Origin of the sequence: Aeromonas sp. FDAARGOS 1406 (genome assembly GCF_019048565.1) — a bacterium.
Taxonomy (GTDB): domain Bacteria; phylum Pseudomonadota; class Gammaproteobacteria; order Enterobacterales; family Aeromonadaceae; genus Aeromonas; species Aeromonas caviae.
In genome coordinates this window covers 2,992,501-3,107,843 of record NZ_CP077378.1, presented here as the reverse complement: position 1 = coordinate 3,107,843, position 115,343 = coordinate 2,992,501, and the positions used below count along the sequence as shown (strand labels likewise).

General features: G+C 60.0%; 94 protein-coding genes, 1 tRNA gene, 2 rRNA genes and 6 pseudogenes (2 of these 103 only partly in view). 37 read left to right on the top strand and 66 right to left on the bottom strand.

Going from position 1 to position 115,343, the window contains the following annotated elements; genetic code table 11:
- Window positions 1-2,408, bottom strand: partial view of a methionine synthase gene (gene metH / locus I6L36_RS14660; protein ID WP_109112531.1) — the 5' portion only. It extends 1,288 nt beyond the left edge of the window; only the first 2,408 of its 3,696 coding nucleotides appear in the window; its start codon is at window positions 2,406-2,408; its stop codon lies beyond the left edge, outside the window.
- Between the two features lie 204 nt (window positions 2,409-2,612).
- Here metH and I6L36_RS14655 point away from each other — a divergent pair, with 204 nt between their 5' ends.
- Both I6L36_RS14655 and I6L36_RS14650 read left to right on the top strand, forming a co-directional pair.
- On the top strand, window positions 2,613-3,890 hold the full coding sequence (locus I6L36_RS14655) for a sodium:proton antiporter (protein WP_109112530.1): 1,278 nt from the start codon (window positions 2,613-2,615) through the stop codon (window positions 3,888-3,890).
- 471 nt (window positions 3,891-4,361) lie between these two features.
- Window positions 4,362-4,538, top strand: coding sequence for a hypothetical protein (locus I6L36_RS14650; RefSeq protein WP_010672653.1), 177 nt, complete (start codon window positions 4,362-4,364; stop codon window positions 4,536-4,538).
- A 103-nt stretch (window positions 4,539-4,641) separates the two neighbouring features.
- Here I6L36_RS14650 and I6L36_RS14645 read toward each other — a convergent pair whose 3' ends face one another.
- The gene (locus I6L36_RS14645) at window positions 4,642-5,163 is read right to left on the bottom strand and encodes a GNAT family N-acetyltransferase (RefSeq protein WP_109112529.1); all 522 of its coding nucleotides are present in this window, start codon (window positions 5,161-5,163) and stop codon (window positions 4,642-4,644) included.
- 140 nt (window positions 5,164-5,303) lie between these two features.
- On the opposite strand from I6L36_RS14645, the gene I6L36_RS14640 reads away from it, so the two are divergent.
- Window positions 5,304-5,567, top strand: a complete 264-nt coding sequence (locus I6L36_RS14640) for a hypothetical protein (protein WP_109111809.1) — start codon at window positions 5,304-5,306, stop codon at window positions 5,565-5,567.
- A 74-nt stretch (window positions 5,568-5,641) separates the two neighbouring features.
- On the top strand, window positions 5,642-6,496 hold the full coding sequence (locus I6L36_RS14635) for a neutral zinc metallopeptidase (protein ID WP_109111810.1): 855 nt from the start codon (window positions 5,642-5,644) through the stop codon (window positions 6,494-6,496).
- 73 nt (window positions 6,497-6,569) lie between these two features.
- On the opposite strand, the gene I6L36_RS14630 is transcribed toward I6L36_RS14635, so the two are convergent.
- Window positions 6,570-7,247 (bottom strand): ATP-binding protein, encoded by a 678-nt coding sequence (locus I6L36_RS14630; protein WP_109111811.1) that lies wholly within the window; start codon window positions 7,245-7,247, stop codon window positions 6,570-6,572.
- 154 nt (window positions 7,248-7,401) lie between these two features.
- On the opposite strand from I6L36_RS14630, the gene I6L36_RS14625 reads away from it, so the two are divergent.
- The 3 genes and pseudogenes from I6L36_RS14625 (at window position 7,402) to I6L36_RS14615 (ending at window position 9,924) form a co-directional block, all read left to right on the top strand.
- Window positions 7,402-8,718, top strand: a complete 1,317-nt coding sequence (locus I6L36_RS14625; RefSeq protein ID WP_109111812.1) for an MFS transporter — start codon at window positions 7,402-7,404, stop codon at window positions 8,716-8,718.
- Between the two features lie 120 nt (window positions 8,719-8,838).
- A pseudogene (locus I6L36_RS14620) lies at window positions 8,839-9,561 on the top strand (MarC family NAAT transporter).
- Between the two features lie 159 nt (window positions 9,562-9,720).
- Window positions 9,721-9,924, top strand: a complete 204-nt coding sequence (locus I6L36_RS14615) for a hypothetical protein (protein ID WP_041212219.1) — start codon at window positions 9,721-9,723, stop codon at window positions 9,922-9,924.
- A gap of 103 nt (window positions 9,925-10,027) precedes the next feature.
- Here the strand turns inward: I6L36_RS14615 and tldD are convergent, their stop codons facing one another.
- The 27 genes and pseudogenes from tldD to I6L36_RS14480 form a co-directional block, all read right to left on the bottom strand.
- Window positions 10,028-11,476, bottom strand: a complete 1,449-nt coding sequence (gene tldD / locus I6L36_RS14610; protein WP_161469776.1) for a metalloprotease TldD — start codon at window positions 11,474-11,476, stop codon at window positions 10,028-10,030.
- Window positions 11,477-11,533: 57 nt separating this feature from the next.
- The gene (locus I6L36_RS14605) at window positions 11,534-12,340 is read right to left on the bottom strand and encodes a carbon-nitrogen hydrolase family protein (RefSeq protein ID WP_109111814.1); all 807 of its coding nucleotides are present in this window, start codon (window positions 12,338-12,340) and stop codon (window positions 11,534-11,536) included.
- 245 nt (window positions 12,341-12,585) lie between these two features.
- Complete coding sequence (locus I6L36_RS14600) at window positions 12,586-16,485, bottom strand: YhdP family protein (RefSeq protein ID WP_162540497.1); 3,900 nt, start codon at window positions 16,483-16,485, stop codon at window positions 12,586-12,588.
- Entirely contained in the window at window positions 16,486-17,955 is a 1,470-nt protein-coding gene (gene rng / locus I6L36_RS14595) for a ribonuclease G (protein ID WP_039040432.1), read from the bottom strand.
- 79 nt (window positions 17,956-18,034) lie between these two features.
- Window positions 18,035-18,622, bottom strand: coding sequence for a nucleoside triphosphate pyrophosphatase (locus tag I6L36_RS14590; protein ID WP_109111815.1), 588 nt, complete (start codon window positions 18,620-18,622; stop codon window positions 18,035-18,037).
- Window positions 18,623-18,674: 52 nt separating this feature from the next.
- Window positions 18,675-19,160: a rod shape-determining protein MreD gene (mreD, locus tag I6L36_RS14585; protein WP_010672635.1), complete on the bottom strand. Its 486-nt coding sequence runs from the start codon at window positions 19,158-19,160 to the stop codon at window positions 18,675-18,677.
- Entirely contained in the window at window positions 19,160-20,068 is a 909-nt protein-coding gene (gene mreC, locus I6L36_RS14580) for a rod shape-determining protein MreC (RefSeq protein WP_109111816.1), read from the bottom strand. The genes mreD and mreC overlap by 1 nt, the downstream gene beginning before the upstream one ends.
- A gap of 41 nt (window positions 20,069-20,109) precedes the next feature.
- Window positions 20,110-21,150 carry a rod shape-determining protein gene (locus I6L36_RS14575; RefSeq protein WP_005308111.1) on the bottom strand — a complete coding sequence of 347 codons (1,041 nt, stop codon included), beginning with the start codon at window positions 21,148-21,150 and terminating at the stop codon, window positions 20,110-20,112.
- Window positions 21,151-21,366: 216 nt separating this feature from the next.
- On the bottom strand, window positions 21,367-25,188 hold the full coding sequence (locus tag I6L36_RS14570) for a DUF6701 domain-containing protein (protein ID WP_254052346.1): 3,822 nt from the start codon (window positions 25,186-25,188) through the stop codon (window positions 21,367-21,369).
- Window positions 25,185-25,628, bottom strand: coding sequence for an MSHA biogenesis protein MshP (locus I6L36_RS14565; RefSeq protein ID WP_254052347.1), 444 nt, complete (start codon window positions 25,626-25,628; stop codon window positions 25,185-25,187). The genes I6L36_RS14570 and I6L36_RS14565 overlap by 4 nt, the downstream gene beginning before the upstream one ends.
- Window positions 25,629-25,638: 10 nt before the next feature.
- Window positions 25,639-26,409 carry a PilW family protein gene (locus I6L36_RS14560; RefSeq protein ID WP_109111817.1) on the bottom strand — a complete coding sequence of 257 codons (771 nt, stop codon included), beginning with the start codon at window positions 26,407-26,409 and terminating at the stop codon, window positions 25,639-25,641.
- On the bottom strand, window positions 26,409-26,981 hold the full coding sequence (locus tag I6L36_RS14555) for a type II secretion system protein (RefSeq protein WP_109111818.1): 573 nt from the start codon (window positions 26,979-26,981) through the stop codon (window positions 26,409-26,411). The genes I6L36_RS14560 and I6L36_RS14555 overlap by 1 nt, the downstream gene beginning before the upstream one ends.
- Window positions 26,968-27,447, bottom strand: a complete 480-nt coding sequence (locus tag I6L36_RS14550; protein WP_109111819.1) for a Tfp pilus assembly protein FimT/FimU — start codon at window positions 27,445-27,447, stop codon at window positions 26,968-26,970. The genes I6L36_RS14555 and I6L36_RS14550 overlap by 14 nt, the downstream gene beginning before the upstream one ends.
- Window positions 27,448-27,508: 61 nt before the next feature.
- Window positions 27,509-27,988 carry a prepilin-type N-terminal cleavage/methylation domain-containing protein gene (locus I6L36_RS14545; RefSeq protein WP_109111820.1) on the bottom strand — a complete coding sequence of 160 codons (480 nt, stop codon included), beginning with the start codon at window positions 27,986-27,988 and terminating at the stop codon, window positions 27,509-27,511.
- Between the two features lie 19 nt (window positions 27,989-28,007).
- Window positions 28,008-28,667: a prepilin-type N-terminal cleavage/methylation domain-containing protein gene (locus I6L36_RS14540; protein ID WP_069652316.1), complete on the bottom strand. Its 660-nt coding sequence runs from the start codon at window positions 28,665-28,667 to the stop codon at window positions 28,008-28,010.
- Between the two features lie 76 nt (window positions 28,668-28,743).
- Window positions 28,744-29,202, bottom strand: coding sequence for a hypothetical protein (locus I6L36_RS14535; protein WP_069652317.1), 459 nt, complete (start codon window positions 29,200-29,202; stop codon window positions 28,744-28,746).
- 254 nt (window positions 29,203-29,456) lie between these two features.
- Complete coding sequence (locus I6L36_RS14530) at window positions 29,457-30,677, bottom strand: type II secretion system F family protein (protein WP_043154386.1); 1,221 nt, start codon at window positions 30,675-30,677, stop codon at window positions 29,457-29,459.
- A gap of 47 nt (window positions 30,678-30,724) precedes the next feature.
- A complete protein-coding gene (gene mshE / locus I6L36_RS14525) occupies window positions 30,725-32,437 on the bottom strand; it encodes an MSHA fimbrial ATPase MshE (protein WP_069652318.1) in 1,713 nt (570 codons plus the stop codon).
- A gap of 73 nt (window positions 32,438-32,510) precedes the next feature.
- Window positions 32,511-33,647 carry a tetratricopeptide repeat protein gene (locus I6L36_RS14520; protein WP_069652319.1) on the bottom strand — a complete coding sequence of 379 codons (1,137 nt, stop codon included), beginning with the start codon at window positions 33,645-33,647 and terminating at the stop codon, window positions 32,511-32,513.
- Window positions 33,644-34,534, bottom strand: a complete 891-nt coding sequence (locus tag I6L36_RS14515) for an ExeA family protein (RefSeq protein ID WP_069652320.1) — start codon at window positions 34,532-34,534, stop codon at window positions 33,644-33,646. Before I6L36_RS14515 ends, I6L36_RS14520 begins: the two co-directional genes overlap by 4 nt.
- A 151-nt stretch (window positions 34,535-34,685) precedes the next feature.
- Window positions 34,686-35,369 (bottom strand): annotated as a pseudogene (locus I6L36_RS14510) (type II secretion system protein GspD); the annotation flags it as partial.
- A 162-nt stretch (window positions 35,370-35,531) separates the two neighbouring features.
- A complete protein-coding gene (locus I6L36_RS14505; protein WP_001809438.1) occupies window positions 35,532-36,563 on the bottom strand; it encodes an IS630-like element ISAhy2 family transposase in 1,032 nt (343 codons plus the stop codon).
- Between the two features lie 107 nt (window positions 36,564-36,670).
- Window positions 36,671-37,591 (bottom strand): annotated as a pseudogene (locus I6L36_RS14500) (secretin N-terminal domain-containing protein); the annotation flags it as partial.
- A gap of 70 nt (window positions 37,592-37,661) precedes the next feature.
- Window positions 37,662-37,964 carry an MSHA biogenesis protein MshK gene (locus tag I6L36_RS14495; RefSeq protein ID WP_029313533.1) on the bottom strand — a complete coding sequence of 101 codons (303 nt, stop codon included), beginning with the start codon at window positions 37,962-37,964 and terminating at the stop codon, window positions 37,662-37,664.
- 55 nt (window positions 37,965-38,019) lie between these two features.
- A complete protein-coding gene (locus I6L36_RS14490; protein WP_069652321.1) occupies window positions 38,020-38,667 on the bottom strand; it encodes an MSHA biogenesis protein MshJ in 648 nt (215 codons plus the stop codon).
- Complete coding sequence (locus I6L36_RS14485) at window positions 38,667-39,260, bottom strand: PilN domain-containing protein (RefSeq protein ID WP_010672617.1); 594 nt, start codon at window positions 39,258-39,260, stop codon at window positions 38,667-38,669. The genes I6L36_RS14490 and I6L36_RS14485 overlap by 1 nt, the downstream gene beginning before the upstream one ends.
- Complete coding sequence (locus tag I6L36_RS14480) at window positions 39,260-40,123, bottom strand: hypothetical protein (protein WP_041214302.1); 864 nt, start codon at window positions 40,121-40,123, stop codon at window positions 39,260-39,262. The genes I6L36_RS14485 and I6L36_RS14480 overlap by 1 nt, the downstream gene beginning before the upstream one ends.
- A 69-nt stretch (window positions 40,124-40,192) precedes the next feature.
- Here I6L36_RS14480 and I6L36_RS14475 point away from each other — a divergent pair, with 69 nt between their 5' ends.
- A complete protein-coding gene (locus I6L36_RS14475) occupies window positions 40,193-41,158 on the top strand; it encodes a 1-aminocyclopropane-1-carboxylate deaminase/D-cysteine desulfhydrase (protein WP_109111821.1) in 966 nt (321 codons plus the stop codon).
- On the opposite strand, the gene I6L36_RS14470 is transcribed toward I6L36_RS14475, so the two are convergent.
- Window positions 41,155-43,074 (bottom strand): EAL domain-containing protein, encoded by a 1,920-nt coding sequence (locus I6L36_RS14470; RefSeq protein WP_069652323.1) that lies wholly within the window; start codon window positions 43,072-43,074, stop codon window positions 41,155-41,157. The genes I6L36_RS14475 and I6L36_RS14470 overlap by 4 nt on opposite strands.
- A gap of 513 nt (window positions 43,075-43,587) precedes the next feature.
- Here I6L36_RS14470 and I6L36_RS14465 point away from each other — a divergent pair.
- On the top strand, window positions 43,588-45,108 hold the full coding sequence (locus I6L36_RS14465; protein ID WP_109111822.1) for an EAL domain-containing protein: 1,521 nt from the start codon (window positions 43,588-43,590) through the stop codon (window positions 45,106-45,108).
- A gap of 173 nt (window positions 45,109-45,281) precedes the next feature.
- The gene (locus I6L36_RS14460) at window positions 45,282-46,379 is read left to right on the top strand and encodes a calcium:proton antiporter (protein WP_109111823.1); all 1,098 of its coding nucleotides are present in this window, start codon (window positions 45,282-45,284) and stop codon (window positions 46,377-46,379) included.
- A 183-nt stretch (window positions 46,380-46,562) separates the two neighbouring features.
- On the opposite strand, the gene hutH is transcribed toward I6L36_RS14460, so the two are convergent.
- The 10 genes from hutH to ftsY form a co-directional block, all read right to left on the bottom strand.
- Entirely contained in the window at window positions 46,563-48,095 is a 1,533-nt protein-coding gene (gene hutH, locus I6L36_RS14455; protein ID WP_109111824.1) for a histidine ammonia-lyase, read from the bottom strand.
- 1 nt (window position 48,096) lies between these two features.
- Complete coding sequence (hutU, locus tag I6L36_RS14450; protein ID WP_109111825.1) at window positions 48,097-49,800, bottom strand: urocanate hydratase; 1,704 nt, start codon at window positions 49,798-49,800, stop codon at window positions 48,097-48,099.
- Window positions 49,801-49,845: 45 nt separating this feature from the next.
- Window positions 49,846-50,784, bottom strand: coding sequence for a formimidoylglutamase (gene hutG / locus I6L36_RS14445; protein ID WP_039040414.1), 939 nt, complete (start codon window positions 50,782-50,784; stop codon window positions 49,846-49,848).
- Entirely contained in the window at window positions 50,777-52,012 is a 1,236-nt protein-coding gene (gene hutI, locus I6L36_RS14440) for an imidazolonepropionase (RefSeq protein ID WP_010672608.1), read from the bottom strand. The genes hutG and hutI overlap by 8 nt, the downstream gene beginning before the upstream one ends.
- A gap of 156 nt (window positions 52,013-52,168) precedes the next feature.
- On the bottom strand, window positions 52,169-52,873 hold the full coding sequence (hutC, locus tag I6L36_RS14435) for a histidine utilization repressor (protein WP_010672607.1): 705 nt from the start codon (window positions 52,871-52,873) through the stop codon (window positions 52,169-52,171).
- A 10-nt stretch (window positions 52,874-52,883) separates the two neighbouring features.
- Window positions 52,884-53,543: a carbonate dehydratase gene (gene can, locus I6L36_RS14430; protein WP_109111826.1), complete on the bottom strand. Its 660-nt coding sequence runs from the start codon at window positions 53,541-53,543 to the stop codon at window positions 52,884-52,886.
- A 127-nt stretch (window positions 53,544-53,670) separates the two neighbouring features.
- Window positions 53,671-54,525 (bottom strand): RNA polymerase sigma factor RpoH, encoded by an 855-nt coding sequence (gene rpoH / locus I6L36_RS14425; protein ID WP_029313526.1) that lies wholly within the window; start codon window positions 54,523-54,525, stop codon window positions 53,671-53,673.
- Between the two features lie 452 nt (window positions 54,526-54,977).
- On the bottom strand, window positions 54,978-55,931 hold the full coding sequence (gene ftsX / locus I6L36_RS14420; protein WP_029313524.1) for a permease-like cell division protein FtsX: 954 nt from the start codon (window positions 55,929-55,931) through the stop codon (window positions 54,978-54,980).
- Window positions 55,931-56,599 (bottom strand): cell division ATP-binding protein FtsE, encoded by a 669-nt coding sequence (gene ftsE, locus I6L36_RS14415; protein ID WP_109111827.1) that lies wholly within the window; start codon window positions 56,597-56,599, stop codon window positions 55,931-55,933. Before ftsE ends, ftsX begins: the two co-directional genes overlap by 1 nt.
- Window positions 56,600-56,821: 222 nt before the next feature.
- Window positions 56,822-58,597, bottom strand: a complete 1,776-nt coding sequence (gene ftsY, locus I6L36_RS14410) for a signal recognition particle-docking protein FtsY (RefSeq protein WP_109111828.1) — start codon at window positions 58,595-58,597, stop codon at window positions 56,822-56,824.
- 110 nt (window positions 58,598-58,707) lie between these two features.
- On the opposite strand from ftsY, the gene rsmD reads away from it, so the two are divergent.
- Window positions 58,708-59,337: a 16S rRNA (guanine(966)-N(2))-methyltransferase RsmD gene (gene rsmD, locus I6L36_RS14405; protein ID WP_029313522.1), complete on the top strand. Its 630-nt coding sequence runs from the start codon at window positions 58,708-58,710 to the stop codon at window positions 59,335-59,337.
- Between the two features lie 108 nt (window positions 59,338-59,445).
- Complete coding sequence (locus tag I6L36_RS14400; protein WP_109111829.1) at window positions 59,446-59,760, top strand: DUF1145 domain-containing protein; 315 nt, start codon at window positions 59,446-59,448, stop codon at window positions 59,758-59,760.
- A gap of 33 nt (window positions 59,761-59,793) precedes the next feature.
- On the opposite strand, the gene I6L36_RS14395 is transcribed toward I6L36_RS14400, so the two are convergent.
- Window positions 59,794-60,159 carry a YijD family membrane protein gene (locus tag I6L36_RS14395; RefSeq protein WP_162540499.1) on the bottom strand — a complete coding sequence of 122 codons (366 nt, stop codon included), beginning with the start codon at window positions 60,157-60,159 and terminating at the stop codon, window positions 59,794-59,796.
- Between the two features lie 19 nt (window positions 60,160-60,178).
- A complete protein-coding gene (gene fabR / locus I6L36_RS14390; protein WP_010672598.1) occupies window positions 60,179-60,799 on the bottom strand; it encodes an HTH-type transcriptional repressor FabR in 621 nt (206 codons plus the stop codon).
- 149 nt (window positions 60,800-60,948) lie between these two features.
- Here fabR and I6L36_RS14385 point away from each other — a divergent pair, with 149 nt between their 5' ends.
- Window positions 60,949-62,067, top strand: a complete 1,119-nt coding sequence (locus I6L36_RS14385) for a fatty acid desaturase (protein WP_109112607.1) — start codon at window positions 60,949-60,951, stop codon at window positions 62,065-62,067.
- 468 nt (window positions 62,068-62,535) lie between these two features.
- Here I6L36_RS14385 and I6L36_RS22290 read toward each other — a convergent pair.
- A pseudogene (locus I6L36_RS22290) lies at window positions 62,536-63,788 on the bottom strand (phosphatidylserine/phosphatidylglycerophosphate/cardiolipin synthase family protein).
- Between the two features lie 75 nt (window positions 63,789-63,863).
- Here I6L36_RS22290 and I6L36_RS14375 point away from each other — a divergent pair.
- Window positions 63,864-64,025 (top strand): hypothetical protein, encoded by a 162-nt coding sequence (locus tag I6L36_RS14375; RefSeq protein WP_010672595.1) that lies wholly within the window; start codon window positions 63,864-63,866, stop codon window positions 64,023-64,025.
- A gap of 5 nt (window positions 64,026-64,030) precedes the next feature.
- On the opposite strand, the gene I6L36_RS14370 is transcribed toward I6L36_RS14375, so the two are convergent.
- From I6L36_RS14370 to tatA, 3 genes are all read right to left on the bottom strand, one after another.
- Complete coding sequence (locus I6L36_RS14370; RefSeq protein ID WP_103259354.1) at window positions 64,031-65,452, bottom strand: lytic transglycosylase F; 1,422 nt, start codon at window positions 65,450-65,452, stop codon at window positions 64,031-64,033.
- Between the two features lie 216 nt (window positions 65,453-65,668).
- Window positions 65,669-65,971, bottom strand: a complete 303-nt coding sequence (locus I6L36_RS14365) for a YfcZ/YiiS family protein (protein ID WP_053288055.1) — start codon at window positions 65,969-65,971, stop codon at window positions 65,669-65,671.
- Window positions 65,972-65,981: 10 nt separating this feature from the next.
- Window positions 65,982-66,146: a twin-arginine translocase TatA/TatE family subunit gene (gene tatA, locus I6L36_RS14360; RefSeq protein ID WP_010672592.1), complete on the bottom strand. Its 165-nt coding sequence runs from the start codon at window positions 66,144-66,146 to the stop codon at window positions 65,982-65,984.
- A gap of 292 nt (window positions 66,147-66,438) precedes the next feature.
- On the opposite strand from tatA, the gene I6L36_RS14355 reads away from it, so the two are divergent.
- Complete coding sequence (locus tag I6L36_RS14355) at window positions 66,439-67,416, top strand: LysR substrate-binding domain-containing protein (protein ID WP_010672591.1); 978 nt, start codon at window positions 66,439-66,441, stop codon at window positions 67,414-67,416.
- A 60-nt stretch (window positions 67,417-67,476) separates the two neighbouring features.
- Here the strand turns inward: I6L36_RS14355 and I6L36_RS14350 are convergent, their stop codons facing one another.
- Together I6L36_RS14350 and I6L36_RS14345 are read right to left on the bottom strand one after the other, a co-directional pair.
- Window positions 67,477-68,076: a YhgN family NAAT transporter gene (locus I6L36_RS14350; protein WP_109112606.1), complete on the bottom strand. Its 600-nt coding sequence runs from the start codon at window positions 68,074-68,076 to the stop codon at window positions 67,477-67,479.
- Between the two features lie 101 nt (window positions 68,077-68,177).
- The gene (locus I6L36_RS14345) at window positions 68,178-68,423 is read right to left on the bottom strand and encodes a YecH family metal-binding protein (RefSeq protein WP_039040405.1); all 246 of its coding nucleotides are present in this window, start codon (window positions 68,421-68,423) and stop codon (window positions 68,178-68,180) included.
- A 208-nt stretch (window positions 68,424-68,631) separates the two neighbouring features.
- Here I6L36_RS14345 and I6L36_RS14340 point away from each other — a divergent pair, with 208 nt between their 5' ends.
- Window positions 68,632-69,915, top strand: coding sequence for a dicarboxylate/amino acid:cation symporter (locus I6L36_RS14340; protein ID WP_162540587.1), 1,284 nt, complete (start codon window positions 68,632-68,634; stop codon window positions 69,913-69,915).
- Window positions 69,916-69,930: 15 nt separating this feature from the next.
- Here the strand turns inward: I6L36_RS14340 and I6L36_RS14335 are convergent, their stop codons facing one another.
- Window positions 69,931-70,245 carry a DUF2007 domain-containing protein gene (locus tag I6L36_RS14335; RefSeq protein WP_010672587.1) on the bottom strand — a complete coding sequence of 105 codons (315 nt, stop codon included), beginning with the start codon at window positions 70,243-70,245 and terminating at the stop codon, window positions 69,931-69,933.
- 240 nt (window positions 70,246-70,485) lie between these two features.
- Window positions 70,486-71,388: a LysR family transcriptional regulator gene (locus I6L36_RS14330; RefSeq protein WP_010672586.1), complete on the bottom strand. Its 903-nt coding sequence runs from the start codon at window positions 71,386-71,388 to the stop codon at window positions 70,486-70,488.
- Window positions 71,389-71,485: 97 nt separating this feature from the next.
- On the opposite strand from I6L36_RS14330, the gene I6L36_RS14325 reads away from it, so the two are divergent.
- Both I6L36_RS14325 and I6L36_RS14320 read left to right on the top strand, forming a co-directional pair.
- Window positions 71,486-72,538 (top strand): HlyD family secretion protein, encoded by a 1,053-nt coding sequence (locus I6L36_RS14325; RefSeq protein ID WP_109112604.1) that lies wholly within the window; start codon window positions 71,486-71,488, stop codon window positions 72,536-72,538.
- A complete protein-coding gene (locus I6L36_RS14320; protein WP_216986723.1) occupies window positions 72,538-74,091 on the top strand; it encodes a DHA2 family efflux MFS transporter permease subunit in 1,554 nt (517 codons plus the stop codon). Before I6L36_RS14325 ends, I6L36_RS14320 begins: the two co-directional genes overlap by 1 nt.
- A 60-nt stretch (window positions 74,092-74,151) precedes the next feature.
- Here I6L36_RS14320 and I6L36_RS14315 read toward each other — a convergent pair whose 3' ends face one another.
- Window positions 74,152-74,778, bottom strand: a complete 627-nt coding sequence (locus I6L36_RS14315) for a lysoplasmalogenase (RefSeq protein ID WP_053288050.1) — start codon at window positions 74,776-74,778, stop codon at window positions 74,152-74,154.
- Window positions 74,779-74,950: 172 nt separating this feature from the next.
- Between I6L36_RS14315 and I6L36_RS14310 the strand changes: the two genes are divergently transcribed.
- Window positions 74,951-75,109, top strand: coding sequence for a hypothetical protein (locus tag I6L36_RS14310; protein ID WP_005332188.1), 159 nt, complete (start codon window positions 74,951-74,953; stop codon window positions 75,107-75,109).
- Window positions 75,110-75,197: 88 nt separating this feature from the next.
- On the opposite strand, the gene I6L36_RS14305 is transcribed toward I6L36_RS14310, so the two are convergent.
- From I6L36_RS14305 to I6L36_RS14280, 6 genes are all read right to left on the bottom strand, one after another.
- Window positions 75,198-77,762, bottom strand: coding sequence for a TRAP transporter permease (locus I6L36_RS14305; protein WP_201957135.1), 2,565 nt, complete (start codon window positions 77,760-77,762; stop codon window positions 75,198-75,200).
- Between the two features lie 87 nt (window positions 77,763-77,849).
- A complete protein-coding gene (locus I6L36_RS14300) occupies window positions 77,850-78,821 on the bottom strand; it encodes a TAXI family TRAP transporter solute-binding subunit (RefSeq protein WP_042865391.1) in 972 nt (323 codons plus the stop codon).
- Between the two features lie 547 nt (window positions 78,822-79,368).
- Window positions 79,369-81,534, bottom strand: a complete 2,166-nt coding sequence (locus I6L36_RS14295; protein ID WP_109112676.1) for a S9 family peptidase — start codon at window positions 81,532-81,534, stop codon at window positions 79,369-79,371.
- Between the two features lie 288 nt (window positions 81,535-81,822).
- The gene (locus tag I6L36_RS14290; RefSeq protein WP_010672577.1) at window positions 81,823-82,254 is read right to left on the bottom strand and encodes a DUF411 domain-containing protein; all 432 of its coding nucleotides are present in this window, start codon (window positions 82,252-82,254) and stop codon (window positions 81,823-81,825) included.
- A 45-nt stretch (window positions 82,255-82,299) separates the two neighbouring features.
- Complete coding sequence (locus I6L36_RS14285) at window positions 82,300-82,623, bottom strand: hypothetical protein (protein WP_069652338.1); 324 nt, start codon at window positions 82,621-82,623, stop codon at window positions 82,300-82,302.
- Between the two features lie 76 nt (window positions 82,624-82,699).
- Window positions 82,700-83,422: an SDR family oxidoreductase gene (locus I6L36_RS14280; RefSeq protein ID WP_052814931.1), complete on the bottom strand. Its 723-nt coding sequence runs from the start codon at window positions 83,420-83,422 to the stop codon at window positions 82,700-82,702.
- A 140-nt stretch (window positions 83,423-83,562) separates the two neighbouring features.
- Here I6L36_RS14280 and I6L36_RS14275 point away from each other — a divergent pair, with 140 nt between their 5' ends.
- The 6 genes from I6L36_RS14275 to I6L36_RS14250 all read left to right on the top strand — a co-directional run bounded on the left by I6L36_RS14275 (window position 83,563) and on the right by I6L36_RS14250 (window position 90,845).
- Window positions 83,563-84,405: a LysR family transcriptional regulator gene (locus I6L36_RS14275; protein WP_109112677.1), complete on the top strand. Its 843-nt coding sequence runs from the start codon at window positions 83,563-83,565 to the stop codon at window positions 84,403-84,405.
- 59 nt (window positions 84,406-84,464) lie between these two features.
- The gene (locus I6L36_RS14270) at window positions 84,465-85,064 is read left to right on the top strand and encodes an NAD(P)H-dependent oxidoreductase (RefSeq protein WP_041212184.1); all 600 of its coding nucleotides are present in this window, start codon (window positions 84,465-84,467) and stop codon (window positions 85,062-85,064) included.
- A gap of 70 nt (window positions 85,065-85,134) precedes the next feature.
- A complete protein-coding gene (locus tag I6L36_RS14265) occupies window positions 85,135-86,991 on the top strand; it encodes a monovalent cation:proton antiporter-2 (CPA2) family protein (RefSeq protein WP_109112678.1) in 1,857 nt (618 codons plus the stop codon).
- Window positions 86,988-87,374, top strand: coding sequence for a SirB2 family protein (locus I6L36_RS14260; RefSeq protein ID WP_049637325.1), 387 nt, complete (start codon window positions 86,988-86,990; stop codon window positions 87,372-87,374). Before I6L36_RS14265 ends, I6L36_RS14260 begins: the two co-directional genes overlap by 4 nt.
- A 286-nt stretch (window positions 87,375-87,660) precedes the next feature.
- Window positions 87,661-88,647: a YafY family protein gene (locus tag I6L36_RS14255; RefSeq protein ID WP_029313511.1), complete on the top strand. Its 987-nt coding sequence runs from the start codon at window positions 87,661-87,663 to the stop codon at window positions 88,645-88,647.
- Between the two features lie 1,580 nt (window positions 88,648-90,227).
- Window positions 90,228-90,845, top strand: coding sequence for a hypothetical protein (locus I6L36_RS14250; RefSeq protein WP_041997608.1), 618 nt, complete (start codon window positions 90,228-90,230; stop codon window positions 90,843-90,845).
- Window positions 90,846-91,071: 226 nt separating this feature from the next.
- Here I6L36_RS14250 and I6L36_RS14245 read toward each other — a convergent pair whose 3' ends face one another.
- Window positions 91,072-92,022, bottom strand: coding sequence for an IS1595-like element ISKpn3 family transposase (locus I6L36_RS14245; protein ID WP_216986719.1), 951 nt, complete (start codon window positions 92,020-92,022; stop codon window positions 91,072-91,074).
- 229 nt (window positions 92,023-92,251) lie between these two features.
- Here I6L36_RS14245 and I6L36_RS14240 point away from each other — a divergent pair, with 229 nt between their 5' ends.
- Both I6L36_RS14240 and I6L36_RS14235 read left to right on the top strand, forming a co-directional pair.
- The gene (locus tag I6L36_RS14240) at window positions 92,252-94,111 is read left to right on the top strand and encodes a hypothetical protein (protein WP_109112926.1); all 1,860 of its coding nucleotides are present in this window, start codon (window positions 92,252-92,254) and stop codon (window positions 94,109-94,111) included.
- Window positions 94,096-97,458 (top strand): tyrosine-type recombinase/integrase, encoded by a 3,363-nt coding sequence (locus tag I6L36_RS14235; RefSeq protein WP_109112925.1) that lies wholly within the window; start codon window positions 94,096-94,098, stop codon window positions 97,456-97,458. The genes I6L36_RS14240 and I6L36_RS14235 overlap by 16 nt, the downstream gene beginning before the upstream one ends.
- Window positions 97,459-97,562: 104 nt before the next feature.
- On the opposite strand, the gene I6L36_RS14230 is transcribed toward I6L36_RS14235, so the two are convergent.
- The 4 genes from I6L36_RS14230 to I6L36_RS14215 all read right to left on the bottom strand — a co-directional run bounded on the left by I6L36_RS14230 (window position 97,563) and on the right by I6L36_RS14215 (window position 100,153).
- Entirely contained in the window at window positions 97,563-97,718 is a 156-nt protein-coding gene (locus I6L36_RS14230) for a hypothetical protein (RefSeq protein WP_157438655.1), read from the bottom strand.
- Between the two features lie 171 nt (window positions 97,719-97,889).
- On the bottom strand, window positions 97,890-98,756 hold the full coding sequence (locus tag I6L36_RS14225) for an HD domain-containing protein (RefSeq protein WP_052448053.1): 867 nt from the start codon (window positions 98,754-98,756) through the stop codon (window positions 97,890-97,892).
- Window positions 98,753-99,931 (bottom strand): DUF3596 domain-containing protein, encoded by a 1,179-nt coding sequence (locus I6L36_RS14220; protein ID WP_041997612.1) that lies wholly within the window; start codon window positions 99,929-99,931, stop codon window positions 98,753-98,755. Before I6L36_RS14220 ends, I6L36_RS14225 begins: the two co-directional genes overlap by 4 nt.
- A 9-nt stretch (window positions 99,932-99,940) precedes the next feature.
- Window positions 99,941-100,153 (bottom strand): hypothetical protein, encoded by a 213-nt coding sequence (locus I6L36_RS14215; protein ID WP_041997613.1) that lies wholly within the window; start codon window positions 100,151-100,153, stop codon window positions 99,941-99,943.
- A 145-nt stretch (window positions 100,154-100,298) separates the two neighbouring features.
- Between I6L36_RS14215 and I6L36_RS14210 the strand changes: the two genes are divergently transcribed.
- From I6L36_RS14210 to I6L36_RS14165, 10 genes and pseudogenes are all read left to right on the top strand, one after another.
- Window positions 100,299-100,541, top strand: coding sequence for a helix-turn-helix transcriptional regulator (locus tag I6L36_RS14210; protein ID WP_041997615.1), 243 nt, complete (start codon window positions 100,299-100,301; stop codon window positions 100,539-100,541).
- A gap of 218 nt (window positions 100,542-100,759) precedes the next feature.
- Window positions 100,760-101,707 (top strand): IS30 family transposase, encoded by a 948-nt coding sequence (locus I6L36_RS14205; RefSeq protein WP_216986722.1) that lies wholly within the window; start codon window positions 100,760-100,762, stop codon window positions 101,705-101,707.
- Window positions 101,708-101,755: 48 nt separating this feature from the next.
- Window positions 101,756-103,552 carry a diguanylate cyclase gene (locus tag I6L36_RS14200; RefSeq protein ID WP_109113262.1) on the top strand — a complete coding sequence of 599 codons (1,797 nt, stop codon included), beginning with the start codon at window positions 101,756-101,758 and terminating at the stop codon, window positions 103,550-103,552.
- 68 nt (window positions 103,553-103,620) lie between these two features.
- A pseudogene (locus I6L36_RS14195) lies at window positions 103,621-104,601 on the top strand (IS5-like element IS5 family transposase).
- A 562-nt stretch (window positions 104,602-105,163) separates the two neighbouring features.
- On the top strand, window positions 105,164-106,714 hold the full coding sequence (locus I6L36_RS14190) for a methyl-accepting chemotaxis protein (protein ID WP_109112959.1): 1,551 nt from the start codon (window positions 105,164-105,166) through the stop codon (window positions 106,712-106,714).
- Window positions 106,715-106,722: 8 nt separating this feature from the next.
- Entirely contained in the window at window positions 106,723-107,313 is a 591-nt protein-coding gene (locus I6L36_RS14185; RefSeq protein WP_216822667.1) for a chemotaxis protein, read from the top strand.
- 9 nt (window positions 107,314-107,322) lie between these two features.
- Complete coding sequence (locus I6L36_RS14180; RefSeq protein ID WP_216822666.1) at window positions 107,323-107,547, top strand: response regulator; 225 nt, start codon at window positions 107,323-107,325, stop codon at window positions 107,545-107,547.
- A gap of 19 nt (window positions 107,548-107,566) precedes the next feature.
- Entirely contained in the window at window positions 107,567-111,187 is a 3,621-nt protein-coding gene (locus I6L36_RS14175) for an EAL domain-containing protein (RefSeq protein WP_162540639.1), read from the top strand.
- A 2-nt stretch (window positions 111,188-111,189) separates the two neighbouring features.
- Window positions 111,190-112,479 carry a PAS domain-containing methyl-accepting chemotaxis protein gene (locus tag I6L36_RS22195; RefSeq protein WP_109112957.1) on the top strand — a complete coding sequence of 430 codons (1,290 nt, stop codon included), beginning with the start codon at window positions 111,190-111,192 and terminating at the stop codon, window positions 112,477-112,479.
- A pseudogene (locus I6L36_RS14165) lies at window positions 112,467-112,700 on the top strand (integrase core domain-containing protein); the annotation flags it as partial. The gene I6L36_RS22195 and the pseudogene I6L36_RS14165, both read left to right, overlap by 13 nt.
- A gap of 135 nt (window positions 112,701-112,835) precedes the next feature.
- Here I6L36_RS14165 and I6L36_RS14160 read toward each other — a convergent pair.
- The 3 genes from I6L36_RS14160 to I6L36_RS14150 all read right to left on the bottom strand — a co-directional run.
- Window positions 112,836-112,912, bottom strand: a tRNA-Asp gene (locus I6L36_RS14160).
- A 96-nt stretch (window positions 112,913-113,008) separates the two neighbouring features.
- Window positions 113,009-113,123 (bottom strand): 5S ribosomal RNA (gene rrf, locus I6L36_RS14155).
- A gap of 84 nt (window positions 113,124-113,207) precedes the next feature.
- Window positions 113,208-115,343, bottom strand: a 23S ribosomal RNA gene (locus I6L36_RS14150) (it continues 754 nt past the right edge of the window).

Sequence of the window (115,343 nt, the reverse complement as noted above, 5' to 3'; positions counted from 1 at the left end):
ACTTCCCGGGCCGTCTTGAGGATGGTCTCGCAGGAGACCATGACCCCGAGATCCACGATCTCGAAGTTGTTGCACTGGAGCACCACCCCGACGATGTTCTTGCCGATGTCGTGCACGTCGCCCTTGACGGTGGCCAGCACGATTTTGCCGTTGCTGGAACCGCCGGACTTCTCCGCCTCGATGTAGGGTTGCAGGTAGGCCACCGCCCGCTTCATCACCCGGGCCGACTTCACCACCTGGGGCAGGAACATCTTGCCGGCGCCGAACAGATCGCCCACCACATTCATGCCATCCATCAGCGGCCCCTCGATGACGTGCAGCGGCTTCTCGGCCTGGGCGCGCGCCTCCTCGGTATCCTCCTCGATAAAGTCGGTGATCCCCTTGACCAGGGCGTGTTCGAGCCGCTTGCCCACCGGCCAGCTACGCCACTCCTGATCCCGCGGATCCTCCGCCTGGGCACCCGCGCCGCGATACTTCTCTGCGATGGCCAGCAGCGCCTCGGTGGCGTTGTCGTTGAGGTTCAGCACCACCGCCTCGACCTTCTCTTTGAGCTCGACCGGGATGTCTTCGTAGATGGCAAGCTGGCCCGCGTTGACGATCCCCATGTCCATGCCGTTCCTGATGGCGTGGTAGAGGAAGACGGCGTGGATGGCTTCGCGCACCGGCTCGTTGCCACGGAAGGAGAAGGAGACGTTGGAGACGCCGCCGGAGATCATGGCGTGGGGCAGGTGCGTTTTGATGTCCTTCACCGCCTCGATGAAGTCCACCGCGTAGTTGTTGTGCTCGTCGATGCCGGTCGCCACCGCGAAGATGTTGGGGTCGAAGATGATGTCTTCCGGCGGGAAGCCGACGCGGTCCACCAGAATGCGGTAGGCGCGCTGGCAGATCTCGAACTTGCGGGCCCGGGTATCGGCCTGGCCCACCTCGTCGAACGCCATGACGATGACGGCGGCGCCGTAGCGACGCAGCAGTTTCGCCTGCTCGATGAATTTGTCCTCCCCCTCCTTCATGGAGATGGAGTTGACCACCGGCTTGCCCTGCACGCACTTGAGGCCCGCCTCCAGCACCTCCCACTTGGAGGAGTCGATCATCACCGGCACCCGGGCGATGTCCGGTTCCCCGGCGATGAGGTTCAGGAAGCGCACCATGGCCGCCTCGGCATCCAGCATCCCCTCATCCATGTTGATGTCGATGATCTGGGCGCCGTTTTCCACCTGCTGCTTGGCGACGTCGAGGGCCTCGTCGTAGAGCCCCTCTTTTATCAAGCGCTTGAACTTGGCCGAGCCGGTGACGTTGGTCCGCTCACCCACGTTCACGAACATGGAGTCCGCCGTGATGATGAGAGGCTCCAGGCCCGACAACCGGCAGGCTACCGGCAGATCCGGCAGGGCGCGGGGCTTGATGCCCGCCACGGCGTCCGCCATGGCGCGGATGTGGGTCGGGGTGGTGCCGCAGCAGCCGCCCACCAGGTTGAGGAAGCCGCTTTGGGCCCACTCGCGGATATGCTCCGCCATCTCGACCGCGTCCAGATCGTACTCGCCAAACGCATTGGGTAGACCGGCATTGGGGTGGGCGCTGACATGGGTCTCGCTGATGCGGGAGAGCTCCTCCACGTACTGGCGCAGCTCGTCCGGCCCCAGCGCACAGTTGAGGCCGAAGGAGACCGGTTTGACGTGGCGAAGGGAGTGATAGAAGGCCTCGGTGGTCTGGCCCGAGAGGGTACGACCGGAGGCGTCCGTGATGGTGCCGGAGATCATCACCGGCAGGCTGTAACCCAGCTCCTCGAACACCAGGTCCACCGCGAAGGCGGCCGCCTTGGCGTTGAGGGTGTCGAAGATGGTCTCGATCAGGATGATGTCGGCGCCGCCCTCGATCAGGGCGTGGGTCGATTCGGTGTAGGCGGCCACCAGCTCGTCATAGGTGACGTTGCGCTTGCCCGGATCGTTCACGTCCGGCGAGATGGAGGCGGTACGGTTGGTGGGACCCAGGACCCCCGCCACAAAGCGCGGCTTGGCCGGGTCCTTGGCTGTCCACTCGTCCGCCACGGCGCGGGCCAGGCGGGCCGCCTCCCGGTTTATCTCGGCCGAGAGCGCTTCCATCTCGTAGTCCGCCATGGCGATGCGGGTTGCGTTGAAGGTGTTGGTCTCGAGGATGTCGGCCCCGGCGGCACAATACTGGTCGTGGATCTCGCGAATGACGGTGGGACGGCTCAACACCAGCAGGTCGTTGTTGCCCTTGATGTCGGTATGCCAGTCGGCAAACCGCTCCCCCCGATAGTCCGCCTCACCGAGTTTGTAACCCTGGATCATGGTGCCCATGGCCCCGTCGATGATCAGGATCCGCTCCTTGAGACAGGCTTCCAGCCTGGTTGTGACATCCGCTTTCTTGTTCGACTCTCTGCTCGACACCGCTCGTACCCCTTACATCCATGCAACTGCGTGATGCCCATCCTAGCAGCAATCAAATTAAATGGAAATCTAGCCGTCTATCTGTCCGTGACAACGATTAAATATAACCATAAATAGGTAATGAGCATGATCTAACCCGGGAGTACCCTATGCCCGTCCTCAAGAGGGATACGTGCTTGCTGTTTACCAAAGAGAAAAATAACTATGAGCGTCTACTACACACTCTGCTTCCTGGCAGCGTTGGCGATCTTCATCGCCTTTGCCAACCAGTATGTTGTGAAGATCCAGACCACCATCGCCATCACTGCGGGCTCCATGCTGATCTCCGCGCTGCTGGTGCTGTTTGGCAAACTGGGTTGGTTCAATCTGGAGCCTCTCGCCATCAAGACCATGGAGAGCATCGACTTCCAGAACTTCCTGTTGAAGGGGATCCTGGGCTTCCTGCTGTTCGCCGGCGGCCTTGGCATCAACCTCAAGGCGTTGCGTAGCCAGAAGTGGGAAATCACCATTCTGGCCATAGCCGCCACCCTGCTCTCCACCTTCCTCATCGGCTACGGCTTCTGGTTCATCGCCAAGCTGCTGGGCTGGGATGTGCCGCTGGTCTACTGCATGTTGTTCGGTGCCCTGATCTCCCCCACCGACCCCATCGCCGTACTGGCCATCGTCAAGAAGATGAAGGCGCCACCCCAGATCGCCATCCAGATCGAGGGGGAATCCCTGTTCAACGACGGTGTCGGTCTGGTCATCTTCGCCACCGTGTTTGCCGTGGCCTTTGGCGGCGTGGAGCCCACCTTCGGCAGCGTGGCCGGTCTGTTCCTGCATGAGGCTCTCGGCGGCATCCTGTTCGGGGCCGTGCTGGGTCTCATCGCCCACGTGATGATCAGCGCCACCGACGACGGCTCCCTGGAGCTGCTGCTGACCCTCTGCATCCCGACCGCGGGCTTCGCCTGCGCCAACATGATCGGCGTCTCCGGCGCCCTGGCCATGGTGGTGACCGGCATCATGATCGGCAACTGGACCCGTCACTCCGGCTTCTCCGAGCAGAGCCAGCACCACCTGGATCACTTCTGGGAGTTGATGGATCAGTTCCTCAACGCCCTGCTGTTCCTGCTGATCGGTCTGGCACTGGTGCTGCTGGACCTCGACTGGCGCGACTGGATCCTGCTGGTCATCGCGGTGCCGCTCTGCCTGGCTGCACGCTTCATCAGCGTCTCCCTGCCCTATGTGGCGTTCCGCAAGTTCCGCAACTACAACACCTTCTCGGTGCGCATCCTCACCTGGGGCGGCCTGCGTGGCGGCCTGGCCATGGCTATGGCCCTGGCACTGCCATCCGGTGTCATGATGATCCCGGAACACAACGTCGATCTGCGCCAGGTGATCCTGGTGATGACCTACTCGGTGGTGATGTTCTCCATCGTGGTACAGGGCATGACCATTACCCCCATGATCACCGCCGCCAAGAAGGCCTGCGGCGACGCCTGAGCCCGTCCCTGACCGGCAATGAAAAGGGCTCCCTCGGGAGCCCTTTTGTCATCCCCGTGGCTGTGAAAAACAGGGAATGACTGGGTGAACGCACAATTAGTGTTTGCTTTTTACACATTTCGAGGAGAGAATGCGCGCCGGCTAGTTAATCAGCCCTGATTATGTTCGCAATGCTTCACCTCACGATGAATCCTGCCAGTACCCGCATAACCTTCTTCTGATTTACTCGCCTTGAGAACCGTTCAGGCTGTCTGCCTGCGTTGCCCGGCTCTCACGGTGCAGACCCGATCTGCCCACTCCCAAGTAGCATCATGCATCCGCGTGGTCCTTGGCGCCTTCCTTGAAAGTGCAGACGCCCCTGAACCGGGCTGGGTATTCCTGCGCGCTCGTCCGCCATCGTGCTGACCGCGCCCATTGACCTGACATTTGCCAATACAAGGAGCAAACACTTAATTTATATAGAGAAATACCATGATGAAACACGTACAGATCCGCAAACCCCTGCGTCGCAGCAAACCCATCAACCTGCCCGTGCAAGAGCACGACGACGATGCGTTCCTGATCCAGTTCAGCACCCGCTTCAGCGGCGGCTTCGCCATCTCCTGTGATGGCATCGCCGGCGAGTTCTCCATCGAAGAGCTCAACTGACCTTGCCTGCCCACCGGCAGCACCCGATGCAGACAGGCCGCAACTCACGGCGGCCTCCTTGCCTGACGTCATAGTCTGCATGGCCCCGCTCCCAGAGCGGTGGCTAGACCCCACAAGTCTCCTTGTCCGGCGCCTCCAGCAGCAGGCACTCCTCCTCGCCGGCCCCCAACCTGACCCATTTACCCTGACTCAGCCCCAGCTTGGCGAGTAGCCGGACCGAGCGCTCATTGCCCGGGGTGACGATGGCGACCACCCGCTCGATCCCGAGCCGTTCGCGGCCATCTGCCATGGCCGCCCGCGCGGCTTCGATGGCATAGCCCTGACCACGCCAGGCGGGCAGGAAAGCATAGCCGATGTCTTCACAGGGCAGGGTATCGCGCTTGATCAGACCGCAGATGCCGAGCCTGGCCCCGTCTTCCCGCCGCACCACCAGATAGAGTCCGTGACCGTGGCGGGCATAACTGACCGCAGGCCCCTGCTGGATGTAGTTTTCGGCATCCGCCAGGGTACGTACCCCGCGATCGCCGATGTAGCGGTGAAAATCGCCATCGTTGAGCAGTTCGAGAATGAAGGGGGCATCGACAACGGTCAGTTCGCGCAGTTCCAGGCGCTCGGAGAGGATCATGGCATGGGCTCGTTCGGCAGAGAGAGTGTCCAAGACTGCTCCCGCCCCGCCCCCTTGGCAAGTCCCGGACGATATTTTCGCCCCCGGGAGCCGCGTCCCCGCTATACTGCCCACCCCATGGAACAGGCAGGAGAACGGCCATGACCGATACCCCCGAATTTTTTGATGAAGAGACACTACTGGAGATGGTGGAGAACCAGCTCGCCGACGGCCACCCCCTCCAGGTGAAAGCCACCCTGATGCGCCTGGTGATGAAGGGCACTCCGCGGGAAGAGGCGCTGCAATACATCGCCTGCGCCCTGGGCGCCGAACTCATGGCCATGGAAGCCGAACAGGGCCCCTTCAACCTCGTCCGTTACGGCAAGTTTCTCGACAGCCTGCCCGAGATGCCCTGGGCCGAATAACCCGGGCCGATTAGGCAAGCCCCGGCGCCAGCCATTATCATTACTGCCACCACCAATGACGGGAGTATGGGGATATGCGCTGGCAAGATCGCCGTGAGAGCAACAATGTGGAAGACCGACGCCAGCAAGGCGGCGGCAACGGAGGTGGCGGCCTGCCCATCGGCGGCAAGGGGCGCCTTATCCTGCTGGTGGTGGTCATGGTGGCGGGGTACTACGGCGTGGACCTCGGCCCCCTGTTGCAGGATCCGGCCCCGCAGAGCCAGCCCCAGCGTCAGAACTCGTCCCAGGCTGCAAACGATCCCCTCGCCCGCTTCACCTCGGTGATGCTCGCCTCCACGGAGGACGCCTGGGGCGAGATGTTCCAGCAAAGCGGCAATCACTATCAGGCCCCCAGACTGGTGCTCTATCGCGGTGCGACCCGCACCGGCTGCGGCCAGGGGCAGTCGGTGATGGGGCCCTTCTACTGTCCGGCCGACAGCACCGTCTACATCGATCTCTCCTTCTATCAGGACATGCGCGACAAGCTGGGGGCCGACGGCGACTTCGCCCAGGGCTATGTGATCGCCCACGAGGTGGGCCACCACGTGCAGAACCTGCTCGGTATCTCCACCAAGGTGCGCCAGCAGCAGCAGGGGCTGAGCCAGGTCGCCCAGAACCGGTTGTCGGTCAAGCTCGAACTCCAGGCGGACTGCTTCGCCGGGGTCTGGGGACACTACATGGAAAAAGAGCAGGTGCTGGAGCGCGGCGATCTGGAAGAGGCGCTCAACGCCGCCCAGGCCATCGGCGACGACAGGTTGCAGCAGCAGGGTCAGGGCCGGGTCGTTCCCGACAGCTTCACCCACGGCACCTCGGCCCAGCGCCTCACCTGGTTCAAACGCGGTTTTGACAGCGGCAAGCCCGCCAGTTGCGACACCTTCGCCGCCCGCTGAAGGGGGCAAACGCAAAGGGGCCGATTCCTCACGGAGCCGGCCCCTTTCCTTTCTCACCCGAGGGGGTCTTCCCTCATTCGGGATCCTCCGCCAGCAGATCGGTGAAGACGAAGCCGTCCCGCAGCACCGTTTCCCCCACCCGGATGGGCAGGGGATGCAGGAACATGGGGCCGTCCCAGGCCAGGGTGTGAAATTCCCCGTTCTCGCCGCAGGGATCCACCCCGGCGGGCAGGGCAGCCAGGAAGGCCGGGCCGAATTCATGACCACCAAACCCGGCGTCCAGCTTGCCCGGATCCAGGGTGCAGACCCTGGCCTTGAGCCCGGCGTCGATCATCGCCTGCGCCAGCTCGGTCGTGTCGCTGCCCCAGAGCGGGAAGAGCGGCGTGATGCCGGTCCCCGCCAGTTGCCGCTCCCGATAGGCGCGCACATCCTCAAGAAAGAGATCCCCGAACGCCATGTGGTGAATGCCCTTGGCCTGCACATCGGCGATGAAGCCCGTCATGATGCGCCCATACTCCTCGTTGCTGCAGGGCCAGGGCAGGTCGATGGTGGTCAGCGGCAAGCCCACACACTCAGCCTGTGCCAGCAGCAACTGCTTGCGCACCCCGTGCATGGCCACCCGCTCGAACGCCTGGTTGAGGGTGGTGAACAGCCCCACCACCTCGATGGCCGGATCCTGGCGCAGGCGATGCAAGGCCCAGGCGCTGTCTTTTCCGCTGCTCCAGGAGAGCAGTACCTTTTTCTTCGTCATGATCTCTCCAGCTACTTGCCGCACCGTGCTGCAAGACAGTGTTGCGAATTGTGCGATTTACATTGCGGGACACAAAAGCATACCCTCGTGGGTGAGCGTATCCCCGCAGCACACCGGGGAGAATAACTAAAAAAACGATGGGAAACATAAGGATATGAGTAAAGTCAGCACATCGCACGACCACGGTCGCCCCCTCAATCGACAGGATTACAAAACCCTGAGCCTGGCGGCGCTGGGCGGCGCCCTCGAATTCTACGACTTCATCATCTTCGTCTTCTTCGCCGTGGTCATCGGCGAGCTCTTCTTCCCGGCCGACATTCCCGAGTGGCTGCGCCAGTTCCAGACCTTCGGCATCTTCGCCGCCGGCTACCTGGCCCGCCCCCTGGGGGGCATCATCATGGCCCACTTTGGCGATCTCATCGGCCGCAAGCGGATGTTCACCCTCAGCATCATCCTGATGGCCTTGCCGACCCTGCTGATCGGCCTGTTGCCCACCTACGCCGTGCTCGGCATCGCCGCCCCCCTGCTGTTGCTGCTGCTGCGGATCCTGCAAGGGGCCGCCATCGGCGGGGAGGTCCCCGGAGCCTGGGTCTTCGTGGCCGAACATGTGCCCGCCCGCCGGGTCGGTGTCGCCTGCGGCACCCTCACCGCGGGGCTGACCGCCGGCATCCTGCTCGGCTCCCTGGTGGCGACCGCCATCAACCGTGGCATGAGCCCGGGCGATGTGAGCGACTGGGGCTGGCGTCTGGCCTTCGTGCTCGGCGGCGTGTTCGGCATCGTCGCCATGTACCTGCGCCGCTGGCTGCACGAGACTCCGGTCTTCGCCGAGATGCAGGCCAACAAGTCCCTGGCCGAGGAGCTGCCCCTCAAGACGGTGCTGCGTGAACACAAGGGCAGCGTCGTCGTCTCCATGCTGCTGACCTGGCTGCTCTCCGCCGGCATAGTGGTGGTGATCCTGATGACCCCGACCTATCTGCAGAAGGTCCACGGCATCAGCCCGGCCGATGCCCTGACCGCCAACTCCCTGGCCATCGTCGCCCTCACCCTGGGCTGCATCGTCTATGGTCGCCTGATCGATGCCATCGGCAGCGGTCCTACCTTCATCCTGGGCTCCCTGCTGCTGGCCGGCGCCACTTATACCTTCTACCACAGCCTGGCAGCCGGCACGGATCAGCTGGTGCCCCTCTACATGCTGGCGGGCTTTGCGGTGGGCATCGTCGGCGCCGTGCCCTACGTCATGGTCAATGCCTTCCCGCCGGTGGTGCGCTTCTCCGGGCTGTCGTTCTCCTACAACGTGGCCTACGCCATTTTCGGCGGCCTCACCCCCATGCTGGTCACCCTCTGGATGAAGGAGGACGTGCTGGCCCCCTCCCACTATGTGGTCAGCCAGGCCGCCCTCGGTTTCGTGCTCGGCATCTGGCTCTGGCTGCGCCAGCGCGGCCAACGCCAGGCCACCCCGCAGGCCGCCTGATCCTTCCCAAGCAAGCCCCGCACTGTCGGGGCTTGTTCTTTGCGGATATCATCGACCGGGTGGCGGTCCGCTGCGGACCTGCCAGCTCACCCCAATCCGTCCATCTGCCCGAGGTCCACTATGTTCTTCCAGGTCGTCTTTCTCGCCTTGCTGGCCCTGCTGCCCATGGTCAACCCGCCCACCACGGCCACCCTGCTGCTGGGACTGAGCAAGGGCATGTCCCGCGAGCACATCCGCCGCTAGATCAACATGGCCGCCCTCTATCTGTTCGCCACCCTGTGCGTCAGCTTCTTCATCGGATCCTCCATCCTGGATCTGTTCGGGATCTCCATTCCCGGCCTGCGCCTGGCCGGTGGCCTCATCATCGCCTTCATCGGCTTTCGCATGCTGTTCCCCTCGCCAAACCAGTCTGCCGGGGTCGAGGCCAACCAGAATATCGCCTTCGTGCCCCTGACCATGCCCAGCATGTGCGGACCCGGTACCATGGCGCTGGTGATCAGCGGCGCGGCCCAGATCGCCGAGTTACCGGCCGAGGCCGATCGCGTCGTCATCTATGCCGCCATGGTCACCGCCTTCGCCCTGATGAGCCTGATCAGCTGGGGTGTGCTCAAGCTGGCGGATCCCGTCTGCAAGATCCTCGGCGCCACCGGCATCGACGCCATGACCCGCATCATGGGTTTCCTGCTGGTGTGCATGGGTATGCAGTTCTGCATCAACGGCGTCAAGGAGGTGGCTCAGGATCCCGTCTTCCATGGCCAGGTGATGGAACAACCCGCTGCCGCCTTGCCGACCCATGCCGGATCTACCGCCCTCGATCATCTCGCCGTGCCGCGCCAGCCCTGATTGAAAACGGTGTCATTTTTCGTGCAAATCCCTCCTGATCTTGCGCCTGATCATATTGCCTTCATCTTGATGGGGTAGTCTGGTTTTTGTACAGGCAGGGTTCAGAAGGTTGCCGCTAGCGTGGCATGTGCTGACCCCATCACTTGAGGAGATATGCAAATGGAAAAGATGCTGACCGAGATTGGAAGCTACAGCCTGTTTCATGAGTATCTGAACGTGGTCGGTGCCGCCAGCCCCGCGCTGACCCGGATCAAGACAGGATGGGAATTCAAGCGAAAGGATCGCCTGCTCGCCCAGATAAGGGTGGATGACCACGGCCATGCCCGCTTCTTCATCGACGCCCGCGCCATTTCGGTCAACTGACCCGACCCCTTTCCCAGCCCCGGCGCCTGCCGGGGCTTTTTATTGCTTGCGCGTTCCAATAAAAACCCCGGCGCCGGGCCGGGGTTTACAAAGGTGTGTGACCTTACTGGGTGCCGCCCACGGTGAGCTGATCCAGCTTGAGGGTGGGCTGGCCGACGCCGACCGGTACGCTCTGCCCCTCCTTGCCGCAGACCCCGACCCCGCGATCCAGCGCGAGATCACGGCCCACCATGGAAACTTGGCTCATCGCCTCGGGGCCGTTGCCGATCAGGGTCGCCCCCTTGATGGGCGCGGTGATCTTGCCATCCTCGATGAGGTAGGCCTCGGAGGCGGAGAAGACGAACTTGCCGGAGGTGATGTCCACCTGGCCGCCACCGAAGTTGGGGGCATAAATGCCCTTCTTCACCGAGGCGATGATCTCCGCTGGATCGTACTGACCCGCCAGCATGTAGGTGTTGGTCATGCGCGGCATCGGCAGGGCGGCGTAGGATTCGCGGCGGCCGTTGCCGGTGAGCGGTACCCCCATCAGGCGAGCATTCTGCTTGTCCTGCAGGTAACCCTTGAGGATGCCGTTCTCGATCAGCACGTTGTAGCCCCCCGGCGTCCCCTCGTCATCGATGGAGACGGAGCCGCGCCGACCCGGCAGGGTGCCGTCATCGACGATGGTGCAGTGTTTGGAAGCCACCTGCTCGCCGATGCGCCCGGCAAAGGCGGAGGAGCCCTTGCGGTTGAAGTCCCCTTCCAGACCGTGACCCACCGCCTCGTGCAGCAGCACGCCGGGCCAGCCGGCACCGAGCACCACCGGCATGGTGCCGGCCGGGGCATCGATGGCCTCCAGGTTGACCAGGGCCTGGCGCACCGCTTCACGCACATAGCCAAACGCCCGGCTCTCGAGCCCGTCCAGCTCGAGGAAATGGTCGTAACCGAAGCGGCCACCGCCCCCCGCGCTGCCGCGCTCACGGCGATCCCCCTTCTCGGCGATGACGGTCACCGAGAGGCGCACCAGGGGGCGCACGTCGGCGGCCAGGGTGCCATCGGTGGCGGCCACCAGGATCTCTTCATAGACCCCGCTGATGGAGGCCATCACCTGATTGATGGCGGGATCCAGGCTTCTGGCGAACTTGTCCATCTGCTCCAGCAGGGCAATTTTCTGCTGCTTGTCGAGGGTCTGCAGGGGATCCAGCGCCGGGTAGAGCAGGTTTGCTTCGGTGCGAGCCCATGCTTTTACCTTGCCGTGAGCACCGGCGGCGGCGATGCCGCGAGCGGCAGTCACCGACTGTTGCAGCGCCAGCAGGCTCAGCTCGTCCGAGTAGGCGAAACCGGTCTTCTCGCCGCTGACGGCGCGCACCCCCACCCCCTGATCGATGTTGTAGCTGCCATCCTTGACGATGCCGTCCTCCAGCATCCAGGACTCGTGCCAGCTGCGCTGGAAATAGAGGTCGCCGAACTCCACCTGATGGCTCATCAGGCTGCCGAGCAGCTGTTGCAGCCGCCCTTCGTCGAGATCGTTCGGGGCCAACAGGGAGGCACTAACCTGGCTCAATAGACTCAAATCTTTCTCTCCACTCTCATGCGAGATGTCGTAACGGTTAAATCCACGGCCGCGGGCTCACAGCAGGCGGGCGTGTTGCAGCACCGGCATGGTGCGTTTCAATTCATCGATCAGGGCCCCATCCAGCGGCGCCAGCACGGTGCCCTGCCCCGACGCCCGACAGGCCAGCACCCGGCCCCAGGGGTCGATCACCATGCTGTGGCCCCAGGTCTGGCGCCCCGTCTCGTGGGTGCCCCCCTGGTTGGCGGCCACCACGTAGCACTGGTTCTCGATGGCACGGGCCCGCAACAGGGGCTCCCAGTGCGCCTCGCCGGTGACGGCGGTAAAGGCGGCAGGCACCAGCAGCACCCGGGCACCGGCCCGGGCCAACTGGCGGTACAGCTCGGGAAAGCGCAGATCATAACAGATAGAAAGGCCGAGGGGACCAAAGGGGGAGTCCACCAGCACAGGCTGATCACCCGGGCTGAAGGTCTCCGACTCCCGGTAGCGGCCGTGATTGTCCGCCACGTCCACGTCGAACAGGTGGATCTTGTGGTAGTGCCCCTTGAGCGCGCCGTCGGGATCGAACACCAGGGTACTGGTGTGGATGTGGTCGGCACCGGCGATGGCGGTGGGCATGGCCCCGGCCACCAGCCAGATGCCGTGGGATTTGGCCCAATCAGAGAGTTGCTGCTGGATTGGGCCATTTCCCAATGGCTCTGCCCCGTCCAGATACCCCTGCCGCTCGCCAAAGAGGGCGAAGTTTTCCGGCAGCAGCACCAGCAAGGGGCGCTCCCCGGGCAGACTCGCCAGCTCGGCGGCGATCCGCTCCCGGTTATCCTGCCAGGTACGACCCGAAATCAACTGCATGGCAGCTAGCCACATGACGCGCTCCTTCTGTTGGGCGAGCCGGTGGCAGAAGGCCTCCTCGGCTCGCAGGGCAATATCCGCACTCTTCTGTTAGGCGAGCCGGTGACACAAGGCCTTCTCGGCTCGCAGGGCAATATCCGCACTCATCTGTTGGGCGAGCCGGTGACCGGTGACAGAAGGCCTTCTCGGCTCGCGGGGAAATATCTGCACTATGAGGGGTTTGGCGGCCGGGGGAAAGTCCCCCAGCCCGGTGCATGCCCTCAGCGCTGACCCGAGCCCTGGTGCTTGGGATCGAGCAGGAAGGGGGTGACCTCCTTGGCGGGCAGGCCGGGCGCCACCGCATCCACCGCATCCTTCTGGTGCTGGTTGAGCTTGATGCGGGCGCGATCCCGCCCCGCCTCCACCAGCCTGGGGGCGTCCAGCGGGCCGGAGACCCGAAAATCGATGCGGGTCACCACGTCCACCACTGGCTCCAGCAGCTTGGAGAGGGCCAGCACATAGAGCCCGGTGATGGGGGTCAGGGAGAAGGCCGCCACCACCGGCAGGGTGCCGCCCAGGTTGGGGGAGAAGCTCAGATCAAAGTCGAGCCGCCAGCGCACCAGATCCGCGATGCCCTTGCCCCGCAGGTTGCCTGCGGCCCCCTTCATGTAGAAGTCGTTGTTCTCCACCACCCCCTGATTGACCTTGGCGGAGGCGGACATGGACTCGAAATAGAAGCCCTTGTCGAATACATCGCGAAAATCGAGGCGCAGCTTGCGCATCAGGGAGTCGAGGCTCAGCAGGGAGAGCAGCCGGGCCCCCTTGTCGTTGACCTCCCGCAGGGTGCCTCCCTCCAGCTGGTAGTCGGCGCTGCCCGCCAGAGTCGGCAGGCTCAGGCGGTAGGGCACGTCACGCCAGTTCAGATCCAGCGCCAGCTTGCCCGGGGCATCCCCGATGGGCGAGGTGTAGCCGAGCCGCTTGAGCAGCAGCTCGCTGTTGCGGGTCTCGAGGTTCACCCTGGCACGGGTCTGCATCTGGCTGCCACGGGCCAGCCACTCGGCGCTGCCGCGCAGGGTGCTGCCCGCCAGGCGCATCTCCAGTCCCTTGAGATCCAGCCGGTTGGCCCCGGGCAGCAGCTCCCCCTTCACCTCACCCAGGGGCAGCTCGCCGAAGCGGCAATCCACGCAACTGAAGGTGAGCCAGGGAATGGCATTCATGATGGCCCTGTCCTGGCGCTCATCGGGATCCGGGCTGAGATCGGTCCCCTTGCCGGACCAGTAGATGCGGGCAAACTTGGCATCGATGGGGCGCCCATCGGCCACCGGCACCCGCACCACCCCCATCACGTCGGGGCTGTCGATCATCACCTCGGTGGCCTGGTTCACCGGCCCCAGGGTGAAATGTACCGCCTTGAGGCTGGCACTGCCGATGTCGGCACGGGCCAGCTGGCCATCCACCCACCACTCCTGGGGCAAGAAAGAGGGGCCCACCACAGCATTGTCACTCGGCGCCGAACCGGCCGGCAGCCACTGCTTGAGACGGGCCAGCCAGCCGGCCACGTCCGCCTGCTGCTGGTTGATGGCGAGCAGCATGGGCTTGTCCTGCATCACCCGCGCCCCGGGCTGGCCGATATTGACCCGCACCCGGCTGAGATAGGGCACGCCGTCGCCGTACACCAGGCGGCTCTGCATGTCGATGTCCGCCCCCAGCACGGCGCGGATGTCGGCGCTGCCATCCCGCCCGCGGGCCGTCACCTTGAGGGGCAGCCGGGTACCCGCCGCCTTGGTCAGGGGCACGGGCAGATCCAGCCCCATGCCCTGCAGGTTGGAGTCCAGCGCCAGCTGGAAGCTGAACGCCTTGTTCTCGGGCAGGGTCAGCCCCAGGGTACCGGACCAGTTGCTGCGCCCCTGGAGCATCTCGAGGGCCGGTATGTCCCGGCGCTGGCGGCGGCTGTCCCACTGCCCCTGGAACTTGAGGTCGGCCTGATAGCCGTGGGGCAGTTGCCGCCCCTGATAATCCAGGGTCAGCGGCTGGTTCCACAGGCTGGCCTTGAGGTTGTGAATGCGAGTCTGCTCGTTGTCATACTCGAGCGTCCCTGCGACCCCGTCGAGGGGCAGATCCAGGGAGGCGATCCTCACCTTGTTGTCCTTGAAGCTGGCTTCCCCGCTGGCCTTGACCTCCCCCTCGCCATCCAGCGGTATGTCGAGCTTCACCGTGCCCTTCATGGGGCCGCGGATCTCCACCTCCCGCAGCGCCTGACCGACGGTTCCCCCCAGCGGCGAGTCCTGCAAATAGTCGCTGATGGCCTTGCCCTCGCCCTCAACCCTGGCATCCACGTAGAGGTGAGCACCCGGATAGAGGTCCGGGATCCAGGCATGCACCGAGTCGGAGCTGGCCTTGCCGAGCTGGGTGGCGCGGCTGTTCATGTCGAGGCTGGCGTTCTGGAACAGCAGATCGATCTGCAGGTCGGTCAGCGGCTGCCAACCGGGGAAAAACTCGTAGGTGGCCTGTTGCAGCGGCACCGCCACCTGGAAGACGCCCTTGCCGTTGTCGTAGGGGAAGTCACGGAATTCGCCGTACCAGAGCAGGTCGGCCCCTTTGGCCTTGCCCCCCTTGATGGCGCCGCTCAGGTAGCTCACCAGCCCCTCATCCATCACCGCCAGGGGGTAGTAGCGATCCGCATGGGCCGCGTTCTTGACGTCGATGCGCCCGGTCAGGGCGAGGAAGGGGTGCTCGAACAGCTCGAGGCGAAACCGGCTGGCGAGGCGCAGATCCGGGTTCTCCAGGGCAATGTCCTGACCATAGAGCACCCAGCCTTGCGGCGCCCGCCACCAGTCGAGGGCTGCACTCAGGCTGTCCACCGGGATGGGTTCCTTGAAGTGGCGGGCCGGATCCACCTTGCCCTTGCCCAGGGTCAGGCGGGCACGCCCCCCGTTCGGGGTCAGCCAGAAGTCGCCGTCCAGCTTTTGCAGACCGGGCACATCGTGCCAGGCCCGGGTCCCGAAGCCGCGCAGTTGCCCCTGCACAGAGAGCCCCTGCCAGTCCCCGTCGGCCTGCAGGACCAGCTCCTGCAACTGGCCCCTTGGCCGGGTGCGCTTGAGGGTCTCGGTCAGCTCGGGATAGAGGCCGGAGACCAGCTGGCTCAAGTTGGCAATCTGGTCGATATCGATGGCGGGCACATAGCCCTGGATGCGCGAGCCGATGCGCTCGAGCTGCAGGCGGCTGTGCAGCCAGGTGGCGCCATCGAGCTTGAAGATGACGTCGTGGCTGGCGAGCTGCCACGCCTCGCCGTCCCGGCGCAGCTGGATCTTGCCCCCCTGCAGGTCGAGGCGGTGCGACTCTCCCTTGATCTCGTCCTTCCAGATCAGGTGGTTGTTGCCAAAGGCCAGCAGGGAGTTGCCGAGCCTGCCCTTCTCGAACTCGCTCCAGAGCTGGAAGTCGAGCTGGCCGCTCACCGGCGGCGCGCCGGCGTGGATCCGGGCCAGCATGGGGCTGATGTCCAGCTCGCTGGCCCCCAGATAGAGCTGGCCCTTGAGGCGGTCGAGCCGCACCTCGGGGGCATCCACATCGATGATGAGGTCCAGGGTGCTCTCCCCCACCCCGTTGATGAGATAGGCCTTGCCGACCCCCTGATGCCGCTTGCCGCGGTTCTGCCAGCGCAACTGGGCGATGTCGAGGGCGCGCACCTCCCCCAGTGCCGTGGTGAGGCTCAGGCGTGTGTCGTGAATGTCGAAGGTGGAGAGCTGGGTCAGCAGGAAGCGCAGCAGGGCCTCCTGCTGGTTCGCGCTCTTCCCGCTGACGGGGGTGGCGGGCTGGGTCATGTCCAGCGCGATGTTGCCGTCGCTCAGGATCAACTGGCCAAACACCGGTCTGAGTTCGTTGAGGGAGCGCCAGAAGTCGAGGTGGGCCCACACCTTGCCAAGGCGCAGGGAGAAACGCCCCGAATCGGGGGCGATGGCCAGTCCTTCCAGCCCGATGGCCGGGCCGCGGGGAGTCCACTCCAGCCCGACGTGATCCACGCTCACCTCGAGCTGACTCTCTCCGAGCAGGGTCCCTATCACGGCCGCCCGGTGCTGGTTGAGCAAAGGGCCGCCCAGTCGTACCACGCTGACCAGAACGGCCAGCAGCACGAAGAAGACTCCGAGGGCCAACCAGCCCCGACTCAGCCAGCGATAGACCAATTACATCATCACCACATCGAACTGTTCCTGCCCACAGAGCGGCTCGGAGACCACCCTGACCTGCTTGCCGATGAAGACTTCCAGCTCCGCCAGACTGTGAGACTCTTCCCCCCGCAGGTAATCGGCCACCGAGGGGGCCGCATAGACGGTGAACTGATCCGCGTCGTAGGCGCGGTTGACCCGGATGATCTCCCGCAGGATCTCGAAGCAGACCGACTCCACCGTCTTGACCCGGCCGCGCCCCTTGCACTCGGGGCACTCGGCGCAAAGCACGTGCTCCAGGCTCTCCCGGGTACGCTTGCGGGTCATCTCCACCAGCCCGAGCTGGGAGAAACCGTTGACGTTGGTCTTGGCCCTGTCCTTGGCCAGCGCCAGCTCCAGGCTGTGCAGCACCCGACGACGGTGATCCTCGGACTGCATGTCGATGAAGTCGATGATGATGATGCCGCCGAGGTTGCGCAGGCGCAGGTGACGGGCGATGGCGGCGGTGGCCTCGACGTTGGTGTTGAAGATGGTCTCTTCCAGATTGCGATGGCCGACGAAGGCGCCGGTGTTGATGTCCACCGTGGTCATGGCTTCGGTCTGATCGATGATGAGGTAGCCGCCGGATTTCAGCTCCACCTTGCGCTCCAGGGCGCGCTGGATCTCGTTCTCCACGTCGTAGAGATCGAAGATGGGCGACTCGCCGGAGTAGTACTCCAGCTTGTTGGCGAGCTCGGGCACGTACTCCTCGGTGAAGCGCTTGAGCTGATCGAAGCTCTGGCGGGAGTCGACCCGGATCTTGTCGAGCTCGGCCCCGACGAAGTCGCGCACCACCCGGAACGCCAGGCTGGGATCCTCGTAGAGGATCTTGCAGGGGGGGTACTTCTGCTTGCGCTCGAGGATCTTGCGCCACAGGCGCTTCAAGAAGGCGGCGTCCTGCTCCAGCTCCTGCTCCCCCACCCCTTCGGCGGCGGTGCGGATGATGTAGCCGCCCAGTTCGTCCACATAGCCGGCCACGGTGCGCTTGAGGCGCTCGCGCTCCGCCTCGGATTCGATGCGCTGGGAGACCCCCACGTGGGCACTGCCCGGCATGAAGACCAGATAACGGGATGGCAGGGTGATGTCGGTGGTGAGGCGAGCCCCCTTGGTACCGAGCGGGTCTTTGACCACCTGTACCATGATGTCCTGCCCCTGGCGCACCAGTTCGGCGATGTTGCCGGCCTGGAACTGCTCCTTCTCCTTGATCGCCACACACTCGGTATGGGGCACTATGTCGGAGGCGTGCAGGAAGGCGGCCTTGTCCATGCCGATGTCAACGAAGGCGGCCTGCATGCCGGGCAGCACGCGGCTGATCTTGCCCTTGTAGATGTTGCCCACGATGCCGCGCTTGGCCTGACGCTCCACATGCACTTCCTGCAGCAGACCGTTCTCGACCAGGGCGACCCGGGTTTCGGAGGGGGTGACGTTTACCAGCAGTTCTACCGACATAAGTTACCTTGCCTTTCTAGTTTTGAATTCTGGCACGACGAACAACGGGTAACTCAGCAGCGCACTGCTGACGAGAGGATTACCGGGTCTGCTCGAGGTGCTGCTTGATCAACAGGTCCGTCTCCAGCAGGGGCAGGCCGACCACGGCACTGTAGCTCCCCTCGAGGCGACTGACGAATTTGCCGGCAATGCCCTGGATAGCATAGGCGCCCGCCTTGTCGCACGGCTCGCCGGTGCGCCAGTAGGCTTCGATCTCGGCCTCGTCCAGCTTGCGAAACGCCACGTTGGTGGTGACCAGCCGCACATCGCACCGCTCCGGGGTGGCCAGGGCCACCGCCGTCATCACCTGGTGTACCCGCCCGGAGAGGGCTTCCAGCATGTCCTTGGCGTCCAGCAGGTCGGAGGGTTTCTCCAGCACCCACTCCCCCAGCACCACTATGGTGTCGGCCCCCAGCACAGGCAGCGCCGTGGGCGCCGCGGCCACACCGGCCATCGCCTTGTCGCGGGCCAGCCGGCAGACGTAATCCTGGGGCTTCTCACCGTCGTTGCGCAGCTCCGGCACATCCAGCTTGAGGACCTCGAAACGGTAGCCCAGGCGGGTCAGAAGCTCGTGCCGGCGGGGAGAGCCCGAGGCGAGATAGAGTTGCAGTTCGTTGTGCTTGTTCATACTTCACTCAATGAGACGATGCGCAGTTACAATGCGTTGTTTTTATTCACATTCACTTGATATTGAAGCGACGCCGCACCTTGCGCAAGACCATAAAAATCCAGGGCCATATTAACATCGTCGTCAACGTCGACCAAAAGTAGGCGAAGTTGAGGCTGGCCCGGCTGAACAGATGCTCCGCCCAGAACACGGTGATCTTCCCCACCAGGGAGAGCAGACCGATGATCAGCGCCTGCTGCCAGAGGGAGAAGTTGCGGATCTTCTGGAACTGGAATGCCGCCAGGTAGGTGGTGATGGCCATGGCCATGGCCCGCACGCCGAGGGTGCTGCCGAGCAGCACGTCCAGCAGCAGGCCCGCCACCCAGGCGGTGCCGACGTTGGTCCGGTGCGGCAGCGCCAGCGCCCAGTAGATGAGCACCATGGCGAGCCAGTCCGGACGGAAGGGTTCGAATTGAAAGGGAAGTGGCAGGATGGAGAGGCACAGGGCCAGCAGGATCGAACACCAGATCCAGATCCTGCCACTGGCGGGTTGCAGCATCAGCGCGTCGCCCCCGCCGCCGAGGTTGCCGTGGCCACCGAGGCGCTCGCCGCAGGCTCAAGGGCATCCTTGTCGTGTACTTCCGGTTTCTTGTCGGTCCACAGCAGCAGCAGGTAGCGCAGACGGTCCAGCGCCACCAGGGGCTTGGCCTCGATCTGGGCGAAGGGCTTGCCCTCCACGTAGTCGGAGCGGGTCACGGTGGCCACCGGATAGCCTTCCGGGAAGCGGCCGCCCAGGCCCGAGGTGACCAGCAGGTCGCCGACCTGGACGTCGGTGTTGCGCGGCAGGTTGCGCAGCTCCAGCTTGTCGAGCTCGCCGCTGCCGGAGGCAATGGCGCGCAAGTCGTTGCGCAGCACCCGCACTGGGATGCCGTGGCTGGAGTCGGTGATGAGCAGGACGCGGCTGGTGGTGGATCCCACGTGCAGCACCTGGCCGACCACCCCCTGATCGTTGATCACTGGCTGACCGTTGTAGACGCCGTCCAGCGCCCCCTTGTTGATCAGCACCTGGTGGCTGAAGGGATCGGAATCCACCGACAGTAGCTCGGCCACCATCTTGCGGGACTCCTTGTGCACGGGGGAACCGAGCAGCTCTCGCAGGCGCTGGTTCTCGTGCTCCAGCTGATCCATCTTCAGCAGGCGCGAGCGCAGGGTGAACAGTTGCTGTTCCTGCTGCTTGGTCTGCTCGATGAGATCGGCACGGGTCTGCACCTGGGTCGACATGGTGTCGAGCAGGGTACCTGGGGTGTTGGCGATGTACTGCAGCGGGCTCACCAGGGAGCTCAGGTAAACGCGGACGTGGCTGAACACACCGAAGCGGGAATCCGCGACGATGGCAGCGACGGAGATGATGACGGCGAGAAACAACCGTAACTGAAGCGAAGGGCCTCTACCAAAGATGGGTTTCATGAGTCGTCAAAAAAGAGCCGGCGCTCGGCCGGCTTTGGGTCTTATTCGTAGTGGAACAGATCGCCACCGTGCATATCGATCAGCTCCAGCGCCTTGCCACCACCTCGGGCGACACAAGTGAGGGGATCTTCAGCCACGACGACCGGGATGCCGGTCTCTTCCATCAGCAGACGGTCGATGTCCTTGAGCAGGGCACCACCACCGGTCAGCACCATGCCGCGCTCGGAGATGTCGGACGCCAGCTCGGGCGGGGATTGCTCCAGGGCCACCATGACGGCGGAGACGATGCCGGAGAGCGGCTCTTGCAGCGCTTCCAGGATCTCGTTGGAGTTCAGGGTGAAGCTGCGCGGCACCCCTTCGGCCAGGTTGCGACCACGGACTTCGATCTCGCGCACCTCTTCGCCCGGGTAGGCGGAGCCGATCTCGTGCTTGATGCGCTCGGCGGTGGCTTCCCCGATCAGGCTGCCGTAGTTGCGACGCACGTAGCTGATGATGGCTTCGTCGAACTTGTCACCACCGATACGGACGGACTGGGAGTAAACCACGCCGTTCAGGGAGATGATCGCCACTTCGGTGGTACCACCACCGATGTCCACCACCATGGAACCGGTCGCTTCGGAGACCGGCAGGCCGGCACCGATGGCGGCAGCCATGGGCTCATCGATCAGGTAGACCTCGCGGGCACCGGCGCCCAGGGCGGATTCCTTGATGGCGCGACGTTCCACCTGGGTGGAGCCGCACGGTACGCACACCAGCACGCGCGGGCTGGGGCGGAAATAGTTGTTGTCGTGAACCTGCTTGATGAAGTGCTGCAGCATCTTCTCGGTCACATAGAAGTCGGCGATCACGCCGTCTTTCATCGGACGAATGGCGGAGATGTTACCAGGGGTACGACCCAGCATCTGCTTGGCGGCATGACCGACAGCAGCGACCGATTTGGCGTTCCCGCGCTCTTGGCGAATGGCGACAACTGAGGGTTCGTTAAGGACGATCCCTTGATCTTTTACATAGATCAGGGTGTTGGCAGTTCCCAAGTCGATCGACAGATCGTTGGAAAAGACGCCTCTGAGCTTTTTGAACATGGCTACGGGAAATCCTAAGAATTTTGAGGTGCAGAAAACCGGCTAACTTTACCAATGCCCACCCCAATGGGCAAGCGCTCAAACTGTCGCCAATCAATCAGGCGCGACAAAAATGCGAGTCATCACTCACCCGCACAAGCCGACAAACTCTACGAAACAAGGAGATAAGACGCAGGTGTACACCAATGCGTCTCTCTCATCACCGCGGCACGGGTGTCAGGGCATCACTTCCCGGCGATAAATAATTCTGTCATTACCCCGATCCCGGCCAAAGATGGCCTCCCCCAGCAGGTGATCCGCCGTGGCCGGGTCCGCCAGCCAGAGTGGCCGTGACGGCTGTTTCGACAATTCCACCTTGTAGGGAATGCCAAAAGCTTTATTTGGTACTGGTACTGGTGCAGAGAAATGAAACAGGATCTCCCCTTTGTTTGCCGTCGCTACACTGGCTGGCGCAGCCAAACCACTGAGCGTCAGCGTACTGCGGAAAGATTGCTGCGGCGTGGCTCCTGGCACCTGACCCGTGGCCTCATAGGAGCCGTTGTTGAAACTGATCTTGCGCGTCGGATCTAGGCTGGTTGCCGGATCAAAGCCCTCATTGGCCAGAGATAGCTGTGTACACACATCCGCTTGATTGACTTTCCACCTCCCCCCTTCGAAATACTGTACCTGCAAGGGCAGCGCCAGGGGGGCGCTGGCGACCCCCTGCCGGGTGCTGGCCAGCAGGCGGCCGTAGTAGGCGAGCATGGTGTCGTCCGTCCCCTGTGGGACATCGAGCCGCTTCGCGGTGCAATTCACCCCGCTCTGGCAGGTGCCGGTCACGGCGGGATTCATGTCCCGGTCGGCGAGGAAGCTGGTCTCGGGCGTCTCGCCATCCGCGACCCGAAGGCCGAACTGCAGCCGCCGCAACGGCTCTTCCGGCGCACTCAGGCCCGGGGTCAGCTCCCGCAACCGCATAAAGCGGCTCTGGCCGGTGAAGTCCGCCACGCCGGCGGACCAGCTGGTCACCAGGGGATCCAGCCGGTTGGATCTGTCCACCCCGTCCTGGTTGTTGGCGACCACCAGGGTGAGGGCACCCCTGGCAAAGGCATCACGGTAGTTCTTCGTGACGCTCCCTTCCTTGTTGCGCGCCTGCACCGTTGTCTGCACGTCAAATGGCTGGCTCATATAGCTGAAACCGCCGCAGGCCGGAGTGACGGTGCCGCTCACCAGATTGAAGTCCCAGGGCACGAAGCGCCCCACCGGCACGCTGCTGGCTGGGGGGATGGTGTAGCCGAAGTAACCCGAGGCCGGCGGGGTCGCCGTCATCCTGAACACACCGACCTCATTGACCGTCTGGGTGAGGGGGTTGAGGTTGCTGCTGCCCTGCTGGTTGGAGTGGTCATAGCTGACAGTGCCGACCACTGCCTCCACACCTGGTGAAGGAGCCACCAGCTGGCTGCCCAGGGCGATATTGGCCAGCGTAAAGTTGGGAGTGGGCAGGTTGCCGCTACAGAAGTCGGTATCAATGTCGGCCTGCCAGGCCATGGCAGCAACGGTCAGCGGGAATGCCTCTCCCGTTCGCTTGAACAGCGGGCAGCTACTGTTGCCTGCCGCGCAGGCTCCCTGGGTTGGCGTGATGCAGAGCCCCACCGGACGGCTGATGAAGGTGTCCGACCCCGTCATCACCAGCCCCGCCGTATCTCCGCTGCCATCGTGGCGGGCATTGAGCCGTATCTGGCCCGCGTCTGGATAGCGAACATTCTTCAGGGTCGCCTTGCCCTGGCTATCGAAGTTCACGTTGATGACAGTGCCCGTCGGCGACGCCACATTGGCCGCATATGTCGAGACAGGGTTGCCATCTATCGCGACCTTGCTGCCAAATGCATTGGCATCGGGAGTGATATAAGCGCCCCAGAAGCTGACCGGCTTGCTCACGCCGGCGAAGCCGGGAACGCACTGCTTGGTCGCATCGTCTTTCTTAACGGCGCTGATCACCACATCCTGCGGCCTGTTGGCATAGGTATCCAGCACATCGAACACGAAGCCGCTGTCGGCAAAGCTGAGGGTACAGGCGGCGGCGCTCAGGGCGCCGCTGCCGGCGCGGCACAGGGTAGTACTGAGCGGCCTGGTGGCGGGTGTCGAGCCGCTCACCCCGACGGTCATGGCCGTCGCCAGATTGTTGCGAAGCTGCAGGGTCGTGGTGCCACCGCTGAAGGTCACGGTGGCGGCGTTGCCTCCATAGGCCACCTGGCTGCTGGCCACCCAGCCATTGCTGCCGCTCTTGAGCGGGGTCAGCGTGGCGCTCACCTGACCCGTGACCAGCAGGCTGCAACTGGCGTTGGCACAGGCGCGTATGGTCAGGGTCTCCGGATTGCAGGTCAGGGCGTTGCCACTGTGATCGAACTCGAAGTGATCGATCTGGGTGCCCACCGGGTTCGAACGCAGGGCGCAGATCTGGACGTTGTCGATCTGGTGGGCGTTGGTCAGATCCCCCGTGGAGCCTGTCAACGACAGCAGCAGGTTCTCCGGGATCGCCGCCTGGCCGCTCTGGGCGGCGGCATTGAAGCTGCCGATCAGGGTGCTGTAGCCGCTGCCGGTGTTGCGCTCCACCTTGACCAGAGACTGGCCGCTGACCCGGGAGTCGACCGTCAGCCGATAGCGGTGTGGCCGGTTGGTGTTGGTGCCGCTGTCCACGGTCGGCGACAGGCAGTTGCCCGTAGTGTTGGTGGTGCCGTCGTTGCAGGTTCCCTTGAGATAGTTGTAGCCGCTGGTGCCCGAACCCGAGCCCCGCACCACGACCGACTGGCGACGCTGGCCCACGTTGATCGTGCCCCCCTCGCCGGAGAAGTTGCCGAACTCATCGATGCCTATCCCCAGCCAGCCCCCCGCAAACCCGTTCAACCCCGGTTTGAAGCCGTAACCGAGCGGTCCGCCGAAGGCACCGGGCTGGGGGGTCACCCTGTCGTCGGAGAGCACCACCGCCATGCCGTCCGCCCCGTTGCCGCTGTGGGCGTACTGGTCGAACTCTATGGTCACCAGGTTGTTGGCGGCGGGGAAGAGCCGCTGGTAAGTGGCCGAGGTGGATTGCTTGGTGCTGGCCTGGGTCATCCCCAGCCGACCATTGACGATGGCCGGGGTAAAGCTGCCGCTGCTGCGGGCCACCACCCAATTATTGCCGAGGGCGCTGGCGGAGAAGTCGTCGCTGAAGCAGGTGAGCAAGGGCTCACCGCTGTCATAGAGGACCTTGCTGTTGCCCTTCAGATTGACGTTCCTGGCGCTCAGCTGGCCCCGCAGCACCACCTCATTCTCGAAGGTGGCGTCCCCTTCCGCGTAATAGGTCCCGGCCAGCTGGTCACTGCCGGTGAGCATGAGGCTGCCGACCACATAGGCCTTGAAGGCGGACCCCGTCTGCAGCTGCGAGTCGTTGTGCGCCGTGATGTCGCCCTTGACGTAAAACGAGGTGGTGCCGCTGCCAACCAGCTTGATAAGGCTGCCCCCCGTCAGTTGCAGATCACCCTCTATGATGTAGGTCTTGCCAGCCGTCAGCGTCATCACGCCGCCATTTTGCATGGTCAGGCTCTTGATCACATAGGTGCTGTATTTGTCCGAGAAGCTGACATTGCCAGACCCGTTGGCATTGACCAAGCCATCTATGGTCAGGCTGCCCAGATCCCAGCGGCTGCTGCTGGCCTCCTTGCCGTAGTTGGGGGTGGTCCCGAGGATGACGGTGGGGGTGGTCCAGTTCGCCACCGTATAGCTGGCCGAATCCGTGCTGCCCGGAAAGGCAGGGCGGGTTTGCTTCAGGCTCGCCACCCCGGTGATCTGGCACTTGCCCGTGCCGCAGGCCAGCGCGTTCATCTCATTCGTATACCCGGTGACCCGCTTGAAGCAGACCTCCAGGCCATTGTAATTCTCCACCCGGGCACCGGACTGCATATAGAGGGTACCGGCCGTATCGTGACTCTGGATGGGGCCGGGGAAGACGCTGTTACAATCCAGCGCGGCCTGGACCGGCAGGCACAGCAACAGCAACAGGGCGGCACACAGGCGACGCATCATGGGTTTACTCCATCGAAGGCTTCAGCCACCATAGTCCGGCTGACGGCAAAATCCGGGTTGGGGCCACTGTTCACGCCCGGATCGCCGCAGCGCCCCTCACTGCGGAATCTGTACCCGGTCTGGGTCCCTCCGGCCGCGCTCACGGCGATCTGCTGACAGCTCACCTCGGCTTCGCAATCCGCCAGCCCGGGCAGCGCAAAGGCGGTCGTGGTCGATGCCTCGCACCGCTGGGCGGTCCACTCGTCGTTGGGATAGAGCCGGTAGAGCGCGATCTCCAGCCCGCTCTGGGCCGCCATCAGGGCCCGCACTCCGCGCACCTCCACCGTATTCTTCTCGCCGCTGTCCACCAGGAAACGGCCCATGGCAGCCGCCAGCAGCGCCATGATGACGATGACGAAGAGAGCGATCATGATGGCGCTGCCGCGCTGGGCGTGTCGCATACGGGGGGGCCTAGGGGACATTGAGCGTCTCCAACTTGTGGTTGAAGAGGACGCGCTCGCCGCGCTGCTCGAACTCCAGCCGCAGCCCCACCTCACTCGAGATAAAGGCAGCGGGATCCCGATAGAAATAGGAACCCGTACCTATATGCTCGGCCATCAGGGCCGGTGTGCTCCCGCTAAAATCCAGGCCGATGGCGGCGCTGGCCCGGGTCAGGGTGGTGCCCGTCACGCAGTAGCGCACCTGCTGGCTGGCAAAGTAGACCCGTTGTCCCGGCGACTCCCTGGCAAAGCCACTGCCCAGTGTCATCGCCAGTGCCCCCGAGACCGGACTGCCCACGGTATCGACCCGGGCCACGCAGGTGCCATGGAGGCAGCCCTGAACCAGGGTCAGCACAGGGTCGGCAAGGGGGTAGACGATGGCACTCTCCCCGTCCCGGGGAAGCGGATCCGGCTCGACTATGGTGAGCCCGTTGCCGAGGGCCGAGCCCAGGTAACGGCTGGCGGTGGCGATGGGCCAGAGACGCAGGCAGGCCCCCTGCTCCAGGGCGTTGCCCCCCTCGTCCTCGATGCGCACCGACCCCGGCACCGCGTCCCGCACCTCGCGATTGAGCCGCTCCAGAGCGAAGCGGGCATCGCTCATCAACTGCTCGCGGCGGCTGGCATCCCCGTAGATCTGGGTGCCGATGCCGATGAACTGGCTGGAGAAGGTGGCCAATACCCCGAGCAGCAGGATCACCATCACCAACTCCACCAGGGTGAACCCTCTCGATGACGCGCGCATCAGTAGTTCCCCCGATAGAGGGCAAAGGCCAGCTCGCTCTTGTCCGGCAGGCGCACCCACAGCTCGATGCGCTTGCCGATGGACTCGGCGCCATGGCCCGTGCTGCCGAACAGGGTGTCGGGGGTGACAGCAATCTTCACCTGGTAACCGCGATACTCCTCGTCGCGGATGCCGGCGGCAGTCTGGGTAAAGCGGTTGGCCTCCACCCAGCTCCCCCCGGTATCGAAGTCGTCCACGTCGTTGAACTGATAAGGGCGGGTCTCGCCGCCGTCCGGACCGTAGTCGGCGGGGGAGGTACAGGGGGAATAGGTTACGGCAGGCTCATCCGCCGTCTCGCCGCAGCGAAAACGCCCGCCGTTGTGATCCGAGTGTTCGTCGAAGGACTTCTGCAGCACCTCGTTCAGGATGCGCTGGGCCAGCTGGGCCGCCCGCACCTGCTGCACCGGATCCACCGCCTGGGGCGCCTGGTTGATAAGGAACCCCAGGATGCCGGTCAGCGCGATGGCCAGCAGCACGATACCGACCACGAACTCGACCAGGGTGAAGCCGCGGCGGGCCTTAGGGGATCGCATGGACATAGCCTTCGGGCTCGATGCGCAGCAGTGCGCTTTCCCGGCCGTCGCTCACCACCAGGTTGCAACCACCGGTGCAGATTGACGGAGAGAGGGGGCGGCCGCTGCGCTTGTCGAAAGAGAAGCTGCCTTGGGGGAGGGAGAGGCCACCGGAGGCCGTAACCAGCCGCCCTCGGGTCTGCTCATCCCCGCTCCAGCCAGCGATGGATCCGGGCGTACAGCTCCCCGTCCGGGTCAGGTGGCCGAAGCGGTTGGCCTCCAGCACCAGCTGGGTACAACGCCCCTCCCCTTCATGCATGTTCATGGTCTGCACCAGCCGCAGCCGGGCCACCAGCTCGTCGCGCAGGGTATGGGTTTCAAAGCCGCCTTTGCCCAGCCACTTGGGCACGGCAAAGGCGGCCAGAATCCCGAGCAACAGGATCACGATGACCAGTTCAATCAGGGTGAAGCCCTTGGTTGTTGCCATTCGGATTCTCACCGGAACAAAAGAGAAAGCGAGGCCGAAGCCTCGCTTGCTTATCACTGAATTAACTACATTTCCCTGCATCAGCATCCAGCTTGCCCACCTTGGATGTGGCAGCTGTAGTGCTTGAACCCTGGGTGTACAAAACACACTCAGCATCTTTCTTATTTGCAGTCGGTACAAATTGATAAGTTGTAGTACTGCCAGAAACGGTGGAACCACTCCAGCCACCATCAAGATTGATAGCAGCCTCAATACCGTCTTTGGAGGCTTTTGGATAACCAGCAAAAATCTTGATTGTTGTTGACCCGGCTCCGCTTACAGTCGCATTTCCGGTTTCATCTTTTTCTTTCCCATCAAGCACTGCGCGGCTATACACCAGCTGGGCAGAACTTTGTACCGCCGCCAACACTCCATTAGCAGCTGCTTTTTTCGCATCATCCTGCAGATTCAGGAACTTGGGTGCGGCGGTGACCGCCAGAATGCCTAGAATGATGATCACGATAACCAGTTCGATCAGGGTGAAACCCGATTGCTTCTTCATTACGTCTTTCCTCGGTTTATCAATTGATATGGGTGGTCACCTGGCCGGAGGCCGGGCGGTAACTGAAACTCATGTAGGCGTCCGTGCTCCCTTGCGGGTCCTGATAGCGCCCATCGCTGCCCTTGCTCAGGCTGTTGACCAGATAGTAACGACAGACTGAATCGAGTCCATTTCTGCTCACGGTAGCATAAAACTTCAGGTCATTGCCGCTGCCGCGTACCTCGTCAAAGCTGGCGGTCGCCTTGGGCGGATTCTGCAACAGTCCCTCCCAGATATTGAGGCAGCGGGCCGCCGTCAGGCTGGCCGGGTTCACATCGGCGCTGCCACTCGCCGCCGTGTCCATAGGATACCCCGGGGAGAGTTCGCCGTTATTGACCTGAGTGTCGGTTGGCGTCGTCAGGTAAAAACGCGAGCCGTCATAGAGCACTGTGTTGAGCCCATCCTGTTTGGCGCGCCCTTCCGCCTCCCACTGTGCCCGCACCAGGGAGACGCCGGTAGCGAACCCGCCGGAGACCCCCTCCACGCTCGCCTTCTTCGCCTCGTCGGTCACGTCGAGAAAGCGGGGCAAGGCGGTGACGGCCAGGATCCCCAGGATCACGATGACGATCACCAGCTCAATCAGGGAAAAACCGGCCATCCGGCCAAGCGCCCGAACGGGTCTCACTCTCTTTGCTGCCATGCTGCCTCCGTAATGGTCCGCATTATTTCATGCGGATAGAAAAAAATCATGTCAATGAAATACTTGAAGCACCCAATCAGGGGCGGGCCACCACCCGGCCATCGGTGAAGCTGTAGTGCAGCCAGTGCCCTTCCTGGCCGAATTCACACCCGCCACCCCCTTCGCTGGCAAGGGCCTGCCAGGATAAGAGCCCCTCATCGTGCCCCAACAGGGCGAGCCAGAGCTGACGGCAATCGGCCGATGGCGACTGGCGCGGCAACACCGCCAGAGGCCAGCCCCGCTCATCGAACTGCCAGGCTGTGCCCTCGGCATGGAGCACCGACGGACGCCGCTCGTCGAGCCAGCGTCCGTGCAGGCGCTGGGCCCGCTGTGCGAACTGCTCACCGAGCAGGCTGGCGCTGATGGCCAGCGCCTCTTCCCTGTGATTGCGATAGCTCATGACCAGGGTCGTGACGATGACCGCCAGCAGGATAAAGACGACGATCCGCCGATATCCCCCCAGCCAGTGCTCATCCTGCTCGGACTCTCTGCTCATGCTCTTTCATACCCTGTTCTCTGTGCCCGGCACGGGCGGCATCCGTATGACCATGAAGATACTGCCTACTGGCCGCGAACAGCTCTCATCGTGTCTCACCATCAGAGGAGTGAAGATGCTAAACCCTGTCACTGGCCGCGCACCGCTCTCATCATGTCCCACCATAAGAGGAATGAAGATGCTAAATCCTGTCACTGGCCGCGCACCGCTCTCATCGTGTCTCACCATCAGGGGAGTAAAGATGCTGAACCCTGTCACTGGCCACGAACAGCTCTCATCATGTCCCACATGGGAGTGAAGATACCCAGCGCCAGCACCAGTACCATGACCGCCACTATGCCGATGAGGATGGGTTCGATGCGGGCGGTGAGGCTCTTGAGGTCATAATCCACTTCACGCTCGTAATACTCGGCCGCTTCGTGCAGCAGCTCGTCCACTTGACCGGTCTCCTCCCCCACCGCGATCATCTGCATCACCAGAGGGGTGAAGAGGCCGCTGGCGCCGGCGGTGCGCAGCAGGCTCTCCCCCCGCTCGATGCCGCCCCGCATGTCGCGGATCTGCCCCGCCATCCAGGCATTGTCCACCGCATCGGCCACCAGGGTCAGCGCCGTGTTGAGCGGCACGCCGGCCTTGAGCATCATGGAGAAGCTGCGGGCAAAACGGGCAAGCAGGGAGCGCTCTATGATGGAGCCGACGATGGGCAGCCGCAGCTGCCATCTGTGCCAGGTCAGCCTGCCTTTGGTGGTGGCGACCCAGCGTCGCCAGCCGACGACGGCGCCCACCAGGATGGCGAGCAGCAGCCACCAGTAGTGAACGAAGAAGTGGGAGGTGGCCAGCAGGATCCGGGTCGCCAGCGGCAGCTCCACCCCGAACTTGGCAAACATCCCGGCAAAGACGGGGATCACCATGATATTAAGGATCACCATGGCGACGGCGATGGCAATCAGCACGAAGGTGGGGTAGCGCATGGCGGTCTTGATCCGCTTGCGGGTCTCCAGCTCCAGATCGAAATAGTTGGCGAGCTGCAGGAAGGCCTCCTCCAGCTGACCCGTGTTCTCCCCTACGTGGATGATGGCCACGAAGAGGCTGCTGAATACCTTCGGGTGCGACTGCATCGCGCTCGACAGCGGCCGGCCGTTGGCCAGATCCTCCCCCAGGGCGTGAAGCGCCCGCTTGAGGGGCTTGCTGTGGGCGCTCTCCTCCAGCCCCGCGATGGCGCGCAGGATGGGAATGCCTGCCCGGGTCAGGGCATACATCTGGCGGCTGAAGACCACCAGCTCTTCCAGCTTGACGCTCCCTTCCAGCAGCAGCGACCAGTCGATGCTGGCAGACCTGGCCTTGCCGGCCTTCAGCTCGGTGGGCATCACCCCGCGGCGCATCAGCTGCTCGGCGGCGGCCAGCTCGCTGACCGCTTCCACCACGCCGCTGACGGCCTGGCCCTGGCTGTCACGCCCCTTGTAGGCAAAACGGTTCATGGGCGACCCCGGCAGAGTGATTCAGTACGATCCAGATGCCTCATGCGTTACCCCAGGTCCTCGGCCAGCCGAAGCACTTCGTCCACCGAGGTGATCCCCTCGCGGGCATAGTCGAGCGCCGTCAGGGCCAGGGGGCGGTAGTGCTCATGCGCCCGTGCCGCCCGGGCAAACCCCTCGGCATCGTTGCGGCGCAGGGCATCCATCATGGGTTGATCCAGCTCCAGCAGCTCGTAGACCCCGATCCGGCCCGCATAGCCGGTGAAGTTGCAGCTCTGGCAGCCCCGCCCCTTGCGATAGCGATGCTGGCCCGGCGCTTCACCGGAGAGCACCGAGAGCCAGGTGGCCTGCCCCTCGTCAGGCGCCGTCTCGCAGGCGCAGTGTTCACACACCCGCCGCACCAGGCGCTGGGCCACCACGGCCCGCAGGGCGCTCGCCACCAGATAGCCGGGCGCCCCCATGTCGATGAGACGCAGGGCGCTGGTCACGGCGTCGTTGGTGTGCAAGGTGGTCAGCACCAGGTGACCCGTGATGGCGCCGCGCAGGCCGATCTCCACCGTCTCGTTGTCCCGCATCTCCCCCACCAGCAGGATGTCCGGATCCTGGCGCAGGGTGGAGCGCAGCACCTGGGAGAACGTGAGCCCTATCTTGGGATTGACCTGCACCTGGCTGATGCGGGGCAGGCGGTACTCCACCGGGTCTTCCACCGTGATGATCTTGTGGCTGGCCTGGTTGAGCTCGGAGAGGGCGCCGTAGAGCGTCGTGGTCTTGCCGCTACCGGTCGGGCCCGTCACCAGGATCATGCCGTGAGGGCGTTTGAGCTGACGGCGGAAGCGGGTCAGGATGGCGGGGGGCATCCCGGTCTCGGCGAGCGACAAGATGCCGGAGGATTGATCCAGCAGCCGCATCACCACGGACTCGCCATATTGCACCGGCATGGTGGACATCCGCACATCCACGTCGCGGCCGCGCACCTTCATGTTGAAGCGGCCATCCTGGGGCAGACGCTTCTCGGAGATGTCGAGCCCGGCCACCAGCTTGAGGCGCAGCACCAGCGCCTGGGCGATGCGCACCTCGTTGAGGATGTTCTCGTGCAGCACGCCGTCGATACGCTGGCGAATGCGCAGCACCTTCTCGTCCGGTTCGATATGGATGTCGGAGGCACCCACCTGTACCGCGTCCTCGAACAGGGAGCGCAGCAGCTTGGCCACCGTCGCCTCCCCCTCGTCGGTTGCGGCATTGAGGCTGCCGGCTCCCAGCTCGAAGCCGGTCTCCTGATGCTCTTCGTGCAGTTGCACCGCGAAGTTCTCTATCTCCCGGGTGCGGCGATAGAGGCGGTCGAAATACTCCAGCAGCTGGCCTTCACGGGCCACGGCCAGCACCAGCTCCCGCGGGCTGAGCAGGGCAGCGATGGCGTCGAGGGCGCTCAGATCCGCCGGATCCGACATCACCACGGTGACCTTGTCGTCGCTCAGGTTGACGGCCAGCGCCCGGTAGCGGCGCGCCTGCACCTCGGGCAACAGCGCCACGGCCGAGACGTCGATGGTGAGGTTGTTGAGATCGAAGAAGGGCACATCCAGCTGACGGGCGAGGAAGGTCAGCAGTTGCACCTCGCTGATAAAGCCGAGATCGATGAGGGTGGTCCCCAGCTTGCGGCCGGTCTGGCGCTGCTGCTGCAGGGCGAGCTGCAGCTGATCATCCGAGATGATCTGTTCCTGTACCAGCAGGTCGCCTAGGCGCATTTTCAGTCTGGGTTGTGCCATTATTGCTCCGATCTCTGTTGCTTCACGCCCGCTGCCTTGTCCGATGGCATGGGCTCATCGAACTGCCGTTCTATCAATGGGTCAGTTGGCCAATTCGTTGTTCGAGCCATTGGGTGGAGGCCTCCCCCAGATTGCCGTGCAACTGGGCATTGCGATAGGCATCCAGTGCCCGCTGACGATGTCCCTGACCATCCTCCGCCACCCCCAGTCCCAGCCACCAGCGCCCCTGATCCGGCTGCTGGCGCAACAGCCTGACGTACATCTCGGACGCCTGGACAGGCTGCCCCAGCTCCTGGGCAAGACCGGCCCAGGTGGCGTAATAATCCAGATTGCTGGCAATATCGGGCTGATAGCCGGTGAGCCAGTCCAACGCCTTCTGCCGATCCCCGCCGCTGATGGCCACACGGGCCAGCAGCAGACGCAGGTCCGCCTGCGCGGGATCCAGCCTCAGCCCCTCTTCCAGCACCTGGGCGGCCTCGGTCAGCCGTCCGGCGCCATAGAGCAGGCCCGCCAGCTGTTCCCGCGCCCCCTGGTTGTGGGGATCGTGGGCCAGCACTTCGTAGTAGCCATCCCGCGCCTCCTGCATCCGTCCCTTGGCCATGGCCGTGGTCGCCTTGCGCTCGGCCAGGGTGGCCAGCTCGGCGTCGGAGAGTTCCACCGTCTCGATCTTCAGGATCCCGGGTTTGCGCGGCGCGGCGGGTGCAGGCGCCTCTTCGGCGCCCTGCTCAGCAGCCAGCTCGGCATAGAGGTCCGGCTGCAGCTCCTCGTCGCTCGGGATCGTCTCGTCCCCCAGCGCTTCCTGCGGATTGCCCTCATCGGTGAGCACGGCCTCATCGGCCGGAGCCTGCTCGGCTGCGGAGGGGGCCACTCTGGCGGCGGTCGACTCGGCACCGGCGGCGGGCACCTTTGCCACTGGCGCAGCAGAGGAGACCGCCTGCGTGGTGGCCACCACCGCCAGGGGCGCGGATGGCGCCACCGCAGGGGCGGTGCGGGGGGCCTCGACCTGCGCCGCTGGCAGGGAGGCTCGCAGGCTCTGCTGCCAGAAGATCCAGGTGCGCCAGCCGAGGATCCCCAGGGCCAGGGTACACAGCAGGGTCAGCACCAGCATCCACCAGCCTTGCTGGCGCACCGGCGCCACATAGACGGCGGCTCCCTCGGCCTCTTGCTGACGCCTATCCAGATCTTTCAGCATCTGATTGATCACGCTCATGACCAGACTCCATACGCCAGGGCGGTGCCCAACAACAACAACAGGGGCCACCAGAGGGTGAGACGGCCACGGCGGACATCATCGGTATCCCGGATGGCGAGCCGGACCAGGGCGCTGTCGATCCGCCGCACACCGCGACCATAGGCCAGCATCAGGCACTTCTGCGCCAGTATGTTGATGAGGCGGGGAATGCCGCGGGATGCGCGCCACAGCCTGCGCAGGGCGCGGCCATCGAACAGGGCGGCCCCGCGATAGCCGGACACCTGCAGCCGGTACTCCAGATAGGCCCGGGTCTCGTCGAGCCGCAGCGGCCGCAAACGGTAGGAGAAGCCGATGCGCTGGCGCAGCTGGCGCAGACGGGGTTTGCCGAGTCGGTTATCCAGCTCCGGCTGGCCGAACAACACGATCTGCAGCAGCTTGCTGGATTCGGTCTCCAGGTTGCCAAACAGCCGGATCGCCTCCAGGGTCTCGTCCGGCAGGGCTTGCGCCTCGTCGATCAGCACCACCACCCGGCTCCCCTGCCTGTGCAGGGCGATGAGATGGCGATGGATGCGATCCGTGAGATCCAGCTCGCTCTCCCCCGCCAGCGTCAGCCCCAGCTCCAGGGCCAGGGCCGTGCGCAGCTCCCCCGGAGTGAGATGGGGGTTGGGCAGCCAGGCCAGACGCACCGGGCAGGCCTCGGAGCCGAGCTCGCTCAGCAGCTTGCGACAGAGCAGGGTCTTGCCGGTGCCGACCTCGCCAGTCACCTTGATGAACCCCTCCCCCTGGGAGAGCGCCCAGTTGAGCACCTGCATGGCCTCCTCGTGGGGGGGCAGGCCGTAATAGAAACCGGTGTTCGGGGTCAGGCCGAAGGGGGCTTCCCGCAGTCCGAAGTGGCTCAGATACATGCACCCTCCCGGCCAGAGTCCCGGGTGCGCAGCCGCAGACAGCCCCGGATCAGCGACATGGCGCCTCCGCCGTCGGGCAGGGCAGACTGGCTGCAGCTGGGAGGCGCCGCCACATGGGAGAAGGAGTGCTCAACAGGCGCGTCATCCCGGATCAGCCCTTGGGGGGATACCATTTGTCGAGCAGCTCGGAGGAGCGTTGCAGCTCGTTTTGCCAGGTATCTTTCTCCACCACGGTCGGTTTGAGCATGATCACCAACTCCACCTTCTTGGTGCTCTCGCGGCGGTTGGTAAAGGCTTCGCCCACCCAGGGAATATCCCCCAGTAGCGGCACCTTGCTGACAATCTCCTGCCTGTCGGTCTTCATCAGACCACCGATGACGATGATGTCCCCATTGTTGGCCTGCACCACGGTATCCGACTCGCGGATCGAGCTCTTGGCGAGCGGCAAGGTCATCTTGCCTCCCGTGGTGCCCAGATCGATGGTTTTGTTTTGTTCTTCGGTATCAATCACTGACGGATGGATATGAAGCAGCACCTTGCCCTCTTCGTCGATCTGTGGCGTTACGTCCAGCGCGATACCGGAGAAGAAGGGGGTCAACTCAACATTTGGTGTCCGCTCAGTCCCTGTTGTGGTTGAGGTAATCGTCGTCGTCGCATTGGTGACGAAGTACTCGTCCGTCCCGACCTTTATCACAGCCTTCTGATTGTTTGTCGCAGTGACACGGGGGCTGGAGAGGGTATTCACATCCCCCTGAGTCTTGAGCAGGTTGACCGCCACATTGAAGTTGCCGTCAGTAATAGTGAAACCAGCCCCCCCACCAATTGCGTTAAAGATCGGATTTACTGCACCAACCAGACTCTCGCCAAGGGATCCTCCCCCCTTAAGCAGGTTATAGGTCTGCTGACTCTCTGGGATATTAGGCGCCATCAGGTCTGGCTGAGCCACCTTGGGAATACCTTTATTGCCATCCCAACTAAATAACTGATCCCAATAGTGCTACACCTTCGCTGTGCCATAGCCATTCCCCGGGAAAGGAGACACGGTATCCATGAAGTGTTTCACTCGGGCCAGCAGGTTTGCCATCCCTCTGCATTGATGATTGCGCGTGATGGTTTCATGTAACTTGTGCCATAGCCGTTCTATGTGATTAACCCAAGGGCTGTAAACTGGCTGGAACACCAGGCAGAACTTGGGATTCTTCTTCAACCATCGCTCGGTCTGTTTGCTTTTGTGAATGATGTAGTTATCGAGGATCAACGTGATGGTTTTGGCTCGTCGGTAGTGGTGGCGCAGCTTTTCCAGCATGGCAATAAACAGCGATGAGTTTTTCTTGATCCCGCTGACGTAAAGTACCCTTCCGTTGCCTGCGTGGAGAACGCCTGCCAGATAATGCTTGGCATTCTGCCCCGGTGTGACAACCCGCTTTTGCTGCGCTCTGAACATCCAGTCGGCTCCTAATTTGGGATTGAGGTCTATATCGACTTCATCCTCATAAAACACCGGATTATCGGCATCACAGCGGGCCAGCGCGGCGTCGATATTCGCCATTTTTTCCTGATAGGCTGGGTCTTTTATCCGCAAGGTCGGCACGGGCCTGCGCCAGACAATGCCCATACGAGGTAACCATCGGCGGAGCGTGGAGGCTGCCACATTGAGCCCTGTTAACCGATTGATTTTTATAGCCAATAGTTCAGTACACCAACGGCTGCGCTGATAACCAAAATCTTGCGGAGAAAACTGCATGAGCAGCACCAGTAAGGTGACAATCTTGGCGATAGGTAAGACTGGGGCACGGCCAGCCGGTAAGGCTTCTAGCGCATCTATGCCTTCATCTCGATACCACCGAAGCCAACGACCGATGGTCGAGCGCGCAGCGCCGGTAAGGTGATGAACATCGGTGATCGTGCGTCCTTCATGTAACAGCAAGATGGCCATCAAGCGACGAGCATGTCCTTTATCACGGGTGGCATGGATGATTTTGTGAATGCGGCGCCGTTGTGGTCGTGGCAGAGGTGGTAGGATAGGCATCAACTCAGTCCTTTGGGTGTGGCTTGTTTTGTTTAGCGACTAATCAGATCGCACAAACTGGACTGAGTTCCCTTCCTCCGGTGATCTACTATTCGGAACAGCTATTTAGCTGTCAAACCGCTCCAATCTACCCCCTGCTCATAACCTTCACTAAGAGCTACTTCCATAATTCGCGCTTCGAGTACGACCTGACGTTTTAAATGACTTTCGGATTGAGTCAGGAATTCACGGACTGCTTTTAGCTCTTTCGGATAGGCGCGAATAGTGACCAAGCCTGCCTGTGGGCTGGTGATGACAGCCCGACCATCACCATTTCCAATCAGTGTTTGCAAAGTGTCACGTAAGTCGGTCCAATAATCACTGTTGGTATCAGTCTCAATCTGGGTACCATTCGATGTGGTTTGAGTATTGGAATTACTCGAAATACCTGTGCCATTCTGGCTAGATGATATTTCGGTATTGCTGTTGGAATTCAACCCGCTGTTGTTTGAGTTGTTCTCACTAGAAGTCACCCCGCCGGTGCTGACCGAGGTGCGGGAGAGGCCACGACGGGACATCATCAGATAGTTGACCGGGATGGTCTCGGTGCGCAGACCGGCGGGATAGACGTGGAACACGTTGCCCTTGCGCTGCACATCGAAGCCGTACATGTCGCCGACGGTCGCCAGCGCCTCCTGCAAGGTCACGTCCTTGAGCTCTACCGAAATGACGCCCGCCACACCGGGATGGACCGCCACGCTGTAGCGGGAGCCCTTGAACAGGGAGCCGAAGAACTCCACCGCGTCCACGTCATGGGCCGCGATGCGCATCCGCTTCTCGGGAATGGTCATCGGCTGCTGGGGACGATTGAGCTGCAACAGCTCGCTCTGCACCGAGGGCGGCAGGGAAGTCAGGGGGGCGGTCGGGCTCTGCTCGCTCATCGCCTGCTTGAGTGCATCTTTGGCCTGTACCGGCTCGGGGTGACGATAGGTAGTGCAACCCACCACCGCCAGCGCGAGGGGAAGCAGACAAAAAGGTTTTTTTTTCATTTTATTCGTGCACCTGACTCGCTATGAAACTCGACAAACCTGGCCCGCACCATCCCGTGCGACACCCGCTTCACATCCGGATCTTGCTGCCAAACAGGGTCAGTGTCTGGCGTTTGCCCGCTTTTTCCAGCACCACGCTGTCGGCGCTGATCCCCACCAGCCGGAATCCGTTGACCTGCTGGCCGACCCGGTAGCTTTGACCGTCGAGCACCGCCAGGGCGGGCCCGCTCCCCAGGATGACGCTCTGCAACCTGGGCAGACCGGCCTCCTTGGCGACACTCGCCGCCGAGCCGGATCCCGCCAGGGGCATGGTGGGATCCTGCAGCACCTCGGCCTGGGCCTGCAGCGCGAGCAGGCTCCCCCACAGGGCCAGCCAGCGCCAGGATGGGAAGGCAAAAATGCGGGATCCCGTCCCGCCAACATGCCGCTTAACCACGGATGAACTCCTTGCTGGTGCTGAGGGTGTAGATCTCCATCGCTACCGCCGCCTTGGGATGCTCGACCACCCGGTAGTCAAAGCCCTTCCAGTAGAAGTGGCGAGGCAGGGCTTCGAGCACTTTCAGGTACTGGTAGACATCGAAATAGCCGCCCTCCAGCTGAAGCCGGATGCCGTGCCTGAACAGGTTCACCTTCTGCTCCCCGGCCATCAGCGGCTCGGGCTTGAGGGAGGTGAGCGCCAGCATATGCAGGTTGGCGGAGCGGGACAACAGGGCCTCCAGCACCGCGGGCATTTCGTGGGCGGGGATCAGATCCACCGTCTGAGCCAGCAGCTCGGCATCCATCTGGCGCAGAGTGGTCTCGACACTGGCGAGCTGCTCGCGTACCTGGGCATCGGGATCCCGCCCCAGCCTGGCCTGCTTGCCCTGGTTTTCCAGGGTCAGGATCTCCAGATCCCGCTGCGCCGCAGCCAGGGCCTGCCGATCCTGGCCCAGCCGGGTATCGGCGTCATCCAGCCAGCCATAGATGCCCATGGCCCCGAGCAGCACGACCCCGGTCAACAGAATGAGGATCCGCTCGCGCAGGCTGAGGGCTGCGATCTGCTGCGCCCATCCCTGCCATTGTGCCTTCATGTCCATCAGGGAGTCTCCCGCGCTATGCCACTGAGCTGGAAGGCAAGCTGGCCCTCCTTGTCCCGACTCAGGGTGAGCTCGCCAAACTGCTTGCCCGCCAGGGAGGGGGTCTGCTTGAAGCGGTTCACCCAGGCGGGCACGTCCTGACTGCGTTCGGCCACACCCGCGAGGTTGATGCGCCCGTCGCTTATCTCAATCCGTTGCAGGGAGAGGCGGGGATCCCGCAGGCGGGCAAGGTCCGCCATCACCCCCGCATAGCCCTGGGATTTTTGCAGGGAGAGGTGGCCAAGCTGCTGCATCAGCGCCTGTTTGGCCCCCAGCTCTTCCCGCTTGTCGGCCAGTTGCCGCTGCAAGTCTGCATTCGCCAGATGGCGCGCCAGCTCAGCATCGAGACGCCTGGCCTCGCCGCGCTGCACGTCGAGCTGTGCCCGCACGCCAGCCAATTCACGATCGAGGCCCTGCTGTTGCCAGCCATAGAAGAGGGTGGCCCCCAGCAGCAGCACCAGGACGCCGCCCCAGACCAACGCCATCTGGGGCAGGCTGGCCCACAGGCGTCTTGGCCGGAATTCGGCGCCATAGAGGTTGATATGGTGTTTCATCAGTCGCTCCTGCCCAGGGCCGCGCCATAGGCACTGAGGTATTCGACTCCTGCCAGTACCGCCTTGTTTGCCATGGCCGACACCGGGAAACCGAATGTCTGCTCCAGGTGACGCACCAGTACCCCCATGGCGGAGGAGGCGATGGCCAGTTGCAACTGGCCGGGCTCGGGCAGCTTGAGATGGCCAGCCAGATAATCGATGGATCGCTGGATCTCCAGCGCCAGCGCGTCGAGCTGGTCGGCATCTGGCTCATGGCTGCCGGTGAGGCTCGCAAATCCACGCAACTGGCGGGAGAAACAGAGTCCGCCCCGATGGAAGACCAGCAGTTGCAGCTCCTGCCCCCGGGGTTGCCAGAGCAGCATGCGCACCATCTGGTCCGCCTCGTAGAGGGCCGTCATGGCCAGCTCGTCACTGACGATGGCCTCCAGGGTCGCCGCGCCGTTGACCGCATCCGCCACCTGCTGCACCCGGCTCTTGGGCATGCAGACAACGTTGATGCGCGGACGCCCGGCAGGGGGCGTCGGCAGGTCCACATAATCCATGGCGAGCTGCAACACCGGCTCGTTGACGAAATCCTTGATGGCCCAGGGCAGGGCCCCCGCCATCTCGGCATCGGGGACGGCGGGCTTGTCGATCTGGATTTGCTGATAAAGGCTGGCCGCGAGGGCCACCCGCACCTTAGACTTGGCCAGACCGTGCCGGGAAAACAGCTCGGCCAGGGCCTTGGACCAGTCGTGGGGGCCGTTGACAGGCTGGCTGGCAAACACGGGAACCGGGTCCACGCAGGCCAGCAGAATGCGATCGCTGGCCAGCAGGATCCCGACCTGATGGCTGGAGGGAGAACGCCTGAACAGTGACTTCATCTGGATCTTCATTTGGCCGCGTAAAACGGACTAAACCTTAACATAAACAGGATATTAGCCTCCAACTTTATGACAAACGACGCATCGACGGCCACGCTGGCACCCGCGGGAGACGATCCCATTGCTCCCCTTCAGCTCCCCTCCCCCCTGCACCGGATCCGGCATCCTCTGCTGGCCGCCCATGACGTCATGCTCTGGTGCAAGCGGGACGATCTGATCCACCCGACCCTCTCCGGCAACAAGTGGCGAAAGCTCAAATACCATCTGCAACAGGCACAGATGCTGGGCAAGGGCCACATCCTCTCCTTTGGCGGCGCCTACTCCAATCACATCCACGCCCTGGCCGCAGCAGGACTCAGACTGGGACTGCGCACCACGGGCATCATACGCGGTGAAGGGGATACCGTCAGCAATCCCACCCTGAAAGCGGCCAAAGGCTGGGGCATGGATCTCGTTTTTGTCGACCGCCAGGACTATCGCCGGCGCCAGGATCCCGAATGGCTTGCCCGGTTCGAGGATGACGACACCCTGCTGGTACCGGAAGGAGGCAGCAGCCCGCTGGCCATCCCCGGGGTGGCCGAGCTGGTCGACGAGGTGCCCTTCTCGCCGGATCTCTGGGTGCTGCCCTGCGCCAGCGGCGGCACCCTGGCGGGGCTCATCGCGGGCAAGCGGGCGCAGGAGCAGATCCTGGCCATCGCGGTGCTCAAGGGGGCCGACTTCATCACCGGCGAGGTATGCCGGTTGCATCCGGCGGCGGCCACCATCCCGGGCTGGCGCATCGCGCTGGATCACCACGACGGCGGCTATGCCAGGTTCAGTCCGGCACTCTGGCAATGGGTGCAGGCATTCAGTGCCGAAACCGGCTTGCCGCTGGAACCCATCTACAGTGGCAAGGCGATGTGGGGGCTGTTTCGCGAACTGGCGGCAGGCCGCATTGCGCGCGGCAGCAAGATCATCTTCATCCACACCGGTGGCTTGCAGGGGCTGGCGGGCCTGGAGGAGCAGGGCCGCCTGTCACCCCGGCCGGGACGCTAGTCAGGCAGGTTGAGGGGCTCGGGGTCGGCAAACCAGGGACCTTGACCGGCATGCACGCCCAGGTGTCGCAACATCTTCCACTCGTCGCCACTCTCCACCCCCACCGCGATGACCCGGGTCTGGGTATTGGCACAGCCCCCCACCAGACTGCGTACCGCCATCTGGTTGACCTGGCGCAGGTGGATCTCCCGCACCAGGCTGGGGTGCAGCTTGAGGAAGTGGATCTCGAACTCCTTGATGTACTGGGTGCTCACCACGTCCTGGCCCGCATGATCGATGGCCAGCCTGCACCCCAGCATGCGCATCGCCCTAAGTGGCCGCTTGAGGGCCTCGTAGTGGCGGGTCACCTGGGACTCCGACAACTGCAGGATCAACCCCTCGTTGGTACTGCGCGGCAACTGGAACAGCTCGAAGAAGAGCTCGCGCTGGAACTCGCGGGTGAGCAGGTTCTGGGCGCACAGAGAGAGGCTGATGGGGCAGCTCGATGCCGGTCGCTGGCGCAGCAGTCGCAAGGCTCGGGCCACCACCAGCCTGTCCAGCGGCAGCAGCAGACCGGCCTTCTCCGCCATGGGCATGAAGACCCCCGCCTGCAGCTCCCGGCCCTGTTCGTCGTGAAGGCGGATGAGCAGCTCCTGCTGCAACACCACCTGATCCCGCTCCTGCTGCACAGGCTGGACGTAGAAGTCGATGCCCTGCTCCTCGATGCGACGGCTGATCAGGGTGCGCCAGCGCACCGTTCCCTTGCTGCTCGCCTCCTCGTTGAGGGATTTCTCGAACAGGAACCAGCCGCTGTGTCCTTGCAGGCGCGCGCTCTTGAGCGCCAGCTCCGCCTCTTCCTGCACCTTGAGCAGGGAATCCTGTGCCTGATAGCAGACCGCACCGAGATAGACGGCGGTGTCGGCATTGACCGCTTCGGGCCAGTGCAGTCGTTGCAGACTCTTGAGCAACTGGCTGGCGCCGTCAACCATCTCGCTCTCTGACATGTTCGGCAGCAGCACGGCAAAGACCTGACCGGCATAGCGCGCCTGCAGGGCTCCGCTGTGCTTGCGCACGAAGGCGGCGATGGTGGCGCTCGCCTCCATCAGGAGTTCCTGGCTCGGGCGCCCGCTCAGCTCGGGATCCAGCTCCTCCAGACCGGCCAGCTCGATCAGCAGCACGCCGCCGCTGATCACGCTTGCTTCCATGATGGCGCTCTCCAGCCGGTTGTCGAAGAAGAGGCGGTTGCCGATGCCCGTCGTCTTGTCGACGAAGGCGTTGCTGCGGATGAAGTTGTCGAAGCGGCTGCGCTCCTTGCGGGCGTCGGCCAGCTCGGTCAGCAGATGGGTGAGGGCCTGACTGGCCGAAACAGGCCACTCTTCGGCAGGGTCATGGGCCAGCTTGGTCAGCTTGCCATCCAGGATCAGCTGGGCACGCTCTGCCAGCAGTTCGGCACCGCGCAACTGCTGACGGAGCCAGCGGATGGAGTACCAGAGCCCGAACACCACGATGAAGATACCCAGAGAGATGCCGAACATCGCCTTCATGGAGTACTCGAACTCCTTGAACGGCCTGTCCAGCTTGAAGTCGGCCCGCATCCCGGCCTGATTGGGGATCGCCTCGCTGTAGGCGATCAGCAGGCTCTCGTCCGTCTGCTGCTGCACATCGCGAAACCAGTAGACCCGCTGCTTGTCCTGACGGATCTCCAGCTCCACCACATGGGAGGCCCGCAACAGGGAGGGCAGCCAGCGGGCAAGGGCTTGCTGGTCATCGGTCACCCCGAGCTGCTTGTCGATGATCTCCACCAGGGAGTCGACCCGGTTCTGCTGCAGCTCCATTCCCATCTGGCGGAAACTGAAGACCCCGCCGAGCATCACCATGGCCATGGCCGAGATCACGCACAGCGTAATAAAAGAGACGAGTTGAGTGGTCAGTTTCATGTGCCTTTCCGTAGCCGACAGCATCCATAGGGCATCATGGTATCAGCCCAGACCAAACGCCGCCTATGGATGAAGATCCCGCTTCTGCAAATAAGCGGGCGGATGCGTCATGCGGCGCCGTTGCGCGGGCCGCAAAAGAGGCATCAAGGGAGAGAACGAGGGGACACAGGCTGAGGAGCGGACAGAAAAATGGTCCCACAACGGGGACCAAAAGAAACACTCATATCAAAACTAACACTCTGTGCTACTGACAAAAATAGATACAGGAGTATTGAACACACGGTGAGTCAAACCGCACCGTTACTTTAGCCACTTCAGATAAGCTGGACAATTGTCATTTATGACAGGTCAGCGATTGAATCTCGTTCAGGTGTGTAGCCATATCCTTTATTTATCAATTAATTATCGTTTTTGTTCCAAGTGTGACCAACTTGGCTCAAATCGATGCAGCTAATGCTATGATGCTTGAGCCTCAATCGGGTTGTTTCATTTCAGGGAAGAAGGGTGCCCACCATGTCTGCACGATCTCCGTTATGGATTCCTCTGGGCCTCTTCTGTTTGCCCCCGCTGCTGATGCTGTTGCTCACCCCCCTGTTGAGCGACAAGCTGGCTCACCACCTGTTGCAGACAAAGGAAAGGGCTCTGCTCGACTACCAGCAGGAGCGCAACCAGCTCCTGGATCACGATGTCCCCGCTCAACTCGCCCACTTTGCCTTCGATTGCGGCCCCAAAGACATGGCGCTGCTGCGCTCACCCCAGTATTACAACCGCCATATTCGCCTGGCCGGCCTGCAGCTTGCCAACGGGAGCGGCTGCTCCACCCTGGGCCCCGCCCTGCCCCAGCTTGCCGACGCCGGCATACCGGTCTCCCCCGACTTTCATATTTCCAGCACGGCCCCCATGTTCGATACCGAACGCGAAACCCTGGTCTATGCGAGACGCAACGGCAATCTGGCCTATTGGGTGCTCGACAGCAGTTGGAGCCATGAGCTGCTGCGCCCCCCCTGCAACGACTGTTTCTACCTGGAGTTCAACCACAAGCACCCGACCCAGTCCGGGCTCTTTTTCCCCCGTGGCAACAAGCACATTCGAGAAGAGGCAAACCCGATGCGGCTGCTCAGTTTCGACCCCCAGCATCAGGTGGAACAGACCCTCTGGGCTGGCGAGGCACTGAAACGCTACGCCCGCTCACAGATACACCGTGATGGCCTCTGGTCGGCCGGGGCGCTGGGGGTGCTGCTGGCGGCCCTCTACTGGGGCCTTAGAAACTACCGGCGATCCCTCAAAGGATTGCTGCAAAGAGGGCTGGCTCGGCGGGAGTTCATCCCCTTCTATCAGCCCATAGTGGACAGCAGAAACCGAAGGGTAGTGGGATTCGAGGCCTTGCTGCGCTGGCAGCGAGGACGGGATCTGGTGTCGCCAGGCACCTTCATCGCCTATGCGGAAGAGCAGGGGCTCATCCTGCCGATGACGGATCAACTGCTGGAGCGCATCCTGGCGGATCTCCCCGTCCTGGCCCCGCATCAGTGGGTCAGCGTCAATCTGGTGGCGGGCCATATCGAGCAACCTCGTCTGCGCACCCAGTTGCAGCGCCATGGCTGGCCCTCGCCGGCCCGCCTCACCTTCGAACTCACCGAGCGGGATCCCATCAAGCACATCCAGGGGGCCATGGCGGAGATCGCAGCTCTGCAGGAGAGGGGCTATCACTTCAAGCTGGATGACTTCGGCACCGGCTATGGCGGCTTTGCCTACCTGCAACGGCTCGGCATTCGCCAGATCAAGATCGACAAGATGTTCGTGGATACCATAGGCACGGACGACCTCAAGCGCAGCGTGCTGGATGCCACCATCGCTTTCGGCCTCAAATCGGGCATGGAGATGATCGCCGAAGGGGTCGAGACCCAGGCCCAGGTCGACTATCTGAGCGAGCATGGCGTGTATCTCATCCAGGGTTATGTCTATGCCAAACCCATGTCCCTCAGCCAGTTGAAGATCTGGCAGATGGCCTGGAGTCAGAGCCGCACGAGCACCTGATGGCGGCGCCGGATCCGGGTGACGGGTCCGGCGCTCTCGCGATTTGTAACAAAATGATTTTCCCCTGAACGGACAACAGCCTTTATCATCTGCGGGTTCGTCACGCCGGTGACGACGCCAAGTCGCTCCATACCCTGTCGGCCACCGCCGCCCCGAGATGAGAACCACTGCCTATGAAGTCATTTATCCGCCAAGAGATTGCCCTGCCCGCCGGCCTGCTGACCCTGCTCTTCTTCAAGACGCTCGGCAGCGAGCTGCTGACGGAGGCAACCCCCCTTGCGGTCTACCTGCCGGTGTCGCTGCTCCTGCTGGCCGTCGTCACCTGGGCCATCTTCTCCGTCGTCCGTCACTCCGATGCCCTTGCCATCAAGCTCGGCGAACCTTTCGGCACCCTGATCCTCACCCTGTCGGTCATCTCCCTGGAGGTGGTGATGATCTCCTCCGTCATGCTGACCGACGAGCCCAACCCCACCATGGCCCGTGACACCATGTTTGCGGTGGTGATGCTGGTGACCAACGGCCTGGTGGGCTTCACCCTGCTGTTTGGCGGCTGGCGCTACCACACCCAGAACTTCAATCTGGACGGGGTCAAATCCTATCTGGTGGCCATCATTCCCCTGGCCCTGCTCTGCCTGGTGCTGCCCAACTTCACCCAGGGGGGCTCCCAGGGCGGCCTGTCCGGCGCCATGTCCTGGATGCTGATCATCATCTCGCTGCTGCTCTACGGCGTCTTCCTGCTGATCCAGACTCGCAGCCACAGCCACTTCTTCGTCGACAGCGACCACGAGGATCACGAGGAGCACCACGGCCCCCTGCAGAGCAACGTCTATCACACCCTGCTGCTGCTGGCCTACCTGGTGGTGGTGATCCTGCTGGCCAAGACGCTGGCCATCCCCATCAATCACGGCGTCCATGTGATGGAGGCCCCGGCGGCCCTGGGTGGCTTCATCGTCGCCTGTATCGTGCTGGCGCCGGAGGCGGTCGGCGCCATCAAGGCGGCCTTCAACAACCAGCTGCAGCGCGCCATGAACCTCTACTTCGGCTCCGTGCTGGCCACCATCGCCCTCACCGTTCCCTCGGTGCTCTTCATCGGCTCCCTGGTGGGCCACGACGTGCGCCTCGGCCTCTCCCCGGCCGACATGGTACTGCTCGTCACCACCCTCATGGTGTGCAAGGTGACCTTCAGCAGCGGCCGCACTCACGCCCTGCACGGCGCCACCCACCTGGTGCTCTTCGTGGTCTACCTGTTCCTGATGTTCGAGCATGGCTAACGGCGCCAACTCTTCATGGTGCCCTTCACGGCCCACCGGTGCCTGATATTCGAACACGGATAACAGTGTCCGCAGCTGGTCAGCCCGCTCCCGATGGCCAAGGACAGGAGCGGCACCCAAAGCCCAGAAATAAAAAGACCGCCCCATGGGCGGTCTTTTTTTATGGTTTGCTCAGGCTTCGATTCAGAGGCTGGGCAGGGTCCCGGCCGGGATCAGGTCGTTGTAGCTGGCACGGCCCAGCAGCGCGGCCGCCGCCTCGATGTCCGGCGCGAAATACCTGTCCTTGTCGTAGAAGCTGACCTCTTCACGCAGACGGCCCTTGGCCAGCTCGATGAGCTCGGTAGAACGCAGCGGCGCGCGGAAGTCGAGCCCCTGGGCCGCCGCCAGCAGCTCGACTGCCAGGATACCGCGGGTGTTCTCCGCCATGTCCGCCAGACGGCGACCGGCGAAGGTGGCCATGGAGACGTGGTCCTCCTGGTTCGCCGAGGTGGGCAGGCTGTCCACCGAGGCCGGGTGGGCCAGGGTCTTGTTCTCGGAGGCGAGCGCTGCCGAGGTGACCTGGGCGATCATGAAGCCGGAGTTCACGCCACCGTTGTTGACCAGGAAGGCCGGCAGACCGGACATGCGCGAGTCGATGAGCAGCGCCATGCGACGCTCTGACAGGGAGCCGATCTCGGCGATGGCCAGCGCCAGGTTGTCGGCGGCGAAGGCCACCGGCTCTGCGTGGAAGTTACCGCCGGAGATGATCTCTTCATCATCGGCAAACACCAGGGGATTGTCGGAAACCGCGTTGGCCTCGCACACCAGCACCTCGGCGGCCTGACGGATCTGGGTCAGACAGGCGCCCATCACCTGCGGCTGGCAGCGCAGGGAGTAGGGATCCTGCACCTTCTCGCAGTTGTGGTGGGACATGCCGATCTCGCTGCCATCCACCAGCAGGTGGCGGTAGCAGGCGGCCGCATCGATCTGGCCGCGCTGGCCGCGCACCTCATGAATGCGGGCATCGAAGGGACGGCGGCTGCCGAGGGCCGCCTCCACGCTCATGGCACCGATTGTAATGGCACCGGCGTAGAGGTCTTCGGCGTGGAACAGCCCTTCCAGCGCGAAGGCGGTGCTCGCCTGGGTGCCGTTGAGCAGGGCCAGCCCCTCTTTCGGCGCCAGGGAGATGGCCTCCAGGCCTGCAATCTTCAGGGCAGTGGCGGCGTCGATCAGCTCACCCTTGTGGCGCGCCTTGCCTTCCCCGATGAGCAGGCAGCTCATGTGGGCCAGGGGCGCCAAGTCGCCGGAGGCGCCGACGGAGCCCTTCTTCGGTACCACGGGGTAGACCTCGGCGTTGATGAGGCGCATCAGGGCCTCCAGCACCACCAGGCGGATGCCGGAGAAGCCGCGGGCCAGGGAGTTCAGTTTCAGCACCATCATCAGGCGCACGGTGGCGTCATCCATGTACTCGCCGATGCCGGCGGCATGGGAGAGCACGATGGAGCGCTGCAGCTCGTCCAGCTGCTCCACCGGAATGCGGGTGTTGGCCAGGAGGCCAAAGCCGGTGTTGATGCCGTACACCACGCGATTCTGCTCGATCACCTTGGTGACCACGGCGGCGGAGGCGTGGATCCCCGGCAGAGCGGACGGATCCAGGCTGACGTGTACCGGCTCGCGGCTAACGCGGCGCAGGGTGGCGAGGCAGAGCTTGCCCGGTTGCAGATTGAGTTCAAACATCTTATTTCACCCCTTTACCGGCTGCGTGCAGCATCGGCAGATCCAGTTTCGCCTCGTGGGCGCAGTTGATGGCAATCTCGTAGCCCGCGTCCGCATGACGCATCACGCCGGTGGCCGGGTCGTTGCGCAGCACGCGGCCGACCCGCTTGGCGGCGTCGTCGCTGCCGTCACAGACGATCACCACGCCGGAGTGCTGGGAGAAGCCCATGCCGACACCGCCACCGTGGTGCAGGGAGACCCAGGTCGCGCCGCCTGCGGTGTTGAGCAGGGCGTTGAGCAGCGGCCAGTCGGAGACGGCATCGGAGCCATCCATCATGGATTCGGTTTCACGGTTCGGGCTCGCCACGGAACCGGAGTCCAGGTGGTCGCGACCGATGACGACCGGCGCCTTCAGCTCGCCGTTCTTGACCATCTCGTTGAAGGCCAGACCGAGGCGCACCCGATCCTTGACCCCGACCCAGCAGATACGCGCCGGCAGGCCCTGGAAGGCGATGCGCTCACGGGCCATGTCGAGCCAGTTGTGCAGGTGGGGATCGTCCGGGATCAGCTCTTTGACCTTCTGGTCGGTCTTGTAGATGTCTTCCGGATCGCCGGAGAGCGCGACCCAGCGGAACGGACCTATCCCTTCGCAGAACAGCGGACGGATGTAGGCCGGGACGAAGCCGGGGAAGTCGAAGGCATTCTTGACCCCCTCTTCCAGCGCCATCTGGCGGATGTTGTTGCCGTAGTCCAGGGTCGCTGCGCCGCGGGCCTGCAGGGTCAGCATGGCTTCAACCTGACGGGCCATGGAGCGGCGGGCGGCGACATTGACCTCTTCCGGCGCACTCTTCTGCAGATCGCGCCACTGGGCCACGCTCCAGCCCTGGGGCAGGTAGCCGTGTACCGGGTCATGGGCGGAGGTCTGGTCGGTCACCACGTCCGGGGTGATGCCGCGGGCCACCAGCTCGGCGAAGACGTCGGCGGCGTTGCCGAGCAGGCCGACGGAGACGGCGGTGCCGCTCTGTTTGGCTTCCTCGACCATGGCCAGCGCCTCATCCAGGCTGTAGGCCTTCTTGTCGACGTAGCGGGTCTTGAGGCGGAAGTCGATGCGGGTCTCGTCACACTCCACGGCGATCATGGAGAAGCCGGCCATGGTGGCGGCCAGGGGCTGGGCGCCGCCCATGCCGCCCAGGCCCCCGGTCAGGATCCAGCGGCCCTTGGGCTCGCCGTTGAAGTGCTGGTTGGCCACGGCGAAGAAGGTCTCGTAGGTGCCCTGGACGATGCCCTGGGTACCGATGTAGATCCAGGAGCCAGCGGTCATCTGGCCGTACATCATCAAACCCTTTTTATCGAGCTCGTTGAAGTGCTCCCAGTTGGCCCAGTGGGGCACCAGGTTGGAGTTGGCGATGAGCACCCGCGGCGCATCCTTGTGGGTCTGGAACACCCCGACCGGCTTGCCGGATTGCACCAGCAGGGTCTGATCGTCCTCGAGCCGGGTCAGTACCTCGACGATCTTGTCATAGCAGGCCCAGTTTCGGGCGGCGCGGCCGATGCCGCCGTACACCACCAGGGACTGGGGATGCTCGGCAACATCCGGATCCAGGTTGTTCATCAGCATCCGCAGTGGCGCTTCGGTGAGCCAGCTCTTGGCGGTCAGCTGGGTGCCGTGGGGAGCACGGATCACGCGGCTCGGATCGTGGCGGGGATCCTGGTGTTGTACAGACATAGACACTCCTTGTTTAGCGATGCAGTCAGGCGGCGCGGTGCGCCACTACTTGGTCAACTGGTGAACCAGGCGCGCAGCCACGCGGGCACTGCGGTTGTCCTGATCCAGGTTCGGGTTGTACTCGGCCAGATCGGCGAGCCTGAGCTTGCCGCTGGCCCGGATATGGGCGATGAGCGGTTCGATGACCGCCAGCTCCACGCCGCGAGCAGCGGGAGCACTCACTCCCGGCATCACCGCCGCTGGCAGCACGTCGAGATCGATGGTGAGATAGAGGTGGTCGCAACGGGCGATGAAGGCATCCAGCCCGCCTAGCAAGGCTGGCAGTTCGGTCTGCGTCATCGCCTCGTCCAGCACGTGCCAAACTCCCAGCGCCTCGGCGCGGGCAAAGAGCGCCGCGGTATTAGCGGTTTCGGCCACCCCGAGACAGGCATAGTGAAAGGGAGTGCCCTGGGCAGCGCACTGCTCGGCAATCTGGAAGAAGGGGGTGCCCGAGCTCGCCTGCTCCTGTTTCATGCGTAGATCGAAGTGGGCGTCGAAATTGATGATCCCGACCCGCCCTTCGCCGCCAAGATGACGGTTCAGGCCGCTCCAGCTGCCAAACGCCACCTCGTGGCCGCCTCCCAGCACCAGGGGGAAGTGCCCCTGATCCAGCGCACTCGCCACCCGTTCGGCCAAGCGCCCGTGAGCGGCATCGAGATCGCCGTCCTCACAGGCCAGATCCCCGCCGTCATAGACGGGGGCGCCCAGATGCCAGGCCGTGTTGGCCAGCAGCTTGCGCACCGCCAGCGGTGCACCGGCCGCACCGACCCGCCCCTTGTTGCGGCGCACCCCTTCGTCACAGGCAAAGCCGAGCAGCACCACGCCGGGTTCGCGATTCCCCTGCCAGGGTTGCACCCTATCGTGCCAGCGCAGGGCCAACTCACCGTCTTCGGGATCCTGACGCCCCTGCCAGACCGACATGTCGATCCCGTTGAACTTATCCATGAAGGGTTTCCTCCCCGTTGACCACACGGCTCACCAGCTGATCGACACCGATGAGGTAGCTGAGCTCGGCCGGATGGCCGCAGTTCCAGACAAGGAAATCCGCCAGCATGCCGACCTTGAGCTGCCCCAGCCGTTCCTGCTCGCCAAGCGCCCTGGCGGCGTGGCGGGTCACCCCGGCCATGGCCTCCACCGGGGTCAGGCCAAACAGGGTGCAAGCCATGTTCATGGCCATGCGCAGGGAAACGATGGGAGCCGTGCCCGGGTTGATGTCGGAGGAGACAGCCATGGGTACCCCCGCCTTGCGCAAGGCGGCGATCGGGGGCAGCTTGGTCTCCTTGAGGAAATAGAAAGCGGTGGGCAGCAGGGTGGCGACCACGCCACGGTGGGCCAACGCCTGGATCCCGTCCTGATCCAGATATTCCAGATGATCCACCGAGAGGGCGCCGAAGTGGGCGGCGAGCGTGCTGCCCCCCAGGTTGGAGAGCTGATCCATGTGCCCTTTCACCGCGAGGTTGTACTGATCCGCCGCCAGATAGACCTGCTCGGTCTGGGCAAGGGAGAAGCCGATGTGTTCGCAGAAGACATCCACCGCATCCGCGAGACCTGCCTCGGCCGCCGCCGGGATGATCTCCTGGCAGATGGTCTCGACCCAGGAGTCGGGATCGTCGCGATACTCCGGCGGCACCGCATGGGCCGCCAGCAGCGTGGTCTTGACCCGGATGGGCTGCGTCTCTCCCAGACGACGGGCCACCCGCAACATCTTGAGCTCGTCTTCCAGGGTGAGGCCGTAGCCGGACTTGATTTCGACTGTGGTGACCCCTTCCCGGATCAGGGACTTGATCCGCGGCAACGCCAGCTCATAGAGCCGCTCCTCGCTGGCTGCCCGGGTGGCGCGCACCGTGCTGATGATACCGCCCCCCTTGCGGGCGATCTCCGCATAGGGGACTCCCTTCTGGCGAAGTTCGAACTCTTCGGCGCGGCTGCCGGCGAAGATGAGGTGGGTGTGGCAATCGATGAGACCGGGGGTGACCAGCTTCCCCTTCATGTCCTGCCAGGAGGCGGCATAGGGGCCCTTGAGATCCTGCATGGGGACCAGAGCGTGGATCTTGCCATCCCGCACGCCAAGGGCATGGGGCTCCAGCAGGCCGTAGTCCGCCAGATCGGGGCGCAGGGTGGCGGGTGTCACGTTGAGCCAGACCCGCTCGCAGTTCAACAGTTCCTTGTTCATACCGACCTCTAAATGTATATACAATAATTTATAGCCGATCTCTGAAAAGAAAGAAAGGATCAAGTTCACATCTTGATAACAGCGGCTTTATTAGAGTGTAAGCACAAAAAAGCCCACCGAGAGGTGGGCTTTTAAATGCTTAATTTGTATATACAATTATGCGAGACGCGTCTTGGAGCTCAGCTTGTAGCGGGAACCTGGCGAGAGCAGGCGGGCATAGGAGACCAGAAAGCCATCCGACCAGGTGCGCCGGTGCAGCAGCAGGCAGGGGGTATCGACCCGCACCTGCAGCAGGCCCGCCTCGCCGGCGCTCGGCAGCACCGCCTCCACCACGTGCTCCATCTCGGAAAGGGGGCAGATCTCCATCAGATAGCTGTTTGGCGTCTGCTGGGTGAAATCCTGCTCGCCATAGCCGGGCAGTCGCTCGGCATCGACGAAGCGCTCCTCCAGTTGCAGCGGCTCCCCATCGGCCTGATGGACGATGAGGCTGTGAAAGGTGGGCGCCCCGACCCGCAGGCCCAGACGTACCGCCACTTTCTCGTCGGCGGCCTGACGTTGCAGCCGGATCACCCGCGCGCTGTACTCGCTGCCCCGCTCGGCGATCTCGTCTGCAATATTGCGAATTGCCAGGAGCGGCGACTCGGTACGCCTGTCGGCCACAAAGCTGCCGGATCCGGCGGTGCGCACCAGCCAGCCTTCGGCCACCAGTTCACGCAGCGCCTTGTTCACCGTCATGCGACTCACGGCAAACTGCTCGCACAGGGCGGCCTCGGTCGGGATCCGGTCGCCCGCCTGATAGTGGCGTTCGCGGATCCCGTCCAGGATGTGCTGCTTTATCTGAAGGTAGAGCGCAGGAGCCACCGGCTGGTCCTCAGCGACGACGGTGGGGTGGACGCATGTCCGGCCAGGCGCGATAGACGTCCGGGATCTGGTCAGGGCCGCTGATGCAGAGATCGAGATCGTGCAGCAGGCCATCCTTGATGCCGTAGATCCAGCCGTGCACCGCCAGCTCCTGCCCCTTGCGCCAGGCATTCTGGATGATGGTGGTGTGACAGACGTTGGCGACCTGCTCGGCCACGTTCAGCTCGCACAGGTAGTCAAAGCGCTCGTGCTCATCCTCGATGGCATCCAGCTGTTCGCCGTATTTGAAGTAGACGTCCTTGATGTTGCGCAGCCAGTTGTCGATGAGACCCAGCTCCTGGTTCTGCATCGCAGCCTTGACCCCACCGCAGCCATAGTGGCCGCAGACGATGATGTGCTTCACCTTGAGCACCTCCACCGCGTATTGCAGCACCGAGAGGCAGTTGAAGTCGGTGTGCACCACCAGGTTGGCGACGTTGCGGTGGACAAAGACGTCCCCCGGCAAGAGCCCCATCAGCTGGTTGGCGGGAACCCGGCTGTCGGAACAGCCGATCCAGAGGTACTCAGGTGCCTGCTGGGCGGACAGGGTAGCGAAGAAATTGGGATCCTCGGCCTTGATCCGTTCCGCCCACTCGCGGTTGTTGGTAAACAAGTCGTTCAACAGTTTCACTTCTGCTCTCCCTACTGTGGCAGTGGCGGCAACATACCATACACAAGGGTAACCAAGGCAAGGCCGACCAGATCCCCGCAAAACAAAAACAGGGCCATCAGGCCCTGCTTCTTACCGGAGGAGGCCGTCAGGCATCCATGGCATCTTTCAGCTTCTTGAGCGCGTTTTTCTCAAGCTGGCGCACCCGCTCGGCCGAGACGCCGTAAGTATCGGCCAGCTCCTGCAGGGTGGTCTTGCTCTCGTCATCGAGCCAGCGGGCACGGATGATGTGCTGGCTGCGCTCGTCCAGGGTCGCCATGGCCGCACTCAGGCGACGGGTGGCATGGCTGTCCCAGTTGTCGTTCTCGATGTTCGCCGCGAGATCGGAAGACTTGTCTTCCAGATAGTGCACCGGCGCGAAGCCACCCTCGTCTTCATCGTCACCGACCAGGTCGAAGGCCTGATCGTAATTGCTCATGCGCGCTTCCATCTCGGTGACGTCGGCAGCGGATACCCCGAGGTCGGCAGCCACGGCCTGCACTTCTTCGTGGTTCAGCCAGCCCAGACGCTTCTTGGACTTGCGCAGGTTGAAGAACAGCTTGCGCTGGGCCTTGGTGGTCGCCACCTTGACCATGCGCCAGTTGCGCAACACATATTCGTGGATTTCGGCCTTGATCCAGTGCACGGCGAAGGAGACCAGACGCACGCCCACGCTCGGGTCGAAGCGTTTGACGGCTTTCATCAGGCCGATGTTGCCTTCCTGCACCAGATCGGCCTGAGGCAGGCCATAGCCGGAGTAGCTCTTGGCCACGTGAACGACAAAACGCAGGTGCGACATAACGAGCTGGCGTGCAGCTTCGAGATCACCATCCTGCTGCAGACGCATCGCCAGTTCGCGCTCTTCCTCTGCGCTCAGCACAGGGATCGAGTTGACGGCCTGGATATAGCCTTCCAGACTACCTTGCGGAATCAGAGCCATAGTGCGTTGCAATGAAGTTCCCATGTTCTACCTCTTACTTTTCAATCGAATCAGTCTAACACCCTGAGAAGACGTGTCTACCGACCAGGTATCATTCTGCGTGCTGCATCATACATCACCCCAGCATGAACCCGGCCTATCTTAGGCTGACGGCATGAATCATAAATGAACAGTCAAAAAAAAGGGGTCACAGTAAAGGACCCCTGAAAAGTAGCATGCTAAGTCCATTGTTGCGGAGCTCGCAACCTTCACATGCTTGCCAAGTCAGACGAGCAAGGCATAGGGGCCATACCCGTATTCATTCTGTTGCAGTCAATAGACCATTGATAAATCAAAAGGTTCAGAGGATCCACATATGATCCTCGGCGCAGACACCATTCAGATTACTCTGAGAAAGTGGCCCGTGCCAGAAACGGGCCACTCTTTTACTTGATCCAGTTCGCAAAATCCAGCGCTTTAAAATGCTGACAAATTAATCAGGACGGTTCTATGTCGCGAATGTGCCTGTGCACCGAGAACCAGGAGGCGATCAGCCCCAGCAGGGCGCCCAGCAGTATGAGATTGAAGCCGTCGAACGCCCCCATCCCCACCAGACGAAAGTTGCTGTTGTAGAGCCCCGCCAGCTCCTTCACCACTCCCTCGCTCCAGATCACCATCACCTCGGTCAGCCACCAGGCCAGCATGCCGCCGATGACCCCGAACCAGATGCCCGTATAGAGGAAGGGACGGTGGATGAAGGCATCGGTCGCGCCCACCAGCTTGAGCACTTCAATCTCGGAACGCTGGTTCAGGATATTCAGGCGCAGGGTGTTGCCCACGATCAGCAACACGGCGGAGAGCAGCAACACCGCGATACCTGTAATGGTGTGGCGCAGCAGGTTCATGATCCCCTGCAACCGGGTCAACCACTGCAGATCCAGCTTGCCCTGCTCGATACCGGGCTCGTTCTCCAGCTTGGCGAGCAACTCGGCGGCCCCTTCGGGATTCTGCCAGCGCGGATCCGGGATCACGCTCAGCACCGGCGGCAGCGGGTTGCTGTCCAGATAATCCAGGGCATCACCGAAACCGGAGATCTCCCGAAATTCCCTGAGCGCCTCGTCACGGTTCATATAAGTGACGGACTCCACCTCCGGATAGAGCAGGATCCGCTGCTTCATGTCGAGGATGCTCTGCTCCGGCAGATCCTTGCGCAGATAGAGAGAGATCTGGGAGCTGGTCTGCCAGCTCCCCTCTACCACTTCGGCATTCTTCAGCAATACGTGGAAACAGGAAGGCAGCGCCAGACTCACGCCAAGCACCGCCAGGGTCATCAGGGAGGCGAGCGGGTTGCGCCACAGCTCACCCAGGCTGGCAAAGGCCTGACGCACATGATCCACACCATACATCATCAAACGACGCAACGGCGGCTGTTTATGACGAACAATAGCCATCAGCGATCCTCCCCGGACGAATACATGCGACCCGCCTTGAGGGTCAGGGTGCGGTAGCGCATCCGGGCGATCAGCCCCAGATCGTGAGTGGCAATCAGCACAGAGACGCCGAAGCGGTTGAACTCCTCGAACAGATGCATGATGTCCATGGAAAGCTGGGGATCCAGGTTGCCGGTCGGCTCGTCCGCCAGCAGCAGCGGTGGTTTGTTGACGATGGCGCGGGCGATGCCGACCCGTTGCTGCTCACCACCGGAGAGCATGCGAGGCTGGTAACGCTCCTTGCCGAGCAGCCCGACCTTGTCCAGCGCCGCCGCCACCCGCTTGTTGATGTCCCCATGGCTGTAGCCATCGATCACCAGGGGCAGGGCGACGTTGTCGAACACGGTACGATCCATCAACAGGCGGTGATCCTGGAAGATCATGCCGATCTGGCGGCGCACGTAGGGGATCTGACTGCGCTGGATGTGGCTGACGTCATCGCCGTGGAAGAAGACGCGGCCGTCGGTCGGTCGTTCCATCACGCTGATGAGCTTGAGGAGGGTACTCTTGCCCGCCCCCGAATGGCCGGTCAGGAAGGCCATCTCCCCCTTGCGCAGGTGAAAACTGACCTTTTGCAGCGCTTGATGACCGCCACTGTAGACCTTGCTGACCTTGTCAAAACGAATCATAACGGTTCCCTGAGATTGACAAACCCCGACCGGGATAAAGCATGGGGCGCTCACTCCCCCGTACCGGCACAACACCTGGATGACAACACCGGTCAAAACCATGCCACATGTCATCCTTGTCCGAATGAGCCATGCCTGTGCCCTCATAGTGACATACCCCGACCGGAGTCGGGGTATGGAACACATGCTTGTCACGGCCGGGCCGGCTCATGTCAGCCGGATTTATTCTTCGCGGCTGAAGAGCGCCTCGATGAAGTCGTTGGCGACGAACGGGCGCAGATCGTCGATCCCCTCGCCCACCCCGATGTAGCGGATCGGGATCTGGAACTTGTCGGCCACCGCGAAGATGACGCCACCCTTGGCGGTACCGTCCAGCTTGGTGAGGGTGATGCCGGTCAGGCCCACCGCCTCGCTGAACAGCTTGGCCTGGCTCAATGCGTTCTGGCCGGTGCCTGCGTCCAGGGTAAGCATGATCTCGTGGGGCGCCGTATCGTCCAGCTTCTTCATCACCCGCACCACCTTCTTGAGCTCCTCCATCAGGTTGCTCTTGTTCTGCAGGCGGCCGGCGGTATCGGCGATCAGCACGTCAGCCCCGCGGGAGCGGGCAGCCTCGATGGCGTCATAGATGACGGAGGCGGAGTCGGCACCGGTGTGCTGGGCAATCACCGGAATGTTGTTGCGCTGACCCCACACCTGCAGCTGCTCGACCGCAGCGGCACGGAAGGTATCGCCAGCGGCCAGCATCACGCTCTTGCCCTCGGCCTGGAACTGTTTGGCCAGCTTGCCGATGGTGGTGGTCTTGCCGACGCCGTTCACACCGACCATCAGGATGACGTAAGGCTTCTTGCTGGTGTCGATCACCAGGGGCTGCTCGACCTTGGCCAGCATCTCGCCCATGTCCTGTTTGAGCAGACCGTAGAGCGCCTCGGCATCCTTGAGCTGCTTGCGGTCCGCGTGCTGTACCAGCCCCTCGATGATGCGGGTGGTGGTGTCGACGCCAAGATCGGCGGTCAGCAGCTGGGTCTCCAGCTCTTCGAACAGATCGTCATCGATCTTCTTGCCGCTGAACAGGCCGAAGAAACCGGAACCGATATTCTCCCTGGTACGCACCAGGCTGCGCTTGAGGCGGGCAAAGAAGCCCTCCCGCTGCGGCTTCTCCTGAGTGACGTCGTCCACCTTGTCTGCCAGCGGCAGAGCGGCCAGCGCGGCGGCCTCAGCCTCCATCGCGGCGACCAGACGCAAATCTTCCGCTCGCTGGGCCTCTTTGGCGACACGGGCTTCCGCGGCACGGGCTTCGGCAGCGATGCGAGCCTCTTCTGCAGCGCGAGCCTCGGCGGCAACACGGGCCTCTTCTGCGGCGCGGGCCTCGGCAGCAATACGGGCCTCTTCTGCGGCGCGGGCTTCGGCGGCGATGCGAGCCTCTTCCGCAGCGCGGGCCTCGGCGGCAATACGGGTCTCTTCTGCGGCGCGGGCCTCGGCGGCAATACGGGCTTCTTCTGCGGCGCGGGCCTCGGCGGCAACACGGGCCTCTTCTGCGGCGCGGGCCTCGGCAGCAATACGGGCTTCTTCTGCGGCGCGGGCTTCGGTAGCGATGCGAGCCTCTTCTGCGGCGCAGGCTTCGGCGGCAATACGGGCTTCTTCTGCGGCGCGAGCCTCGGCGGCAATACGAGCCTCTTCCTCAGCGCGGGCTTCGGCGGCGACAATGGCTTCTTCTGCGACCTGAGCTTCGGTTGAGATCAAGGCCTCATTGACGATGACGGGCTCAAGCTCGCCCTCCGGCTCTTCCACAACCAGGGGGCCTTCGTCAGGGCCGCTCAGCGGCGCTTCGGGCTTGGCGGTAGGGGCATCAGCCGGGGCAACATCGGCGACAGGCGCGGGAACAGCGGCGGCCTCCGACTCGACGACCGCCGGGGTAGCGTCGGGCGCCTGCGATGGAACGGCCTCAGCCTCTTCTTTCTTGCGGCCGAAACCCAGCCAGGAAAACAAACCTTTTGCCATCTAAAAATACTCACATCAAAGGCTGACTGCTAAGATAGCCGTCCCTCGGCGGGTCGGCATAAAAATGAACCGCCTTATACTATCACTTTATTTTCTGACGACGAAACGCGATGCCCAGAGTGAAATCCAGCCGTAACAGCCCGAGCAAGAGCCCGGCCCCCCAGGGGCGAGCGGGCGTGGTACGAATCATCAGCGGCCAATGGAAGGGGCGCAAACTCCCCGTCAGGGATGTGGAAGGGCTCAGACCCACCACGGATCGCGTCAAGGAGACCATCTTCAACTGGCTGGCTCCCCACGTGCGCGGTACCCGCTGCCTGGATCTGTTCGCCGGCAGCGGCGGGCTGGGGCTGGAAGCCTTGTCCCGCTATGCCGAACAGGTCACCCTGATCGAGATGGACAGAGGCGCCGCCGACCAGCTCAAGAAGAACCTGACGACCCTGGGCAGCAGCCAGGGGCAGGTGATCCAGGCTGATGCCGTGAGCTGGCTGCAAGGCCCGGCCACGCCGTTCGATCTGGTCTTTCTGGACCCACCGTTTCGTCGCGAGCTGCTGCCCCAGGTGTGCGAGCTGCTGGAGCAACGCGGCTGGCTGGCATCCGATGCCCTCATCTATCTGGAGCGGGAAAAAGAGATGGCCGATCTGGCGCTGCCCGCCAGCTGGAAACTACTCAAGGACAAGCAGGCTGGTCAGGTCTGCTATCAGCTCTATCTGCGGGACACCAAGCATGACGCTGCTGTTTAAAGGGGAGATGGGTACAGTCCCCTTCTCCGTCAATTTGGACAACGGCTCAAGGACAAGCAGGTCGATCACATCAGGTCTGCTATCAACTCTATGTACGGGAGGTAAACGATGAAGCGGGTGTTTAATCTGTTGGCGATGGGGGTGCTGCTGTTCTTCTGGTTCGGTGTGGCACTCGCCCTGCTGGGCACCCTGCCGGGCAAACTGAACGGCTTTCTGCCGGTGTGCGGCGTCATCGTGATATTGATGCACTGGGTACAGGCCAGCATGATCAAGGCGGCATGCAAACCCTACTTCGCTGTCACTCGTCTCGAATTCACCCAGGTGCTGATCTTCGGGGTGTTCGGCATGATGGATATCCGCACCAAGCTGCAGGCCATCATAGACGCCAGGAAGCAGGGAGAGACCCCCCCCAGGGCCGATTAGGCCACCCCCGGCCCGACCCGAAGGAGTGATTCGTCACTCCTTCTGCGTTGTTCCGAGGCTGATTCCCAGCTTGATGGAGAGGGCGGCGAGCAGCAGCAGCATGGCAATGAGGGAGAAGAAGTTGCTGCCAAGCTCGGGGTACTGCACCTTGACCAGGGCAGAATGGCCGAACACGCCGATAAAGAAGCAGAGCAGGATGCAGCTGGGTGTGTTGCCCACCATGGGCTCATGGCGATAGTGCTGATAGAGCTGGCTGGCCGCCAGCAACAGGGCGATGAGGGGGTAGAAGGAGAAGGGGACGACCGACTCCATCAAGGCCGACAGGAAGGCATCGCCACAGATACCGATCAGCAGGGCCAGCACCAGGGGCTTCTTCGGAATCGCGTTCGGTTCATGCATGAGGCTGTCCATCCTTGCGTTATGTGAGAGATTCGTGGCGCTTGCGGTTCTGCACCTCGGCGCCCATGGCGATCATCCGCAGCTGGCTGATGGTGCGCTCCGACAGTGCCTTGCACTCTTCCGGGGTCATGTCGAGGGCGTCTGCACCGGCGCTGAAGACGATGGTCACCATGGCCTCCGCCTGGATATAGGCCTCTTCCCGTGGCGCCTGCGTGGTGGCTTCCAGATAATCGGTCAGCTCGGCGATGAAGTGCTGGATCTCCCGGGCCACCGCCTGACGGAATGCAGCCGAGGTGCCGGAGCGCTCGCGCAGCAGTAGCCGGAAGATGTTCGGGTTGTTTTCGACGAACTCCATGAAGGTCTGCACCGAGGTGCTGATGACGCTGCCACCACCGGCAATGCGCTGGCGAGCCTGGCGCATCAGTTGGCGCAGGGTCAGCCCTCCCTCGTCCACCAGCGTCAGCCCCAGCTCTTCCATGTCCCTAAAGTGGCGATAGAAGGAGGTCGGCGCTATGCCCGCCTCTCTGGCCACTTCCCGCAGGCTGAGGTTGGAGAAACTGCGGTTGGCGCAGAGTTGACTGAACGCCGCTTCGATCAGCGTACGCCGGGTTTTTTCTTTTTGTTGCGCGCGAATACCCACGAAAACAGTCACCTTGAGATTAGCGAGGCCAGATGATAACCCGAAGGCGGGGCCGGGATCAGGTTTGTCTCCGACTTTTTTACCATTGACCCGCATTCCGGCTCAATGGAGAATAGTGAACAGCTGTTCGCTGAAAGGAGCCGAGTGAAATGGACCGCCCCCCGATCATCATGACCAACACCCTGCTGTTCGCCCTCTCCGGGCTCACGGCACTGATAGCGGTCCCCTGGTATGGACTGAGCCAGGGCTACGACCTCTGGCAGTGGCTCTGCTTCCTGCTGCTGTTCTGCTATTGCGGCATCTCCATCACCGCCGGCTACCACAGGCTCTGGTCCCACAAGTCCTACAAGGCGCACCCGGCCCTGCAATGGATCTTCGCCATCGGAGGCGCGCTCGCCCTGCAAAACTCGGCGCTGCACTGGTCCTCGGATCATCGCCGCCACCACCGCCACGTGGATGACAACCAGAAGGATCCCTACAGTGCGGGTCGCGGCTTCTGGTACTCCCACATCGGCTGGATGCTGCGGGAATACCAGCGCGATACCTACCACGACTACAGCAATGTGCGCGACCTGCAAAACAACCCCGTGGTCACCTTCCAGCACAGGCACTATCTCGCCCTGGCTCTGGTCACCAACATCGGCATTCCGCTGCTGCTCGGCCTCCTGCACGGGGATTTGCTCGGCATGATGCTGCTGGCCGGGGTGCTGCGCATGGTGATGACCCATCACACCACCTTCTTCATCAACTCCCTGGCCCACATCTGGGGCAGCCAGCCGTTCACGGATCGCAACAGCGCCCGGGACAACGGCATCCTGGCCTTCTTCACCTTTGGCGAGGGCTATCACAACTTCCATCACCTGTTCGAGAACGACTACCGCAACGGCATTCAGTGGTGGCAGTTCGATCCCACCAAGTGGCTGATCCGCACCGCCGCCTGGTGCGGGCTCGCCAAAGACCTGAGATCCTGCCCGGAGGAACGCATCGAGCAGGCCAGGCTGGAGATGCAACTCAAGCGCGCCCAGGCCAGAGTGCACCAGCAGGACGACAGGGAACGCTGGCAGGCACTGCTGCAGGAGGAGTACGACAAGCTGAGCCTGCAGATCCAGCACTACTATGCCAGCCGCAAGTCACTGCTGGAGCAGCGCAAGCGCACAGCCCTCGCACGCTACGACAGGCTCAGGCTGCAACTGGAGTACCGCACATTGCGAGACGGTTTCCTCGTTGCCAAGCGCAACTGGAGTCGTCTGCTGGCGGGCCTCGCCTGATCGCCGAGACATCACGCAAAAGACCGCCAGCAGGCGGTCTTTTTGATTGGGCAAGCAGACGGCGGGCATAAAAAATGGGGCAACATTCGCATGTCACCCCCTCGCAAATAGCATGTTCCATATTGGGCTCCCGCAACCACGGGGGTCTGTCTGGAATCACGGGTTTCCGCTCCCGATCCGCCTCGCCTGCCGGAGCAATCCGGTTGGCCCATTTCCCCTGTTGCCGTCACCCACACGGCAGACCAGCCGCCGTGTTTGTCCTTGCACTCGAGATACTACGCAGTTAAATAAAATAAAAAACCGTTCTACACGCACCTCTATGCAGTCGAGGAGCCTGGATTGTTACGGCGCCCTTAATATAAATCGATTAAAAACAATACGATGCAATCCAGTCCCGTTTTTGGATGGCAAACGTTATCCTCGAAGGCGCACAAGGCTTTGCGAGATCTCGCACAAGGCGGATCCCACTCACAACCAACGATGCAAAGGTAACCAATCGCTCAATTGCGCCAGCAGGCGCCGCCATGCAGAGGGGGACGCCGCCACCGGGTGCACGGCCTGCTGCAACCAGCCATCGATGAGTTGCTGCAACTCGTCGCACAACCTCGGGCTATGGAGGTGTAGCATCAACTCGGTGTTGAGCATCAGGGAGCGGGGATCCAGGTTGAAACTGCCGAGCAGCGCCTCCTCCTTCCCCATCAGGATCAGCTTGGCATGCAGACTGAACGCCTCCGTCGTCAGCTCGAACAGGGTGACCCCCTGACGCTCGAGCCAGGGGCGGTGACGTCGATAGGCGCCATAGACCAGGGGCACGTCCGTGCTGGCCAGGGAGTTGGTCAGGATCTCGATGTCGACCCCCTGCCGTCGCTGCCCCTTGAGCCGGCGACGCAGCCCCCGTGTCAGGATCAGGTAAGGGCTCACCAACCTCAGGGCCCCCTGATTGCTCGCCAGCGTGCGTCCCAGCAGGGGCGCCGTGGTCGGCCGGGCGACCAGCCCCTTGCCGGGGCGATCGAACCAGCACTGCCCTCGCCCGGGATGCCAGCAAAGGGGAACGGGGCACTCATCAAACAGAGTGGCCGGCAGATCATAGGCGGCCGCCATGGCGGGGTCTGTCAGGGCCAGCAGGAAGTCGTTCAGGGCCGGGTTTCGGCTGGCAACAAGGGGCGCCTCAACAGGCGACGGACCGGGTGGCTCCAGCGACTGTGCCAGAACAGCGCGAACCCCTGCTCGGCCTGCTGACAGAGGGGGCCGCGGCAGAGCAGATCCAGGTCGATGAAGTGAGGCGGCATCCCCAGCCCGAAGTAACGATCACCGATGTTGCGCCCGCCGATCACCGCCTGGCTGCCATCCACCAGCAGCAGCTTGTTGTGCATCCGGTGGTTGATGCGGCGAAAGCTCAGCACCCCTTCCAGCAGCAGGGTCAGAGGACGCCAGCCCCGCAGCCAGAAGGGGTTGAACAGGCGCACCTCGATGCCCGGTTCCGCCGCCACCGCCTCCAGAAAGCGGTTCTCCCCGCCGTAGAGATCATCGATGAGCAGTTGCACTACCACTCCGCGCCGGGCCGCCCGCACCAGCTCCGCCAGCAGCAGCTTGCCGCTGCCGTCCTCTTCCCAGCTGTAATACTGGGCGAGGATCCGGTGGCGAGCCTGGCGGATCAACTGGCATCGGGCTTTCAGGGCGGCGCCGGGATCGGCGAGCAAGGCAAACTCGGCGGGGATCAAGGGTCATCTCCCTGTCATCTGGTGGTGGCATAACCCAGACAACCGCCCCGATAGCCCAGTGTCAAGGAGCCGATGATGGAACTGCGCGACCACCCCTCCCTCAGTCAGAGACCCCATGCCAGCCAACCGGATCCCACCCCGGCCAGGCTGTTGATGCCCTGGTACCAGCAGCACCGGGATCTGGGCTGGGAGCCCCTTGCGCAGCATCACGAGGATCCCCTCCCCGGCCAGCATTGACAGGCTCAGGGCTGCACCGCCTCGATGGCCTCTGACTTGCCCTCCAGCTGGGGCAGGCTGAAACGGTAGGCCACGTAGTATTTGTAGATGGTGCCGACGTAGTTGATGGGCCCCTGGCCCACGTCGTTGGCCACCAGCTGCTCCACGTTGCCGAACCAGACGTTCGGATCCAGCCCCTTGTCGGCCGCCTTGGCCTGCAATGCCTGGACACGGTTCGGACCCGCATTGTAGGCGGCCAGGGCGAACAGATGGCGATTGAGCCTGTCCATCCCGGGATCATTGAAGTAGGTGTCCAGGATGAGTCGCATGTAGCGACAGGCCGCCTCCACATTACCCTCCAGACTGGTGAGTCTGGCGCCTCGGATCCCCACCTCCTTGCCGGTACTCGGCAGCAGTTGCATGATGCCGACGGCCCCCCGGTGAGAGCCGACATTGGGATTGAGCCCCGACTCCTTGTAAGCCAGCGCGGCCAGCATCAGCCAGTCCAGCTGATACTTGTCCGCCTGGGCTTCCAGTACCTTGCGAATGGTCGACAGGCGCCCCAGCGGGTCCGGCGCCAGTATGTTGCTCATGCGGTCGCTTTGCGCCAGCAGGCGGCGCAATGTCATGTCACTGTAGAGGGTCCGCTTGCTCGACTCCGAGATGTAGGCGTTCACCGCCTTGAGCAGCTCCGGGCTGTTGTTGCGCAGGGCCCAGGCGCTGCGCCCCTTGTCCCGCAGCGGTATCAGCCTGTGGGCCTTGAGGCCGCCAATCATGTCGAGCCAGATCCGCCCCTTGAAGCTGTCGGTGACCGTCAGCGGAATGATCCCGGCTGACACCATCTCCAGCAGGTCCCCATCCTGCAGGTATTCGGGAACCGTCTCGATGTAGACCGGGGGCAACCCCAGCTCCCGAAACAGCCAGTTGAGCTGGTGCAGGCTCTCGAAATAACTGGAGCTGGCTCGCACCCAGACCCGCCGGCCGGACAGCTGGGTGATGCGATTGAAGGCAGGGAGATCCCGCTGGCTCACCACCCACTCCTCGATGGGGGCGATCAGCGGCTGGGAGAAGGTCACCTGCTCACGCCGGGTGGGGGTGACCGTCAGGTTGGCGGCCACCAGATCCCCGCGCCCCTCGGCGAGGTAGTCCAGCAGCTTGTCCTGGCGCACCGGGATATAAATGATCTTGAGCTTGAGCTTCTCCTTGGCCAGGTAGGTCTGGTTCAACCAGCGCTCGAATCCCTGAAGCTGATTGACCAGGATGCCGTACTGGGCTCCCTTGTCGAAAAAGAAAAACCCCCGCTCATAGACCACCAGGGCCCTGAGCTCTTTTTTTTGCAGGATGTGTTCGAGATCACCGGCCTGGGGCAGCAACTGCGGCTTGAGATCCGCCGCCAGCAGAGGGAGAGAGCAGAGAGCCAGCAGGGCCCAGATCCATCGCCGCATCATGATGTAACCACCTCGCTGTGGGCCGGTGCGCACCGTCGGGTCTGTCAGAGAAGGCGCCTGCGCCAAGTCATGGGGCGTCGCGGGATCTTCTGCCGATCGGCGCATGCCGGACGGAAAACGGATCGTCCGTGGGATAACTCACTATACAACGCAAAGGGAGGGAAAAAGCGAGGGGCAGAGCAAGACGGCAGGCAAGCCTGCCGTGTCATCACGATCTCAGAGGGAGCGGGCGCGCATCTCGAAGATCAGCTTCTCGGCGGTGCAGGTGAATTGCAGGCGGGCCTTCAGGATCACGCCATCCGGGCCCCGGCTCAGCTCGCTGCTGCTTTTGGCGTCGGCAGTGACCTGCTTGGCCAGCGCCTCGTAAGCCGCAAATTTCTCGCGGGCGTCGGCTTCTGCAGCGGCCTCGATCACCAGCTCCATGACGTCGTCACCTTCGCCGATGATGGTGCCAATTTCGGCAAAACAGCCACAACTGTCACAGGTCTCGTTCAGTTCCACTTTCTCGTCTACAGACATACGTTCACTCCTACTTATTCCGGATATTGTCATCGTCGCGCAAGGCGTTGCGAAAATCCCTGATGGCAGTGCCCAGATCCTCACCGGCGCCAGCCAGGCGTTTGCTGCCAAACACCACGACGACGACCACGAGCAGGATCAGCAGATGCCAGATATGAATGCCACCCAGTCCCATAGGGAGACTCCTGACTGTTAGATACCTGGAGGTTGTATCAAAAGAAAGCGTATCGATTGTTGGGCAAAATCAAGGCAGGTGCAAGTTGGCGAAAAAATCGCGCAAAAACGGCGACGAGGCGCAAAAAAATACGGCGACCATGGGCCGCCGTATGAGTCGGTGCTACTTGTCCCCTCAACCGCTACATCCTGTACCAGCCGCCACCAGGGCGAGAGACCCGTCGAGCATAGGATCGCCAAGATATGAAAACAAATGGTATATATTCATCTAGGAATTGAAGAGGATTCATATCATGTTGCTGGAACAGCTTGCACGCATAGACCTTAATCTGTTGATAATCCTGCAAGTCTTGCTGGAAGAGCGCAACGGCAGCCGGGCTGCACGCCGTTTGCACCTGAGCCAGTCCGCCGTCAGCAAGGCCCTCGGACGGTTGCGGGAGACCTTTGACGATCCCCTGTTCGTGCGCTCGGCCTACGGGATGGATCCCACTCCGCGCGCCCTGGATCTCCAGCAGCAACTGCAGCCCATACTGCTCTCCCTGGACAACCTGATCCAACCGCCGGACTTCGATCCCGCCAGCACGGAGCGGGAGTTCGTCATTGCCAGCATGGACAGCGCCTTCACCCTGTTTGCCCCCCTCTACCTGAGCGAACTGAAGCGTCAGGCTCCTGGCATCCGCCTGCGCTACGAGGAGTGGACCGAGCACAGCCTGACCGAGATGAGCCAGGGCCAGGTGGATATCGCCTTCACGGTGCGGGAGAACTGCATCAATTCGGATTTTCGCCTCGACACCCTGCCCAACGCCATTTGCCAGCGGTTGCTCACCATCGACGATCTCACCTGCCTGGTGCAGCGGGATCACCCTGCCTTGCAGGAGCCCGAGTGGGATCTCGCCCGTTACCTCGCCTACCCCCATGTGCAGACCTACTGCGAGGGGAGGGATCGCTGGATGCTGGATCACAAGCTGGCGGAGCAGGATCTCTATCGCCGGATCGAGGCGACCGTCCCCTCCTTCGAGGCGGCCCTGCGCATGGGCATGCACTCGGACATGATAGTGACCCTCTCCCGGCTCTATGCCCGCCACGCGACCCAGGTCTATCCCCTGGTGCCGCTGCCGCTGCCCATCGCCCTGGACAGCATCTCCCACCTGCTCATCTGGCATCAGCGCCACGAGGAGGATCCGGGCCATCGCTGGCTGCGGGAGACCCTGCTCGCTCTCATCATGGGCAAGCTGGAAACCTCGGCGGACGGCCCGGCCGCTGCCGCCTGACGCGCAAAAAAAACGGGGCTCAAGAAGCCCCGTTTCACGTTGACATCAGCATTCGCCCCGTCAGTTCTGACCCGTCACCGCCAGATAGTGGTGTACCCCGTCCAGCAGCATCTGCACCGAGATCATCACCAGCAGCATGCCCATCAGCCGCTCCACCGCCGTGAGTCCTCGCTCACCCAGCAGCTTGTTGAACAGCTCGTAGAACATCAGGATCACGGCGCTGGCCCCCCAGGCCATCAGCAGGGCCAATGACCAGTCCACCATCCGGGTCGGCTCCTGGTTAGCCAGAAGCAGCAGGGAAGCCAGGATGGAGGGGCCCGCAATCATGGGGATGGCCATGGGCACCAGGAAGGGCTCCTCCCCCGCCGCCAGCCCGGTCACACCACCGGGGCTCGGGAAGATCATCTTGATGGCGATGAGGAAGAGGATGATGCCCCCCGCGATGCTGACCGCCTCCTGACGCAGGTTGAGGAAGCTCAGGATCTGCTGACCGGCGAACAGGAAGCCCATCATGATCACCAGTGAAAACAACAGCTCCCGCAGCATTACCTTGCGTCGACGCTTGGGGTCGACATGGCGCAGGATGGAGAGGAAGACCGGCAGGTTGCCCAGCGGATCCATGATCAGAAACAGCATGACGGCAGCGGAGAGTGTGTCCATAGAGCGCCCGGGCAGAACCTTTCAACAAGAGGGGAAGGAGGGCGAAATATAACAAAGGTGGCGGGATTCGGCGAGCGCCCCACCGCGCTCGCCACTGGCGATCATCCGTGGTTGCAGATCTTGTCGGCGCGGGTCTGGAACCCTGACTCCGAGTCGATGAACTTGCCGCGCCTGGCCAGGAAGTCGATCAGGGCGTCAGCGTCCATCTCGCTGGCGCTGCAGGTGTGGAACCGGGCCTCGGCACCGAAGCGCGAGGCGATCGCCGCCCTGAGGCTGGCCCGGGTAAACGGACTCTCCTGCTCCAGCATCATCTCCATCACTTCGTGACCGTGTATCGATTGGGACATCTCGAACCTCTTTAATCATCATGTCAGATGACAATTAAAGCCCGAAGCCCGGAGAGGGTTCTTGATATAGGCCAACAAAACGCCTTTTTTAACGCCAGCGGGCTGGTCGTGAGCACCGCTTTGTCGATAATGTGGCAACCTGACGGGGGGATGGCTACACTGTCGCCCCTTTTTGCCACCGCAGACAGAAAATAAGGACATTGGCGTCATGCTGTTCCATGGATTGGTCTTCAAACCCTGGCGGATCTGGACCCGTCGCCCGCTCTGGTTGAAGACTCTGCTCGGCATGCTGACCGGGATAGGTCTGGGACTCTGCTTCAGCGAGCAGGCCCTGCTGCTCAAGCCCATCGGCGTCCTGTTCGTCAACACCATCCAGATGCTGATGGTGCCCCTCATCTTCTGTTCCGTCCTGGCAGGCCTCACCGCCCTGCTCAAGGGCAAGCGGCTCGACCGCATCGCCGGCAAGGCCATCGGCTTCTATCTCTGCTCCACCGCCGTCGCCATCTGCATCGGCCTGATGATGGGCTGGCTGCTGGAACCGGGCATGGGCGCCAACATGGGCCCTTATGAACGGGGCGCCATGGCGCAGCAACCTACTCTGGCCAGCGTGCTGAGCCACCTAGTGCCGCGCAACCCGGTGCAGGCCATGGGCGATGGCAAGATATTGCAGGTGATCGTGTTCGCCGTGGCCCTCGCTCTCGCCCTCAACGCCACCGGACGACGCGGCCGCCCCGCCATCCTGTTCTTTACCTCCCTGGCAGAGGGAATGTTCAAGCTGACCCAGATGGTGATGGCCCTGGCCCCCTATGGCGTCTGCGCCCTGATGGCCTGGATGACCGGCAAGTACGGCGTCAGCCTGCTGTTGCCGCTGCTCAAGGTGATCGGCGCCGTCTACCTCGGCTGCCTGCTCCACGTGCTTGGCGTCTACAGCAGCCTGCTGCTCCTGATGGCGCGCCTCAACCCGTTGCACTACTTCAAGAGCATCGTCGATGCCCAGGCGGTGGCCTTCACCAGCAGTTCAAGCAGCAGCACCCTGCCCATCAGCCTGGCCTGCGCCGAACGCAGGCTCGGGGTCTCCCCCGCCATCACCGCCAAGGTGCTGCCCATCGGCGCCACCATCAACATGGATGGCACCGCCCTCTATCAGGGGGTCACCGCCCTGTTCGTGGCCCAGGCCTTCGGGGTGGATCTGCATCTGGTGGACTACCTGACCATCATCAGCATCGTCACGCTGGCCAGCATCGGCACGGCGGGCACACCCGGTACCGGGCTGATGCTGCTGACCCTGACCCTCACTGCCGTGGGACTGCCGCTGGAAGGGGTGGCACTCATCGCAGGCATAGACCGGCTCCTCGACATGGCGCGCACCACGGTCAATGTCTCCGGCGACATCCTGGTCTCCGTGCTCATCGCCCGCAGCGAGAAGGAGCTGGATCTCGCCACCTACCACGATGCCCATGCGGGGGATGACATCGACTTCACCCTGCGCTGAGGGCGCGAGGGGCGTTCAATGATCCTGGGGATCGTGATGGCAGCGCCAGCAGATATCAAAGTTGGCGCCGTTCTCCTCCCCGCACTGGCCGCACAGCCAGCCGTTGCCCTGGCGCTGCTGGTAGCGCTCGATGATCCGGCCCGCCCGCTGACGATCCCGCTCGTTCACCATCAGGGTCACTTGCAGCAGATCCACCGGCAGCTCCCCGAGCGCGCCGGAGAGCCCTTCGCCGCTGAGGCGCACCCTGACTCCCTCTACCTCCAAGGCCCCTTTCAGGGCATGCGCCTCCAGGGAGTGAGAGGCGCGATACAAGTTAATCCACTGATCCATACGTTGTCCTCGAAACCCTTGCCAGTGCCATCATCACCAGCACTACCATCATTCCAGGCCGAGCATCTTCCGGGAGCGAGATGCCCGATACAGATTCATCCACTGATCCATACGTTGTCCTCGAAACCCTTGCCAGTGCCGTCATCACCAGCACTACCATCATTCCAGGGCGAGCATCTTCCGGGAGTGAGATGCCCGATACAGATTCATCCACCGCTCCATACGTTGTCCTCGAACCCCTTACAGCAGCTTGTCGATGCCGTAAGCCGGGCCGTTGGCCACCAGAAAATCGATGAATGCCCTCAGCTTGCGCGGCATCAGGCGCCGCTCGGGAAACAGCAGGTAGATGGGTACCCTGGGTTGCTGCCACTCCGGCAGCAAGGAGACAAGCGTCCCGTTCGCCAGCTCATCATGGCACAGCATGGCGGGCAGGGAAGCCAGCCCCAGCCCCGCCTTCGCCGCCTCCCTGGCACAGGTGATGTTGTTGACCTGGAAGCGGGACGGGGGATCCACCAGCACTTCGCGATCATCCAGCTCGAAACACCAGTGCGAGGCGAGGAACCCCGTGCTGACCGCGATCCGCTCGTGATGCACCAGATCGGCGGGCCTCTGGATCACCGGGTGGCGCGCCAGATAGTCCGGGCTGGCGCACAGCAGCCGCTCGGTGCTCCAGAGACGCCGCGCAGCCAGGTTGGAGTCGCTCATGTCGCCGACCCGCACGATGGCATCCAACCCCTCGCTGATGGGATCCACGATGCGGTTGGTCAGCTCCAGCTCCACCTTCATGCCCGGATAGGCTTGCAGGAAGTTCGCCACCAGCCTGCCCACCACCAGCTGTCCCGTCTCGATGGGCACCGCCAGCTTGAGGGTCCCCGTCACCTCCTGCTGGCTGGCACTGAGCATCAGCTCGGCCTGGGCCAGTTCCTCCACCGCCTTGCTGCAGCGTAGATAATATTGTTCACCGGCTTCCGTCAGGGTGAGCTGCCGGGTGGAGCGATAGAGCAGCCGCGCGCCGAGACGCTGCTCCAGCTCGGCGATGCGGCGGCTCACCGTCGCCTTGGTCATGCCCAGCTCCTGGGCAGCGGCGGTAAAGGAGCCCTTGTCGACGATACGAACGAGGATTAAGGCAGCATTCAGGTCCATTGTTTCACCAGTGAAACTGTATATCTCATGAATGGATACTAATCGAAACAGTTGCACGATGTTAGCCTGCCCGCCACAGTTCAGGAAAACCAATATCATGAGTCAACACAAGAAGATCCCCCTGCTGGCCGCCCTGGTGCTGGCCCTGCTCGGCCTGCTGTTTGCCGGTTACTGGTATCTGCATGGCCGCTACTTCGAGAGCACCGACAACGCCTACCTGCAAAGCGAGGTGACCGGCATCGGTTCCAAGCTCTCCGGCTACATCAGCGAAGTACTGGTGACCGACAACCAGGCGGTGAAGGCCGGCCAGCTCATCGCCCGGCTCGACGACCGCGAATACAGAACCAAGGTGGAGGAGGCCGAGGCCGATCTGCACCTCAACCAGGCGACGGCGGATAACCTCGCCGCCACCCGTATCCAGCAGTTGAGCCTCATCCGCCAGGCCGAGGCAAAAGTCAGCTCGGCCAACGCCGAGCAGGTCCGGGCCCAGCAGCAGGTGCGCCGGGTCAGCCAGCTCAATGAGCGTCACTACAGCTCCCAGGACAGCCTGGACGAGGTACGTGCCGGCTTGCAGGTCAACCAGGCCCAGGCACTGGAGGCCAAAGCCGCCTTGCAGGCCGCCCGCGAGCGGCTGCTGGTGCTGGATGCCGAAGCCAAGCAGAACCAGGCCAGGCTGGCATTGAGCGAGGCCCAGCTTGAACAAGCCAGGCTGGAACTCGGCTACACCGAGCTGCGAGCCCCGGCTGACGGCATCATCGGCAAGCGCAGCCTGCGGGAAGGGCTCTACGTCCAGTCCGGTATGCAGGTGGCCAGCCTGGTGCCCCTGAGCCAGGTGTGGGTCGAGGCCAACTTCAAAGAGACCCAGTTGCAGCACATGCAGCCGGGCCAGAAGGTGGAGGTGATCCTGGATGCCTATCCGGATCAACCGGTCGAGGGGATCATCGACAGCCTCTCTCCGGCCACCGGCGCCAAGTTCGCCCTGCTGCCGCCGGAGAACGCCACCGGCAACTTCACCAAAATCGTGCAGCGGGTGCCGGTCAAGATCAGCATCCCGGATCCGGGCGCCCTGGTGGGCAAGCTGCTGCCCGGCCTCTCCACCGAGGTGATCGTCGACACCCGCACCCCTGATCCCGTGGTGGCCGCCCACTGATGGACGCCATACCACGCCGCAACTGGATCGCGGTCATGGGGGGCCTCATCGGCGCCTTCATGGCCATCCTCGACATCCAGATCACCAACGCCTCCCTGAAAGACATTCAGGGGGCACTCTCGGCCACCCTGAGCGAGAGCTCCTGGATCTCCACCTCCTATCTGGTGGCGGAGATGATCGCCATACCGCTGAGCGGCTGGCTGAGCCGGGGACTGAGCGTGCGGCGCTACCTGCTGTGGACCACGGGCGCCTTCATCGTCGCCTCCGTGCTCTGCTCGTTCAGCTGGAACCTCACCAGCATGATCGTCTTTCGGGCGCTACAGGGCTTTACCGGCGGGGCCCTGATCCCCATGGCCTTCTCCCTCATCGTCAGCCTGCTGCCGCTGCACAAGCGAGCCACCGGCATGGCGCTGTTCGGCCTGTGCGCCACCTTCGCCCCCGCCATCGGCCCGACCCTGGGGGGCTGGCTGACGGAGCAGATGTCCTGGCACTACATCTTCTATCTGAACGTGCCGCCCGGTCTGCTGGTCATGGCCATGCTGGCCCACGGGCTGGACAGGAAGCCGGTGGACTGGGAGGTGATCAAGCGGGTGGATCTCATTGGTATCCTCACCATGGCGGTGGGTCTCGGCCTCCTGGAGGTGGTGCTGGAGGAGGGCAACCGGGAGGACTGGTTCGGCTCGAGCTTCATCGTGCGGCTCACCGTCATCTCGGTGGTGGCCCTGGTGTTCTTCGTCATCAGCCAGTTGCTGCGCCACCACCCCCTGGTCAACCTGCGGCTGCTGCACAACCCGCGCTTCGCCCTGGCCTGCTTCGCCTACCTGGTGCTCGGTATGGGGTTGATGGGCTCCATCTATGTGCTGCCCCTCTACATGACCCAGATCCACAATTACAACGCCCTGGAAATCGGTGAAGTACTGATGTGGATGGGGTTGCCCCAGTTGCTGGTGCTCCCCCTGGTGCCCAAGCTGACCCACAAGATAGATCCGCGCTATCTGGTGAGCTTCGGCTTTCTGGTCTTCGCCATCAGCTGCTTCATGAACGTGAACATGAACGCCGACTACGCCGGGCCCCAGCTGATCCAGTCCCTCATCGTGCGGGCCCTGGGGCAGCCCTTCATCATGGTGCCCCTCTCCCTGGTGGCGACCGCCAGCCTGACGCCGGACGAGATCCCCTCTTCCTCGACCCTGCTCAACGTGCTGCGCAACCTGGGGGGCGCCTTCGGCATCGCCATCATCGCCACCCTGATCGACAACGACACCCGGACTCATGTCAGCCAGATCGGCAGCACCCTGGCCGCCACCAGCATCGAGGGGCAGGCCTATCTGATGCAGTTGGCCCAGACCATGATGGCCCAGGGAGCCGGGCCGGAGCAGGCCCAGTTGCAGGCCCGGGCCATGCTGTCGAACACCATCAGCCGCGAGGCGGCCATCATGGCCTACAACCAGGTGTTCTACGTGATGGGTATCTTCCTGCTGATCGCCAGCGCCCTGATGCTGCTGCTCAAGCAGCCTGCCCCGAGGGCCCCTGACGCAGAACCGGTCGAGGCGTGAAAGGTGGGGCTCACATAGCAAAACGGGCCAGAAGGCCCGTTTTTCATGGCTGCCCGCCGGTCAGCCCGCCAGGGAGGCGGCGATCAGGAACTGGGCCGCGAAGTAGCTGCTCATGATCCAGGCCGTGGCATGGGGGAAGGGGCGGCGGAATCTGTCCAGCGCCAGCATGCTGTCGGAGAAGAGGAACATCAGCGCCCCCACCAGGGCAGCGGCGCTGCCGGCAGTGAGAGAGGCATGCCAGGCACCGGCGGCCACCCAGGCCATGGCGATGATCACCAGCATGTAGCAGAAGACGGGGATCCTCATCTCGCCGAGCTGGCCCCACAGGAGCCCGAACACCATGCCGGCCACCAGCAACAGCAGCAGGCCGTCCACCAGCTTGAGCACCAGGGGCCCCTGGGCGAAACCGACGATGTAGCAGAGGTGAGCGACAAAAAATGCCGCCAGCCCCTGGATGAAGCGATCCCGTGGCAGCATCAGCAGCACGTCCCCCGCCAGCGACAGGCAGAGACCGAGCAGGATCCAGGCGTGGGAGCCGTTGTGATCGTCGCTCTGGTAGCCAAACGCCAGGGCGATGATGAACATCATGGTCAGGGGTTTGCTGATGTAGAACTGACGGGAGTCTGAGCCGTAAGCCGCGCGGATGTGCCACCAGCCCGATGCGATGATCAAGAAACTCAATAACATGCCCTGCTCCTCACCGGCTGCTCACCCTGGGGCGGCAACCTCTTTAGTGCCCGCAAGAGTAGCAAATTCCCCCGGCCAGTGGCAGAGGCTGAAGCAGATGGCACCCTACACCTAAAGTCTAATTGCCCCCATCCCCGCCCTCGGGCATAAGAGACAGTTCTGGAGGATCACCATGGAAGACGCTATGACCAACTACCTGCCCGCTATCGACATCATGATGTGCCATCTTGGCATCAGCTTTGAACAGGCCTGCGAGCAGCTTGGCCTCAGCCCGCAGGAGCAGCAGACCCTCGACCAACTGCAAAAACAGAAGCAGACCCAGTCCAACTGATGCCCTGGACTGATGGTCCGAAGCGGCCGGCATCACAGCCCAGCATAAAAAACGGCGCCCGAAGGCGCCGTTTTTTATTGGGTGATGATCAGGGTCGAGCGACCCGGCGGCGTTGCAGCCAGACCACGGCCCCGAACAGCAGGAAGCCCGGCAGCCACATCAGCTCCTTGGGCCAGCGCTCGGTGGGCGCCTTGACGCTCAGGATCTGCTGATCCATCTCCAGCCCCAGATCGGCGGCCTGGCTGCCGAAGGTGACGGTGTCGATCAGGATCTTGCCGTCCTGCTCATAGGTCTGGATCCCCAGCTTGGCCAGACGATCCTCGCCACTGGCGCCCTCCGGCACCGGCAGCAGCACGGTGAAGCGGCGCAACTTGCCCACCGCATCTTCCCCTTCCATGCGCAGGCGCAGGGTGCTTTCGGCCTCCACCTGCCCCATGGTCTGGACCAGCTCGGCCGGGGCGGTGTCGCGATACGGGTCGTGCAGCAGATCCATCCAGAAGCCAGGACGGAACAGGGTGAAGGCCACCAGCAGCAGCAGCACGCTCTCGTACCAGCGGCTCTTCACCAGGAAGAAGCCCTGGGTGGCGGCAGCGAAGATCAGCATGGCGATGGTGGCCACGAAGAAGATCAGTACGCCGTGGGCGAAGTCCACGTTGATGAGCAGCAGATCGGTGTTGAAGATGAACAGGAACGGCAGCGCCGCGGTACGCAGGCTGTAGTAGAACGCCGTGATCCCGGTCTTGATGGGGTCACCCTTGGAGACGGCGGCCGCGGCGAACGAGGCCAGCCCCACTGGCGGGGTCACGTCCGCCATGATGCCGAAGTAGAAGACGAACAGGTGCACCGCGATGAGCGGCACGATGAGGCCGTTCTGCTGACCCAGGGTGACGATCACCGGCGCCAGCAGGCTCGATACCACGATGTAGTTGGCAGTGGTCGGCAGCCCCATGCCGAGGATGAGGCTCAGCAGCGCGGTGAGGATCAGCATGAGCAGCAGGTTGCCCATGGAGAGGAACTCCACCAGATCCGCCAGCACCAGGCCGACGCCGGTCTGGGAGACGGCCCCGACGATGATGCCGGCAGTGGCGGTGGCAATGCCGATGCCGATCATGTTGCGGGCACCGGCAATCAGCCCCTCGCGCAGGTCCACCACGCCATCGGTGAAGGAGCCGTAGTCATGCTTGCCGTCGGTGCGCAGCCAGTTCAGCAGCGGTCGCTGGGTCAGCAGGATGATGATCAGCATCACCGAACCCCAGAAGGCCGACAGGCCCGGGGAGAGTCGCTCCACCATCAGACACCACACCAGCACCACCACGGGCAGCAGGAAGTGCAGGCCGGAGAGCAGCACGGCGCGGGTCTCGGGCAGCTCGTCCAGTGGCTTGTCCGGGTCTTCCGCCGGCAGCGGTGCGTTGCTCGCGGCGATCTTCAGCAGTCCCAGGTAGGCGACGGCCAGCAGCACGCTGATCCCCGGCAGGGCATAGTCACCCAGTACCGGCTTGAGCCAGCCCAGACCGTAGTAGACCGCCATGGAGAGGCCGCTGATGAGGGCGGCACCGAAGGCGAAGCCGGTCAGGCGACGCAGCCAGGGGCGCGGCTGACGGTTGCCGATGGGCTGCATCCCGAGCTTGAGCGCCTCGAGGTGCACGATGTAGAGCAGGGCGATGTAGGAGATGGCCGCCGGCAGGAAGGCGTGCTTGATGATCTCCACATAGGGGATGCCCACGTACTCCACCATCAGGAAAGCCGCAGCCCCCATGACCGGCGGCATGATCTGGCCGTTGACCGAAGAGGCCACTTCCACCGCGCCGGCCTTCTCCTTGGAGAAACCGACCCGTTTCATCATGGGGATGGTGAAGGTGCCCGTGGTCACCACGTTGGCGATGGAGGAGCCGGAGATGACGCCGGTCAGGGCCGAGGCGACCACGGCCGCCTTGGCCGGGCCGCCGCGCAGGTGACCCAGCAGGCTGAAGGCAAGCTGGATGAAGTAGTGGCCCGCACCGGCACGCTCGAGCAGGGCGCCAAACAGCACGAACAGGAAGACGAAGCTGGTGGAGACCCCAAGGGCGATGCCGAACACCCCTTCGGTGGTGATCCACTGGTGGTTGGCCAGCGCATGCAGGCTCACCCCGCGGTGGGCCAGCAGGGAAGGCATCCAGGGACCGGCCAGGCTGTAGGCCAGGAAGACGATGGCGATGACCGCCAGGGCCGGGCCCAGGGCACGGCGGGCCGCTTCCAACAGGAGCGGAATGCCGACGCAGGCCACCGCGAAGTCCATGGTGGTCAGGTTGCCGGGACGCTGGGCAAGCTCCTGGTACATCACGAACAGATAGCTGGCGACGGCGGCACCGACGAGGCCCAGGGCGATGTCAGCAAGGGGAACCCTGTCTCGCGGCGAGCTGCGCATGGCGGGGAACACCAGGTAGGCGAGCAGGATGGCGAAGGCCAGGTGAATCGAGCGTGTTTCAGTGTCGTTGAGGACGCCGATGCCGAGGGAGAAGGGCAGCGGCGAGGCAATCCAGAGCTGGAACAGGGACCAGATCAGCGCAAGACCCGCGATGATCCAGCTCATGGGGCCGACGGGCAGCCTGGCGCCGACGTCCTGGGCGATCAGCTCCTCGGCCGAGAACGCCTCTTGTTGTTGTGTTTGCTGCATAATGTGACTCTGTAGGTACTGCAATAAATGAGACTCGCTCCCCCGAAGGAGGAGCGAGTCCGGGGCACATCCGAAGACGCAGCCGGATTACATCCAGCCACGTTCCTTGTAGTAACGCACAGCGCCTTCATGCAGCGGAGCGGAGAGACCCACCTTGATCATGTCGGCTTCTTTCAGATCCGCGAAGGCCGGGTGCAGGCGCTTGAAGCGGTCCAGGTTGTCGAACACGGACTTGACCAGCTGGTAGACCACTTCCGGGTCAGCCTTGGCGCTGGTGGAGAGCACCGCCTTGCCACCGATGGACGGAGTCGGGTTCGGGCTGCCCTTGTAGAGACCACCCGGGATCTCGGCCTTGCTGTAGTAGCTCTTCTCGGCCAGCAGCTTGTCGATCTCGGGGCCGGTGACCGGCACCAGCACGGTGTCCGTGGTGGTGGAGGCTTCCTGAATGGCGCCGTTCGGGTGGCCGACGAAGTAGCTCATGGCGTCGATGTTGTTGTCACCCAGGGCAGAGGCCTGCTCGGCGGGTTTCAGTTCGGAGACCAGGCTGAAGGCGGATTTGTCCCAGCCCTTCACGGTCATGATCTCTTCAAAGGTGTCACGCTGACCGGAACCCGGGTTGCCGATGTTGACGCGCTTGCCCTTCAGGTCGTCGAAGCTGGCAATCTTGGCGTCCTTGCGGGCCAGAATGGTGAACACTTCGCTCTGCAGGGAGAAGACGGCGCGGATGTCATCCATCGGACCTTCGGCCTTGAACGGCTCGACGCCCTTCATCGCCTTGTACTGGTGGTCGGACTGCATGATGCCGAAGTTGAATTCGCCGGAGCGGATGCCGTTGACGTTGGCAACACCGCCGCCACTGGCCGGGGCGTTGCACTTGATCTGGTGATCGGCGGCGCCGCGGTTGAGGAAGCGGCAGATGGACTGGCCCGCCACGTAGTAGACGCCGGTCTGACCGCCGGTGCCTATGGTCACGAAGCGCTCCTGCGCTTGCACCGGACCACCAAACGACACACCGACCAGAGCCGCCGACAAGGCGCACGCCAAGGATAATCCTTTCATGTTCTTCATCCTTTTCATTGATTTATTTCACCCGTTTCCCGGGAGAATATGAGACAGACCCGCACCAAGACTGGGTTCGCCTATACGACCTCGTACGAGGAAATGGTCGAGCGGCACGCGCCCTTCCAGAAGCCACCATCATCCTGCGGTGAGATAATCAGCGTCATGCCGATCGGAGGTGATCTGACCAGAAACGGGTCAGTTCAAAAGCATTAACGCTCCGATTAAGCACATAACACCAACATAAATCAAACAAAACAGCAAAATGGCGGATTTAAATAGCGAGAAGTTTGAAGCGGATCATTCATTTCTCAAGGGCAGATTAATTACATGAACTATCAAAGGGAAGCAATAAAAAGCACGCCCAGATTCTTTCGCAACCCTTGACTGGCAAGGATTAGAAACCTGGTCCGTTATATTGCGAAGTGCTTACTGAACAGCATAAACACGACGTTAATGACGCTTTTGTCGCCAAGATGCAAAAACCCCGATCCGGGGCTGCCGGAACGGGGTTTGGTAACAAGCTGATTTCATTTGGGCCCGGCCATCACGCCTTGCTGCCAGCCAGCTCCAGAATGAAGGCGAACTCCAGGGCGATGTCCTCATAGGCCTTGAAACGGCCCGACTTGCCGCCATGACCGGCCTCCATGTCGGTGCTGAGCAGCAACTGGTTGTCGTCCGTCTTCAGCTCACGCAGCTTGGCCACCCACTTGGCCGGCTCCCAGTACTGCACCTGGGAGTCGTGCAGCCCCGTGGTCACCAGCAGATTCGGGTAGGCCTGGGCCTTGACCTGATCGTAGGGGCTGTAGGCCTTCATGTAGTCGTAGTAGCGCTTCTTGTTCGGGTTGCCCCACTCGTCATACTCCCCTGTGGTGAGGGGAATGGACTCGTCCAGCATGGTGGTGACCACGTCGACGAAGGGCACCTGGGCCACCACGCCGCGATAGAGCTGGGGCGCCTGGTTGATGACGGCCCCCATCAGCAGGCCGCCGGCGCTGCCTCCCATGGCATAGACCTGATCCCTGGCGCCGTAGCCTTGCGCCACCAACGCCTCGGTCACGTCGATGAAGTCGTTGAAGGTGTTCTGCTTCTTGAGCAGCTTGCCCTCTTCATACCAGGTGCGGCCCAGCTCCTCGCCACCCCGGATATGGGCGATGGCGTAGACGAAGCCCCGGTCCAGCAGGCTCAGGCGTGAGCTGCTGAAGTCCGGGTCCATGCTGGCGCCGTAGGAGCCATAGCCGTAGACCAGCAGGGGATTGGTGCCTGCACCACCCCCTGCCTTCTTGAACTTGTCCTTGCGATAGACCAGCGACACCGGCACGGCTACGCCGTCACGGGCGGTGATCCAGAGCCGCTCGCTGGCATATTGCGCAGGCACGAAGCCCGCCACCGGCTGCTGCTTGAGCAGAGTCCGCTTGCCGCTGTCCATGTCGAGCTCATAGGTGGAGGACGGCGTGGTCATGGAGGAGTAGCCATAGCGCAGGGCGCTGGTGTCCGGCTCCGGGTTGTAGGAAAGCCAGGTGACATAGGCGGGATCGTCGAAGGCGATCTCCTTCTGTTCGCCACTCTGCCAGTTGACCTGACGCAACCGGGTCAACCCCTGACTGCGCTCCTCCAGCACCAGCCAGTCCCTGAACAGGGCATAGCTCTCCAGCAGCACGTCCGGATTGGGGGCGATCACCGCCTTCCAGCGATCCACCGGGCTCTCCTTGGTCTCATAGAGGCCGAAGTTCTTGCCGTCCTTGTTGGAGCGCACATAGAAGCGGCCGCGGTAGTGATCCAGGCTGTACTCGTGATCCACCTGACGGGGCAGGAAGAGGCGTGGCGTCTGGCCCGGCACATTGGCATCGATGAGGCGCGCCTCGCTGGTGGTGGTGCTGGAGAGGGAGATGACGATGAAATCTTCCGAGGTGGTGGCGTAGAGGCTCACATAGAAGGAGTCGTCCTTCTCCTCGTAGACCAGGGTATCCTTCGCGGGGTCCGTGCCCAGCTCGTGGCGATAGACCTGGTAGGGCAGCAGGGTCTTGGGGTGCTTGCGCACGTAGAAGACCGTCTTGCTGTCGTTGGCCCACACCAGGTTGCCGGAGGTGTTCTCGAGGGTGTCGGCGGCCCAAGCGCCACTCTCCAGATCGAGGAACTGGATCCTGTATTGACGGCGGGAGAGATAATCTTCCGCCACCGCCAGCCAGCGGTTGTTGCGGCTCACCTCGAGCGCCCCCAGGGCATAGAACTCGTGGCCTTCGGCGCGCTGGTTGCCATCCAGCAGCAGGGCGGGCGCCCCGTCCCCTTCCACCTTGCTGCGGGAGTAGATGGCGTACTCCTTGCCCGGCTCGTAACGGGTCTGATAGCGGTAGCCGTTCTTCACATAGGGGACAGACTCGTCCTGCTGGGGAATACGGGCCACCATCTCCTTGTAGAGCTGCTCGCGCAGCGGCTTGATCGGTGCGAGCATGGCCTCGGTGTAGGCATTCTCGGCCTTGAGATAGTCCAGCACCTCGGGCTTCTGCCGCTCGTCATCGCGCAGCCAATAGTAGTTGTCGACGCGCGTGTCCCCGTGTTTTTTCAGGGTATGGGGGTGCTTGGCAGCCACCGGGGGGACAATGACAGGCTGGGTGGAAGTATCGCTTGTAGGCATGGCGGACTCTTCGTTGGCATGGGAACAGGGCGCAGCAAGCAGGCAAGCCAGCAGCAACCCCCGGGAAAAGGTGAACATGTCGCATCCTTTGCGCTGTCACAGGGCCGCCCCTCCCGCTGGTGCTGCACGCATCCAGACGGCACACCGGCAGGCAGTGGGAAAAGCGTCCCTGAGAAAATAAAAATTGGCGATCAATCTGCCCCTTGTCGCCCGGGGTTGCAAGGGCTCCCCGGACATTCCCCCCCAAATCGACGAAAAAGGGCCGCCATCTCGCGATGGCGGCCCTCCTCCCTGACCGTGGGCGACACGGGTTCGCTCAGGTGTGCCTCACATGATGGAAGTGTGTCTGCTCACGGTCAGCATCCATCAGCCGGGGTAGCTCGACCAGACTTTGGTCGCGCCCTCGTCACTGATGCTCAGCACCTGATAGGGCTGACCCGGAATATCCATGCCCGGCGCACTCTGGGGCATCCCCGGAATGGTCAGACCGCGGATCGCCGGTTTTTCCTTGAGCAGCTTCTGCACGTCGGCAGCGGGCACATGCCCCTCCACCACATAGCCGTTCACCACCCCGGTGTGGCAGGAGGCCAGCTGCGGGGTGATGCCATGCTGCTGCTTGATCGGGTCAAGCTGCTCGGTTTCCACGACCTTGACCTCAAAGCCGTTCTCTTCCATGTGCTTGATCCAGGTCTTGCAGCAACCGCAATACTGGGACTTGTAGACGGTCATCTGCCCGGTTGCCAGAGCAGAAAAACTGACGGTACCGGCCAGCACGGCCAGTAACAGGGACTTGTACATATCTCACCTCGGTTAAGAAGAAATGCCCGGAAAGGGAAACTCGACTCAGCCGTGGTGACGGGGCGGACGCTCGAGACGCTTCAGGGGCGCCTCCGGCATGAACAGAGAGGGAGAGAGGTATGTCGGCCTGTCGGGCTCAAGCCGGGCAACCGTCAGGCTGTCGTTGGTGAGCACCGTCATGGCGAGCGCCGAGGTGAAGCTGCCGCAGGGCATGGCTTTTTCCAGGGTACGCTCGCTCTGGCTGCAATGGGGCGTCAGGGTACAGAGATCGGTGGCCGCACGGCTGCCAAACGACATCAGCACCAGCACCAGACTCCACAGGGGGAGCCAGCGGCGGGCGCGAGCGAGTTGGCGACGGGTCAGGACCATGAGACGACTCAATGACGAAAGAGGGCCTATGGTAACCCTTGGCCCAGGGGGAGGGTCAACCCCTCCCCCGTTTGCATCAGGGTTGCTGACGGGTGGCTGCCAGCACGATCTCCCGCACGCAGACGTTGGCCGGCTGGTGCCAGGCGTAGAGCACGGCGTCGGCGATCACCTCGGGTGCAATGACGCCTCCCATCTGATCCTTCCAGTCGTGATAGCCCGCCTTGATGCGCTCGTCCGTGGTGTGGCTGAGCAGCTCGGTCTCCACCGCGCCCGGAGCGATGGTCACCATCCGCACGCCCACATCGGCCACCTCTTCCCGGATATTCTCGGTCAGGGCGTGGACGGCGAACTTGGTGGCGCAGTAAGCGGCATGGTTCGGGAAGGTCTTGCGACCGGCGATGGAGCTGATGTTGATGATGGTGCCGCTGCGGCGGGCCTTCATGCCGGCCAGTACCGCATGCACGCCATTCAGAACCCCCATCACGTTGATGTTGAGCATCTGCTGCCACTCGGCAGGATCCTGCACGTCGGCCTGTCCCAGCAGCATGACGCCGGCATTGTTGACCAGACATCCCACCGGGCCGAATTGCGCCTCCGCCTGCGCCACGGCGGCCTTCATGGCGGCGGTGTCGGTGACATCGACCCCGATGCAGAGGGTATCGGGCAGGTTCAGCGCCTGCATGGGCTCGACCCGGCGGGCCAGCAACAGCAGCGGATGGCCGGCGGTGGAGAAGGCGCGGGCAATGGCGGCACCGATCCCGGCGGACGCGCCGGTGATCACCACGAGGGACTTGGACATGGAGTTTTCCTTCTGATGCGTTGAAATGGGCGTCAAACAAGGGCTGGCCAGCACGGGACCCAGTCACTATAGTCGCTACATCCATCGGCGATAAATATAGTTTTCCGCTGGTTATCATCTGAATTAACTATGGTATCCCCATGCTGGACCTGAGATTGCTGCGCTTCTTCATCGCCATCTATGAAGAGAAGAACATCACGGCGGCGGCAGCCCGCTGCCACGTGAGCCAACCCTCCCTCTCCGCCGGCCTTCGCCAGCTCGAAGAGAGCCTGGGGGACAGCCTCTTCATCCGGGGCAAGAAGGGGGTGGAAGCGAAGGATCCGGCCCACTATCTCTATCCCCACGCCGTCAAGCTGGTGGAAGAGGCGCGTCGCCTGCCGACTCTGTTTCGCCAGAAGGCGACGCGTGCGAGACTCAACATGGCCATCATGCCCGACCTCAGCCGCCGTCGGCTGGCGGGATTGCTTCGGCGGGTGCAGGGGGTACTGCCCGAGCTGGATCTCACCCTCTCCGATTACGGCACCCCGGCCGACTGCCGACTGACCCTGGATGCCCTGCGCCGGGAGGACGAGATCTTCCTGCCGCTCTGGGAAGAGGAGTACGTGCTGTGCGTTCCCAGGAGACACCCTCTTGCGGGCAGGGCGCGTATCGAGCTGGCTGAGTTGCAACACCATGATTTCATTGAGTGTCCCCCCTGCGAAGCCCATCAGCAAACCATAGGCCTGCTGGCCTGTGACCGGCTCACCCTCAATCTGGTGGCCAAGGCCGAGAGCAAGGGGCTGGTGATGGCGCTGGTGCTGGCCGGAGTGGGCATCAGCTTCCTGCCCGACGGGCTGGTGGAGGACGAAGCGGGCCTGTGCACCCTGCCCGTGAGCGGCCCCCGGATGTTCCGCCGCATCGGCCTCTGCTACCCCGCCCACCAGACCCTGAATCCGGCGCTGCGCGCACTGATCCCGGAACTGGCGGGCCAGGGAGCTTCTTGATAACGTTTCAGCTCACAATCTGTCGCATGTGCCGGCAGCAGACCCTCTTCAGGAATCCCATGAAACGCATTCTGGTCATCTTTTCACACCCGGCGCTGCAGAGTTCCCGGGCCAACAAGCAACTGCTGCACGCCATCGAGGGGCTGGAGGGGATCACCCTGCACGATCTCTGCCAACGCTATCCGGACATGTTCATCAACGTGAAACGGGAACAGGCCCTGCTGGCGGAGCACGACATCATCGTCTTCCAGCACCCCTTCTACTGGTACTCCTGCCCGGCCATCATGAAAGAGTGGATGGACCTGGTGCTGGAGTACGGCTATGCCTACGGCCCCGAGGCCCATGCCCTCAACGGCAAGCAGTGGCTCAGCGCCATCACCACGGGGGGCGGCCCCGAATCCTACTGCCGCGCCGGCTACAATCAGCGCCCGCTGCTCGACTTCCTGCTCCCCTTCCAGCAGACCGCACAGCTGTGCGGAATGCGCTGGCTGCCCCCTTTCGTGCTGCACTCTTTCCACAAACTCGAGGATCCCGAGGCGCTGCGCCGCTGCGGCCAGGACTATCGCCAACTGCTGTGCGCCCTGCGTGACGAGCAGCTGACCCCGGCCCAGCTGGCCGAGAGCCCCTATCTGCGCGATCTGCTGGGGGTACTCCCATGACACACACTCGATCCGGGCGCAGGCCCGGCCAGCCCTCACCGGCATTCATCATGTTAAGGAGAAGCCGCTGATGGGACATGGATTGCTGTTTGATGCCCTGATCTACCTCTCGGCGGCGGTGATCGCCGTCCCGCTGGCCAAGCGGTGGGGGCTGGGCTCCGTCCTTGGCTACCTGCTGGCGGGGATCATCATAGGTCCCTTCCTGCTTGGTCTGGTGGGCGAGCAGAAAGACGTGATGCACTTCGCCGAGTTCGGGGTGGTGCTGATGCTGTTTCTGGTCGGTCTGGAGCTGCGCCCGGCCCTGTTGTGGCAACTGAAAGGGCCCATCCTCGGCACCGGTGGCCTGCAGGTGCTGCTCACCAGTGTCGCCCTGACCGGGGTGGGTTATCTTTTGGGTCTGCCCTGGCAGCAGGGGCTCGCCATCGGTCTCATTCTTGCGCTCTCCTCCACCGCCATCGTGCTGCAGAGCCTGCAGGAGCGCAAACTGATGCAGAGCGAGAGCGGCCGCTCCGCTTTCGCCGTGCTGCTGTTCCAGGACATCGCCGTCATCCCCATCCTGGCGATCCTGCCGCTGCTGGCCATCGCACCGGTCGCCAGCAGCGGCAGCTCGGAGCTGGCAGGCTGGCAGCACGGCCTGCTGGTGGTGGCCGCCATCGCTGGCATCGTGCTGGGTGGTCATTACCTGATGCGGCCGGTGTTTCGCGCCATCGCCCAGTCCCACATGCGGGAGATCTTCGTCGCTGCCGCCCTGCTGCTGGTGATCGCCATCGCCGTGCTGATGGAATCCGTCGGTCTCTCCCCCGCCCTCGGCTCCTTCCTCGCCGGCGTGGTGCTGGCGGACAGCGAATACCGCCACGAGCTGGAAGCAGACATAGAGCCGTTCAAGGGGCTGCTGCTCGGCCTCTTCTTCATGTCGGTGGGTGCCGGCATCGACTTCAGCCTCTTTGCCGCCCATCCCCTGTTGATCCCAGCACTGGTGATCGGTCTGATGGTGCTCAAGTGGCTGGTGCTGATGGGGCTCGGCTTTGTCATTCGCCTCTCCCCGAACCAACGCTGGACCTTCGCCCTGGCCCTGGCCCAGGGCGGGGAGTTCGCCTTCGTGCTGTTCTCGTTCGCCGCCCAGAACAAGGTACTGCCGGGCAGCACCATCTCACTGCTGACGCTGCTGGTGGCGCTCTCCATGGCGCTGACACCGCTGCTGCTTATCCTCAACGATCGAGTGATCCAGCCCTGGTTCGACTACCGCAACCAGAGCGACACCCCCGAACACGAACAGCCCGAGCTGGTGGAACACCCGGTCATCATCGCCGGCTTCGGTCGCTTCGGTCAGATAGTGGGGCGTCTGCTCCACGGCCATGGTATTGGCACCACCATCCTGGAGCAGGATGCCAGCCAGATAGAGATGCTGAGAAAGTACGGCTACCAGGTGTTTTATGGGGATGCCAGCCGACTCGACCTGCTGCACGCGGCCGGCGCCCACAAGGCCAAACTGCTGGTGCTCTCCCTCAATGACCCGGCCACCTCCCTCGAAGTCATCGAGATGGTGAAAAAGCACTTCCCGCACCTCAGAATACTGGCCCGTGCCCAGGACAGACCCCATGCCCACGAGATCCTGCGCCACGGGATAGACAGCGTGCACCGCGAAACCCTGGGGTCGGCCGTGGATCTTGGGGTAGAAGCACTCACCCTCTTGGGATTCAGGGCCAATCAGGCCTGGCGTGCGGGGCAGATGTTCAAGCAGTATGACAATCGGCTGCTGCGGGAACAGGTCAACTACCTGGACGACGAGCACACCTATATCAACAAGAGCCTGCAATACCGCGACATCCTCTCCGACCTGCTGCAAGACGATCAGGAAGGACAGGAGCGTACCCACGCCCATCAATGGAACAGCGGTCTGCCCGACAACGACAAGGAAGCAACATGATTGCCTATTACCCAATGCTCAAACACCTTCACATGACCCTGGCCCTGGTCAGCCTGCTGCTCTTCCTCTACCGCTGGAGCCTGGCGCTGGCGGGCAGCGGGCGGCTGCAACAGAAATGGTTGAAGGTGCTGCCCCACATCAACGACACCTTCCTGCTGCTGTTTGGTGTGCTGCTGGCGGTGACCCTGCAGATGAGCCCTGGCCAGCAGCCCTGGTTGCTGGCCAAGCTGATTGCCCTGGTGATCTACATCGGCCTTGGCGTCATGGCGCTCAAGCGCCCTGCCCGCGGCCAGAAGCTGGTGGCCGGAGTGGCCGCTCTCGCAGTATTCGGCTACATGGTGGGCGCAGCCATCACCAAATCAGCCTGGTCCTGGCTGGCATAACGACGTGTCGAGGTGAGGGTCCGTCCCTCACCTCCTCCCCACCTCCCCCTCCTTCCTGCTTCCATTTCCTTCCAGTCACCCTGGTCGCGAGCATCCTCGCAAGGCTTGTTTGCAATAAAAAAAGGGCTCAAACAACCCCTTTATATTTCTTTTTTGTCTTATTTATCAATGTCATGACTCTTCATGTATAAAAATGGCGACAGTTGTCGCAGCAAAACTTGCGACATAGACTGTCGTAGGCCATGGCTAGGATACACTCAACGCTAAACCAGTGAAGGCATGCACCATGAGTAAGAAGCTGTTACGACAACTGACCTTGGCGCGTTGCATCCCGCACCGCCCTTACAAGCTGACCGCCAGCCAACTCCAGGTAAAACTGGAAGAGGAAGGCATTCACGTCAGTCTCCGTACCGTGCAACGGGACCTGGAAGAGATGTCCGGCATGGGACTGTTCGACCTCACCTCCGATGAGCGCAGCAAGCCTCATGGCTGGTGCTTCGAGCGCCATGGTCTCAATGACTTTGCCAACATCATGCCGCTCTCGCTGGCAGTGGCCCTGAAAACCTGGAGCGACCAGGCAAGCCAACTGTTGCCGGCAAGCGTGCTGACCGAATTGAACCCGCTGATCGACAAGGCTGGTCAGGTGATCCGCGACAGCCAGAGCGAACTGGCCGAGCGCTGGCTGGAGAGCGTGCACCAGTCACCTCGCCCCTTCGCCGGCAATCCGGAGATCCGCCGCAGCACCCTGATCCGCGACGCCCTCTGGCGTGGCCGCAAGTTCAGCGCCGAGATCCAGCGTGTCATCAAGGAGCGTACTGTCTGGCTCTGCTATGACCGCATCAATCCCCTCGGCATCCTGAACCAGCCCGATGGCCCCATCCTGCTCTGTACCCTGTCCGAGCTGGATCCCAAGGTCTACGGCATTCCGTTCGATCACATCAAGAACGTGGAGTTGACCAACTTCAGCGCGACCCAGCCGAAGGACTTCAATATCCAGAAGCTGATCCGCGACCAGGGTTATCAGGACGTCAGCGGTCCGATCCGCTTCGTCGGGCGCATCGATGCCAACTGCCCGACCCTGATCGATGGACAAATCCCGGGGCATAACCCGCGTATGACCCGTTACGACAAGCGCAGCGTGGTGGTGGAGACCGAAGTGCAGGATACGCCCGAGTTCCGCTCCTGGCTGAACAACATGAGCGGCAACCTGGAGGTGCTTGCACCCGAATCACTGCGCAAGGCCTACCCGACTCCTGGGACAAGGGTCAGCTAAAGAAACCAGCAGACAATACAAAGCCGAGATTTATCTCGGCTTTTGTCTACTTTTAAAGCATAAGTATTCAATTAATTTTGAACCCTTACACCCCTGATTGAAGCGGCTGTACCATCGTTTTCCTACCGATTTCTGCTTGTAAGAGATCTGCCATTCCCCCTGTAAGACCCCTCTGTGTTGAACCGTACGTGAAGCCATCCCGCATTGGGTATGCTTTCCACAGAAACTAACTAACACATTGATAATAATGAACAATATCCCACACCAATCCATTTCTGCACCGCGAGTCACGGAACCCAAGCCGAATGCACACCTTGTTCGAGCCTGCAATTGCCTTAGTATGGGTCTCACAAGGACGAGCTGATTCGGCAGGATGCAGAAACAGCGCATAAACAAGGAATAGCCTGCAGGATGTGGGCAAGGAACACCTCGGGATGGGGTTGATAGCCAGGATGGTTATCACAAGGATCGACAGGACAACCGCAGGATGCGGTAGTTGGATACCTCGGGATGAGGTTGAGTGGCACGGATTGTCGCTCATCAAGGATGAAAGGACACCGCAAGACGCGGTCAGGAACAGCTTCAAGATGAAGCGTGATAGCAAGGATGGTTATCAGTCAGAATGACGCAGGAACACCACGGGATGTGGTAATGGACACCTCCAGGAAGGAGAGGGTGAAGCAATCAGGACAGATTGCCAGGCTAGGAAGGCCACAGGACACCCCAACGGATTGGGAAGGGGAATTTCCAAAGGAAAGGATAGCGTCAAGGATTGCAGGGAGCATGGCAGTTCAGGGAATGGACGAAATGACTTGAGGGGACAGCATCTGCTGTCCCCTTTTCTTTGTGCACCCCATGCTCGCGACACAACAGAAAATGGAATCAGCCTGAGCGGTCCTACAACATCACGCTTTTACCAGATATCCTCTGCATCCTGGATAACCCCATCAGATTCAGCCACAGTAGCGCACCTTACCTTTCCTGCGCCCTCCCTCGTCTATGCTCAGCGACATCCACTAGGCCCTCAGAACGCAGCAGATCAGCCGCAACCAACAAGCCAGGATATTTCCTGGCGACTAACTCCAGGTAACGATGGCCACTGACTTCTGCTCAGCCAGGCAGATTGTTGAGTCATCCCTGAACTGTCTATATGTGTGACCACGAATGAAGCATGAATGCCATTCTATAGGGCGGAGATTGCCGTAGGGATGGGTGATAACCCAACCAAGCTACCTGCTACTGAGGATGAGAGACTGGGTAAATGTCAGGTAGCAAAAAGGCCTTCCCAATAGGGAAGGCCTTTCAATTTAGTGGCGGAGCGGACGGGACTCGAACCCGCGACCCCCGGCGTGACAGGCCGTTCCAGCCAGATTATCTCTATTTCACTTATGTGGCATTAAATGTAATCAATTGTTTCTTAATGACAATTACCTTTGACATTCGGTTTTACCATTAAGAACAATTTACGCCACATACGTGGTCACGGTCACAAAATATCGATATTTCAATGATCAATATTTGATCGCGAATTTGCAGGGCGCTAGTCTCAAAATAGACCAATTACCATTTTGAGGTGTCTGATGAGTGACCCCTTCACGCTGTCTCGCGCCCACCCAGACCTCCGTTTCTCTGTCCATCCGCTCGCCCACGCAGCGTATCAGTGGAGCCTCGCCTACCCCCGTCTCGTCTCTTGGAAAAACCTGCCCGGCGGGCTGACCAGCCAATTGCTTCGGCAACCATTACAGGGCGTCATGTTGTACCAGCAGGGTAAAAACAAAAAGATGCGCCCAACGGAATTTCTGCTGTTTTCACCGCTGTGGCCGGCGCTGTACTGGGAGGCTCCCTATCCGCCGGAGGGCACGCTGCTCATTCATAACACCCCATCCCACGTCTCCAACGATGCCGACATTGAACAACAGGCGTGGGCCAGCGCCTTCAGCCTGCTCGTTATGAGCATCGACAGCAGAGAGCTCGCCGCTTTGCGAGAGAGTTTTCAGGCCCAACTGCCCCGGCATATGGCACAGTATTTTTTCGACAAGTCACAGGTGAGCGATGCAGACCTTTGCCTATGGACGGGGTGTAGCCGAGGCACGCTGGTCCAGCAACGCCGACGAGCGGTCAGCAACACTCCGGTCGCCAACCCCTTCGCTGATCCGATTGCGCTACTCGACACCGACTGGAGTCCGGACCATGGATGAGAGGCCCCCTCTAGATCAGGAGCGTTACCACAGACGACTGTGTCACCTGTCCCACGTGGTATGCCCAAAGCTTCTACCGCCCTCATTGCGCTTGACCACCTTCGCGATGCTCAAGTGGCTGATGGGAAACATGCCAGATGATTACTGGCACCGTTACGGAGATTTGGAACGCTGGGCTAGCCATCCACGCTATCGGGTGAACCCCAGTGCTCTTAACATAACCTGATTACCCATGACCCTCAGCCAGCTTCAAGAGCCGATATGGCATCGGAGGGCTTGCCACGACTGCATGCCCCAATTCAACCAACATGCTCTTGAGGTCAAAACGATGATTAAACCGGAAGCAGTATTCCGCAAGATGCCTTGGTAAATGCTTCGCTCCGAGCGTATGGCAACTGCCCCGCAGCGAGTTTTTCACATTTCCTATCATCGTGTTTACCCAGTTGAATGCCGGATGATCCAGCCAGTCCAGGTTGCCCCCGGTGACAACACCCAGGTGCTCACAATTGGCCTCCTTGACCGCTTTGAAACAGGCCAATCCATCGGATATCACCGCGCTGCCACTGGCAATATGCCGTTTTGCCCAATCAGCAACGGACTTGGTTTTGAAACCATCGACCACCGTCATCCGCATCTTGATTGGATGTCCTTCCTTGTTCAGGGCCACTGCTGCCACAAACGGCGTCTTGCCTGCCGCGCCCCGACCCCGTTTGCCACCACGGCGCTCGCCCCCCCAGTAGACATCATCGAGCTGAATGATGCCGCTGATGGGCTGCTTGTCATCGGACTCTTTCATGGCTTGCAGCAGCTTGTGCTTGAGCATCCAGGCGGTGTCATATTTGACGTCCAACTGGCGCTTTAGCTCCATCGCTGACAAGCCAGTTTTGGTCTGTGACAACAGGTGCATTGCCAGAAACCACTTGGTCAGTGGGAGCTTGGTGTTTGCGAAAATCGTGTTTCCAGTCAATGACATCTGGTGACGGCAGTGATTGCATTGCCACACACGTGGCCGCCTTCTCAGGCGACAACAGGTCTTGTTGGCACATTCAGGGCAGACAAAGCCGTTAGGAAAACGCCAAGTGAACAGCGCGTTTTCGCACTGAGCCTCAGTGCCATAGTCCTTGAGAAACTCAAACAGGCTGTAGCCTTTCTGGAATTGGATTTTGCTTTTGGCCATGATCTCGCACCTCGATAACTGTACGTAAGTTCAGTATAGTTCGTGGTAACTGACTGCTAATCATGGGTAATCAGGTAACATAAAAACTCCATTTGAGGCTTGTCACTACCTCAGGCGACAGCAATTACTGACCGAGTGCGGATTCGCCGCTGCGATCAATATCACTTCCCCCTCGGCTTGGTCAGATGACGATCGCGATCACTATCGATGTTACCAGCAACTGGTCATCGTGAGTTGTCTAAAGTTACACCTCATCGGTGATCATGACTCCGCCATCGAAAACGCGCTGCGGGAGATCCGTCTGATCGCTACCGAAGCACGGCACACACCGGTGCTGCAAGAACTGCCGGATATGGCGGCTCACCCAGATCTGGCGACACTCATCACGACGCTACGTGCCAACCGCCAACACGCGCTATCGCCGCTCATCGAGCGAGGGCTTGGTTTTCTGTGTGTGGTCATCTACGATGCCTATCGCCTGGCAAAAGGCATCACTCGCTATCGCAGGTCAAAGAAACTGCCCGTCGCCGAGCACTATGTCCAATTGATTCAGCTAGAAAAAACTGATGACACTGACATCGTGATCGAAGAGCTAGTTATGCGACCAGGGCCTAATGGAGAGCCGATCGATGAGCTGCCTTTCGCTCTTGATACCAAGACCGTGCGCATCCACGACCCCAGCTCTCCGCACCGCTCACCATTTTTACGCGCCGAATTGAACAGGCGAGTCACCGAACAACTGGCAGTGCGTCAGCTGTCACTTCCGTGTAGCTTCGAGCAGGCCAGTGATTGGGATATCGAGCATCTAGTGAGGGATGCAGTCAACGAGGGTGACCCTGCTGGAGGTTGGTTATTGCTAGCTCTCGTATGCGGCGGTATCCCTGGTGGCCTAGCAACAGGCCGGAGTTTGCAGGTCATAAAAGATCACCTCTGCCTCGTCATTGAACACAAGGTACCAGCAAGTACACTGGATGAGCGACTACATGCTCTGCTGCCCCCCACCCACTCACGTGTCGTTCTGCCGCTCCCAACGGTGTTACAACATTTGGCTGTCAATGCACCGCCCCCGAGCGAACAGTTGTTGAAAAAGCACCTTGCGCTTATCAACGAACGCCACCAAACCCGGCTAACCCTGGGGCGAGTCACTCGTTATCTGGAGCACTGGTATATCAACCAAGGCTTCGATCTGATGCAGGTGGCGCTCGTCCGTGGTCAGGACTACAAGAAGCGCCCGGCACTGGCGTACAGTAATACCCCCACCGACCAGGTGACCAAGCACCATCGAGCCTATCTACAGTTTTTGTTTAACTTGGCGGGACTGGATGCGGGTCTGCCGCCAGCCCGTAGCATCCCTGCCACGGTTGGCAGTAGTCTGCTCCTGCCGGGCAAGGTGCTGCATAACCTGTTTAACCGGCTGTTAATACCGCCACCGGCCCCCAAGCGTGATGCAGCCCTTGAGGAGGTGGCGAGCTTTCACAATCACTACCTTTGCTACGTGTGGGCACTGCTGACGTTTGTAACTGGTCACCGGGATGTGACTGCTCCACTGGGATCGCTCGCTGACTACAACCCCATCACGCGTACATGGTGGATAAGCGATAAAGAGATCCGTAATGGGCTGGCGGCTCGGACCTTGGTGATCCCTGTCACCGCCGCTCGCCAGGTCGCACTTTACCAAGCCCATCTACATGCCCTGGGTCAACGCTACCGACTTCTGCATCGCGGGCTGGCACAGCGCTGCGATGCCGCACTTGATGGCAGCAAAAATCTGCTGTTTTTCATCCTTCATGACAGTCAGGGTCATCTGCTGCCTCAGGATCCCACACCCAGCAACCTCAATCAGCAACTGGGTAACCGGCTGCCGATCCAGCACAACTGGGCTCGCCACCATCTACGCAGCGTCCTGCTGCGCAGCGAACTGGCACCGTCAGTGATCGATGGCTGGATGGGGCACGAGGAGATCGGCGAGTCGATATTCGGTCGCCACAGCTGCCTGTCCATCCAGACTCTGCAACACGTTGCCGACCTCATTGAAGCACATTTGAATTTTCACCAGATTGAGGCAAGGGCAGGATGGCAAATCCTCTGATCCTATCACCGCGGCGCCGCGAGCTGATGGTACAACTTGGCCGAGATAAGCGCCGACAGGACCGTAAAGATGAGGCCGAAGTGGTGATCACCCAGGCCATCAAGATCTTTCGTCATCATCTACCAGAGATGTTGGAAGAATCTCCCTGTGCCGACCGATTTGAACGGTTGTGGCCAGACATTGATGCCCAACTGCGGCAAGATCTAAAGACCCTGCACGCCTACCGCTTTGCCTACTCGGTTATCTGCCAGAAACTGGAGATGGGGAACCGGCAGGGAATCTGGTGCATTGCGATCCCCCCTCCTTACTTGACTGTGCGACGCCCTCACCCATTTCGCTCCGAGCATTGGCACCAAGCGACTATCACTATGGCCAACGCAGCTCATACTTGGCGCACCACATTGAGTGAACCGACCCAAGACCCCGACCGGTTATTCGCCCGTTTGCTCGTCTGCGGAATCCTCTATGGCGGGCTCAATCGCCCCTATTTGTGGCTCGCCATGGGGCATGCATTGCTCGAAATCCAGCCGCTGTCCGGTAATCATGAACTAACTTGGATCACCCTAACCCTCGAGCCTGGCGAGCTTCCCAGTAACAGCTATTACCATCATGACGAACACGATGGCAATGCAGAACACAACGAGATACACCAGACTGGTATACGGGCCATCACCCAAGTGAATTACATGCCTGACCCAATCAGCCTCGGTATATTGCGGCAGTTTCTCAAACATCGCCCCGCAACTTGGTGCCCTCCAACCAAACAGGCAGAGTGCCTTGGATTGTTGCAAAAGGAATTGGGAGCAGAGATCAGCCAGCAAGCGCTCTGCAGAGGAGCCATCGGCTTAACCGAACATCAGCTTGGTACTGAACTCCCGCAGGTACTGCTGGAATATGCAGCAGGACGAACCCCAAGTGCATCACTTCCTCTCGCATACTGGCACCGGCTGCTCCAACCTCGCCTGTACCCAGCCAACCAGGACACCTATCAGAAATTTAACTCTCTAGAAAGCGTGGCGAAATGGCCAATGGCAAGCACCAGCCAGCCATCGCAAAAACCCTATCTGCTAGATGAATTAAGAGCGATTTTTCGACAAGACCCAGCCGCGCCCAAGGGCCCGAAAACCATCATCACGGAACTCGATGCTCTTGGGAACACGAGTGCCCTTACGCTCAGCGAACAAGTGCTAGTCAGCTGGTTGCTGTCATTGCTTCTGACACGCCGTTTGGCCCCGTCGACTGCTCAGCGCTACCTCGAAAGCATCGGCAAGGAGTGGTTATCGATGACCGCACAACTACCGCTTGCAAGCTACGATGGCATCGATTTTACCGAACTCTATCACAGCATTCTTAACCGCCCACGCAGCCAATATCAGCGTGACTTCATGGCTGGCCGCCTTCAGGACATGCATGTCTTCGCCGTCGAGGCGTTTGATATGGCAGCGCTACCAGAATCACTTGCAACCGGCGAGAAGAAAATTCCCCATGTCAGCGCCGCCATAGTCGATGAGCCCCTCTTTGCCGGTTTGCTGGCACAGGTCGATTGCTTCATCGATACCGACGTTACTCTGCGGATGATGCTTAAATCCTTTCTTATCATGGCCTATCGCACCGGTTTGCGCCCCGGAGAACTCGCCAAGTTGCGGCTAATGGATGTTGAGCCCTCCCCCATCGGGTGGCTTTTTGTCCGCAACAACCGCCACGGTCATAACAAGACCGATGCGGCACTGCGCAAAGTACCACTTTACCCCATGCTCACCGGCAATGAGCGCGATCTCCTCAAACGCTATATTGGCGAGCGACGGATGCAGGCGGATAGCAACAAGGAGTTGCTGTTCCACGCTGCGGGCAATCTCCACGAGCGGGTCAACCTGCAACAGATCTCCCTGATGGTCAGGTCTGTACTCTACCAACTCAGTGGCGGCCTTCATTATCGACTCTACCACCTGCGTCACAGCTGTTTTTCTCGGATGCAGTTGCTGCTGCATCACGATCTGGTGTCCTTGCCAGACATTGTCCAGCGAGCCTTGTTGCCCTACCCCGACACACAACGCGAGGAGATTGTCCGCCTGATCGCAGGCCAGCATCGCCTGCGGGATCGCTATATGGCGCTCGCAGTGATGGCTGGGCACAGCAGTCCCGAGATCACACTGAATCACTACCTGCACTTCACCGACCTGTTACTTGGCTGCCACCTAGCATGCAACCAAACCCCGCTCTCCAGGCAAGAGAGCCAATATCTGTTTGGTATATCGACCCACAAGCAACGCACACTAGACTGCGAACAGGAAAAACCAACGCCCCTGACCCCGGCTAAGCTGATGCCCCACCTACTGAAAAGGCTGGGAGCCTATCAGGCAACACCACCGCGCCAAGTGCGGCAAGGCATCAAGGCGAAAACCCTCGCCGATGCAAACCGAGCCAGTCATTACGTGCAGAGTGAAGCCGTCCTCAAGCATCTTGAAAAAGGAAAGGATCGACGGGAGATAGCCAGCCAATTTGGCTTGAGCGAAGAGTTGCTGGCGACTTGGCATGCGAGCGCAATCGAGCTAGGCAATCTGGTGACACAAAAAGCCCGCTCACGGTTGATTCCCCGCAACCGGCAGCGACAACTGCTCCCGGCTGAACTCGGCACAACCGCAGAGAAACATGCACTGGCTGACGTCTTGAAAGTCTGCCAAGCCATGAGAAAGAGACCCAAACAGATGGCCGAGTTCAGGTGGGCCATCCGCTATTGCCTGACCAACTCAAACAGCTCCCATGCCGGGATCAAATTCACCTCTCCAAAAATCTTCCGCCGCTTTATGACCTTTGTCAGCAAGTTATATCCCTGGTCTCAGTGGCGACTTGATCTCCACGTGCCCCAAGATAAACCTGCCAAACGCTGGCACCTTCATCCAGCGCTGGCCGTCGAGCGCAGCACGCTGCGCAAAGTGCAGCAGTTTCCCCAAGGCTATGCCTACTTATACCTAAACCACCCCAAGGAGGAATTATGCCAGGCGGGCCATTCATCACCGATGTTGCGCTATCTGTTTCATCGCTTTGCCATAATCCTATTCAAGGCGACCAGCATCCGCCGCTGGCAAATTGGCGATTCACAAAATCTGCAACGCATCGCAAAACTGGCCGACACCAATCCAATGACGTACGAGGTACTGATGGAGATTGACAGGATGAGCCGTGACATGACGCACTATGAAATGGCGCTATGTGGGTCATTATTCCATGAGGCTCTACAGAGGGCTGATGAGGATGTTTACAGGGATGTCGTAGAGCAACTATATGAAGAAGGCCGTCAACGCGCCGCCGAATGGTCTGTTGCTCAGGATGAACCCCGATGGGATTAGCCAGGCAAGCTCTTTCTGGCGCGGCTCTGAAAAGTGGGGGTCATCCCCGCCCATTGAGCCCACCCCTCTCACGGGCTGAGCTCAAATTCCCTAACCAATTGGTTTCAGGATCCTGCCCCACTCTTTTCATCAAAATTATTGGGTGTCTGGGTTGTCTGTTTTTTCAGCTTTCTGCCCTCAAGGTAGAGATATCCAGCAGCAAAGGCGATCAGCTCCATGGCTAGAAAGAAGATACTGAGAATGACGATGCTCGAGCTCATACATGCTCCTTGTTGCATAAATCAAACAGGATAGTCCCTGAACCCCAAGGGATGCTGAAAGTATCCTGCCGATATGTGGTCCCTGCAAGTTGCCCAAAGCGCCGCAAACAGTCGGGCGCTGTGGCACTCTCGGCACATCTTGCTGTCAACGGCCGTCAGAGCTTCGAGATCTCAGTCCAACCGTTTGTAGACCTGATCGCCATAAGGCGATTTGACAAACCAGTAATAGGCCGGGACCTCGGTGAAAGCCCGTCGCCAGTTGTGTACATCCATAGACAATCGATCACAGATATGAACCATCTGGGCTGGCAGATAGGCCTCCGACTGCCGACCAATTTTGATGGAAAGGCAAGAACTGATGGCCTCAAACAGCTTGGGCGCCTCCTGACTGAGGCGGGCCAGCGGCTCGGCCAGCACCATGAAATTGAACGACTCATGTTGCCCCACGACCCCGTTCCCGCTTGTGTTGTTGTAGAACAGGTGGATCTTGCCGATGTCATGCAGAAGACCGCCGATAAAGGCCACGCTGGTGCTAATCGGGCCGACTTGATGCTGCATGCAGAGCGCCGAGGCGGTGATTGCCACCTCATGACTGTGCTCAAGCAGTCCACCGGTATGGTGATGATGGTACTGGTTGCTCGCCTTGCCGGTGAAGAAGGGCCACATGATGCGATCATCAAGCAGCACGGCGAGGTAGAATCGCCGCAGGGCCGCATCCGGTAAATAAGCGAGCATCCCCCAGATATCCGACAAGATGGCATGTTGTTTATCTGCCAGCCATGAAAATTGCTGCTCAATGTCGTCACGACGCACCTCAACAGGCAACGGCATGAAGGTCATCAATCGAGGCACTTCCTCGCGATTCATCTCCAGCAGCAACCACTGCCCAGCCGGCACCACATCCGCCAGCAGCTCACCGCTGACATCGACATGGCGACCCCCTTTCAGGAAAGTCAAACGCCACACGCCAGCACTAGGCAAGCCGTGAATCAGCTCGGCCCACACCAGCGTCAAGTTAAACGGGGATGTGAATTTCATACCTCATCCTCCAGATCAAGTTCACCGTCCAGCAGTTGTTCGAAAGCGGCACCATCCCGACCGACCAGATTGGGCACATAGCGCGAATAGACCCGAAACAGCATGCTGGTCGTGGAATGACCCAGCTGGCGGGCAATCCACTCCGGATTTTCGCCGGCGGCCAGCCACAGAGTGGCAGCCGTATGGCGAGTCTGATAAGGGTTGCGCTTTTCAAGCTTCAGATTGGCCAACAATGGGTACCAGACACGCTGAGCCACATTGCGGTGGTTGAGTGGCTCACCGTTGCGAGCACAAAACACGAAGGTACTTTTCTCGCCCGAGAACCCCCACTGTTCACGCAAGGCCTCATAGACTCGCTGGCTCATTGCGATGGTGCGGTGAGATCCACTGGTCTTGGTGGGCCCGACTTTACCCCTGACCAAGGACTGGTGAATATGAATAAGGCGGGCGCCAAAATCCACATTGTCCCAACAAAGCCCATCGATCTCACCCGTGCGCATGCCAGTGAAGAAACGCACCGTGAAATAGGGACGATAGTCCGCCCGTACCTTGGTCAGAATGAGTTGCACCTCCTCTAGGGTAAACGGCAGGACTTGCGCCCTAGGCATCGGCAGGGCCTTGATATTGCGCCACGGGCTATCAAACTCGAACCGCTCGGCCGCCTCGTTCAAGATGAGGCGCAGGTAGGTCATGATGTGGTTGATACGGGAAGCCGACAGCGCCCGTTCGTTCTGCCCACCCGGCTCACACAAGCGCAACCGAAACGCCAAGATCTGTTGCTTGGTGATGGCAGCTAACAGCTGCTCACCCATGGCCGGAATCAGGTGACAGCGTAAAATGCCATCCACCGTTTCAATTTGGCTCTCCCGCCACTCGACCCGTTTTTCATCGAGCCATAGCTCGGCGAAGGCGGAGAAAATCATCCGCGCACCAGAGGCCTTCTGCCGACTCAGTCTCTCCATGGCCACATACTTCTCAACCTTGGGACTGTTGGGAAAGTGATGCCCATAGTCAAAGGTACCGATACGGATCTGTTGCTCTATCAAGCAGAGCACCTTATTGAGCTTCTGCCGGTTAGCCTGGGTATCAGCCAACGTGGTTTGCTCCCGACAGCGGACCCCCCTGTAACGAAAGTCCAGATAAAGCTTGCCATTACGGCTATTTATCGAGCCCATCGCACCACCTCACTTCAAGCTAGCAATGAGATCGTGGGCTGCTGCTCCTTGCAGCATGGACTCCTCTACCCGCTCCCAGATGTAGAGAATTTTTCGCCCACCAAACGGACGGATGTAATGCACGCCCTCGAACAGCACAGCGTCTTTCAGACTCTGGCGGATTGTTCGCACGTCGTATTTGATCCGTGATGAGAGCTCTTCGGTTGTCAGATAGGTACTCATATCTCGCCTCCAAGTGAATCACAAATGAGTCATTTCGCTCGCGCAAGATGAATATAAATCACGCAATGTATTTGTCAATGCTTTTTTTGCATCATGCATGTTTCATTTGGTAGGCTATGTGAAAAATACTCGCTATGGATAAGTCATGATTAGGATCCTGCTCATCAAGCTACTTGACGAAAAATCGTTCCAAGAAAAGCGCCGCATAACTCTCTCTGAAGTGAGCGAAAAAACAGGGATCAGTCGGGCAACCCTGACCCGGATCGCCAACGTGCCTGGTAATGTCACCAATACCGATACAATCAATGCGTTGTGTAAATATTTTGGATGCCAGCCTGGAGAGTTGTTGAGGTATGTCGAGGAGGAGGACAGTCCTGCGGGGGAGTGAAATATAAGTTCCGGTCCCGCCCTCTTGATGGCTCTCATGCAGAAGGTAGAGTCTGAACTTTTATTTCTTAAGGGTTATTCAGTGCAGCTCAACGACGCCTGCAGCGATTACTTCGGGAATTCAGATAATAAGTGCGACACTCATGGATGAATGGCGAGAGGTGGCCAACTGCTGATTGGTGGTACCCTTCTGCTCGCCAAAGTAAAAGCAGTATCACCATGAGCTATCAGCAGTTGACCGAGGGGCAACGATACCAGTTATCGGTGCTTCGCGCACAGGGGATGTCCATCCTTGCCACCGCACGCGCCATTGGCGCTCATCGCTCCACCCTCTACCGGGAGCTGCGTCGTAACGCCGGGCCGCAGGGCTACCAGCCAGACAATGCGCATCAGCACGCCACCCACCGACGGGCTAGTGCGGCCAAATCTCGGCTATCTGCCGATGTCATCCAGTTTGTCGAGCTGACACTCGCCTGGTGGTGGAGCCCGGAGCAGATAAGCGCGGTGGGCAAGCAGATAGACCTCATGGTGAGTCACGAGTGGATATACCGCCATGTGGCCGCCGACAAAGCCCGGGGTAGCCAGTTGTACCGCCATCTGCGCCAGGGCCACAAGCGCTACCGCAAGGGAGCGAGCAGCCTGCGTTCTCCCATCAAGGAAGCCCGCTCTATTGATGAACGGCCGGCTATCGTCGATAGCCGGGAGCGGCTCGGTGATTGGGAGGCGGACACGGTGCTGGGCAAGCAAGGCACAGGTACACTGGTCACCCTGGTGGAGCGCAAGAGCCGGCTCTATCTGGTCAAGCGGGTCGCGAGCAAACAGGCTGGGGTGGTGCGGGATGCGATAATCGAGATGTTAACGCCCTACATCGAGCAGGCGCATACCATCACCTTTGACAACGGCGGCGAGTTTGCCGAACACAAGGCGATAGAGGAAGCGCTGGGTGCCGAGACTTACTTTGCGCACCCTTACTCTTCGTGGGAGCGCGGTCTGAACGAGAACAGCAATGGGCTGTTGAGGCAGTTTATCCCAAAGGGAACAGACCTGAGAGAGGTCACGGACGAGGATGTCAGGAGAGCGGAGCAGTGGCTCAACCTACGACCTCGGAAATGTCTCGGATTCAGGCAGCCTGTCAAGGTATTCGAAGAGTACCGTCAGGCGGCATAGGCGAGTGTCGCACTTCGAAGTTGAATTCGCGATTTAATAGGTGCAAAGATGGTTAACTGGAAAAAATATCCAACGACGTTTCAGCTATATTTGTACTCCATGTTTTTCATTGTAGTGTTACTTATCGGCAGTTTTATTGTTGTTGCTCATGAACAAGCCCGTTATCAACAAGCCGTAAAAAGTAGGGAAACATCAATTCGTTTGGCTGAAGAGTTGCGACAGTCTTCCAGTGATTTAGCGCGTTTGGTCAGAACTTACGTTATTACAGGTAAACCTGAATATAAAGAACAGTTTCAAGCAGTAGTCGAAATCCGTGATGGCAAAAGACCAAGGCCACACAACTACAGTTTGGCGTACTGGGATTTCAAGGCGATCGAGGCAGCTGCAGAAATTGATGAAACCAAACCACAAGAGATAGCCGTCCCGTTGGTGGAGTTAATGCGACAGGCCGGAGTGACGAAAGCTGAGCTGGAAAATTTGAAAAAGTCAAAAGCTCGTTCAGACGAATTAGTTGATTTGGAAAACAGAGCTATGGCTCTGTTTGAAGAACAACCCCCTACATCAGCGCAAAAACGTGATCAGGCTTTGGCAATGCTTGCTGACAATCACTTTATGGCGATGAAAGCTGCGGTTATGCGGCCTATTATTGAAACAGAGCAGATGATCATTGCCAGAACTCAGTATGAAGTCACAATGACAAATCAGCGCTTGCAGTTAGCGACAGCGGCATTATTTGTGCTTGGCGCTTTTTTGATCTTACTGATCTTTAAGGTGGGGCAAGAGCTCAGAAGAATCATCGGTTGTTCAATCCAGGATTTACAACAGACTATCACTGTTATTGGTAGTGGAGATTTTTTGACACCTATTCAGGTCGATAAAAAATACTCTGACAGCGTTCTTTCCTGGATTGCGCAGACACAGCGTAAACTGGCCGAACTAAATTTGGCACACTTTAAAGCTATAGTGGATTCATCAGATGATGCCATTATCAGTAAGAACATCAATGGCATAGTTGCAAGCTGGAATCAGAGTGCCGAAGTTATATTTGGTTATACAGCAGACGAGATGATAGGTCAGTCATTAAAAAACATTATTCCACCGGACCGTTTACATGAGGAGCCCGGCATTCTTGCCAGTATCTCGCGGGGAGAAAAAGTGAACCATTTTGAAACCCAGCGTATGCATCGTGATGGTCATTTAGTAGATGTGTCTGTCACCATTTCACCGATTTATAACGCTGAGGGTCAAGTCATCGGTGCTTCAAAAATAGCTCGTGATATCAGTATGGCAAAAGCTGCTGAGGCTGAAATTCACCGCTTAGCATTTTATGACTCGTTAACGGGCTTGGCCAATCGGAGTCTGTTAAATGACAGACTCAGTCAGGCAATTATCAAGTCCTGCAGAGACAGCAGGGTATTTGCGTTACTGTTTTTGGATTTAGATAATTTCAAAATTCTCAATGACACTAAAGGACATGACGCTGGTGATGAATTATTAAAAGAAGCGGCATTAAGATTAAAAGAGGTCGTGCGGGATAGTGACACTGTAGCCAGGTTTGGGGGGGATGAATTTGTTGTGTTGCTGAACGGTCCAGCTGAATGTTCAGCCGATCCTGATACTTGGGTCTGTAACGTTATTAACAAAGTGATTCAACGGCTTGCAGAGCCTTATCATGTCGCAGGAATCGTACATTGTTGTACTGCAAGCGTTGGCGCTACATTGTTCCGTGGGCAGCAATATACTGCAAGCGATTTGTTAAAACAGGCTGATCACGCTATGTATGAAGCAAAATATTCCGGAAAGAATTGCTTTAAAATATTTGATATGAATGATGGCGTTGTCTAAGGAAGGTGCGAACAAGTCCCTGATATGAGATCATGTTTGTCATCTGGAGCCATGAAAAAGGGTTCATCATGAGTCATCAGCTCACCTTCGCCGACAGTGAATTCAGCAGTAAGCGCCGTCAGACTAGAAAAGAGATTTTCTTGTCCCGCATGGAGCAGATTCTGCCATGGCAAAACATGGTGGAAGTCATCGAGCCGTTTTATCCCAAGGCTGGTAATGGCCGGCGACCTTATCCGCTGGAAACCATGCTACGCATTCACTGCATGCAGCATTGGTACAACCTGAGCGATGGCGCGATGGAAGATGCTCTGTACGAAATCGCCTCCATCCGTCTGTTTGCCCGGTTATCCCTGGATAGCGCCTTGCCGGACCGCACCACCATCATGAATTTCCGCCACCTGCTGGAGCAGCATCAACTGGCCCGCCAATTGTTCAAGACCATCAATCGCTGGCTGGCCGAAGCAGGCGTCATGATGACTCAAGGCACCTTGGTCGATGCCACCATCATTGAGGCTCCCAGCTCGACCAAGAACAAAGAGCAGCAACGCGATCCGGAGATGCATCAGACCAAGAAAGGCAATCAGTGACACTTTGGCATGAAGGCCCACATTGGTGTCGATGCCAAGAGTGGCCTGACCCACAGCCTAGTCACCACCGCGGCCAACGAGCATGACCTCAATCAGCTGGGTAATCTGCTGCATGGAGAGGAGCAATTTGCCTCAGCCGATGCCGGCTACCAAGGGGCGCCACAGCGCGAGGAGCTGGCCGAGGTGGATGTGGACTGGCTGATCGCCGAGCGCCCCGGCAAGGTAAGAACCTTGAAACAGCATCCACGCAAGAACAAAACGGCCATCAACATCGAATACATGAAAGCCAGCATCCGGGCCAAGGTGGAGCACCCGTTTCGCATCATCAAGCGACAGTTCGGCTTCGTGAAAGCCAGATACAAGGGGTTGCTGAAAAACGATAACCAACTGGCGATGTTATTCACGCTGGCCAACCTGTTTCGGGCGGACCAAATGATACGTCAGTGGGAGAGATCTCACTAAAAACTGGGAATAACGCCTTAAATGGCGAAGAAACGGTCTAAATAGGCTGATTCAAGGCATTTACGGGAGAAAAGATCGGCTCAAACTGAAAAAATGAAATGACTGAGTCAGCCGAGAAGAATTTCCCCGCTTATTCGCACCTTCCCTAGATCTGTACAGGTTATGTTTACGATTGATCTCAGAGCGAGTTTCTTCGACAAGGGTAAGGTGTTCAATCAACGTCATAGCGCGTGCCTCCTGCATGGAGACGCGATTAGATCACAGACGATCTGCCTGTTCAAATTTCATTAACAAAGTGCGATCCCGCCCTGTACCACTGATGGGGTTAGGTCGTACAACATTTGACATCAATGAACTCGTAGCAAATGCGAAGTTGATAAATCAAAAACTTAATCGGTAATGTAAACGTTTAAACACACCCCGCCTAGCATAGGAAATAAGGATAGTTCAATCAGTTTGCACAAATTCGGTGCATATAAATATTTACTAATAGATCTAGGTTGATACACCTACATGATGTAAGATGTATTTAGTATGCTAAAAATACACACCGATGCTATCTATGCGTAAAAACCTCCCTGTTACATCTAACGAAAAAACTTTCCCATCGTCTGTGAAGCTGATTTCAGTTACGGATAAAAACGGCAATATTGTTGATTGTAATGACGCTTTCGTTGAGGTAAGCGGATTTTCCAGGTCGGAGTTAATTGGCCAGCCACATAATATTGTTCGACACCCCGATATGCCAGCGATGGCTTTCAAAGTGATGTGGTCACATCTAAAAGAGGGTAAAGCATGGATGGGGTTGGTTAAGAACCGTTGTAAGAATGGTGACTTTTACTGGGTAGACGCTTATGTGACACCCGTGACAGCTAATGGACAAGTTATTGGGTACGAATCTGTTCGATCAAGCCCAAGAGCAGAAGATGTACAAAGAGCAGACAGATTATACCGCCGCTTGAGTGCGGGAAGTAATTTACCTAAACCGTTACCTATATCGCTGCCTAACATTTTTTTAATGGTGTCTGTCGCTATCGCGCTTGCGACATTCTTTCTTGGTTACAAAGAGTTATCAGAGAGTTTGTTGCTCGCCGTCATTGCGATCTATGCAATTTGGGTCAATGTGAAAGACCACGCCAGAGCGTCTGACTTAAAGAAATTACTAAGCCGTTCTTTCTCGCATGAACTCGCAGTTCTCACCTACACCAATAAGTCCGGACTTACTGGCGCATTAGAAGTCTCTGTATTGAGCCAGCAAGCTCATCTGACAACTATTATCAACCGCATTGATGATGCCGCGAAAAGAGTATCGCGCGAAACACTTTCCTCATTTGACTTGGTTAAACAATCTAAGCAGGTTATTGATCACCAGCAATCTGAAACGATTCAGGTTGCTACAGCGATGAATGAGATGACGACAACTATTTCAGAGGTATCGCATCATGTTTCCAATACCGCTTCACAAGCTGATAAAGCATTTAATCTGGCCGAAACCGGTGGAGGACTATCCAAAACAACAAGCGCCTCTATTGAAAAACTTAGAGCAACTGTCCAGACCATTTCGAAATCCGTTGTTGATGTAGAGCTACAAACGACGAAAATTGCCCAAGCAGCTCAAGTAATTGAACAGATTGCTGAACAGACCAACTTACTTGCGCTAAATGCTGCTATCGAGGCAGCGCGTGCCGGCGAGCAAGGCCGAGGTTTTGCCGTGGTTGCTGAAGAGGTGCGTAATCTTGCAAAACGTACCCAAGATTCTACGAAAGAAATATACGGGATTGTCAGAGCTCTCTCACTAAAATCCAGCGAGGCCGTTAAAGTAGCTGAATCAGGTGCTTCTGACGCTGACGAGGGGCTGTCAAAAGTCATTGAGAATGGAGATATGCTGCAAGGAATCGTTGCCTCAGTCGGGCATATATCCGATATGACGACACAGATGGCAGCAGCTGTAGAGGAGCAAGCTCATATGGCTGAAGATATCAATCGCCAGGTTGTAAGTATTTCAACATTGGCCGATGAAAGCGCCAATTCTGCTGATAAAGCAGCAAGCTCTCTAGAGCACCTTAAGAAAATATCTGAAGAGCTACACGAGCTGGTGGTGCGTTTTAAATGAATATGTTAATGAAGTCTATTGACCAAAGGACAAATCTGGCAGGTCAAAATCGCTTTGAAATGCCAGGAGCCCATTCTTTTATAAAGGGCATTGCGCAGCTTCGTGGCAATCCAGTTATCGTTATCGACCTGAGTGAAGCTACGACAGGTAAGCCGATACGTTATCCCGAACAGGCTTTTGTGATTGTGACGGAATACAACCGCCATATCCAAGGCTTTCTGGTTTCGGCAGTTGATAGCATCGTTAATCTTAACTGGAGTCAAATTCAACCTCCACCTCAAGGATCAGGGCAAAGTCATTACCTAACTGCAGTGACAGAGATTGAAGGCAAGCTCATTCAAGTCATAGATGTTGAAAAAGTGTTCTCGGAGATCATGCCCAACGACCATGAAATTGAAGCTGAAACGGCGCAACAGCTTAAAGGGTTCAACACCTCTGAGATTGAAGTATTGGTTGTGAATGATTCAGCAGTGGCCAGAAATCAGATCAAACGCGTGTTAGACAGTGTAAATATCCCGTCTAAAGTGGTTCATGATGGCCAATCTGCACTTCAATATTTACAAGACTTTGCGGCAAAACATAAAGCAGTAATTGCATAGAGAATACCTTTGGTCATTTCTGATATTGAGATGCCAATAATGGATGGCTCTACACTGACATCCGCGATTAAATCTGAACCACTTCTAAAAGATATTCACGTCGTTTTGCACTCTTCATTAAGTGGTGTGTTTAACGAGTCTATGGTTAAGAAAGTCGGCGCAGACCAATTTATCGCTAAGTTTCATCCCGATGAATTATTACAAGCAATCAATCACTGGTTGTTAATGAAGTAAAGACAGGTGCGCTATGAGAGTGGAAGAAGTACTAAAGCGATTAAACATCAACCCGGTCTCTTTTGATGAGCGTAAAGCTCTTATTAATCTTTCAACTACCGAGATTCAATTGCTCGAAGCCATTCATAAACCACTTTATGCCTATGAGAATGAGCTTATTCATGCTTTTTATCAGCATCTTTTAAAGTTTGACCATGCATCGAAAATGCTGCATGACGTTAACCTAATGGGAAAACTTCAAGAGACACAAAAACTGTACTTTAGGAAATTAACTGCCGGCGATTATGGATTCGACTACGCCCAAGATCGTATTAGAGTGGGCATTGCGCACCAAAGAGTTGGTTTGACGCCACAATGGTATATTGGGGCTTACGGTGTTTACTTAGATCTCGTTTGTAAATTCGTCAGTGTGATATTGAATAGCGATAAGGAGCGTATCGAGCCAACGTTAACTGCGCTCTACAAAGTCGCGCTGCTGGATATCACCCTCGCCTTTGACGCCTACATGTACGCTAGCCACCAGACACTTGAGCAGTCCAGGCAGCAGATTTCTGACAAATACGATTTTCAAATTCGCACTAGCAATGCCATCGCTAAGATTCAGCGCGCTTTTATACTGAATGAGTCGTATGGCAGTGCACTTAGCCTTTTACTTAATGAGCTCATCGCTCTGACAGATAGTCAGTTCGGTTTGATTGGTGAGGTGCGGGAAGACTCGCAACTACGACCATATCTGAAAGTCAGCGTCTTGACAAATAGCAGCTGGGATCATCAAACCCGTGAGCTATATGAAAAAAGTAAGGCGGATGACTTAGAGTTCCATAATCATCACAATTTACTGGGTGAAGTATTAACAACCGGCCAAGCTGTTATCTCAAACAATCCTCAGGATGATTCTCGTGCTGGTGGCACACCACATGGTCATCCCAAGCTCTCCTCCTTCCTTGGATTACCAATTAAACATAATGGTAAGTTGATTGGCATGGTCGGTCTGGCTAACGCAGCCAACGGCTATGAACAATCTGACGTTGAGAAACTGAACCCCATCCTCGAAACCTTGGAATCGCTGTCTGAAGCAAGAGAGATTAAAAATAAACTTGCTCTGATACTGGAAGAGAACGCCCGCCTTGCATTAGTTGCTACACAGACTGTGAACGGAGTAATGATCTTAGATTGTGATTACAACATCACTTGGTGTAATGCCGGCTTCGAACGAATCTTTGGTTATTCTTTGGAGGAGCTTGCGGGTCAATCGCCGTGGGCAACATTAACTGGGCCACAGACTAACAGCTTTGACCTTTTGAAGTTACAAAAAGCTGTCGCAAAGAGAAAGTCTATTGAAATTGAATTACTTAAATATCGAAAGAGTGGAGAGACCTTCTGGAGTCGCATTAGTTGCAACCCTACGTTTAATGAGCTTGGAGAGCACTCGGGGTATATTTCGGTTGAGCTGGATATAACTCAAGAGCGCTTGAGGCAGGACGAACTGACCAGCTTTAAAAGCGTTGTGGATCAAATCACTGATGCCGTCCTATTTTTTGATGCCGAAACGTTGGACATTTTATATGCCAACCTTGCTGCACAGCGTCAACTTGGGCGGAGTTGGGCGATGCTACAAATTATGAAGCCCTACGAATTTAAGCTGAGCTACGATTCACAATCGTTCGATCGGCTTTTGAAGCCACTCAAAATGGGTGAGGTGGAGCTGCTGCATTTTGTTACCCAACATCACAAAGGGGATGGCAACATCTATCCTGCAGAAATTAGTATGCAGATTGTACAAACCGCGTTTAACCAAAAAGTCGTCGTCAATATAATTCGAGACATCTCGGCGCAGCTTGATTATGAAAGACTCAAAAGTGAAAACGAAAAGCGCTTGGTGAAGTTGCTGCATAAATCAGAGGATGCGATGGGCATAATCAGCCCAGATTTTGTGATTACCGATTGTAATGATGCAGCCGCTAAACTTTTTTGCTTGTCTGACCGCAAAGCGCTGATTGGCTTGTCGCCTATTCAATTTTCACCATTGAGCCAGGGTAAAAACAACAGCGAAGAGCTCGCCAAAGTTCTTTTAAATAAAGCCTCAACAGAGGGCTACCAGCGTTTTGAATGGCTTCATATCACTAAACAAGGTCACCATCTACCGATAGAGGTAACGCTCATTCCAGTAATCTACCTTGGAAAAAACGCTATCCTGGTAATTTGGCGTGATTTAAGTGACATTAAAGCCAAAGAGCATCGCATCAAGCAATTGGCATTTTTTGATGAGCTAACGGGACTGGCTAATAAAAATTTATTCTCTGACCGAGTTAAATACCTACTTAAAATTGCACAGAGACATCAATATACCATCGCGATTGTATATATCGACCTGGTTAATCTTGAAGACATTAACGAAACAATGGGATACGAAGCGGGTGATGCAGTCATCCAAGCGGTCGGTCGCAGATTAGCAAAAACCATCCGCGGTGCAGATACTTTAGTGCGTTGTATCTTTGAGAACGAGGACTGCCAGACTTTACCTATCGTCAATGACATAGATCGAGAGTTTGACTCCTTAGCCCGTTTAAATTCTGATGTTTTTGCGCTTGCAGCCGTTCTATCTAATCCCGATGCGGCATCAATAATGGTCAACAGGTTACAACAAGCTATCGCTGAGCCGCTCGAAATTCTAGAGGGTGAAGTCAGTATCAATTCAAGAGCTGGAATTGCTTTATATCCTCAGGATGCGGATACCTTTGATGCAATAACACGAGGTGCCAATATAGCACTTAATATGGCCAAAGAGTCCGGTTTACCCAGTTGCTATTTTAATATTGAAGTGGGTGAAAGGATTCAGAAAAAATCAATTATCTCAAAGCAACTTGAGAGAACCTTACTCTCCTATCCTGAAAATCTGCGAATCGTCCTTCAACCTCAAGTTTGTTTAAAAACATATAAGTTAGTCGGTGCTGAGGTTCTGGTGCGCTGGAGAGACGAAGAGCTTGGCGAAGTTTCGCCAGGATCCTTTATTCCAATTGCTGAAGAGCGAGGGTTAATCAATAAGTTGACGCATCTCGTATTAGAACGTGTTATTGAACTGAAACGCAGTTGGCAGAAAAAAGAAGTGTTCTCGCAAGAAAATTTGCGTTTCAAGCTCGCCCTTAATATTTCAGCGAAAAGCTTTGATGATGAGTCTGCAATTTATGGTTTTTTAACTTTGATAGAGCTCGCAGGGTTAGAGCCAAATGATTTTGAGCTTGAGCTTACCGAAACAGGGCTTATGCGTGATCCCGATAAAGCAATATCAACTTTAAATATGATACGAAGTAAAGGTTTTTCGATTGCCATTGATGACTTTGGTATGGGGCATTCTTCATTAAGTTATCTAAAAAACATCAATGCAGATGTGCTGAAAATTGATATGCACTTTATCAAGTCAATACGTGAAGATGAGAAAAACCTCGCCATTGTTAAAACCATTATTTCAACAGCAAAGATTTTTGGCTTGAAAACTCTTGCTGAGGGAATTGAAACTCAAGAAATTGCGACGCTACTGGCAGAACTGGGTTGTGATTGGGGGCAAGGTTACTACTTCGATAAACCTCTCTCTGTTGAGCAGTTTGAAAAATTACTTTTGAGCTATAAAAGAGAATACTGATTATGTTCGACTTTCTAAAGAAAACACCCACTTTAACAGAACCACTAAAAGTTTCTGATGAAAAACTCCTCTTTAATGCCATGTTAAACGCTACCGCGATGGTGATTTTTAATCATTCAGGCGAAATACTTGAAGTGAGTCAGAAGTTTGCTGACTTTATGGGGTACAGTAAACAGGAACTTCTGGGCCAGCATCACCGCATTTTGTTTGAGACTGCCTATACATCGAGGCCCGAGTATACAACCTTCTGGCGAAATCTCCTTGAGGACAAACCGCTGCGAGATACCTTTAAATATATAAAGAAGAATAGAGAAACTATCTTTGTCGGCGCACGTTATGTGCCAATTAAGGATGCACAAGGTAAGGTGTATCGTGTTGTTAAATTGGCTTTTGATGTCACCGCGCAGCATAATGAATCTTCATCGCAGAATGCCGTTTTTACTGCACTTAACCGCTCTCAGGCTGTAATTGAATTCACCCCGGATGGCATAATCACCAATGCTAACCAGAATTTTCTTAATGCAATGGATTGCAAACTGGAACAGATAAAGGGTAAACACCACAAAATCTTCTGTGATGAAAACTTTTATCGTGATAACCCAAATTTCTGGCGCAACTTGGCTAACGGTAACTATCAGGCAGGTCGATTTCTAAGAAGAAGTCTGTCTGGCAGGAGCGTCTGGCTTGAAGCAACTTACAACCCCATTCTTGATGGGCAAGGTAAAGTCTATAAAGTGATAAAATTTGCGTCAGATATTTCTGAGCGCGTCAATAACGCCATTAATACAGTGAACCTCGCGGCGCAAACATCCGAAAAGACATCGGCGTTAACAACAACGGCAATGCGAGAGCTGGATAACAGCGTGAATACCAGTGTTCAAATCGCATCACAGGTTGAAAATACTGCACAAGTTGGTCAAGAGCTAAATCTGAAGTCAAAAAATATTCAGGAAATAGTTACTACTATACGTTCCATTGCCGATCAGACAAACTTATTGGCACTTAATGCGGCGATTGAAGCTGCAAGAGCCGGAGATTCCGGCAGAGGGTTCGCAGTTGTTGCAGACGAAGTAAGAAAGCTTGCCGCCAGATCGGCCTCCGCAACCTCCGACATTGCAGAGGTCGTAAAAGAGAACGCGGGACTCATTGATAAAATTGACACCGGTTTAAAAGAAATCAATGTGATAGCGAAAAAAGGTCATGAATCTATCGAGCATGTCGAAAAAGCTATCGAGAGTGTAAATGCGAGTATCAGCGAGCTTGTTGCAACAGTTGAAGCCTTGAAACCCTAGCCTTACTAAAATAACTCGGACACCTGGGTGTCACGCCCTCGCGGGGACGGCCTCGGGTAAGCAACGATAATCCGTACTCGGAGTCATTGTTCAGGACGCTGAAGTACTGTCCGCAGTGGCCATCAGACGGCTTTGCCAGTCTGGAAGCGGCCAGGGAGTGGGTGCGCGACTTTATGGCCTGGTATAACGAAGAGCACCGGCATAGCCGTATCCGCTTCGTCGACCTCCGGTCAAATCAGGGGGTTGGTCACGAAATGGTCACCGTTTGGTCACGGTCACGAACATCAAGCGGGCATTTCAAACTGCAGATATGAAAAAAAGCCCAACCTGTTCAACAGGTTGGGCTTTCTATTTAGTGGCGGAGCGGACGGGACTCGAACCCGCGACCCCCGGCGTGACAGGCCGGTATTCTAACCGACTGAACTACCGCTCCGCATTCGGTTAGCTTTCGCTAAATCATGTGCCGCTTCTATGAGGTGTCATCCTCGCAGCCAGTGACGTGATTCTTCACATCGCTGTTTAATTGGGTGCCTGGCAGTGTCCTACTCTCGCATGGCGAATGCCACACTACCATCGGCGCTACAGCGTTTCACTTCTGAGTTCGGCATGGGGTCAGGTGGTTCCACTGCGCTATTGCCGCCAGGCAAAAATCTTCAATCTGAAAAAGCTGATTTAGTTATTCGTTCTCGGTATCTGCTACAAGTCTCAGAACACTTCTTGGGTGTTGTATGGTTAAGCCTCACGGGTAATTAGTATGGGTTAGCTCAACGTATCGCTACGCTTACACACCCCACCTATCAACGTTGTGGTCTCCAACGGCCCTTTAGGACCCTCAAGGGGTCAGGGATGACTCATCTCAGGGCTCGCTTCCCGCTTAGATGCTTTCAGCGGTTATCGATTCCGAACTTAGCTACCGGGCAGTGCCACTGGCGTGACAACCCGAACACCAGAGGTTCGTTCACTCCGGTCCTCTCGTACTAGGAGCAACTCCCTTCAATCATCCAACGCCCACGGCAGATAGGGACCGAACTGTCTCACGACGTTCTGAACCCAGCTCGCGTACCACTTTAAATGGCGAACAGCCATACCCTTGGGACCGACTTCAGCCCCAGGATGTGATGAGCCGACATCGAGGTGCCAAACACCGCCGTCGATATGAACTCTTGGGCGGTATCAGCCTGTTATCCCCGGAGTACCTTTTATCCGTTGAGCGATGGCCCTTCCATTCAGAACCACCGGATCACTATGACCTACTTTCGTACCTGCTCGACCTGTCCGTCTCGCAGTTAAGCTGGCTTATGCCATTGCACTAACCTCCTGATGTCCGACCAGGATTAGCCAACCTTCGTGCTCCTCCGTTACTCTTTGGGAGGAGACCGCCCCAGTCAAACTACCCACCAGGCACTGTCCGCGAGCCCGATTCAGGGCCCTGCGTTAGAACATCAAACATACAAGGGTGGTATTTCAAGGACGGCTCCAGCGCAACTGGCGTCACGCCTTCAAAGCCTCCCACCTATCCTACACATGTAGGTTCAATGTTCAGTGCCAAGCTGTAGTAAAGGTTCACGGGGTCTTTCCGTCTAGCCGCGGGTACACCGCATCTTCACGGCGAATTCGATTTCACTGAGTCTCGGGTGGAGACAGCATGGCCATGGTTACACCATTCGTGCAGGTCGGAACTTACCCGACAAGGAATTTCGCTACCTTAGGACCGTTATAGTTACGGCCGCCGTTTACCGGGGCTTCGATCAAGAGCTTCGCTTGCGCTAACCCCATCAATTAACCTTCCGGCACCGGGCAGGTGTCACACCCTATACGTCCACTTTCGTGTTTGCAGAGTGCTGTGTTTTTGATAAACAGTCCCAGCCATCTGGTCACTGCGACTCCCGACAGCTCCATCCGCAAGGGACTTCACCATCAAGAGCGAACCTTCTCCCGAAGTTACGGTTCTATTTTGCCTAGTTCCTTCACCCGAGTTCTCTCAAGCGCCTTGGTATTCTCTACCCGACCACCTGTGTCGGTTTGGGGTACGATGACTTGTAATCTGAAGCTTAGAGGCTTTTCCTGGAAGCAGGGCATCAATGGCTTCCGCACCGTAGTGCGTTCGTCTCGTGTCTCAGTGTTGTGTCTCCGGATTTGCCTGGAAACACCACCTACGCACTTTCACCAGGACAACCGTCGCCTGGCCCACCTAGCCTTCTCCGTCCCCCCATCGCAATTACAAGTCGTGCAGGAATATTAACCTGCTTCCCATCGACTACGCCTTTCGGCCTCGCCTTAGGGGTCGACTCACCCTGCCCCGATTAACGTTGGACAGGAACCCTTGGTCTTCCGGCGAGGAGGCTTTTCACCCCCTTTATCGTTACTTACGTCAGCATTCGCACTTCTGATATCTCCAGCATACCTCTCGATACACCTTCGCAGACTTACAGAACGCTCCCCTACCACTCACACATAAGTGTGAATCCGCGGCTTCGGTGCCTGGTTTGAGCCCCGTTACATCTTCCGCGCAGGCCGACTCGACTAGTGAGCTATTACGCTTTCTTTAAATGATGGCTGCTTCTAAGCCAACATCCTAGCTGTCTGAGCCTTCCCACATCGTTTCCCACTTAACCAGAACTTTGGGACCTTAGCCGGCGGTCTGGGTTGTTTCCCTCTTCACGACGGACGTTAGCACCCGCCGTGTGTCTCCCGGATATTACTTACTGGTATTCGGAGTTTGCATGGGGTTGGTAAGTCGGGATGACCCCCTAGCCCAAACAGTGCTCTACCCCCAGTAGTATTCGTCCGAGGCGCTACCTAAATAGCTTTCGGGGAGAACCAGCTATCTCCGAGTTTGATTGGCCTTTCACCCCCAGCCACAG

Bases quoted from the DNA above. Each gene is read 5' to 3' on its own strand.
- I6L36_RS14655 (WP_109112530.1), top strand. From the start codon at position 2,613: ATGAGCGTCTACTACACACTCTGCTTCCTGGCAGCGTTGGCGATCTTC.
- I6L36_RS14650 (WP_010672653.1), top strand. From the start codon at position 4,362: ATGATGAAACACGTACAGATCCGCAAACCCCTGCGTCGCAGCAAACCC.
- I6L36_RS14645 (WP_109112529.1), bottom strand. From the start codon at position 5,163: ATGATCCTCTCCGAGCGCCTGGAACTGCGCGAACTGACCGTTGTCGAT.
- I6L36_RS14640 (WP_109111809.1), top strand. From the start codon at position 5,304: ATGACCGATACCCCCGAATTTTTTGATGAAGAGACACTACTGGAGATG.
- I6L36_RS14635 (WP_109111810.1), top strand. From the start codon at position 5,642: ATGCGCTGGCAAGATCGCCGTGAGAGCAACAATGTGGAAGACCGACGC.
- I6L36_RS14630 (WP_109111811.1), bottom strand. From the start codon at position 7,247: ATGACGAAGAAAAAGGTACTGCTCTCCTGGAGCAGCGGAAAAGACAGC.
- I6L36_RS14625 (WP_109111812.1), top strand. From the start codon at position 7,402: ATGAGTAAAGTCAGCACATCGCACGACCACGGTCGCCCCCTCAATCGA.
- I6L36_RS14615 (WP_041212219.1), top strand. From the start codon at position 9,721: ATGGAAAAGATGCTGACCGAGATTGGAAGCTACAGCCTGTTTCATGAG.
- I6L36_RS14605 (WP_109111814.1), bottom strand. From the start codon at position 12,340: ATGTGGCTAGCTGCCATGCAGTTGATTTCGGGTCGTACCTGGCAGGAT.
- rng (WP_039040432.1), bottom strand. From the start codon at position 17,955: ATGTCGGTAGAACTGCTGGTAAACGTCACCCCCTCCGAAACCCGGGTC.
- I6L36_RS14590 (WP_109111815.1), bottom strand. From the start codon at position 18,622: ATGAACAAGCACAACGAACTGCAACTCTATCTCGCCTCGGGCTCTCCC.
- mreD (WP_010672635.1), bottom strand. From the start codon at position 19,160: ATGCTGCAACCCGCCAGTGGCAGGATCTGGATCTGGTGTTCGATCCTG.
- mreC (WP_109111816.1), bottom strand. From the start codon at position 20,068: ATGAAACCCATCTTTGGTAGAGGCCCTTCGCTTCAGTTACGGTTGTTT.
- I6L36_RS14575 (WP_005308111.1), bottom strand. From the start codon at position 21,150: ATGTTCAAAAAGCTCAGAGGCGTCTTTTCCAACGATCTGTCGATCGAC.
- I6L36_RS14570 (WP_254052346.1), bottom strand. From the start codon at position 25,188: ATGATGCGTCGCCTGTGTGCCGCCCTGTTGCTGTTGCTGTGCCTGCCG.
- I6L36_RS14565 (WP_254052347.1), bottom strand. From the start codon at position 25,628: ATGCGACACGCCCAGCGCGGCAGCGCCATCATGATCGCTCTCTTCGTC.
- I6L36_RS14560 (WP_109111817.1), bottom strand. From the start codon at position 26,409: ATGCGCGCGTCATCGAGAGGGTTCACCCTGGTGGAGTTGGTGATGGTG.
- I6L36_RS14555 (WP_109111818.1), bottom strand. From the start codon at position 26,981: ATGCGATCCCCTAAGGCCCGCCGCGGCTTCACCCTGGTCGAGTTCGTG.
- I6L36_RS14550 (WP_109111819.1), bottom strand. From the start codon at position 27,447: ATGGCAACAACCAAGGGCTTCACCCTGATTGAACTGGTCATCGTGATC.
- I6L36_RS14545 (WP_109111820.1), bottom strand. From the start codon at position 27,988: ATGAAGAAGCAATCGGGTTTCACCCTGATCGAACTGGTTATCGTGATC.
- I6L36_RS14540 (WP_069652316.1), bottom strand. From the start codon at position 28,667: ATGGCAGCAAAGAGAGTGAGACCCGTTCGGGCGCTTGGCCGGATGGCC.
- I6L36_RS14535 (WP_069652317.1), bottom strand. From the start codon at position 29,202: ATGAGCAGAGAGTCCGAGCAGGATGAGCACTGGCTGGGGGGATATCGG.
- I6L36_RS14530 (WP_043154386.1), bottom strand. From the start codon at position 30,677: ATGAACCGTTTTGCCTACAAGGGGCGTGACAGCCAGGGCCAGGCCGTC.
- mshE (WP_069652318.1), bottom strand. From the start codon at position 32,437: ATGGCACAACCCAGACTGAAAATGCGCCTAGGCGACCTGCTGGTACAG.
- I6L36_RS14520 (WP_069652319.1), bottom strand. From the start codon at position 33,647: ATGAGCGTGATCAATCAGATGCTGAAAGATCTGGATAGGCGTCAGCAA.
- I6L36_RS14515 (WP_069652320.1), bottom strand. From the start codon at position 34,534: ATGTATCTGAGCCACTTCGGACTGCGGGAAGCCCCCTTCGGCCTGACC.
- I6L36_RS14505 (WP_001809438.1), bottom strand. From the start codon at position 36,563: ATGCCTATCCTACCACCTCTGCCACGACCACAACGGCGCCGCATTCAC.
- I6L36_RS14490 (WP_069652321.1), bottom strand. From the start codon at position 38,667: ATGGACATGAAGGCACAATGGCAGGGATGGGCGCAGCAGATCGCAGCC.
- I6L36_RS14485 (WP_010672617.1), bottom strand. From the start codon at position 39,260: ATGAAACACCATATCAACCTCTATGGCGCCGAATTCCGGCCAAGACGC.
- I6L36_RS14480 (WP_041214302.1), bottom strand. From the start codon at position 40,123: ATGAAGTCACTGTTCAGGCGTTCTCCCTCCAGCCATCAGGTCGGGATC.
- I6L36_RS14475 (WP_109111821.1), top strand. From the start codon at position 40,193: ATGACAAACGACGCATCGACGGCCACGCTGGCACCCGCGGGAGACGAT.
- I6L36_RS14470 (WP_069652323.1), bottom strand. From the start codon at position 43,074: ATGAAACTGACCACTCAACTCGTCTCTTTTATTACGCTGTGCGTGATC.
- I6L36_RS14465 (WP_109111822.1), top strand. From the start codon at position 43,588: ATGTCTGCACGATCTCCGTTATGGATTCCTCTGGGCCTCTTCTGTTTG.
- I6L36_RS14460 (WP_109111823.1), top strand. From the start codon at position 45,282: ATGAAGTCATTTATCCGCCAAGAGATTGCCCTGCCCGCCGGCCTGCTG.
- hutH (WP_109111824.1), bottom strand. From the start codon at position 48,095: ATGTTTGAACTCAATCTGCAACCGGGCAAGCTCTGCCTCGCCACCCTG.
- hutU (WP_109111825.1), bottom strand. From the start codon at position 49,800: ATGTCTGTACAACACCAGGATCCCCGCCACGATCCGAGCCGCGTGATC.
- hutG (WP_039040414.1), bottom strand. From the start codon at position 50,784: ATGGATAAGTTCAACGGGATCGACATGTCGGTCTGGCAGGGGCGTCAG.
- hutI (WP_010672608.1), bottom strand. From the start codon at position 52,012: ATGAACAAGGAACTGTTGAACTGCGAGCGGGTCTGGCTCAACGTGACA.
- rpoH (WP_029313526.1), bottom strand. From the start codon at position 54,525: ATGGGAACTTCATTGCAACGCACTATGGCTCTGATTCCGCAAGGTAGT.
- ftsX (WP_029313524.1), bottom strand. From the start codon at position 55,931: ATGGCTATTGTTCGTCATAAACAGCCGCCGTTGCGTCGTTTGATGATG.
- ftsE (WP_109111827.1), bottom strand. From the start codon at position 56,599: ATGATTCGTTTTGACAAGGTCAGCAAGGTCTACAGTGGCGGTCATCAA.
- ftsY (WP_109111828.1), bottom strand. From the start codon at position 58,597: ATGGCAAAAGGTTTGTTTTCCTGGCTGGGTTTCGGCCGCAAGAAAGAA.
- rsmD (WP_029313522.1), top strand. From the start codon at position 58,708: ATGCCCAGAGTGAAATCCAGCCGTAACAGCCCGAGCAAGAGCCCGGCC.
- I6L36_RS14400 (WP_109111829.1), top strand. From the start codon at position 59,446: ATGAAGCGGGTGTTTAATCTGTTGGCGATGGGGGTGCTGCTGTTCTTC.
- I6L36_RS14395 (WP_162540499.1), bottom strand. From the start codon at position 60,159: ATGCATGAACCGAACGCGATTCCGAAGAAGCCCCTGGTGCTGGCCCTG.
- I6L36_RS14385 (WP_109112607.1), top strand. From the start codon at position 60,949: ATGGACCGCCCCCCGATCATCATGACCAACACCCTGCTGTTCGCCCTC.
- I6L36_RS14375 (WP_010672595.1), top strand. From the start codon at position 63,864: ATGGAACTGCGCGACCACCCCTCCCTCAGTCAGAGACCCCATGCCAGC.
- I6L36_RS14370 (WP_103259354.1), bottom strand. From the start codon at position 65,452: ATGATGCGGCGATGGATCTGGGCCCTGCTGGCTCTCTGCTCTCTCCCT.
- I6L36_RS14365 (WP_053288055.1), bottom strand. From the start codon at position 65,971: ATGTCTGTAGACGAGAAAGTGGAACTGAACGAGACCTGTGACAGTTGT.
- tatA (WP_010672592.1), bottom strand. From the start codon at position 66,146: ATGGGACTGGGTGGCATTCATATCTGGCATCTGCTGATCCTGCTCGTG.
- I6L36_RS14355 (WP_010672591.1), top strand. From the start codon at position 66,439: ATGTTGCTGGAACAGCTTGCACGCATAGACCTTAATCTGTTGATAATC.
- I6L36_RS14350 (WP_109112606.1), bottom strand. From the start codon at position 68,076: ATGGACACACTCTCCGCTGCCGTCATGCTGTTTCTGATCATGGATCCG.
- I6L36_RS14345 (WP_039040405.1), bottom strand. From the start codon at position 68,423: ATGTCCCAATCGATACACGGTCACGAAGTGATGGAGATGATGCTGGAG.
- I6L36_RS14340 (WP_162540587.1), top strand. From the start codon at position 68,632: ATGCTGTTCCATGGATTGGTCTTCAAACCCTGGCGGATCTGGACCCGT.
- I6L36_RS14335 (WP_010672587.1), bottom strand. From the start codon at position 70,245: ATGGATCAGTGGATTAACTTGTATCGCGCCTCTCACTCCCTGGAGGCG.
- I6L36_RS14330 (WP_010672586.1), bottom strand. From the start codon at position 71,388: ATGGACCTGAATGCTGCCTTAATCCTCGTTCGTATCGTCGACAAGGGC.
- I6L36_RS14325 (WP_109112604.1), top strand. From the start codon at position 71,486: ATGAGTCAACACAAGAAGATCCCCCTGCTGGCCGCCCTGGTGCTGGCC.
- I6L36_RS14320 (WP_216986723.1), top strand. From the start codon at position 72,538: ATGGACGCCATACCACGCCGCAACTGGATCGCGGTCATGGGGGGCCTC.
- I6L36_RS14315 (WP_053288050.1), bottom strand. From the start codon at position 74,778: ATGTTATTGAGTTTCTTGATCATCGCATCGGGCTGGTGGCACATCCGC.
- I6L36_RS14310 (WP_005332188.1), top strand. From the start codon at position 74,951: ATGGAAGACGCTATGACCAACTACCTGCCCGCTATCGACATCATGATG.
- I6L36_RS14305 (WP_201957135.1), bottom strand. From the start codon at position 77,762: ATGCAGCAAACACAACAACAAGAGGCGTTCTCGGCCGAGGAGCTGATC.
- I6L36_RS14300 (WP_042865391.1), bottom strand. From the start codon at position 78,821: ATGAAAGGATTATCCTTGGCGTGCGCCTTGTCGGCGGCTCTGGTCGGT.
- I6L36_RS14295 (WP_109112676.1), bottom strand. From the start codon at position 81,534: ATGTTCACCTTTTCCCGGGGGTTGCTGCTGGCTTGCCTGCTTGCTGCG.
- I6L36_RS14290 (WP_010672577.1), bottom strand. From the start codon at position 82,254: ATGTACAAGTCCCTGTTACTGGCCGTGCTGGCCGGTACCGTCAGTTTT.
- I6L36_RS14285 (WP_069652338.1), bottom strand. From the start codon at position 82,623: ATGGTCCTGACCCGTCGCCAACTCGCTCGCGCCCGCCGCTGGCTCCCC.
- I6L36_RS14280 (WP_052814931.1), bottom strand. From the start codon at position 83,422: ATGTCCAAGTCCCTCGTGGTGATCACCGGCGCGTCCGCCGGGATCGGT.
- I6L36_RS14275 (WP_109112677.1), top strand. From the start codon at position 83,563: ATGCTGGACCTGAGATTGCTGCGCTTCTTCATCGCCATCTATGAAGAG.
- I6L36_RS14270 (WP_041212184.1), top strand. From the start codon at position 84,465: ATGAAACGCATTCTGGTCATCTTTTCACACCCGGCGCTGCAGAGTTCC.
- I6L36_RS14265 (WP_109112678.1), top strand. From the start codon at position 85,135: ATGGGACATGGATTGCTGTTTGATGCCCTGATCTACCTCTCGGCGGCG.
- I6L36_RS14260 (WP_049637325.1), top strand. From the start codon at position 86,988: ATGATTGCCTATTACCCAATGCTCAAACACCTTCACATGACCCTGGCC.
- I6L36_RS14255 (WP_029313511.1), top strand. From the start codon at position 87,661: ATGAGTAAGAAGCTGTTACGACAACTGACCTTGGCGCGTTGCATCCCG.
- I6L36_RS14250 (WP_041997608.1), top strand. From the start codon at position 90,228: ATGAGTGACCCCTTCACGCTGTCTCGCGCCCACCCAGACCTCCGTTTC.
- I6L36_RS14245 (WP_216986719.1), bottom strand. From the start codon at position 92,022: ATGGCCAAAAGCAAAATCCAATTCCAGAAAGGCTACAGCCTGTTTGAG.
- I6L36_RS14235 (WP_109112925.1), top strand. From the start codon at position 94,096: ATGGCAAATCCTCTGATCCTATCACCGCGGCGCCGCGAGCTGATGGTA.
- I6L36_RS14230 (WP_157438655.1), bottom strand. From the start codon at position 97,718: ATGAGCTCGAGCATCGTCATTCTCAGTATCTTCTTTCTAGCCATGGAG.
- I6L36_RS14225 (WP_052448053.1), bottom strand. From the start codon at position 98,756: ATGAAATTCACATCCCCGTTTAACTTGACGCTGGTGTGGGCCGAGCTG.
- I6L36_RS14220 (WP_041997612.1), bottom strand. From the start codon at position 99,931: ATGGGCTCGATAAATAGCCGTAATGGCAAGCTTTATCTGGACTTTCGT.
- I6L36_RS14215 (WP_041997613.1), bottom strand. From the start codon at position 100,153: ATGAGTACCTATCTGACAACCGAAGAGCTCTCATCACGGATCAAATAC.
- I6L36_RS14210 (WP_041997615.1), top strand. From the start codon at position 100,299: ATGATTAGGATCCTGCTCATCAAGCTACTTGACGAAAAATCGTTCCAA.
- I6L36_RS14205 (WP_216986722.1), top strand. From the start codon at position 100,760: ATGAGCTATCAGCAGTTGACCGAGGGGCAACGATACCAGTTATCGGTG.
- I6L36_RS14200 (WP_109113262.1), top strand. From the start codon at position 101,756: ATGGTTAACTGGAAAAAATATCCAACGACGTTTCAGCTATATTTGTAC.
- I6L36_RS14190 (WP_109112959.1), top strand. From the start codon at position 105,164: ATGCGTAAAAACCTCCCTGTTACATCTAACGAAAAAACTTTCCCATCG.
- I6L36_RS14185 (WP_216822667.1), top strand. From the start codon at position 106,723: ATGAAGTCTATTGACCAAAGGACAAATCTGGCAGGTCAAAATCGCTTT.
- I6L36_RS22195 (WP_109112957.1), top strand. From the start codon at position 111,190: ATGTTCGACTTTCTAAAGAAAACACCCACTTTAACAGAACCACTAAAA.